The 115,343-nt window shown below is 65.9% G+C and carries 101 protein-coding genes, 2 tRNA genes and 1 pseudogene (2 of these 104 only partly in view); 56 read left to right on the forward strand and 48 right to left on the reverse strand.

The window, feature by feature from the left end; all coding sequences use genetic code 11:
- The 5 genes from ldcA to nadC all read left to right on the forward strand — a co-directional run.
- A protein-coding gene (gene ldcA, locus ACL58G_RS20575; protein WP_440962985.1) for a muramoyltetrapeptide carboxypeptidase crosses the window boundary here: on the forward strand, positions 1-465 show its 3' portion. Its footprint begins 453 nt before the window's first position; the window shows 465 of its 918 coding nt (coding positions 454-918); its start codon lies beyond the left edge, outside the window; its stop codon occupies positions 463-465.
- A 325-nt stretch (positions 466-790) separates the two neighbouring features.
- Positions 791-1,195, forward strand: coding sequence for a hypothetical protein (locus tag ACL58G_RS20580; RefSeq protein WP_440962986.1), 405 nt, complete (start codon positions 791-793; stop codon positions 1,193-1,195).
- A gap of 699 nt (positions 1,196-1,894) precedes the next feature.
- The gene (locus ACL58G_RS20585) at positions 1,895-3,496 is read left to right on the forward strand and encodes an ABC-F family ATPase (RefSeq protein ID WP_440962987.1); all 1,602 of its coding nucleotides are present in this window, start codon (positions 1,895-1,897) and stop codon (positions 3,494-3,496) included.
- A 121-nt stretch (positions 3,497-3,617) separates the two neighbouring features.
- Positions 3,618-4,760: a quinolinate synthase NadA gene (gene nadA, locus ACL58G_RS20590; protein WP_413388626.1), complete on the forward strand. Its 1,143-nt coding sequence runs from the start codon at positions 3,618-3,620 to the stop codon at positions 4,758-4,760.
- Entirely contained in the window at positions 4,757-5,632 is an 876-nt protein-coding gene (gene nadC, locus ACL58G_RS20595; RefSeq protein WP_413388625.1) for a carboxylating nicotinate-nucleotide diphosphorylase, read from the forward strand. Before nadA ends, nadC begins: the two co-directional genes overlap by 4 nt.
- A 120-nt stretch (positions 5,633-5,752) precedes the next feature.
- Here nadC and ACL58G_RS20600 read toward each other — a convergent pair whose 3' ends face one another.
- From ACL58G_RS20600 to ACL58G_RS20620, 5 genes are all read right to left on the reverse strand, one after another.
- Positions 5,753-6,784 carry an alpha/beta fold hydrolase gene (locus ACL58G_RS20600; RefSeq protein WP_440962988.1) on the reverse strand — a complete coding sequence of 344 codons (1,032 nt, stop codon included), beginning with the start codon at positions 6,782-6,784 and terminating at the stop codon, positions 5,753-5,755.
- On the reverse strand, positions 6,781-7,683 hold the full coding sequence (locus tag ACL58G_RS20605; RefSeq protein ID WP_440962989.1) for an NAD-dependent protein deacetylase: 903 nt from the start codon (positions 7,681-7,683) through the stop codon (positions 6,781-6,783). The genes ACL58G_RS20600 and ACL58G_RS20605 overlap by 4 nt, the downstream gene beginning before the upstream one ends.
- Positions 7,684-7,751: 68 nt before the next feature.
- Complete coding sequence (locus ACL58G_RS20610) at positions 7,752-8,660, reverse strand: DMT family transporter (RefSeq protein WP_440962990.1); 909 nt, start codon at positions 8,658-8,660, stop codon at positions 7,752-7,754.
- Positions 8,661-8,669: 9 nt separating this feature from the next.
- On the reverse strand, positions 8,670-10,343 hold the full coding sequence (nadB, locus tag ACL58G_RS20615; protein ID WP_413341499.1) for an L-aspartate oxidase: 1,674 nt from the start codon (positions 10,341-10,343) through the stop codon (positions 8,670-8,672).
- 30 nt (positions 10,344-10,373) lie between these two features.
- Positions 10,374-11,561 (reverse strand): glycosyltransferase, encoded by a 1,188-nt coding sequence (locus tag ACL58G_RS20620; RefSeq protein WP_440962991.1) that lies wholly within the window; start codon positions 11,559-11,561, stop codon positions 10,374-10,376.
- Between the two features lie 161 nt (positions 11,562-11,722).
- Here ACL58G_RS20620 and ACL58G_RS20625 point away from each other — a divergent pair, with 161 nt between their 5' ends.
- Genes ACL58G_RS20625 through ACL58G_RS20640 form a run of 4 tightly spaced genes read left to right on the forward strand, consistent with a single transcriptional unit; the run spans position 11,723 to position 14,552 of the window.
- Positions 11,723-12,220: a pyridoxamine 5'-phosphate oxidase family protein gene (locus tag ACL58G_RS20625; protein ID WP_413388618.1), complete on the forward strand. Its 498-nt coding sequence runs from the start codon at positions 11,723-11,725 to the stop codon at positions 12,218-12,220.
- Between the two features lie 60 nt (positions 12,221-12,280).
- Entirely contained in the window at positions 12,281-12,898 is a 618-nt protein-coding gene (pnuC, locus tag ACL58G_RS20630; protein WP_440962992.1) for a nicotinamide riboside transporter PnuC, read from the forward strand.
- Positions 12,895-14,184: a Xaa-Pro dipeptidase gene (locus ACL58G_RS20635; protein WP_413388616.1), complete on the forward strand. Its 1,290-nt coding sequence runs from the start codon at positions 12,895-12,897 to the stop codon at positions 14,182-14,184. The genes pnuC and ACL58G_RS20635 overlap by 4 nt, the downstream gene beginning before the upstream one ends.
- A gap of 32 nt (positions 14,185-14,216) precedes the next feature.
- Positions 14,217-14,552, forward strand: a complete 336-nt coding sequence (locus tag ACL58G_RS20640) for a four-helix bundle copper-binding protein (RefSeq protein WP_413388615.1) — start codon at positions 14,217-14,219, stop codon at positions 14,550-14,552.
- Positions 14,553-14,556: 4 nt separating this feature from the next.
- On the opposite strand, the gene ACL58G_RS20645 is transcribed toward ACL58G_RS20640, so the two are convergent.
- The 3 genes from ACL58G_RS20645 to ACL58G_RS20655 form a co-directional block, all read right to left on the reverse strand.
- Positions 14,557-14,904: a hypothetical protein gene (locus ACL58G_RS20645; RefSeq protein WP_413388614.1), complete on the reverse strand. Its 348-nt coding sequence runs from the start codon at positions 14,902-14,904 to the stop codon at positions 14,557-14,559.
- An 87-nt stretch (positions 14,905-14,991) separates the two neighbouring features.
- A complete protein-coding gene (locus tag ACL58G_RS20650; RefSeq protein ID WP_036229288.1) occupies positions 14,992-15,270 on the reverse strand; it encodes a hypothetical protein in 279 nt (92 codons plus the stop codon).
- A 70-nt stretch (positions 15,271-15,340) separates the two neighbouring features.
- The gene (locus ACL58G_RS20655; protein WP_440962993.1) at positions 15,341-16,141 is read right to left on the reverse strand and encodes an SDR family NAD(P)-dependent oxidoreductase; all 801 of its coding nucleotides are present in this window, start codon (positions 16,139-16,141) and stop codon (positions 15,341-15,343) included.
- Positions 16,142-16,260: 119 nt separating this feature from the next.
- Between ACL58G_RS20655 and ACL58G_RS20660 the strand changes: the two genes are divergently transcribed.
- The 3 genes from ACL58G_RS20660 to ACL58G_RS20670 all read left to right on the forward strand — a co-directional run bounded on the left by ACL58G_RS20660 (position 16,261) and on the right by ACL58G_RS20670 (position 18,415).
- Positions 16,261-16,821 carry a TetR/AcrR family transcriptional regulator gene (locus ACL58G_RS20660; protein WP_440962994.1) on the forward strand — a complete coding sequence of 187 codons (561 nt, stop codon included), beginning with the start codon at positions 16,261-16,263 and terminating at the stop codon, positions 16,819-16,821.
- A 73-nt stretch (positions 16,822-16,894) separates the two neighbouring features.
- Positions 16,895-18,058, forward strand: a complete 1,164-nt coding sequence (locus tag ACL58G_RS20665) for a tyrosine-type recombinase/integrase (RefSeq protein ID WP_440962995.1) — start codon at positions 16,895-16,897, stop codon at positions 18,056-18,058.
- A gap of 39 nt (positions 18,059-18,097) precedes the next feature.
- Positions 18,098-18,415 carry a hypothetical protein gene (locus ACL58G_RS20670; RefSeq protein ID WP_440962996.1) on the forward strand — a complete coding sequence of 106 codons (318 nt, stop codon included), beginning with the start codon at positions 18,098-18,100 and terminating at the stop codon, positions 18,413-18,415.
- On the opposite strand, the gene ACL58G_RS20675 is transcribed toward ACL58G_RS20670, so the two are convergent.
- Positions 18,416-19,927, reverse strand: coding sequence for a hypothetical protein (locus ACL58G_RS20675; RefSeq protein WP_440962997.1), 1,512 nt, complete (start codon positions 19,925-19,927; stop codon positions 18,416-18,418).
- Between the two features lie 250 nt (positions 19,928-20,177).
- Between ACL58G_RS20675 and ACL58G_RS20680 the strand changes: the two genes are divergently transcribed.
- The 3 genes from ACL58G_RS20680 to ACL58G_RS20690 all read left to right on the forward strand — a co-directional run bounded on the left by ACL58G_RS20680 (position 20,178) and on the right by ACL58G_RS20690 (position 24,473).
- Positions 20,178-20,351, forward strand: coding sequence for a hypothetical protein (locus tag ACL58G_RS20680; protein WP_413388608.1), 174 nt, complete (start codon positions 20,178-20,180; stop codon positions 20,349-20,351).
- Positions 20,352-20,460: 109 nt separating this feature from the next.
- On the forward strand, positions 20,461-21,546 hold the full coding sequence (locus ACL58G_RS20685; RefSeq protein ID WP_440962998.1) for an arabinan endo-1,5-alpha-L-arabinosidase: 1,086 nt from the start codon (positions 20,461-20,463) through the stop codon (positions 21,544-21,546).
- A gap of 302 nt (positions 21,547-21,848) precedes the next feature.
- Positions 21,849-24,473 (forward strand): TonB-dependent receptor, encoded by a 2,625-nt coding sequence (locus ACL58G_RS20690; protein WP_440962999.1) that lies wholly within the window; start codon positions 21,849-21,851, stop codon positions 24,471-24,473.
- A 16-nt stretch (positions 24,474-24,489) separates the two neighbouring features.
- Here the strand turns inward: ACL58G_RS20690 and ACL58G_RS20695 are convergent, their stop codons facing one another.
- Complete coding sequence (locus ACL58G_RS20695; protein ID WP_440963000.1) at positions 24,490-25,512, reverse strand: LacI family DNA-binding transcriptional regulator; 1,023 nt, start codon at positions 25,510-25,512, stop codon at positions 24,490-24,492.
- Positions 25,513-25,773: 261 nt separating this feature from the next.
- Between ACL58G_RS20695 and ACL58G_RS20700 the strand changes: the two genes are divergently transcribed.
- The 4 genes from ACL58G_RS20700 (at position 25,774) to istB (ending at position 32,467) form a co-directional block, all read left to right on the forward strand.
- Positions 25,774-27,165: a family 43 glycosylhydrolase gene (locus ACL58G_RS20700; protein WP_440963001.1), complete on the forward strand. Its 1,392-nt coding sequence runs from the start codon at positions 25,774-25,776 to the stop codon at positions 27,163-27,165.
- A 110-nt stretch (positions 27,166-27,275) separates the two neighbouring features.
- Positions 27,276-29,690 (forward strand): beta-galactosidase GalA, encoded by a 2,415-nt coding sequence (gene galA, locus ACL58G_RS20705; RefSeq protein WP_440968076.1) that lies wholly within the window; start codon positions 27,276-27,278, stop codon positions 29,688-29,690.
- Between the two features lie 915 nt (positions 29,691-30,605).
- The gene (istA, locus tag ACL58G_RS20710; RefSeq protein ID WP_440962794.1) at positions 30,606-31,685 is read left to right on the forward strand and encodes an IS21 family transposase; all 1,080 of its coding nucleotides are present in this window, start codon (positions 30,606-30,608) and stop codon (positions 31,683-31,685) included.
- Complete coding sequence (gene istB, locus ACL58G_RS20715; protein ID WP_413382469.1) at positions 31,682-32,467, forward strand: IS21-like element helper ATPase IstB; 786 nt, start codon at positions 31,682-31,684, stop codon at positions 32,465-32,467. Before istA ends, istB begins: the two co-directional genes overlap by 4 nt.
- A gap of 991 nt (positions 32,468-33,458) precedes the next feature.
- Here istB and ACL58G_RS20720 read toward each other — a convergent pair.
- Complete coding sequence (locus ACL58G_RS20720) at positions 33,459-33,896, reverse strand: VOC family protein (protein ID WP_413388602.1); 438 nt, start codon at positions 33,894-33,896, stop codon at positions 33,459-33,461.
- Positions 33,893-34,795: a LysR family transcriptional regulator gene (locus ACL58G_RS20725; protein WP_440963002.1), complete on the reverse strand. Its 903-nt coding sequence runs from the start codon at positions 34,793-34,795 to the stop codon at positions 33,893-33,895. The genes ACL58G_RS20720 and ACL58G_RS20725 overlap by 4 nt, the downstream gene beginning before the upstream one ends.
- Positions 34,796-34,911: 116 nt before the next feature.
- Here ACL58G_RS20725 and ACL58G_RS20730 point away from each other — a divergent pair, with 116 nt between their 5' ends.
- The 4 genes and pseudogenes from ACL58G_RS20730 (at position 34,912) to ACL58G_RS20745 (ending at position 37,877) form a co-directional block, all read left to right on the forward strand.
- Positions 34,912-35,307 (forward strand): RidA family protein, encoded by a 396-nt coding sequence (locus ACL58G_RS20730; RefSeq protein WP_440963003.1) that lies wholly within the window; start codon positions 34,912-34,914, stop codon positions 35,305-35,307.
- Between the two features lie 23 nt (positions 35,308-35,330).
- A pseudogene (locus ACL58G_RS20735) lies at positions 35,331-35,648 on the forward strand (hypothetical protein); the annotation flags it as partial.
- A 317-nt stretch (positions 35,649-35,965) separates the two neighbouring features.
- Positions 35,966-36,919 (forward strand): di-heme oxidoredictase family protein, encoded by a 954-nt coding sequence (locus ACL58G_RS20740; protein WP_440963004.1) that lies wholly within the window; start codon positions 35,966-35,968, stop codon positions 36,917-36,919.
- Between the two features lie 121 nt (positions 36,920-37,040).
- Positions 37,041-37,877 (forward strand): hypothetical protein, encoded by an 837-nt coding sequence (locus tag ACL58G_RS20745; RefSeq protein ID WP_440963005.1) that lies wholly within the window; start codon positions 37,041-37,043, stop codon positions 37,875-37,877.
- A gap of 10 nt (positions 37,878-37,887) precedes the next feature.
- Here the strand turns inward: ACL58G_RS20745 and ACL58G_RS20750 are convergent, their stop codons facing one another.
- From ACL58G_RS20750 to ACL58G_RS20760, 3 genes are all read right to left on the reverse strand, one after another.
- Positions 37,888-40,203 carry an outer membrane beta-barrel protein gene (locus ACL58G_RS20750; protein WP_440963006.1) on the reverse strand — a complete coding sequence of 772 codons (2,316 nt, stop codon included), beginning with the start codon at positions 40,201-40,203 and terminating at the stop codon, positions 37,888-37,890.
- 78 nt (positions 40,204-40,281) lie between these two features.
- Positions 40,282-42,078, reverse strand: a complete 1,797-nt coding sequence (locus ACL58G_RS20755; protein ID WP_440963007.1) for a hypothetical protein — start codon at positions 42,076-42,078, stop codon at positions 40,282-40,284.
- Positions 42,079-42,159: 81 nt separating this feature from the next.
- Positions 42,160-44,040, reverse strand: coding sequence for a hypothetical protein (locus ACL58G_RS20760; RefSeq protein ID WP_440963008.1), 1,881 nt, complete (start codon positions 44,038-44,040; stop codon positions 42,160-42,162).
- A 133-nt stretch (positions 44,041-44,173) separates the two neighbouring features.
- On the opposite strand from ACL58G_RS20760, the gene ACL58G_RS20765 reads away from it, so the two are divergent.
- Complete coding sequence (locus ACL58G_RS20765) at positions 44,174-44,524, forward strand: hypothetical protein (protein ID WP_413346276.1); 351 nt, start codon at positions 44,174-44,176, stop codon at positions 44,522-44,524.
- Positions 44,525-44,526: 2 nt separating this feature from the next.
- On the opposite strand, the gene fdhD is transcribed toward ACL58G_RS20765, so the two are convergent.
- Both fdhD and ACL58G_RS20775 read right to left on the reverse strand, forming a co-directional pair.
- The gene (gene fdhD, locus ACL58G_RS20770; RefSeq protein WP_413388594.1) at positions 44,527-45,366 is read right to left on the reverse strand and encodes a formate dehydrogenase accessory sulfurtransferase FdhD; all 840 of its coding nucleotides are present in this window, start codon (positions 45,364-45,366) and stop codon (positions 44,527-44,529) included.
- 17 nt (positions 45,367-45,383) lie between these two features.
- Entirely contained in the window at positions 45,384-46,487 is a 1,104-nt protein-coding gene (locus ACL58G_RS20775; RefSeq protein WP_413388593.1) for a catalase family protein, read from the reverse strand.
- 176 nt (positions 46,488-46,663) lie between these two features.
- Between ACL58G_RS20775 and ACL58G_RS20780 the strand changes: the two genes are divergently transcribed.
- From ACL58G_RS20780 to ACL58G_RS20830, 11 genes are all read left to right on the forward strand, one after another.
- A complete protein-coding gene (locus tag ACL58G_RS20780; RefSeq protein ID WP_440963009.1) occupies positions 46,664-48,979 on the forward strand; it encodes an FdhF/YdeP family oxidoreductase in 2,316 nt (771 codons plus the stop codon).
- Between the two features lie 110 nt (positions 48,980-49,089).
- Complete coding sequence (locus tag ACL58G_RS20785; protein WP_413343478.1) at positions 49,090-49,716, forward strand: response regulator; 627 nt, start codon at positions 49,090-49,092, stop codon at positions 49,714-49,716.
- A 55-nt stretch (positions 49,717-49,771) separates the two neighbouring features.
- A complete protein-coding gene (locus ACL58G_RS20790) occupies positions 49,772-51,742 on the forward strand; it encodes a peptidase U32 family protein (protein ID WP_440963010.1) in 1,971 nt (656 codons plus the stop codon).
- 8 nt (positions 51,743-51,750) lie between these two features.
- Positions 51,751-52,179: a hypothetical protein gene (locus tag ACL58G_RS20795; protein WP_440963011.1), complete on the forward strand. Its 429-nt coding sequence runs from the start codon at positions 51,751-51,753 to the stop codon at positions 52,177-52,179.
- A 46-nt stretch (positions 52,180-52,225) separates the two neighbouring features.
- Positions 52,226-52,405 (forward strand): hypothetical protein, encoded by a 180-nt coding sequence (locus ACL58G_RS20800; RefSeq protein ID WP_440963012.1) that lies wholly within the window; start codon positions 52,226-52,228, stop codon positions 52,403-52,405.
- Positions 52,406-52,739: 334 nt separating this feature from the next.
- Positions 52,740-54,074: a sigma-54 dependent transcriptional regulator gene (locus ACL58G_RS20805; RefSeq protein ID WP_413388587.1), complete on the forward strand. Its 1,335-nt coding sequence runs from the start codon at positions 52,740-52,742 to the stop codon at positions 54,072-54,074.
- Positions 54,075-54,357: 283 nt separating this feature from the next.
- Positions 54,358-56,754: a hypothetical protein gene (locus tag ACL58G_RS20810; RefSeq protein ID WP_440963013.1), complete on the forward strand. Its 2,397-nt coding sequence runs from the start codon at positions 54,358-54,360 to the stop codon at positions 56,752-56,754.
- Positions 56,755-56,813: 59 nt separating this feature from the next.
- Entirely contained in the window at positions 56,814-57,254 is a 441-nt protein-coding gene (locus ACL58G_RS20815) for a hypothetical protein (protein WP_413388584.1), read from the forward strand.
- Positions 57,251-57,931, forward strand: a complete 681-nt coding sequence (locus ACL58G_RS20820) for a C39 family peptidase (RefSeq protein ID WP_440963014.1) — start codon at positions 57,251-57,253, stop codon at positions 57,929-57,931. Before ACL58G_RS20815 ends, ACL58G_RS20820 begins: the two co-directional genes overlap by 4 nt.
- An 11-nt stretch (positions 57,932-57,942) precedes the next feature.
- On the forward strand, positions 57,943-58,446 hold the full coding sequence (locus ACL58G_RS20825) for a hypothetical protein (RefSeq protein ID WP_413388582.1): 504 nt from the start codon (positions 57,943-57,945) through the stop codon (positions 58,444-58,446).
- 24 nt (positions 58,447-58,470) lie between these two features.
- The gene (locus tag ACL58G_RS20830) at positions 58,471-59,862 is read left to right on the forward strand and encodes an acetate kinase (protein WP_440963015.1); all 1,392 of its coding nucleotides are present in this window, start codon (positions 58,471-58,473) and stop codon (positions 59,860-59,862) included.
- 61 nt (positions 59,863-59,923) lie between these two features.
- Here the strand turns inward: ACL58G_RS20830 and lpxO are convergent, their stop codons facing one another.
- The 4 genes from lpxO to ACL58G_RS20850 form a co-directional block, all read right to left on the reverse strand.
- Complete coding sequence (gene lpxO / locus ACL58G_RS20835) at positions 59,924-60,823, reverse strand: lipid A hydroxylase LpxO (protein ID WP_440963016.1); 900 nt, start codon at positions 60,821-60,823, stop codon at positions 59,924-59,926.
- A gap of 131 nt (positions 60,824-60,954) precedes the next feature.
- A complete protein-coding gene (locus ACL58G_RS20840; RefSeq protein ID WP_036229374.1) occupies positions 60,955-61,185 on the reverse strand; it encodes a DUF6139 family protein in 231 nt (76 codons plus the stop codon).
- Positions 61,186-61,296: 111 nt separating this feature from the next.
- The gene (locus ACL58G_RS20845; RefSeq protein WP_091662476.1) at positions 61,297-61,497 is read right to left on the reverse strand and encodes a hypothetical protein; all 201 of its coding nucleotides are present in this window, start codon (positions 61,495-61,497) and stop codon (positions 61,297-61,299) included.
- 162 nt (positions 61,498-61,659) lie between these two features.
- Positions 61,660-62,583, reverse strand: coding sequence for a methyltransferase domain-containing protein (locus ACL58G_RS20850; RefSeq protein WP_440963017.1), 924 nt, complete (start codon positions 62,581-62,583; stop codon positions 61,660-61,662).
- 193 nt (positions 62,584-62,776) lie between these two features.
- Here ACL58G_RS20850 and ACL58G_RS20855 point away from each other — a divergent pair, with 193 nt between their 5' ends.
- Positions 62,777-64,090 (forward strand): diguanylate cyclase domain-containing protein, encoded by a 1,314-nt coding sequence (locus ACL58G_RS20855; protein ID WP_413388579.1) that lies wholly within the window; start codon positions 62,777-62,779, stop codon positions 64,088-64,090.
- A 1-nt stretch (position 64,091) separates the two neighbouring features.
- On the opposite strand, the gene ACL58G_RS20860 is transcribed toward ACL58G_RS20855, so the two are convergent.
- The 7 genes from ACL58G_RS20860 to mltG form a co-directional block, all read right to left on the reverse strand.
- A complete protein-coding gene (locus ACL58G_RS20860; protein ID WP_440963018.1) occupies positions 64,092-64,742 on the reverse strand; it encodes an ankyrin repeat domain-containing protein in 651 nt (216 codons plus the stop codon).
- A gap of 2 nt (positions 64,743-64,744) precedes the next feature.
- A complete protein-coding gene (locus ACL58G_RS20865; RefSeq protein WP_413388577.1) occupies positions 64,745-65,527 on the reverse strand; it encodes a TatD family hydrolase in 783 nt (260 codons plus the stop codon).
- Between the two features lie 152 nt (positions 65,528-65,679).
- Positions 65,680-66,198, reverse strand: a complete 519-nt coding sequence (locus ACL58G_RS20870; RefSeq protein ID WP_413388576.1) for a GNAT family N-acetyltransferase — start codon at positions 66,196-66,198, stop codon at positions 65,680-65,682.
- A gap of 15 nt (positions 66,199-66,213) precedes the next feature.
- Positions 66,214-66,615: a PilZ domain-containing protein gene (locus ACL58G_RS20875; protein ID WP_413343317.1), complete on the reverse strand. Its 402-nt coding sequence runs from the start codon at positions 66,613-66,615 to the stop codon at positions 66,214-66,216.
- A 13-nt stretch (positions 66,616-66,628) separates the two neighbouring features.
- Positions 66,629-67,651 carry a DNA polymerase III subunit delta' gene (locus tag ACL58G_RS20880; RefSeq protein ID WP_413343315.1) on the reverse strand — a complete coding sequence of 341 codons (1,023 nt, stop codon included), beginning with the start codon at positions 67,649-67,651 and terminating at the stop codon, positions 66,629-66,631.
- Positions 67,652-67,653: 2 nt separating this feature from the next.
- The gene (tmk, locus tag ACL58G_RS20885) at positions 67,654-68,289 is read right to left on the reverse strand and encodes a dTMP kinase (RefSeq protein WP_413343313.1); all 636 of its coding nucleotides are present in this window, start codon (positions 68,287-68,289) and stop codon (positions 67,654-67,656) included.
- A 6-nt stretch (positions 68,290-68,295) separates the two neighbouring features.
- Positions 68,296-69,297: an endolytic transglycosylase MltG gene (mltG, locus tag ACL58G_RS20890; protein WP_413388575.1), complete on the reverse strand. Its 1,002-nt coding sequence runs from the start codon at positions 69,295-69,297 to the stop codon at positions 68,296-68,298.
- A 104-nt stretch (positions 69,298-69,401) separates the two neighbouring features.
- Between mltG and ygfZ the strand changes: the two genes are divergently transcribed.
- Genes ygfZ through ACL58G_RS20905 form a run of 3 tightly spaced genes read left to right on the forward strand, consistent with a single transcriptional unit; the run spans position 69,402 to position 71,493 of the window.
- A complete protein-coding gene (gene ygfZ / locus ACL58G_RS20895) occupies positions 69,402-70,460 on the forward strand; it encodes a CAF17-like 4Fe-4S cluster assembly/insertion protein YgfZ (RefSeq protein WP_440963019.1) in 1,059 nt (352 codons plus the stop codon).
- 5 nt (positions 70,461-70,465) lie between these two features.
- Entirely contained in the window at positions 70,466-70,744 is a 279-nt protein-coding gene (locus ACL58G_RS20900; RefSeq protein WP_440963020.1) for a DUF4936 family protein, read from the forward strand.
- Entirely contained in the window at positions 70,735-71,493 is a 759-nt protein-coding gene (locus ACL58G_RS20905; protein WP_440963021.1) for an NRDE family protein, read from the forward strand. The genes ACL58G_RS20900 and ACL58G_RS20905 overlap by 10 nt, the downstream gene beginning before the upstream one ends.
- Before the next feature lie 137 nt (positions 71,494-71,630).
- On the opposite strand, the gene ACL58G_RS20910 is transcribed toward ACL58G_RS20905, so the two are convergent.
- The 3 genes from ACL58G_RS20910 to ACL58G_RS20920 form a co-directional block, all read right to left on the reverse strand.
- Entirely contained in the window at positions 71,631-72,542 is a 912-nt protein-coding gene (locus ACL58G_RS20910; RefSeq protein WP_413388571.1) for an SDR family oxidoreductase, read from the reverse strand.
- Positions 72,543-72,573: 31 nt separating this feature from the next.
- Entirely contained in the window at positions 72,574-72,876 is a 303-nt protein-coding gene (locus ACL58G_RS20915; RefSeq protein WP_440963022.1) for a Dabb family protein, read from the reverse strand.
- A gap of 195 nt (positions 72,877-73,071) precedes the next feature.
- Positions 73,072-73,272, reverse strand: a complete 201-nt coding sequence (locus ACL58G_RS20920) for a DUF1737 domain-containing protein (RefSeq protein WP_413388569.1) — start codon at positions 73,270-73,272, stop codon at positions 73,072-73,074.
- 123 nt (positions 73,273-73,395) lie between these two features.
- On the opposite strand from ACL58G_RS20920, the gene ACL58G_RS20925 reads away from it, so the two are divergent.
- The 3 genes from ACL58G_RS20925 to ACL58G_RS20935 all read left to right on the forward strand — a co-directional run bounded on the left by ACL58G_RS20925 (position 73,396) and on the right by ACL58G_RS20935 (position 77,444).
- Positions 73,396-74,448, forward strand: a complete 1,053-nt coding sequence (locus ACL58G_RS20925) for a tyrosine-type recombinase/integrase (protein WP_440963023.1) — start codon at positions 73,396-73,398, stop codon at positions 74,446-74,448.
- Positions 74,449-74,544: 96 nt separating this feature from the next.
- Positions 74,545-76,245 carry an MFS transporter gene (locus tag ACL58G_RS20930; RefSeq protein WP_440963024.1) on the forward strand — a complete coding sequence of 567 codons (1,701 nt, stop codon included), beginning with the start codon at positions 74,545-74,547 and terminating at the stop codon, positions 76,243-76,245.
- Positions 76,246-76,394: 149 nt separating this feature from the next.
- Positions 76,395-77,444 carry a glycoside hydrolase family 5 protein gene (locus ACL58G_RS20935; RefSeq protein WP_440963025.1) on the forward strand — a complete coding sequence of 350 codons (1,050 nt, stop codon included), beginning with the start codon at positions 76,395-76,397 and terminating at the stop codon, positions 77,442-77,444.
- A 17-nt stretch (positions 77,445-77,461) separates the two neighbouring features.
- On the opposite strand, the gene ACL58G_RS20940 is transcribed toward ACL58G_RS20935, so the two are convergent.
- From ACL58G_RS20940 to ACL58G_RS20960, 5 genes are all read right to left on the reverse strand, one after another.
- Complete coding sequence (locus ACL58G_RS20940; RefSeq protein WP_440963026.1) at positions 77,462-78,061, reverse strand: XAC2610-related protein; 600 nt, start codon at positions 78,059-78,061, stop codon at positions 77,462-77,464.
- Positions 78,062-78,083: 22 nt separating this feature from the next.
- On the reverse strand, positions 78,084-79,295 hold the full coding sequence (locus tag ACL58G_RS20945; RefSeq protein ID WP_440963027.1) for an MFS transporter: 1,212 nt from the start codon (positions 79,293-79,295) through the stop codon (positions 78,084-78,086).
- A 45-nt stretch (positions 79,296-79,340) separates the two neighbouring features.
- Complete coding sequence (locus ACL58G_RS20950; protein ID WP_440963028.1) at positions 79,341-79,523, reverse strand: hypothetical protein; 183 nt, start codon at positions 79,521-79,523, stop codon at positions 79,341-79,343.
- Between the two features lie 77 nt (positions 79,524-79,600).
- Positions 79,601-81,688 (reverse strand): 3-hydroxyacyl-CoA dehydrogenase NAD-binding domain-containing protein, encoded by a 2,088-nt coding sequence (locus ACL58G_RS20955; RefSeq protein WP_440963029.1) that lies wholly within the window; start codon positions 81,686-81,688, stop codon positions 79,601-79,603.
- Positions 81,689-81,751: 63 nt separating this feature from the next.
- The gene (locus ACL58G_RS20960) at positions 81,752-83,404 is read right to left on the reverse strand and encodes a 3-(methylthio)propionyl-CoA ligase (RefSeq protein ID WP_440963030.1); all 1,653 of its coding nucleotides are present in this window, start codon (positions 83,402-83,404) and stop codon (positions 81,752-81,754) included.
- 208 nt (positions 83,405-83,612) lie between these two features.
- On the opposite strand from ACL58G_RS20960, the gene ACL58G_RS20965 reads away from it, so the two are divergent.
- The 10 genes from ACL58G_RS20965 to ACL58G_RS21010 all read left to right on the forward strand — a co-directional run bounded on the left by ACL58G_RS20965 (position 83,613) and on the right by ACL58G_RS21010 (position 91,567).
- Positions 83,613-85,085 (forward strand): protein adenylyltransferase SelO, encoded by a 1,473-nt coding sequence (locus ACL58G_RS20965; protein ID WP_440968078.1) that lies wholly within the window; start codon positions 83,613-83,615, stop codon positions 85,083-85,085.
- Between the two features lie 22 nt (positions 85,086-85,107).
- Entirely contained in the window at positions 85,108-85,503 is a 396-nt protein-coding gene (gene msrB / locus ACL58G_RS20970) for a peptide-methionine (R)-S-oxide reductase MsrB (protein ID WP_413337825.1), read from the forward strand.
- A gap of 18 nt (positions 85,504-85,521) precedes the next feature.
- Positions 85,522-86,175 carry a septation protein A gene (locus tag ACL58G_RS20975; protein WP_440963031.1) on the forward strand — a complete coding sequence of 218 codons (654 nt, stop codon included), beginning with the start codon at positions 85,522-85,524 and terminating at the stop codon, positions 86,173-86,175.
- Positions 86,172-86,447 (forward strand): BolA family protein, encoded by a 276-nt coding sequence (locus ACL58G_RS20980; protein ID WP_036229424.1) that lies wholly within the window; start codon positions 86,172-86,174, stop codon positions 86,445-86,447. The genes ACL58G_RS20975 and ACL58G_RS20980 overlap by 4 nt, the downstream gene beginning before the upstream one ends.
- Before the next feature lie 114 nt (positions 86,448-86,561).
- Entirely contained in the window at positions 86,562-87,353 is a 792-nt protein-coding gene (locus tag ACL58G_RS20985) for a peptidylprolyl isomerase (protein ID WP_413337827.1), read from the forward strand.
- A 100-nt stretch (positions 87,354-87,453) separates the two neighbouring features.
- Positions 87,454-88,233: a peptidylprolyl isomerase gene (locus tag ACL58G_RS20990; protein ID WP_371766959.1), complete on the forward strand. Its 780-nt coding sequence runs from the start codon at positions 87,454-87,456 to the stop codon at positions 88,231-88,233.
- Positions 88,234-88,317: 84 nt separating this feature from the next.
- Entirely contained in the window at positions 88,318-89,610 is a 1,293-nt protein-coding gene (locus tag ACL58G_RS20995; protein ID WP_440963032.1) for a GDSL-type esterase/lipase family protein, read from the forward strand.
- Between the two features lie 14 nt (positions 89,611-89,624).
- Positions 89,625-90,680, forward strand: a complete 1,056-nt coding sequence (locus tag ACL58G_RS21000; protein ID WP_440963033.1) for a twin-arginine translocation signal domain-containing protein — start codon at positions 89,625-89,627, stop codon at positions 90,678-90,680.
- Positions 90,681-90,744: 64 nt separating this feature from the next.
- Positions 90,745-91,104 (forward strand): DUF1304 domain-containing protein, encoded by a 360-nt coding sequence (locus ACL58G_RS21005; RefSeq protein ID WP_413388554.1) that lies wholly within the window; start codon positions 90,745-90,747, stop codon positions 91,102-91,104.
- Positions 91,105-91,120: 16 nt separating this feature from the next.
- Positions 91,121-91,567 carry a GNAT family N-acetyltransferase gene (locus tag ACL58G_RS21010; RefSeq protein WP_413337832.1) on the forward strand — a complete coding sequence of 149 codons (447 nt, stop codon included), beginning with the start codon at positions 91,121-91,123 and terminating at the stop codon, positions 91,565-91,567.
- Positions 91,568-91,611: 44 nt separating this feature from the next.
- Here the strand turns inward: ACL58G_RS21010 and purL are convergent, their stop codons facing one another.
- Complete coding sequence (gene purL / locus ACL58G_RS21015) at positions 91,612-95,664, reverse strand: phosphoribosylformylglycinamidine synthase (protein ID WP_440963034.1); 4,053 nt, start codon at positions 95,662-95,664, stop codon at positions 91,612-91,614.
- Between the two features lie 170 nt (positions 95,665-95,834).
- Here purL and ACL58G_RS21020 point away from each other — a divergent pair, with 170 nt between their 5' ends.
- Positions 95,835-97,526, forward strand: coding sequence for a response regulator (locus tag ACL58G_RS21020; RefSeq protein ID WP_440963035.1), 1,692 nt, complete (start codon positions 95,835-95,837; stop codon positions 97,524-97,526).
- 18 nt (positions 97,527-97,544) lie between these two features.
- Here ACL58G_RS21020 and ACL58G_RS21025 read toward each other — a convergent pair whose 3' ends face one another.
- Positions 97,545-99,662 (reverse strand): hypothetical protein, encoded by a 2,118-nt coding sequence (locus ACL58G_RS21025; protein ID WP_440963036.1) that lies wholly within the window; start codon positions 99,660-99,662, stop codon positions 97,545-97,547.
- Positions 99,663-99,718: 56 nt separating this feature from the next.
- Complete coding sequence (locus ACL58G_RS21030; RefSeq protein WP_440963037.1) at positions 99,719-103,336, reverse strand: hydantoinase B/oxoprolinase family protein; 3,618 nt, start codon at positions 103,334-103,336, stop codon at positions 99,719-99,721.
- 99 nt (positions 103,337-103,435) lie between these two features.
- Between ACL58G_RS21030 and ACL58G_RS21035 the strand changes: the two genes are divergently transcribed.
- Positions 103,436-104,932, forward strand: coding sequence for an NAD(P)H-hydrate dehydratase (locus ACL58G_RS21035; protein WP_440963038.1), 1,497 nt, complete (start codon positions 103,436-103,438; stop codon positions 104,930-104,932).
- Between the two features lie 4 nt (positions 104,933-104,936).
- Here ACL58G_RS21035 and ACL58G_RS21040 read toward each other — a convergent pair whose 3' ends face one another.
- Entirely contained in the window at positions 104,937-105,656 is a 720-nt protein-coding gene (locus ACL58G_RS21040) for an ABC transporter ATP-binding protein (protein ID WP_413343676.1), read from the reverse strand.
- Between ACL58G_RS21040 and ACL58G_RS21045 the strand changes: the two genes are divergently transcribed.
- Both ACL58G_RS21045 and mnmH read left to right on the forward strand, forming a co-directional pair.
- Entirely contained in the window at positions 105,655-106,287 is a 633-nt protein-coding gene (locus tag ACL58G_RS21045; RefSeq protein WP_413388545.1) for an arylesterase, read from the forward strand. The two genes, ACL58G_RS21040 and ACL58G_RS21045, sit on opposite strands and share 2 nt — an antisense overlap.
- Complete coding sequence (gene mnmH / locus ACL58G_RS21050; RefSeq protein WP_440963039.1) at positions 106,287-107,414, forward strand: tRNA 2-selenouridine(34) synthase MnmH; 1,128 nt, start codon at positions 106,287-106,289, stop codon at positions 107,412-107,414. The genes ACL58G_RS21045 and mnmH overlap by 1 nt, the downstream gene beginning before the upstream one ends.
- A 66-nt stretch (positions 107,415-107,480) precedes the next feature.
- Here the strand turns inward: mnmH and ACL58G_RS21055 are convergent, their stop codons facing one another.
- The 8 genes from ACL58G_RS21055 to clpP all read right to left on the reverse strand — a co-directional run.
- Positions 107,481-107,912: a GNAT family N-acetyltransferase gene (locus ACL58G_RS21055; RefSeq protein ID WP_413343670.1), complete on the reverse strand. Its 432-nt coding sequence runs from the start codon at positions 107,910-107,912 to the stop codon at positions 107,481-107,483.
- A 100-nt stretch (positions 107,913-108,012) separates the two neighbouring features.
- On the reverse strand, positions 108,013-109,926 hold the full coding sequence (locus tag ACL58G_RS21060; protein WP_440963040.1) for a SurA N-terminal domain-containing protein: 1,914 nt from the start codon (positions 109,924-109,926) through the stop codon (positions 108,013-108,015).
- Positions 109,927-110,008: 82 nt separating this feature from the next.
- Positions 110,009-110,085 (reverse strand) — tRNA-Asp (locus tag ACL58G_RS21065).
- A 135-nt stretch (positions 110,086-110,220) separates the two neighbouring features.
- Positions 110,221-110,297, reverse strand: a tRNA-Asp gene (locus ACL58G_RS21070).
- Positions 110,298-110,369: 72 nt separating this feature from the next.
- Positions 110,370-110,693 carry an HU family DNA-binding protein gene (locus tag ACL58G_RS21075; RefSeq protein ID WP_413389115.1) on the reverse strand — a complete coding sequence of 108 codons (324 nt, stop codon included), beginning with the start codon at positions 110,691-110,693 and terminating at the stop codon, positions 110,370-110,372.
- 131 nt (positions 110,694-110,824) lie between these two features.
- Positions 110,825-113,242, reverse strand: coding sequence for an endopeptidase La (lon, locus tag ACL58G_RS21080; RefSeq protein WP_440963041.1), 2,418 nt, complete (start codon positions 113,240-113,242; stop codon positions 110,825-110,827).
- Between the two features lie 278 nt (positions 113,243-113,520).
- Entirely contained in the window at positions 113,521-114,789 is a 1,269-nt protein-coding gene (clpX, locus tag ACL58G_RS21085) for an ATP-dependent Clp protease ATP-binding subunit ClpX (protein ID WP_056129433.1), read from the reverse strand.
- 179 nt (positions 114,790-114,968) lie between these two features.
- Positions 114,969-115,343: the 3' portion of an ATP-dependent Clp endopeptidase proteolytic subunit ClpP gene (gene clpP, locus ACL58G_RS21090; protein ID WP_166861694.1), read on the reverse strand. It continues 243 nt past the right edge of the window; only the last 375 of its 618 coding nucleotides appear in the window; the start codon falls outside the window, past its right edge; its stop codon occupies positions 114,969-114,971.

Genomic DNA, 115,343 nt, shown 5'->3' on the forward strand with positions numbered 1-115,343 from the left:
CCCACGCACACGATCTCCGGCCACGGCGCGGCCAACCCGCGCCTCGACGCGACGGGCATCGTCTGGGGCGGCAACCTGGCGATGGTCATGTCGCTGATGGGCACGCCGTACTTCCCGTGCATCGACGGCGGCATCCTGTTCCTGGAGGACATCGCGGAGCACCCGTTCCGCGTGGAGCGCATGCTGCTGCAGCTGTTGCAGGCCGGCGTGCTGGACAAGCAGCGCGCCATCGTGCTGGGCGATTTCTCCGGCTACCGGCTCGGCGCGAACGACAACGGCTACAACTTCGACGAAATGCTGGCGTATGTCCGCGCGACCTTGCCCGTGCCGGTGCTGACGGGGCTGGAATTCGGCCACATCGCGCGCCACGTGACGATTCCGTTCGGGGCGCAGGGGCATTTGCAGTGCGATGGCGACCGTTGGTCGCTGAAGATGTCCGATTACCCGACGCTCTCGGCCGCCTGACGCAGGTCACCCGACAGAGAGATCCTGCCCAACACAGCTTGGGCATTCGTCGTACCCACTCCTTGCTATATGCCCACTGCAATGGCCTCGAATTTCCAGGGGTCTCGGCAGGCCGCGTCCGCTCGCCCAAGCGGACCAAGGTAGCTTCTCATGGCGCATAAAAGAATTTAACAAAAGTAACATTTGGCTAGAATGTTACGTGTTTTGCCTACTGGAATGATGCAATCGTGAACTTCAATCAGCATTGCGTCACGATTTACATTTATTCCGGGAGGACGTCAAAACTTAACCATCTCATTATTGGATGCTACGGATCAGGTTACGAATGAAGATTCTCAAATATACGCCCATGCTCGCGCTACTGACTGCATGCGCATTGGACCCCGTCGCCACGGCGGATTATTCAGGACTCGGCGATAGCGAGGTAGCAAAAACGCTTCGATATTCCGCCTTTACCAGCAGTGTCGGTATCGATTATGCGGTCGGTCAGCTCGTCAACAAGCCGGACATCCTTGCAATGCCCGACCCACGCGGGAAACTCGAGCAATTGGGCTTCACTTGTGTCCCGACGCCGCCTGCGGACTGCACATATGATGGCTCCGCCAAAACCACGATCATGAGCCCGGATGCTTCGCGCACCGAAAGGTACAAACTTACCATCCATATTGCTGCAAAGATTCGTCGAAACGCGATAGAAATCGCGAGCACGACAAAACGCGAAAATTACTAGGAAGAAAAGATGCAGATTATTCAGGCCGCAAATCCAAATTTGGCGGGCACAACAGTAATGCTGTCCTTTCCACACTCGCGGCGTGCATGCAGCTTGAACCATTCAAGTTCGACGGATTCTCTCCCGGCTTAAATGACGTTATTTTAAACTGGGAAACCATCAAGGTAATCCAGGCTCAAAACGGCTTCGGCCAGGCGTCCGGCGGTGGCGGTGACTCGACGGGCGGGAGCGGGGGCGGGTCGAATGGTGGCGGCGATATCAAGCTGCCCGATGTTCCCCAAGTGGCGGAAAAAAGAGGGGCGGCTACTGGCAGAATCCAGGGTCGATCAGCCCGACCTCCGATACAGACTATCTCGCGGCAACGAAAGCAAACGATACCAATGTCGGGACGTTGGCGGCACACGACGTGTATAGCGCCACGGGCACGGAAAATCACGTTCCAGTGACCACTGTCGGGGTCTCGGACCATATCGCGTTATTGTAGTAGCCACAGTTCGGCCCCAGGCTGTCAGCGCTAGGCTGGCAGCCACACTTCGATTCCCCACACTGTTCACCTCGGCATGTCGCCGCGCGCGTTTCCTCGACTTGGCTCGACGCCTATTGTTTTTCATCGGTTCATACAGCGGGTTATGGCGGTGTTGTATAATGGTTGTTTCGGCATTAAGCCGTTGATTCTCCTAAAGAAATAGACAGGTACTAATGTTAAGTACAGCCAACATCACGATGCAGTTCGGCGCCAAGCCGCTGTTCGAAAATATTTCCGTCAAGTTCGGCGACGGCAACCGTTATGGCCTCATCGGCGCCAACGGCTGCGGCAAGTCGACCTTCATGAAGATCCTCGGTGGCGACCTCGAGCCGTCCGCCGGCAACGTCAGCCTCGACCCGCACGAGCGCCTCGGCAAGCTCCGCCAGGACCAGTTCGCCTACGAAGACGTGCGCGTCCTCGACGTCGTCATGATGGGCCACACGGAACTGTGGGAAGCCATCCGCGAACGCGACGCCATCTACGCGAATCCGGAAGCGACCGACGAGGACTACATGAAAGCGGCCGAGCTCGAAGGCAAGGTCGCCGAATACGACGGCTACTCGGCCGAAGCGCGCGCCGGCGAACTGCTGCTGGGCCTGGGCATCGCCACCGACCTGCACCAGGGCCCGATGAGCGCCGTGGCGCCGGGCTGGAAGCTGCGCGTGCTGCTGGCGCAGGCCCTGTTCTCGGATCCGGACATCCTGCTGCTCGACGAACCGACCAACAACCTGGACATCCACACCATCAGCTGGCTGGCCGACATGTTGAACCAGCGGAACTCGACGATGATCATCATCTCGCACGACCGCCACTTCCTGAACTCGGTCTGCACGCACGTCGCCGACATGGACTACGGCACGCTGAAGGTCTATCCGGGTAATTACGACGACTACATGGAAGCGTCGACGCAGGCCCGCAACCAGCAGCTGGCCAACAATGCGAAGGCGAAAGAGAAGGTCGCCGAGCTGCAGGACTTCGTGCGCCGCTTCTCCGCGAACAAGTCCAAGGCCCGCCAGGCCACGTCGCGCGCCAAGATGATCGACAAGATCAAGATCGAGGAATTCAAGCCGTCCTCGCGCGCCTATCCGTTCGTCCGCTTCGAAGGCGAGAAGAAACTACACCGCCTGGCCGTCGAGACGGAAGGCCTGTCGAAATCGTACGACCGCCAGCTGTTCAAGAATTTCTCGATCATGGTCGAGGCCGGCGAACGCATCGCGATCATCGGTGCCAACGGCGCCGGCAAGACCACGTTGCTGCGTTGCATCGGCAGCGGCCCGATCACGGGTCTCGACGCCGACACCGGCCGCGTGAAGTGGGCCGAGAATGCGAATCCGGGCTACATGCCGCAGGATCCGACGGAAGAATTCGCCACCGACCTGAACCTGACCGACTGGATGGGCAAGTGGACGAAGGAAGGCGACGACGACCAGGCCGTGCGCTCGATCCTGGGCCGCCTGCTGTTCGGCGGCGACGAGGTCAAGAAGTCCGTGCGCGTGCTGTCCGGTGGCGAGAAGGGCCGCATGATGTACGGCAAGCTGATGCTGGGCCGTCACAATGTCCTGCTGCTCGACGAGCCGACGAACCACATGGACATGGAATCGATCGAGTCGCTGAACATCGCGCTGGATAAATACGCAGGCACCCTCATCTTCGTGTCGCACGACCGCGAGTTCGTGTCGTCGCTGGCGACCCGTATCCTGGAGATCAAGGAAGACCGCATCATCGACTTCCAGGGCAATTACGAGGATTACCTGAAGAGCCAGGGTCTGGATTGATTTTTGTGACGCGAACATGATTCGCGCATGAACGGTGGGCACGGGGTGCCCACCCTACGTGGCGCGTGCCGTAGGGTGGGCACCCCGTGCCCGCCTTCGTTTCGGAGAGTACAATTTGTATATGAATACCATTGCCCCCGTTAAAATCTTTGAATACGACCGGCCGGTCGGCGGCGCGTGTTCCACCGCCGAGGCCTGGGCCCGTACCCCGTCGCCGCTCGAAGTCGAACAAAAGACCGCGCTGAAGGACCGCATCCGCCGCCTGCTGAAAGAGCGCGAAGCCGTCCTCGTAGCGCACTACTACGTCGATGCCGACCTGCAAGACCTCGCCGAGGAAACGGGCGGGTGCGTGTCGGACTCGCTGGAAATGGCGCGCTTCGGCCGCGATCATCCCGCCAGGACGCTCGTCGTGGCGGGCGTGCGCTTCATGGGCGAGACGGCGAAGATCCTGAGCCCGGAAAAGACGATCCTGATGCCGGACCTGGACGCGACCTGCTCGCTGGACCTGGGCTGCCCGGCCGACGAGTTCGCCGCGTTCTGCGACCAGCATCCGGACCGCACGGTCGTCGTCTACGCGAACACGTCCGCCGCCGTGAAGGCGCGCGCGGACTGGATGGTGACCTCGTCGATCGGCCTGGACATCGTCAAGCACCTGCACGACCAGGGCAAGAAGATCCTGTGGGCGCCGGACCGCCACCTGGGCTCGTATATCCAGAAGCAGACGGGTGCCGACATGCTGCTGTGGCAGGGTTCCTGCCTCGTGCACGACGAGTTCAAGGGCATCGAACTGGACCTGCTGCGCGCGGAGTACCCGCACGCGAAAGTCCTCGTGCACCCGGAATCGCCGGCCAACGTCGTCGCCCAGGCGGACGTCGTCGGCTCGACCACCCAGCTGATCAACGCGGCGCAGACGATGGATGCGACGCACTTCATCGTCGCCACCGACAACGGCATCCTGCACAAGATGCGCATGGCCGCGCCGGGCAAGACCCTGATCGAAGCCCCGACGGCGGGCAACAGCGCCACCTGCAAGAGCTGCGCGCACTGCCCGTGGATGGCGATGAACGGCCTGCAGAACCTGGCCGACGTGCTGCAAGCCTCTGACAGTAAAAACGAGATCTTCGTCGATCCGGAAATCGGCAAGCAGGCCAAGCGCGCCATCGACCGCATGCTCGACTTCGCCGCCGCCAAGAAGGCGAAGGCGCTGCCGACCGGCGCGCTGGAGCAGGAAGCCAACCTCTTCAAAGGAATCGGTCCCGCATGAGCAATCTCCGCAACCCTTACGCCGACGAAGGCCAGTTCGACGACAAGCTGCAGGCCGCATTCGAACAGAACCTGCTGGCCGCGCTGCTGGAAGACGTCGGCAGCGGCGACCTGACCGGCAAGCTCGTGCCGGAAGCGCCCCGCGCGAAGGCGCGCGTGATCGTGCGCGAGCAGGCCGTCCTGTGCGGCGCGCCGTGGTTCGAAGGCGTCATGCTCGCCGTCGACCAGGACATCGAGATCGACTGGAAATATGCCGAGGGCGACGTGATGGCGGCCGACAGCGTCGTCTGCACGATCGAGGGCTCGCCGCGCTCGCTGCTGACGGCGGAGCGCTCGGCGCTGAACTTCCTGCAACTGCTGTCCGGCGTCGCGTCGGCCACGCGCACCTATGTCGACGTCATCGCCGGCACCAGGGCGCAGATCCTCGACACGCGCAAGACGCTGCCGGGGCTGCGCCAGGCGCAGAAGTACGCCGTGCGCGTGGGCGGCGGCGCGAACCAGCGCATGGCGCTATACGATGGCATCCTGATCAAGGAAAACCACATCGCGGCCGCGGGCGGCATCACGCCGGCGCTGCAGGCGGCGACCGCGCTGAACGCGGGTGTGTCGATCCAGATCGAGGTGGAGTCGATCGCCGAACTGGAAGAAGCGCTTGCGGCTGGCGCAACGTCGGTCCTCCTCGACAATTTTGACCTGGACATGATGCGCGAAGCGGTGCGCATCAACGAGGGACGGGCGTTGCTGGAAGCGTCCGGCGGCATCAATATGCAGACCGTACGTGCGATCGCCGAGACCGGGGTCGACCGGATTTCGATCGGCGGCCTGACCAAGGACGTCAAGGCGACGGACTACTCGCTGCGCATTATTGGCTGAGAGCCCCAAGACCCGTCGTTCCCGCGGAGGCGGGAACCCAATTTTTTGTGCCTGATCACGCAAGCTTGGGCTCCCGCCTGCGCGGGAGCGACGGTGTTTTTTTACGTTCCGCTCTTCGCTTTACGTCCCGCTTTCGCTGGCCCTCGCCAACGCCTCCGCCTGCGGATTCCTCCGATACACGGACTCTCCAACGCGCCCCGCGATCTCGTCGACCGCGGCCAGCACCTTCTCCGGATGCGCATAATGCGTCATGTGCCCGACGCCGGGCTGCAACTGCAGCTCGCTATCCGGCAGGCGCTCGTCCAGCCGCTCCGAGTTGTGGCCGAAGTCGACGATCTTGTCCTTGGTGCCGGCCATCACCACCACGGGCACCTTCAGCTCCGGATAACGCCTGGCCAGCGCCACGGCCGACGGCACCATCAGCGCCGTCTCCGCCGCGCTGGCGCGCAGCTGGCTCGGACGCAGCAGCATCCACACGGGAAGCTCGCGGAAACGGGCGTCGACCGGCTGCGGCGAGAACACGCGCTTCGTCAGCGGACGCCACAGCATGCGCGTGACGAGCGGCGAGATCGTGTACCGCATCAAATCGCCCACGACCGGGATCGCGGGGCCGGACAGCAGCGGCACGTCCGCGCGCAGGCTCGGGTAGTAGTAGCCCGACAGCAGCACGAGGCCGCGCACGAAGTCCGGCACTTCCAGCGCCATCGACAGCGCGACGAGCGTGCCCCACGAGTGGCCCAGCACGATGGCCGAATCGACGCCGATCTCCTGCAGCGCGTGATGGAGCAGCCGCGCCTGGGCTTGCGGCGTCCACACCTTGCTGCGCGGCCGCTCGCTGTAGCCGAAGCCGGGGCGGTCGAACGCGATCACGCGGTAGTGCTCGGCCGCCTTGTCCATCAGGCCGCTCGTCTGGAAATCGCTGGCCAGCACGCCGTTCCCGTGCAGCAGGACCAGCGCGGGGCCGCTGCCCCGTTCCACGTAATGCAGGCGCACGCCGTCGACCTTGACGAAGCGGCCCTGCGGCGGATTCTCCGCCTCCGCCTGTTTCGTTTTCGAACGCACATAGAAATAAGAGGCCGCGAGGCCGAGACCGGCCAGCAATGCGCCGGCCTGCCAGGGTTTGACACCAGTGCTGCTTAACGTTTTCGTCACAGTATTCCCCCGTCGAGTGGTATGGATGGCGTGTCTCGCTCCGTTTGCTCCGACCCTTTGATGAGCATGTCCAGCGCGAGCGGGAGCACCCGCTCGGCCGATTCTTCGATCTTGATGTCGAGGAGGTCGTCGGCGCGCGTGCGGCCGAGGTTGATGGCGGCGATCGGCTTGCCGGCGGCCTGCGCCATGCGGCAGAACCGGAAGCCGGAATAGACCATCAGCGATGAGCCGACGACCAGCAGCGCGTCCGCCCGTTCCATCTGTTCCAGAGCGATGGCCGTGCGTGCCGGCGGGACGTTATCGCCGAAGAACACCACGTTGGGCATCAAGGTCCCGCCGCAGCACGTGCAGTACGGCAGCCGGAAGCTGGCGAGTTCCGTCGGTTCGACGGACGCATCGCCATCCGGCAGCGGCGTCGCGTTCGCACCCGCCATGTGCGGATTGAAATCCTCCAGTTGGCCCTGCACGAAGGCGCGCGGGAAGATCGCCGTGCATTCGAGGCACACGACCGTATGGATATTGCCGTGCAATTCCAGCACGCCGTGCGATCCGGCCTGGCCGTGCAGGCCATCGACGTTCTGCGTCAGCACGGAACCGATCCTGCCGATCCGCTCCAGCCCCGCGATCGCGGCATGGCCGCGATTCGGCCGGGCCTGCGCGAGCACGGGCCAGCCGATCATGCTGCGCGCCCAATAGCGCCGCTGCACGGCCTCGGATTTGCGGAAATCCGGGCCGTGGATCGGGGGTTTGCCGCGGCGGGTGCCGTCGCGGTCGCGGTAATCGGGAATGCCGGATGCGGTCGACAACCCCGCGCCCGTCAGTACGAGCGCGCGCGGGTGGCGGTCGAGGAATGCGGCGATCCGCGCCGCGTGGTCGTGGGCGGTGAATGCTTCAGCCATCTTGATGTGCTCCTTCCGCCGGGATCGTAACATCTCCGATGCCCGCACAGAAACACGTTACGGCTGCTTCAACGTTTGGCGGACACGACGATCCCGCCGACGATCAGCAGGAACGCGAGCACGTGGTAGGCATGGGGCAGCTCGCCCAGGAAGGCGGACGACAGCAGCGCCGTGAACAGCGGCGTCAGGTTGACGAAGAAGGCCCCGATGCCCGGCCCGGCACGGCGGATGCCCGCGCCCCACATGGCGAACGCGAGCACGGCCGGGCACACGGCCACGAACAGCAGGGCCGCCACGACGGGCCAGCTCCACGCGATGGCCGCTGCGCCCAGCGACCACTCGACGCCGGCAAAACCGGCCGACCACAACAGCCCGAACGCCACCTGCGCGCCGAGGAACGCGGCCCAGTCGGCGCGCAAGGCGGGCTCGTCCTGCGGCTGCAGCAGCATCCAGCTGTAGAACGACCACGCGATGGTCGCGAGGATCATGTACAGGTCGCCCGCGACGAGGCGCAGCGCAAGCAGCTGGCCGACGTCGCCGCGGCACAGCACGACGAGCACGCCGACGATCGACAGCAACGCGCCGATCACCTGGCGCGTCCGTACGGCCACGCCATAGAACAGCCGTCCGACGAGCATCATCCACACGGGCATGCCCGAGGCGACGAGGGTGACGTTGATGGGCGTGGAGCTTTGCAGCGCGAGATACTGCAGGGAGTTGTACATGCCGATGCCCAGCAGCCCCAGCAGCGCATAGCGGTGCCAACGCGTGCGAATCGCGTCCAGCACGCCGGCCTGGCGCAACGTCGCCCACCCGAGCGGCAACAGGACGGCCAGCGCGATGACCCAACGCAGCAGGTTCAGCGTCATCGGCGGCACGGCCGCGCGCACGAGCCGTCCCACGATGGCGTTACCCGCCCACAGCAGGGGCGGGACGGTCAGCAGCAGGACGGTCGACGGCGTAAGCTTCTGATTCATCTACCCGAATTAGCGGCGGCGCGGCGTCAGCACGCTGGGCAATGCCTTCGGCAGCGTGTCCGGATAGTCGCGCGAGAAATGCAGGCCGCGGCTTTCGTGGCGCGACAGCGCGCTCCGCACGATCAGGTGCGCCACCTCGACGAGGTTGCGCAGCTCCAGCAGGTCGTTGGTGACGCGGAAGTTGCGGTAGTACTCGTCGATCTCTTCCTTCAGCAGCTTGATGCGGTGCTGTGCCCGTTCCAGGCGTTTGGTCGTGCGCACGATGCCGACGTAGTTCCACATGAAGCGGCGCAGCTCGTCCCAGTTGTGGGCGATGACCACTTCCTCGTCCGCATTGGTGACGCGGCTTTCGTCCCACGCGGGCAGCGCGGGCACGTCGACGGACGGCGCCGCGGCGATCTGGTGGGCGCACGCGCGGCCGACGACGAGGCATTCCAGCAGCGAGTTGCTGGCCAGGCGGTTGGCGCCGTGCAGGCCCGTGTAGGCAGTCTCGCCGACGGCGTACAGGCCCGGGATGTCGGTGCGGCCGGACAAATCGGTCACGACCCCGCCGCACGTGAAGTGGACGGCCGGCACGACGGGAATCGGTTCCTTCGTGATGTCGATGCCCAGCTCCAGGCAGCGCGCGTAAATCGTCGGGAAGTGTTCCTTGATGAATTCCGGGCTCTTGTGCGTGATGTCCAGGTGGACGTAGTCGATGCCGCGCTTCTTCATCTCGAAGTCGATGGCGCGGGCGACGACGTCGCGCGGCGCCAGTTCCCCGCGGTCGTCGTGCGCGGGCATGAAGCGCGTGCCGGCCGCGGGTCCCGCCTCGGGCGGCAGTTTCAGCAATCCGCCTTCGCCGCGCACGGCTTCCGTGATCAGGAACGATTTCGCGAACGGGTGGTACAGGCAGGTCGGGTGGAACTGGATGAACTCCATGTTCGACACGCGGCAACCGGCGCGCCAGGCCATCGCGATGCCGTCGCCCGTCGCGGTGTCGGGGTTCGTCGTGTACAGGTAGACCTTGCCGGCGCCTCCGGTGGCGAGCACGGTGTGCTCCGCCTCGAACGTCTGCACCCTGCCGCTCTGTTCGTCCTGCACGTACAGGCCATGGCAGCGCGGCTGGCCGACGAGGGCCGGCCCGGCATGCACGCCGTCCGGCTGCAGTTTATCGGACGTGATCACGTCGATCGCGCAGTGATGCTCGAACAGGGTGATATTCGGGTGCGCGCGCACTTTCTGTTCCAGCGTCACCTGCACGGCGTGGCCCGTGGCGTCCGCGGCGTGGATGATGCGGCGCTGGCTGTGCCCGCCCTCGCGGGTCAGGTGGAAGCCGAGTTCCGCGGTCTCGTCGCGGGTAAACGGCACGCCTTGCTCGATCAGCCATTCGATCGCCTCGCGCCCGTGCTCGACGATGTAGCGGGTGGCCGCTTCGTCGCACAGGCCGGCGCCGGCGACGAGGGTGTCGGCGATATGCTGGTCGTGGCTGTCGCCCGAGTCCAGCACGGCGGCGATGCCGCCCTGCGCCCAGTTGCTGGCACCGTCGAGGAGCTCGCGCTTGGAGATGATGGCGACCTTGCGGGTTTGCGCCAGATGAAGGGCAACCGACAGGCCGGCGAGGCCGCTGCCGACGATGGCTACGTCAAATTTCATCGCACTCTCTTGGTTTTGCTTTTGTAAAGAGGCATCACTATAGACGATTTGGCGCGGGCATGTGGAAGATGGCGCTGTTCAGCATCCGCCGCGGACGCTCCCCGGCGCCTCGCCGCCCGTGAGGGCATCGTAGACGGCGAGGACATCGCGGGCCATCGCCGGCATGCTGTGGCGCGCGATCACCTGGCTGCGCGCGCGGGCGCCGTGGCGGGCCGCCATGTCCGGGATCCTGCAGTAGTCGGCGATCGCCGCCGCCAGCAATTCCGTCGACTTCGGCGGCACGAGGATGCCCGTAAAGCCCGGGTGGACGAGCTCCGTATTGCCGCCGACGGCCGCCGCGACGACCGGCAACCCCGTCGCCATCGCCTGCAGGATCGCGCCCGACCGGTCCTCCGCGCGCGCCGGCAGCACGAACAGGTCCATCGCCCGCAGCAGCTGCGCCACGTCGGCGCGGGCGCCCGGCAGCCAGGCACGCGCCGCCACGCCGGCCCGGTGCAGCAGCGCCTGGCATTCGGCGCGCTCGGGCCCGTCGCCGACGAGCAGCAGCTTCAACCGCTGGTGCGCCGGATGCGGCGACGCGATCAGGCGCAGGAACGCCTCGACGAGGGTCGTGTGGTTGCCGTCGGCATCCATGCGGCCGACGCTCCCGACGACGAATGCCCCGTCGTGCATGAACCCGGGCGGGCCGACGGCGGCGGACGGCCCCAGCCGCGGATGGAATTGCACGCTGTCGACGCCGCTCGCGATCTGCGACACGCGCGCCGGTTCCGCGCCCACGGATTCGACGAGCCATTCCTCGAGGTCGCTGCTGGCCGCGATGTAATGGTCGACGAGCGGACACAGCAGCCGGCGCAGCAGGCGGGTACCGACGCCCCGTCCGCCATCCGCCGCGCCGCGTCCGTGTTCCGCATGCACGCGCAGCTTGACCCCGGCCAGCGCCGCGACCACCTGGGCGGGCAGCCCGGCGCCGTCACGGGTGTGGATGAGGTCGGGCCGCAGCGCGCGCAAGACGCCGTACATGCGCACGTAGTGCAGGGGATCGGACCCGGACCGCTTGTGCAGGTTGACGACCTCGACGCCGTGCTCGCGAACGTCGGCGTGATGGCCGAAGCGGTCGTGCATGCAGACGATGGCGTGGCGATAGCGCTCGGGCGGCAGGAGGCGGATCAGGTTCAGCAGGCTGGTCCCGGTGAGGGCGGCATCGAGCGCGTCGACCACGTGGACGACGAGACGCGGCCGCTCGTCCGGCTCGAAGAGGGAACCCATGCATCACCCGAAAATGAGACGAGATGGCAGATTATATTGCGCTGCAACGTGGCATTTTTTCTGCTTGCGGGCACTGTTGACCGGCCTCAAAGGTTCGCCGCCGCACCGAACCACAGGTGGGCGCGCGCTACGATGGGGCTCCATCCGTACAAGGAATCGCCATGAGCACACACGACAGCAAAGACATCGCCGACCTGAAATCGAGGATCAAGGAAGTCCGCTTTCCCATGTTCACGTGGCAGGACGAACACGGCCACCTGCTGAGCCAGCCGATGACACAGGAAGAGGTCGACGACGCGGGCGGCGTCTGGTTCTTCACGTCCACGCAGACCGCGCTGTGGGATTGCATCGCGCACCGGCCGCAAGTGAACCTGTCGTTCGCGAAGCCGGAAGACAGCCTGTTCGTGTCGGTCAGCGGCCTGGCCGAGCGCGTCGTCGACCGCGAACGCATCCGCGCGATGTGGAACGCGGGCGTGCAGGCGTGGTTCCCGGCCGGTCCGGACGACGAGCACGCCGTGCTGATCCGCGTCGAGCCGCACTCCGTCGAATACTGGGATTCGAACGACAGCAAGATGGTGCGCCTGTTTGCCATCGCAAAAGCCGCCGTGACGGGAACGCGACCGGACATGGATGCCGAACACCGCACACTGAAGCTATAACATTCCTCTCTTGCAATAATCGGAGTGGCTGGCGTACAGTACACGCTTCTTTGAAGGAGCGTGCATGGACAGGGACGGGCAGGGCCGGACGCGATGATCGCGCCGCTCGAACTGGCGGCGAACGGATTTGTCGCGGTGTCCATCCTGCTGGCCGGACGCAACAACGTCCACACGTGGTGGACGGGCATCGTCGGCTGCACGCTGTTCGGCGCGCTGTTCGCCCAGAACCGCCTGTATGCCGACGTCGCCCTGCAGGCGTTCTTCGTCGCCACCAGCGTCGTCGGCTGGTGGAAATGGGTGCGCGGCGACCATGGCGACCCGCTGCCGATCACGCACGCCGGCGCTGCCAGCCTCTTGTGGACCGTGCCGGTGGGCATCGCCGCCACGGCCGCCTACGGGGCGTTGCTGCACTTCACGACCAGCGCATACGCGCCTTTCCTCGATTCCGCCGTCCTCGTCTTTTCCGTCATCGGCCAGGTGCTCATGATGCAGCGCCGCGTCGAGAACTGGGCGTTCTGGCTGCTGGTGAACTCCATCGCCGCACCGCTCTACCTGAGCCGCGACCTCGTCCTGACGGCCGTGCTGTACGGCGGCTTCTGGATCAATGCCATCGTTTCCTGGCGCAGCTGGTACCGACTGGCCGCGCAACCTCTTTTATCCGAGAGCCCAACCCCATGAACAAGACACCGCTCGCGGCCGCACTGGCCATCCTTACGTTCACGTTGTCGGCCACCGCCGCCGACCAGGTCGTCGCCATCCGCGCCGGCCAACTGGTCGACGTCGTCGGCGGCAAGGTACTGCGGGACCAGACCATCCTCGTCAGCGGCGAACGCATCACGGCCGTCGGTCCCAGCGCGAACACGACCGTGCCGGCGGGCGCCCAGGTGATCGATTTGTCGCGCGAGACCGTGCTCCCGGGCCTGATCGATGCCCACGTGCACCTGACCGGCGACCCGAACCTGCACGGCTACCGGTCACTGGGCGTGTCCGACATCCGCGCCGCCATGTACGGCGCGTACGCGGCGCGGCGCACGCTGGAAGCCGGCTTCACGACGGTGCGCAACGTGGGCGCGAGCGGCTTCGGCGACGTGGCGCTGCGCGACGCCATCAACGACGGCGAGCTGCCCGGTCCGCGCATGCGCGTGGCCGGCTACGCCATCGGCATCCAGGGCGGCCACTGCGACAACAACCTGTTGCCGCACGATTTCCATTTCACGGAGAACGGCGTGGCCGACGGTCCGTGGGCGGCACGCGCCAAGGTGCGCGAGATGGCGAAGTTCGGCGCCGACACCATCAAGATCTGCGCGTCCGGCGGCGTGCTGTCGAAAGGCGACGAGGCGGGCGCCCAGCAACTGACGCTGGAAGAGATGAAGGCGATCGTCGAGGAAGCCCATAAACTGGGCCGCCGCGTGGCCGCGCATGCGCATGGCGCGAGCAGCATCCGCGACGCGATCCTGGCCGGCGTCGACTCGGTCGAGCATGCGAGCCTGATCGACGACGAGGGCATCCGCCTCGCGCGTGAAAAGGGGACGTATCTCGTGATGGACATCTATAACGACGACTTCATCCTGCAGGAAGGCGCCAGGGCCGGGATGCTGCCGGAGTCGCTGGAGAAGGAGCGCATGGTCGGGCAACTGCAGCGCGATAACTTCCGCAAGGCGTTCAAGGCCGGCGACAAGATGGCGTTCGGCACCGACGCCGGCGTCTATCCGCACGGCGACAATGCCCGCCAGTTCTTTTACATGGTCAAGTACGGCATGACGCCCATGCAGGCGCTCCAGGCCGCGACAATCAATGGCGCCGACCTGCTGGGCTGGAAGGATCGCGTGGGGTCGATCACGCCGGGCAAGTATGCGGACATCGTGGCGGTCAGCGGGGATCCGCTGGCGGATCCGGCCGCGCTGACGCGCGTGGACTTCGTCATGAAGGGCGGCGCCGTCATCCGGAGCGCTGCGCGAAAATAGACGTCACCTATCCACGACCGACGGGAGAAGTGATGTCTAACGACAATTTTAAAGCTTGTATCGACGCCTGCTATGTGTGTGCCGCCGCCTGCGACAACTGTTCGACGGCATGTCTGAAGGAAGACGACGTCAAGATGATGGCGCGCTGCATCGCACTGGACATGGACTGCGCCCAGATCTGCCGCACGGCCGCCGCCTTCATGGCGCGGGGCGGCGATTTTGCCCGCGACCTGTGCCGCCTGTGCGCCGACGTGTGCACGGCCTGCGGCGACGAGTGCGGCAAACATCCGATGGACCATTGCCAGGCGTGTGCGCAGGCGTGCCGCGCCTGCGCGGAGGCGTGCCGGCGCATGGCCGGCGCCGCCTGAGCGGTCAGTCGCGGCGGGGCGGCGCCAGGTCGTCTTCGCTCTGGTTGCCGCCCGTTTCCGGCGCGCCGAGACCCGTCGAACCGGGGCTGGCCTGGCGGCTGCGCGTGTCCTGGTAGCCGCGGTTGATGGCTGTCGCGGCCGTGCCTTCGCCTTCCGCCGGCTCGTCCGGCTGGCCCTGGCGGTTGCCGGCCTCGCCGGACTGGCTGGTGCCGCGCGCCAGCGGCGCTTCCTCTTCCGGACGCGGCTGGGTGCCGCTGCCGCCCGTCTCGGCCATCGTCTCGTGGGTCAGCGTGCTGCCTTCTTCGCCGCTGGTCGGGTTGCCGACACCGATCGTCGTCGATTTCGCGTTCATGTCGCCTCCTGAAGTGTCAATTGATGAGCGATTGTCGCCGCGCGCGCGCCGCCCGTCTGTCGGCAGGCAAGGCGTGCGCGTGTAGGATCAGACCGGAATCTCGGACGTGCCGCCGCCCACGCTGCCGAACTCCTGCAATTGTTCGATCGTCAGCCGGCGCTCGTTGAGCGCGGCCAGGATCGCCTTCAGCTGGTCGGGATCGGGCTGGATGTAGACGATGCGCTGCTCGACCTCATCTTCCCAGCAGCGCGTGTAGGGTACGTCGGTCTCGGCCATGATCTTCGCGTCGAAGCTGCCGTCGCGCAATTCGCCGAACAGGGTGACGCGGGTCGTGTCGGGCGTCGTGTTCTTTACCGTGATGCTCATGCATGCTCCTTTCGGTGTGCTGGTCGTCACGGTCATTGTCCCGTAGGCGCGGGCGGGCTGCAAACGCGGTTCAAGCGTGCGCGGCGGTCAGGTAGCGCGAGGCCGGCTTGCCGCTCATCGCGCCCTGCATCAGTCTGGCGGCGGCTTCCTCGAAATTCTTCCACAGTTGCGCATCCTCGACGGACGGGAAGGTCACCTGTTCGCCCAGGTCGAGGCCGGCCAGGGCCGCGTCCACGCAATCCTCGGCCGTCATCACGATGCGCGGGTCCATCGCATTCAGGCGGTCTTCTTCCCAGATCTCGGTGGCAGTCACGGACGGCGCCACCAGTTGCACGCGGACGTTCGTGCCTTGCACCTCGTACTGAAGGGCGCGCGTCAGGTTCGCGACATGGCCCTTGCCGGCGCTGTAGAAGGTGCTCGTCGGCAGGAAGCCGAACCCGAGGATCGAGGCGATGTTCACGAGCGTACCGCGGTTGCGCGCCAGGAATTGCGGCAGGGCGGCAAGACTCAGTCGGTTGACCGCGTCCACGTTGATCGCCTGCTGCCAGGCGACATCGGCCGGATTCAAGGTCGCCGCCGCACCGGACACCGACACGCCCGCGTTGTTCACGAGCATGGTGATGCTGGCATCGTCACGGATCAGGTCGGCCAGGCGCTCCACGTCGTCGCTGCGGCTCAGGTCGGCAACGAAGGGACGAACCTGCACGCCATATTCGGTGGTCAGCGTCTCGGCCAGTTCAGCGAGCTTGTCGCCGCGGCGGGCGACGATGACGAGGTCGTAGCCACGCCGCGCCAGGCGGTCCGCGTAAATCCTGCCCAGGCCTGCGGATGCGCCGGTGACGATGGCCGTGCCTTGCTGTGCTTTGCTCATGATGTGCTCCTCGATGGTGGGGTTGAAAGCAAACATGATGGACGTCATGTTTGTATGGACGAAGCATGATGGATATAATGTTTGAAGTCAACCTCACAATTTATATGGAGGCGATAGACATGCGCTATCCACCGGAAGAAACCGCCGCCAAGCACCGCCGCATCCTCGAGGAGGCGGGCCGGCTGTTCCGCGAACGCGGCTTCGCGGGCGTCAGCGTCGGCGAGATCATGAAGGCGACCGGCCTCACGCACGGACCGTTCTACAACCACTTCGCGTCCAAGGAAGCGCTGATGGCCGAGGCGCTGGCCGACCTGTCGTCGCGGACGCAGGCCGATTTCGACCGCATCCTGGCGGAGCAGGGCATCGCGGCCTACCTCGACCTGTACCTGAGCCGGCGCCACGTCGACGGCGCCGGCGCGGGCTGCCTGATGACGGCGCTCGCGGCCGACAGCGCGAAGGAGCCGGCCACCCGCGGCCCGTTCACCGCCCACGTGAAGGGCGCCATCGACCGCCTGATGCGCGCGCTGCCCGGCAAGCGCCGCGCCGAGGCGGACGCGCGGGCCGACGCCATGCTGGCGCTGGCCGCGATGGTGGGCGCGGTGACGCTCGCGCGGGCGGTCGACGATCCGGCGCTGGGCGACGAGATCCTGGCCGCGACGCGGCAGCGACTTCTGGACTAAATCAACGCCGGCGCTGGGCCGCCGGCGGCCGAGCTGCTATACTGTATAAAAACACAGTCATCCCAGCGCCGCCATGCCGAACTTCACGCCCATCGACCTTGGTCCAACGATACCGGAAGCGATCACGACCGGCGCGAGCGGTCGCCTGCACGTCAAGATGTACCGCCAGGCCGAGGACGCGATCACGGAAGCGACCACGGACATCGAACTGGCGCGCGAATTCATCGCCCACGGCGAACTGAGCGCGAAATCCATCCAGAACACCCAGAAGGAATTGTTCCGCTTCCTGACCTGGTGCCGCGAGGAAGCAAAAAAGACGCTGGCCCAGCTGAACGTCGCCGACCTGAACGCGTACAAGGAATTCCTCAAGAACCCGCCGCCCGAGTGGGTCTGCACGACGAAATGGCCACGCACCGATGCGCGCTACCGGCCGTTCACGGGACCGCTGTCCGACGCGAGCCGGAGACAGGCGATGATCGCCGTGAAGGGCCTGCTGGGTTTTGCCGAGCAGACAGGCTACCTGCGCCGCAACCCGGGCGCGCTCGTGCGCAACGTCCGGGCGCCGTCCGCCAGCCGCATTACGCGCTACCTGACGCAGGGCGCGATCGCGCTGGCGCTGGAGACCGTCGCACGCCGTGCTGCCGACACGCCGGCCGCGCTCAAGCGCCGCGCCCGCGACCGCTTCCTGCTCGTCGCCTTCGCGCATACGGGTGCGCGCCTGAACGAGATCGTGGGTGCGTCGATGGGCTCGATCTACACGGAAGGGAATGGCCGCTGGTGGATCGACGTCCTCGGCAAGGGCAACAAGCCGCGTCGCCTGCCGGTGCCGCCGGACATGCTGGACGCGTTTCGAGCCTACCGCCAGGCGTTCGGCCTGTTGCCGCAGACGGGCCGGACCGACCGCACGCCGCTCGTCCTGTCCAGCCGCAGCCGCGAGCTCGCGCGCATCACGGACGAAGCGGCCTCGGAAGCCATCAAGGCGATCTTCGCCGACGCGGCAGGCGTCGCGGACGGGCGCGGCGACGCCGACACGGCCGCCACGCTGCGCCAGGCATCCGCGCACTGGCTGCGCCACAGCATGCTGACGAACCATGCGAACAACGGCGTGCAGCTGAAGACGCTGCAGGACACGGCGGGCCATGCGAACATCGCGACGACGGCCGCTTATCTGCACAAGACCGACAACGAGCGCTACGACGAGATCATCGCTTCCGTGAACGGCCGCGGCATTCTGTAAGCGCCTTACGCTGCGCGTTTTCGTGACTATACTGGATGCATGGTGCTTCCAGCTCACGCTACCAGCGGTATCGACGGCGAGGTGATCCTGCGCCCGGTGAGCCCGGTCGAATGGCCGGGCATGGTCAACCAGCGCCCGTACCAGGCGCTGATCGCCGTCGCGGATGGGGCAGGGCGCCGCGTGGCGGAGGTCCGCAGCGATTCCGACGGCCGGTTCCACATCGTCCTCGAACCCGGCACGTACGTCGTGCAACCCGAATCCGAGGCCATCTATCCGCAGGCGCCGGCGCAAACGGTCACGGTGGGAAAGGACCAGTTCACGCCGGTACGCATCATTTACGACAGCGGCATCCGCTGATCACGACGCGAAGCCGATGCCGACGATCCGGCTGCCCCAGTCGTGGTTGGTCAGGACATCCTCGTTGACCAGCCACGCGCGCCGCGTGTTGCGCGGATCCACCGTCACTGCGGAATAATCGCCCCAGCGGCCGCCCGTGAAGAACGTCGGACTCGTGAACGCCGCGATGCCCGGGCTCAGCGAATACGTGGTGCCGTTGTTGTGGTCGAAGCCCGAGAACCGCACCTGGGCGTTGGTACCGCGTGGCGGGTCGGTCATCGTCCAGGTCACGTAGATGTCGTTCGCGCTGTTGGCGGCGATCGACGCGTTGAAGTCGAACGACGTCGACGTCCCGAAGAAGAACGCGCTCTGCACGAGCGCACTGGTGGCCGTATTGATCTGGTAGAACTTGGGCGCCGCATAGCCCACCAGGTTGACGGTATGAACCTGCCACAGGAAGTCGCCGGTCTGCGTGCTGGCATTGACGAAGCGGCCGTCGAGCGTATCCAGCGTGGACGTCGTGCCCGGCTGCGGCGCGTCGGGCGGCGCGGTGTAGACGGGCACCGCCACGCTCACCGGCCCCGTCAGCTGGATCGCGTTCGGCCGGCTCGAATTGGTGAGCGTGTAGAGGCTCAGACTGCTGCCGCCCGATGCGGCGACCAGGTACGTGCGGGCATTCTGGTCGAGCACGATCGGCGGCGCGAGCGTGGCGCGCAGGCCCGTGAAGACGGGAACCGAGAAGCCGAGCCCGTTGTACAGGCGCGCTTTCGCCACCGCGAACATGTCCGCACCCCGGAATCCGCCGGACGACGTGAAGACGTTGGCCGTGATGATGACCGCGTCCTGGTCGTAGCCGAGCTGCGGGTAATCCCAGAAATCGCCCGCATTGAAGGTCACGTTCAGCGCGTAGATGAAATACGCGCCGAGCGGATTCGACGTGGTGGAGATCGCGACGAAGAAGAGCTGGCGCGTGCTCGACTCCTGGAACGCGTCCGCCGTGACGACCCAGCGGTTCCACACGCTGTCGTACACGGCGCGCGGGTCGAACAGCACGCGGGTGCTATAGCCGAAGAAGGCGGCCAGCGAAATGCTGGTGCGCTGGCTGGGATTGGTCCGCAGGAAGATATCGATGTGGGAGTTGGTCACCTCGACGAAATGATCGAGACCCACCGCGCCATGCGTGTCCGGCGGCATCAGGCCGTCGACGTCGGTCGCACCCGCGAAATTCGGACCGACGAGGACGATGGGCGCGCGGGGGAGGGCTTCGGCTTCGGCTTCGGCTTCCGCTTCGGCTTCCATGCCCGCCTCGACCGGCTTGTCGGCCATCCGGTCCTGTGCCCGCAGTTTCGACTTGAGTTCTTCATACTCGGCCGCAGGCATCGTCGGCAGGAAGGGCTTCGATTTTCCCTGCGCGACCGCGCGCGCATTCGGCGCCACATTGCTTTCCATGTCTTGCAGCATGGTCTCCACAGTCCTCAGTTGCGGCGCCGCGGCCTCCAGTTGAGTCCCGATTTCGATAGCAGAATGTTTCACGACATTACTCCTTTCCATTGAAATAGCTTGCAGCGTTGGAACCGGCAAAGGGCAGGCGCCATTCCCGCGCCGTCCACTATCGTGACAAACGGGCTCGGCGTTGTTGATAGGGGTCAGGGCGAGAGAGCGCGTCTTTGGGGAAGGAGTTTCCTACTGGAGCGGGAGAATACTGAGGTTTGAAAAGGATGACTTTCCTATTCGGCCCGCTTCGCGCACGCCTGCCATGACTGGACTGTCCACGACGAATTGCTTGAAGACGACGACCTGCCAATTGCCGTCGCTTGGCGGAGCCCAGTCCAACGCCATCGACCGCGCCACGTTGCGCTTCGACGTGGCGGACTTGCCGGACGACGCCCGGCAGCCAACGGAAGCGCGGGCCGGCATCGCAACGCTGCGGATTTTCTTAAACGCGGTTTTGCGTTAAACTCAGAAAGTGATTTAACGTTAAACATGCCGCCGGCAACCGAGCGCCGGTTTCGTGCTCTTCCTTCCTACAGCTTAAAGAAAGATCCTCGCAGATGACGAAAAATTCCGTGAACAAACTCCGATTGTCGACCAGCTTGCTTTCCCTACTGCTGCTCGCCGCTTGCGGTGGCGGGGCAAGCGGCGCCGCTTCTTTGCCGACGCCCGATGCCGTCCCTGTCGTGGCGGGAAAACCATTGCCGGACTACATTGAAAGCGGCGGGCTCAAAGGTGCTCTTGGCGTGCATGATCCAGTCATGATCAAGGGCGGCGACACCTACTACGTGTTTGGCACCTTCACCGGCATCAAAACCTCGAAGGACATGGTCACCTGGAAGAGTGCCGGCGCCGTCTTCCCGGATGGCTTCAAGCTCGATTGGTGGAGCCGTGATATCCCGCAAGGCGCCCAGATCTGGGCACCCGATATCTCCTGGCACGACGGAAAGTACTGGATGTACTACGCCGTATCGGCCTGGATGAACTTCGATTCCAGCATTGGCCTCGCCACCAACACTACGCTCGATCCGACTGATCCGGCCTATAAATGGGAAGACCAGGGCCAGGTCATTTCGTACAAGAACGGCGGCGAAGGGGTCAACGTCATCGACCCGAACGTGTTCATCGACAAGGACGGCAAGATCTACCTGCTCTACGGATCCTTCAAGGCTGGATTGCGGATGGTCGAACTCGATCGAAAAACTGGGAAACTGCTGTCGGAAACGCCCACGCCAACGGTCCTCACGAAGTCGCTCGGCGAAGGTGTCTTCCTGATCAAGGACCCGCAGTATTACTATATCTTTGCCTCGCGCGGCATCTGCTGCAGCGGCGCCAACAGCACCTACCAGATCGTGATGGGCCGCTCCAGGACGATCACCGGGCCCTACCTGACCAAGGATGGCGGCAGTTGGGTCGACGACAAGTATTCGCTGCTGCTGGCAGGCGACGAGAACGAACCCGGTCGCGGCCATAACGGCATCTACTCGGAAGGCGACACCACCTACTTGGTCTATCACGCCTACACCAAGGCTTTCGATTACAACTCGGTGCTCAACATCAAGCCGCTTTACATGGACGCGGATGGCTGGCCGACCGTAACCCCCACCAAATCCAAATTCCAAATGGAACCGTTCGAGCAGAAAGTCTTCGCAGGCAAGTAAGCGGATCGCAAGCGGATTGCTCGACTAGCTACGCAACATGGCGGGGGCGCCGCACTGCCATGCCTTCGTTCATGGAGACGGGCCGTCGTGGACCCAGGAGCACACAGGACGGTGCCAAAAAAACCACGGCACACGGACGTCGGCGCGATTTTTCTTGCGCTTTGGTTTTACGTTAAACTAAAATTCGTTCCGACCGGACATGCATCGTCCATTTTTTTTGCGCGGTGTGGTTTAACGATAAACCACATGACGTGATTGTCCAGGTTCCATCGATAACAGTAAAAATCTTGAGGAGACATAGGATGAAACAGAACACAACGGCGCCATGTGCGCTCAAGCTCACGGTGGCCGCGCTGGCGTCAGCGGGCGTCCTGGGCAGCGCCCCGGCGTGGTCACAGGAAACCGACCCGGCCGATGCGCCGCAGGCGGACCAGAAAACCGTCGTGGTGGTCACCGGCGTGCGCCGGGCCGCGCAAACGGCGCAGAAAATCAAGCAGGATGCCGACAACGTCGTCGATTCGATCGTCGCGGACGATATCGGTAAATTCCCGGATACGAACGTGGCCGAGACGCTGGCGCGCGTTACCGGCATCCAGGTACGGCGCGACGCCGGCGAAGCGAATTCGGTGCTGATCCGCGGCCTGCCGGGGATTTCGACGCTGCTCAACGGCCGTGAAATGTTCACGACGACCGGCCGCTATATCCAGTTGGCGGACATTCCATCGACGATGTTGCAGCGCGTGGATGTGTACAAATCGCAGAGCGCCGAATTGCTCGAAGGCGGTATCGCCGGCGTGATCGACGTGCGCACCAATCGCCCGTTCGACTTCAAGGGCGCCACGGTCAGCGTGAACGCCGGCGCGCGCCACCTGGACAAGGCGCACCGTACCAACCCGGAAGCGAACGCCCTGTTCTCGAACCGCTGGAAGACGGGTGCCGGCGAGTTCGGCGCGCTGATCGGCGCGTCGTACGTGAAGAGCGATTACTGGGAAGAGCGCAGCTTCCAGTCGTTCCCGATCTCGAAGGATTGGCTCGGGGCCGGCGCGACCGGTCCAGACGTGCTGGGCCTGCAGGCGATTTACGGCAAACGCAAACGCACGGCCGCCAATTTCGCCGCGCAGTACAAACCCAGCGCCGACCTGGAAGTCTACGCCGAAGGCCTGGCTTCCCATTTCCAGGGCAACGACCAGACCGACCTGCTGGTGGGCTTTCCGTTCTGGGCCAGCAGCAGCAGCGCCACCATGATACCCGGCACCAAGGAAGTCGATACGGTGACTTCGCAGAACGCCAACACGATCCTGTCGACGCAGGCGCGCAACGCGGACAACAAGACATCCCAGATCGCCCTTGGTGCGAAGTGGCGGGTCACGCCCGGCTTGCGCCTGACCTCAGAACTGGCGCATACCGACTCGAAATACGTCTGGCGCAATCCGATCCTGGACGTGATCACCACCGTGCCGAACGCGTACGGCAAGACCAATGTCGACGGCGGCGCGTATGTGAAATACAGCGGCTTCGATATCGGCAATGCGGCCAATATCAACCTGTTGCAGCTGTTCGACCGTTACGGCAACGACAAGGGGAGTTCGACCGACTTCCGCTCGGACGCCACCTTTACCCCGGCGTCCGACGGCTTGTTCAAGGAATTCCTGGCCGGCGTGCGCGCCAACCGCCGCACCGCGGAGTCGATCAAGTCGTTCGAGGGCAGCGCCTCTGCGCCGAATAACGTCAAGGCATCGACGTTGCCTGGCATGACCTGCAACACGCCGACGCTGTCGCGCGATTACGGCACGCAGAACTGGTACACGCCATGCGCGAGCTACTTGCTGGACGATACCGCGACGGTGCGGCAGGCGGTGACGGGCAACCCGGCCGCCAAGGGACTCGATCCGGGTTCGTTCTTCAAGGACGTCGAAAAGAATGTGTCGATGTACGTGTCGAGCAAGATCGGCTTCGATGTCGGCTCCATTCCCGTTGACGGCCTGCTGGGGGTGCGCGTGACGCGGACCGACTCCGACCTGATCGGCAAGAGCCAGGTCAACGGCCAGTACGTGGAGACGCCGGTCAGCGCGAGCGGCACCGACGTGCTGCCGAGCGCGAACTTCAAGGCCAGGCTGCCGCATGACGTGATTGCGCGCTTTGCCTACGCGAAGACCCTGACGCGTCCGAGTTTTGCACAGCTCAATCCCGGTACGGCCTACGTCGCGGCGAACGGCACGACAGTACAGGCGACGGCCAGCGGCGGCAATCCGAACCTGAAGCCGTTCACCGGCCAGAACCTGGATGCGGCGCTGGAATGGTATTTCGCACCGACCGGCATGCTGAGCGCGACGGTGTTCCGGCATAACTTCGACGGCTACATCATCAACAAATCGGTGCCCGAAATGTTCCAGGGCCTCAAGTACGACACCAGCCGTCCGTTCAATACCGACAAGGGCCATTTGCAAGGCCTGGAAATGTCGTACCGCCAGTTCTACGACAAGCTGCCGGGCTGGCTGGGCGGCTTCGGCATGGAGGCGAATGCCAGTTATATGGAAGGCGGCCTGACGTCGTCCATCGTGCCGGGATTGCAGGGCAAGCCGTTCAGCGGCATGTCGAAGAATTCGTACAACCTGGTCGCGCTGTATGAAAGGGCCGGCGTATCGGCGCGCCTCGCCTATAACTGGCGTTCGAAATTCGTGGAGGTCTATGGCGATCACCCGAGCAATTCGGGCAGCGCACCGGCGCGCGATTTGATCGCCGCCCCGATGTCCACGCTGGATGGTTCACTGAGCTACAAGTTCACGCCGAACCTGTCGGTAACCCTGACTGCCACCAACCTGCTGAACTTCCAGTATGTCGATTACTGGACCGACCAGCGCCTGTATCCACGCGATACCCGCCGTTATGACCGTACGTTTGGGCTGGCGCTGAACTGGAAGAACTGATCGGACGGTCGATGTTTCAGGCGCGCAGTCGCGGCGCCGCCGTCGATTCCCTGACGATCAGTTCCAGGCCGGGAATGCATTCCATCGGCGGCGCGTCGTATTTGCGCTCCTGGATTTCCATCAGCAATTCCACGCCGCGCGCGGCCATCGCGGCAGTGGGGATGGCGACTGTCGTCAGCGCCGGGCGCGACTGGCTCGACACCATGATGTTGGTGATGCTGACCACCGACATTGCGGCGGGGACCGGACGGCCCAGTTGAGCGGCGGCGTCGAGGACGCCCAGTGCGGCGAGGTCGTTCGAGACGAAGACCGCCGTCAGGTCCGGCATGGCGGACAGCAGGTCGAGCGCCGCCGCTTTTCCGCCTTCGAACGTGTCCGCGCAAAACCGCACCGCCGCAGCTGGGCAAGCCAGGCGGGCCTTGCGCATGACGTCGCGAAAGCCCAGGTAGCGCAGGTTGTGGATGCCGTCTTTCGGGCTGGCGATGATCGCGCCGATCTTGCTGTGGCCGAGTTCGACCAGATGGCCGGCCGCCATCCGTCCCGCCTCGCGGCCGTCGAAGGCAAGGCAGGGCAGTCCCGGATGCGTGTCCGGGTCTTCCCACAGGTTGACGACGACGGGTGTGCCCTGCGCGACGATCTGCTTGAGATGCTCGACGTTCAGGCCCGGATTGTTGGCGACGATGACGCCGTCGGACAGCGAGCCGGCCACTTCGTCGAGGAAGCGGGTTTCCTTTTCTGCTTCGTAGTCGGTGTTGCAAACGATGAGATAGCGCTGGTGCTTGCGGGCGGCCTGGTCCACGTACAGCATGAGCTCAGAATAGAAGGGATTCGTGATGCAGGTAAGTACCAGGGCGAAGGTGGGGGCCTTGCGCTCGACGAGCGCACGCGCCGCGAGGTTGGGACGATAGCCCAGATGCGCGACCGCATCGAGCACGCGCTGCCGGGTCGCGTCGCTCGTCCTGCCGCGTCCGCGTAGAACGTTGGTGACGGTGGTCGGCGTGACGCCGGCATGGGCCGCTACTTCCTTGATGGTTGCCATGAGTGGATTCGAAAGCCTTGCATGAATGGATGTCGGGATTTTCCTTGAAATTAGTTTTACGTTCAACTAGTATTATTGAACATTGGTTTAACGTTAAAGCACGTCGCGAAAATATATACCGTGTCACTTGATTCACAAGGGCGCGGGCCGTTCAACCACGACTCGTCTCCTTGGCCGTCGTGGCCTTTGTGGCAGCCTCGGCTGCCACTTTTTTGTTGGAAGGCGTGCGTGGTTGACGTACTTACTCACAGGAGGATGTTCATGAAAAGATTTGCAGTGGGACTGGTATTACTGACTGCATTGGCGACCCAGGCGCGCGCGCAGGTGGCCGTGAGCGACGCCGTGCAGTTCAAGATCAAGAACGTCAACAGCGGATTGATGCTCGCGATTCCCGGCGCCAGCCAGGCCGCGGGAACCAACGTGATTCAATGGAGCGATACCGGCGGCAGCGAGCAGTTGTGGCATTTCATTCCGATGGGCGGCGGCCAGTACAACATCGAAAACCTCGCGACCCACCAGTTGCTGGGTGTGTCGAGCGGATCGAAATCGGCCGGCGCGCAAATCGTCCAATGGGCCGATAACGGCACGGCGGATCACTTGTGGACGGTCACCCAGGCGTCCGATGGCAATTATCTGATCAAGAACGTCAATAGCGGCTTGTACCTCGACGTCTACCAGGCGAACACGTCGACGAGCGCCATCATCGACCAATGGAGCGCGTCCGGTTGCCTGTGCCAGGAATGGCAGCTGGTGAGCACCGGCACCGATCCGTATCCGGCGCCGGGCGCCGTGAGCGGCAACGGGACGGGCGTGCACGATCCGTTCATGCTGCGCGACGGCGGCGGGACCTACTGGCTGTACGGCACCAACAATACGCTGGCGTCCTCGAGCGACCGGATCAATTTCACGAATGCCGGCAGTGCGCTGGCGCCGATACCTGCGTGGACCGGCACCTATACCAAGGGTGGCACGCTGTGGGCGCCGAATGTGGCGCGGATGAACAATACCTACTACCAATACTATTCCGCATCCAGCTACGGGTCGCAGACCTCGGCCATCGGCGTCGCCAGTGCGTCCACGCCGAACAGCACGACGTGGACGGACCTGGGGACCGTGGTCACGTCGAGCGCATCGACGCCCTACAACGCCATCGACCCTTGCATCATCCAGGACCAGGCGGGCGGCTGGTGGATGTCCTACGGATCGTGGTGGAACGGCATTTACCTGATCAAGCTGGACCCGGCCACCGGCAAGCAATCGACGGCCAATACGACGAATTACCACCTGGCCCAGCGTCCGAAGGGACTGGAGGGTTCGTATCTCTACTATTACAACGGGTATTACTACCTCTTCGCGTCCATCAATAACTGCTGCAGCGGTGCGAACAGCACTTATCGCATCATCGTTGGCCGTTCGAGCTCGGTGACCGGCCCCTACCTGGACCGCGGCGGTGTCAATTTGCTGAACGGCGGGGGCACGATCGTCCTGAGCGCGCACGGCAACATCAAGGGACCCGGCGGCCAGAGCCTGATGACCGACAGCGACGGCCCCCTGATGGTGTACCACTACTACGATGCCAATAACAATGGCAATCCGACGCTGGGCGTCAACCGCATCGGTTTTACGGCGGATGGCTGGCCTTACGTGTATTGATGCCCTGATTCGATACACAGATTTTTTACTCGCATAGGAACGACGCAATGAAGCTGCACAAGTCTGCTTTTCCTGGTTGGCGGATTTTGGTTCGCCATGTTTTGTTCACAGTGCTCGGCGCGCTGCTCGTCATGCCGGCGCACGCCGACGCCGAACGCGAACGGCTGTCGCTCGATCGCGGTTGGCTGTTTCATCTTGGGGATGTACCTTTCCACGTGCCCGCGACGCAGGATGAAACCTATTACGCCACCAAGGCCGGCCTGGCGTCGGGTGCGGCAGCCGTGAAATTCGACGACAGCGCCTGGCGCAAGCTCGACCTGCCGCACGACTGGCAGGTCGAACAGCCATTCGACCCGAAAGCGAATATGGCCCAGGGATTTCGCCCGCGCGGCATCGCCTGGTACCGGCGCTATATCGCCCTGCCCGAAAGCGATCGTGGCCGGCACGTCGAACTCGAATTCGGCGCGATCGCGACGCATGCCACGGTATGGGTGAACGGCAACCTCGTCAACCATAACTGGTCGGGCTATAACGAGGTGCGCATCGACATTACGCCGTACCTGCATTATGGCGACCAGCACGCCAATGTCGTCGCGGTCCGCGTCGATGCGAACGCGATGGAAGGCTGGTGGTACGAGGGGGCCGGCATGTACCGGCACACCTGGCTGGTCAAGACCGATGCCGTGCACGTGGTGCCCGATGGCGTGCGCGTGACGCCGCGCGAGGCCGCCGCCGGCACGTGGGAAATCCCGGCCGCGGTCACGCTCGATAACGACGGCAAGCGGGACGCGCGGGTCGAAGTGGAAATGGTGGTCACTGGGCCGGACGGCAAGCAGGTGGCGCGCCGCAGCACGTCGATCGCAGTGCCGGTGCTGACCCAGGTGACGGCGTCGCTGCCGATGACGATACGCCGGCCGGCGCTGTGGTCGCTCGACAAGACCACGCTGTATCACGTGACGACGACCGTGCGGCGCGACGGCAAGGTGGTGGACCGGCTGACGCTGGATACCGGCTTTCGCACGCTGCGCTTCGACGCAGCAAAAGGCTTCTTCCTCAACGGCGAGCACGTCAAACTGCAAGGCGTTTGCCTTCATCAGGACCATGCCGGCGTGGGCGTCGCCGTGCCGACCGCGATCTGGGCATTCCGTCTGCGCCGCTTGAAAGAACTCGGGGTGAACGCGATCCGCTTCTCGCACAATGCGATCGCCTCCGAAGTGCTGGACATGGCCGACCGCATGGGATTCCTGGTCATGGCCGAGAACCGCAATTTCAATCCGTCGCCGGATTACATGAAGCAGTTCGAGTGGATGCTCAAGCGCGACCGCCATCATCCGTCGATCATCCTGTGGTCGGTGTTCAACGAGGAGCCGGTGCAGGCCACCGAGGCCGGCTACGAAATGGCACGGCGCATGGTAGCCGTCGCCAAGGCACTCGACGGGACGCGGCCGACCACCGCGGCCATGAGCAACGGTCTGCTGACGCCACTGAACGTGTCGCATGCGGTCGACGTGGTCGGCGCCAACTACCAGATCCCCGAGTACGACAAATTCCATGCAGCCCATCCCGACAAGCCGTTCACGAGTTCCGAAGATACGTCGGCGTTCATGACGCGCGGTGAATTCGCGACCGACAAGGCGCGTCATATCGAGACCAGCTACGACACCCAGGCACCGGCCTGGGGCAATACGCACCGCGACGCCTGGCAAGCAATCGACACGCGCGATTTCGTCGCCGGTGGCTTTGTCTGGACCGGCTTCGATTATCACGGCGAATCGTGGCCGTACGCGTCCTGGCCATCGGTCAGCTCGTTCTTCGGCATCATGGACCTGAACGGTTTTCCAAAGGTCGCCTACTACATGCACCAGGTGCAGTGGATCAAGGACCGGCCGCTGGTCTACATCGCGCCGCACTGGAACTGGGCCGGCAAGGAGGGCCGGGAGATCCTGGTCAGGGTGATGTCCAATGCCGAACGCGTCAAGCTGCTTCTGAACGGTCGGGAAATCGGCGAGCAGAAGGTCGACCATTACCGGATGAACGACTTCAAGGTCGCTTATGCGCCGGGCGCGCTGGAGGCGATTGCCTATACGGGCGGCAAGGAAGTGGCACGCGCGCGCGTCGAGACCACCGGCCCGGCCGTCGCGCTGGAATTGGTGCCGGATCGGACCGCCCTCGATGGCGATGGACGGGATGCGATGCCGATCACGGTCCGTGCACTCGATGCGGAGGGCAGGGCGGTGCCGCTCGCGCAGGACGAGGTGCGGTTTGCCATCGCCGGCGCGGGCCGGTCGATTGGACATGGCAATGGCGACCCGAATTCGCACGAGGACGAGAAAGGCAGCACGCGTAAGCTGTTCAACGGCCTGGCGCAGTTGCTCGTGCAGAGCAACTGGAACAGCAGTGGTTCGATCGAAGTCGATGCCAGCGCGCCCGGACTGCGGGCCGCGCACCTGACGATCCCGGTGAAGGCCGTCGCGCCGGTAGCGTACGTGCCTGCGGCGATCCCGCCGGTGGACGACAAGCCGTAGCGCCGCCGCGGCCCGCCTGCGCTCAGTAGGCCGACACCCGCCGTGCCGTGTTGCCAATGCCGTACTGGCCGTACTACACAGTAGTGCCCCAACTGGTCGAGCTTGGCGTTTGCGGAATCGTTGCGGCCCGTCGACCGGCTTTGCGGATGTGGTTATAGAAGTAACATCAGGTGGGCTCTGATCCGACGCCGCTCTGAAAGATTCCGGGCGCCTTCGCATGCAAGAGTCCAAAGCGCGAAGTCTTTTCGCTGCTGCGGCGTCCGGATGCACGAGCGTTTAGGGGAGGGCGCACCACGATAATCGCCGGTCCTCCTACCGCGTTAAGGCACAACGGATGTTTACTTTGCATCCTTTCTTGCGGGTATCCGGCAAGGCAAGGGGGCGACGATCCAGCCATGTCGCTTGAGTCAACAGCGCGGTTCAATGGTTCGGCGAAGGGTGTCGACGTAACGCTCGAAGTCCTTGCTTGTTGTAGACGACGATCAGTTCGAGGAAGGTGAGTTGATTACTCATGTGGCTAGGAGAGTCAGGGCGCACCGAAGAGGCCGTAACTGGCGCCGCTTGGTATACCGAGACGGACGGACCGTATCACAATAGCTACCGCCTGGTGTCAACCAAACGACCCTCAGCATTTGGCGCTTATCGAGCTACGATGTGGCCCGAATTCAGAAGGCGCCAAACGCACTCGCGTCATGCCCACAACATACCACGCGTCACAAACTCGACAATACTGTTTGTAATGTCGAGTTTGCTTTCCGACCTCCACATATTGTCTCGCTAGGGAAACACCGCATACAGCTTTAGTCGGCACACTTGACGCCTACCTGAGTTGTCAGCAGCGGTTGTAAACTGATACAGGCAGCGATTGAAAACTGATACACCGATTTGAGAAGATGGCCGCTTTGCGGAGCGGCCTTGAAACCCAAAGAGGTGTACGTGGAAGTCAAGCTACTGAAGAAGCATGGGTTGAGCCTTCGGCAGATTGCCGCTGAAGTCGGCTGCGCAGTGAACACGGTGCGCCGGCATCTGGCTCTGGAGGCCGTGCCGAAGTACGAGCGCAAGGTCAAGCGCCAGACGAAGCTGGCGCAATTCGAGCGGTATCTGAGGGATCGGCAGCAGGCCGCCCAGCCCGATACGATTCCAGCCACGGTGCTGTACCGTGAGATCGCAGCGCGCGGCTACGAAGGCGGCATGAGCCAGCTGCGCGCCTTCATGCGCACGCTGCGCCCGACGCCGCCGGTAGATCCGGTGGTGCGTTTCGAGACGGCGATGGGCGAGCAGCTGCAGGTGGACTGGGTCGAGTTCCGCAAGGGCAGCGCGCCGCTGTATGCATTTTGCGCCACGCTCGGCTTTAGCCGGGCCAGCTATGTGGAGTTCGTCAGCAACATGAAGGTGGAAACCCTGATCGCTTGCCACGAGCGCGCTTTCGCTGCCTTCGGTGGCGTGACGCGGCGGGTCCTGTACGACAACATGAAGACGGTGGTACTGGAGCGCGACGCTTACGGCGAAGGCGAGCACCGCTTCCATGCCGGCTTCCTGGACTATGCCAGGCATAGCGGCTTTGTGATCAAGCTGTGCCAGCCGTACCGTGCCAAGACCAAGGGCAAGGTCGAACGCTTCAACGGTTATCTGCGCCGTTCGTTCTACGTGCCGCTGGTGAGCCGGCTGGCGCAGAGCGGCCAGAAGCTTGATGTCGTAACGGCCAACGTGGAAGTGGCTCACTGGTTGCAAGAAGTGGCCAATGCACGCATCCACGGCACCACCGGGGAGCCGCCAGCCGCGGCGTTGAAGCGGGAGTCGGAGCACCTGCAGCCACTGCCAGCACCGTGGCGGGCAGACATTGCGGCAGCCCGGCCGCAACCGGCAGTAACGGCGCCTGCGGCACCACGGCCGGCGGCAGTGGTGGAGCGGATCGCGCAACCTTCTCCGGTACAGCATCCGCTGCAGGTCTACGACGCGCTGCTGATGCGGGTATCGGAAGGAGTGGTGGCATGAATCTGCAGCATGAGCGGATCGCGGCGCTGTGCGAGAGCCTGAACCTGCCGTTCGTGGCGCAGGGCTACAGCGCCGCAACCCAGAAGGCAGCCAAGCAGGGAACGGCCTACAGCGACTTCCTGGAAGGCTTGCTGAGGGAGGAAGTAGCTGGACGCAATGTGCGCAAGCAAAGCACGCTGACCCGGCTGGCCGGATTCCCGGCAGTGAAGACGCTGGATGAGTTCAACTACGACTTTGCCAAGGGCGTCAAACGCAGCCAGGTCGAGGAGTTGGCCGGCCTGGGCTTCGTCGAACGGCATGAAAACGTGGTACTGGTCGGCCCCAGCGGCGTGGGCAAGACGCACTTGGCAATGGCCCTCGGTTACAAGGCCACGCAGGCCGGCATCAAGACGCGCTTCACGACGGCAGCCGACCTGTTGCTGGCGTTGACGACGGCGCACACGCAGAACAATCTGAAGGCGGTGATGCACCGCGCGATCAAGGCATATCGGCTCCTGATCATCGACGAGATCGGCTACTTGCCGATGAACCGGGAACAGGCCAATTTGTTCTTCCAGGTGATCGCGGCCATGTACGAGCGCAGCAGCCTGGTCGTGACCAGCAACCTGCCGTTCGGGCAATGGGACACGACCTTCGCGCAGGACACGACGCTGACTGCGGCCCTGCTCGACCGGTTGCTGCACCATGCGCATATCGTGCCGATTGCAGGGGAAAGCTATCGCTTGAAACACCAGCGACAGGCCGGAATGATGAGGGGGAACGACGTTGCAGAACTGGGCTGAACACGGACGGTGTTCGGCGACGGCGGTGTATCAGTTTTAAATCGCTGGCATGACGAAATCTGTATCAGTTTTCAATCGCCGTTGACATGAGTGAAGGTCCGGCATGATTGCAACCAGCTCCCAGATCAAACACACGTGGCCCTAGCGGTCATTTTGTACATGCGCTCATTCAGTATTCGGTGGTACCGGCTAAGTCCTTTGTTCAGCGTTCTTCACGTGGCTCGAAGAGCGGCGGTGTCCATCCTCTTGGGTGCGCGAACAAAGAATGGCCTCAGCAACTACTGCCGTTTCATGTACAGAAAGCATTAGACAATTGGAGCAGCGGCAGCCGCGTTGTCGGCACGTAATCCAAAAACCGCGTCCCGCCAGGTTTCGCAGGAGCCGGACTGGGTGGTTAGAAAGTGGTCGCTAGAGTTGGACGCGCCGCCCTGATAGCGAGAGAATCATGTCAGCATGCTGCCGGCGGAATGATGTGAGTTTGCCGCCGCTCTGGATATCGAGCTCCTAGGAGAGCGCGACAGAATCCTGTGAAGATGTAGAAAATCGGACGCTGCGAGCCAAAATGAAGGCCTGAACCACGACAGAACCGTCTGATTCTTCCGGAGGCGTCCCTAAAACCGCGACAGAATGGTGTGAGTAAATCGCATTCGCTCCAGAAGGGAAAGAACTCACACGGTTCTGTCGCTATAGGGGGTGCATTCTGCTGATCGACTGTCGACGAAAGCCGAAGCAACGATCGAGTAAGTCGCCGGGGACTATGGAAGCGAAAGGCAGCGGTGAGACTGGTTCTTGGCGGCGCGATGCCCAGATGCGGGACGCGAAGTTGTACCTTTTCTGCCGATTCGCAAAAAACCCATCCTCCTGTCCCTGTGAACCCCAACTTCGTGTCGGCGTACTCCAGGGGAGACATCCCTCGGCCGTCTCGATAAACGTCATTTGACATAATATAGATTATGCGAAATTACGCGGATACCGTTACGCATCACATAAATCACGCCCCGACCGCTTCAGCGAGCCCGACAATGATCCCCTCCGGCCCACGGATATACGCCAGCCGGTAGGACTCGCCGTACCGCATCTCGCCGATGACCTCGTGACCAAGCTCCCGCATGCGCACGACCATCTGATCGATGTCGTCGACGGCAAACATCACCCGGCGCAAGCCCAGCGCATTCATCGGCGTCGCCACCGGCCCGAACCTAACGGCGTCCGGCGTGTGGAACTTGTCCAGCTCGATGCCCTGGCCATCCGGCGTGCGCAGCATCGCGAGCGTCGCCCTGACGTTCTCCAGGCCGATCAGGCGCCCGACGTCCGGCCCCGCGACCGTCGTTTCGCCCTCCAGCGTGAGCCCCAGGTCGATGAAAAACGCTTTCACGGCGTCGAGATCGTCCACGACGATGAGGACGTTATCCATGCGCTTGATCGTCATTGTTTTTCCTCCATCAATTCAACCACCCAGTCGATGAACACCCGCAGCTTCCTGCCGATGCGCCGATTGGCAGGATACGCGACGTACAGTGGCAGCGGCGCGATCTCCCAGCCGTCGAACAACCGCACGAGCTCGCCCCGCGCGACCGCGTCCCGCGCCATGTAATCGGGCAGCCACAGCACGCCCAGGCCGGCCAGCCCGGCCGCGAGATACGCGTTGCCGTCGTCGATCGCCAGCATGTACCGCGCGTCCAGCAGCACGGTCTCGCCAGCCCGCCGCAATGCGTACTCGAATCCCTGCCCGGAACGCGCGCCGCGGAACTGCACGATGCGGTGGGACGGCTCGCGCAGTTGCGCCGGATGCGCCGGCACGCCCGCGTGTTCCAGATACGCGGGCGCCGCATAGACCCGCAGCTGCAGGTCGGCCAGGTGACGCGCGGCCAGCGACTGGTCGGTCAGGACGCCGCCCCGCACGACGCAATCGACATTGTCTCCGATCAGGTCCACCATCCGGTCGCTGACGCCCAGGTCGAGCTGGATGTCCGGGTAGCGCGCGTAGAACCCGGGCAGCGCCGGCACGAGCAGCATCGTCGCGAACGGGCTCGGCACATCGACGCGCAAGCGCCCTGCCGGCGCCGTCGCCTTGTTCGGCAACCCGGCCTCGAGGTCTTCCAGCTCGGCCAGCATGTGCACGACGCGTTCGTAATACACCGCGCCGTCTTCCGTGACGTTGACCTTGCGCGTGGTCCGGTGCAGCAGTTTTACGCGCAGCCGCGTCTCCAGTTGCTGGATGAGCTGGGTAACCGTCGCCCGGCTCATGTCCAGTGTCTGCGCCGCCTTGGTGAAGCTGCCGGCTTCCACGACGCGCACGAATGCCCGCATGCCATCGAATCGGTCCACGCTCCCTCCAAAGGTTGATTGTTTTGATTATACAAACAGTGATGGCGTGACTTGCCGATTTATCGGGAATGGTCAAGGCTCTACAGTGAGATCCTTCACCAACAAAGGAGATCACCATGACCATCCGCGACGTCGTTTTCCCGCCGGGCCGCCAGGCGCTGTACGAAAAGAACCGCTATTCGCCGGCCGTGCGCGCCAACGGCTTCCTGTTCGTCTCGGGCCAGGTCGGCAGCCGCGACGACGGCTCGCCCGAACCCGACCTGGACGACCAGGTCCGGCGCGCCTTCGAGAACCTCAACGCCGTCCTGGGCGCGGCCGGCTGCCGCTTCGAGGACGTGGTCGACGTGACCGTGTTCATCGTCGATCCCCAATCGACATTCGAGCGTGTCTGGGCCGTGGCGCAGGAATACTGGGGCCAGGCGCCCTATCCGAACGTCACCGCCGTCGGCGTGACCTGGCTGTACGGATTCGAGTTCGAAATCAAGGTCATCGCGCGTTTGCCGCACGCTTGAAACGTTCAATATCCCGAGCTATCTTGGCAACGTTTCCAGGCGAAAACGTTTCAATAGCGGCCGTTGCGACGGCCGTTATTTTCATTTCTGTCGCTGTTGACCAGCGCCCTGCTCTCCGCCTGCGGTGCCGGCGATCCGGGCGCGCCGGGCGGCCAGTCGATGACGCGCACGGCGACCCAGATCGTCACCGAAACCGCACTGACGCCCAACTGACCTGGGAGAACGCGTACGGCAAGGAATACGCGCTGCGCGTCTCCGACGACGGCAAGACGTGGGCGCAGCTGCGCTACGTCGCCGAGGGCAAGGGCGGCACGGAAGAATTCCTCAACCTGAACACGAGCGCGCGCTACGTGCGCCTGCAGGGTGTCGCGCGCGCCACGCAATACGGCTATTCGCTGTTCGAAGCCGAGCTCCGCACGCCCGCCAACGACAACACGCTGCCCGTCAACGCGACGTCACCCCTGAACCATCCCGCATCGGGCAGCGGATGGACGCCCTTGCCCGCCTCGGCCGAACCGCTGGAGACGCTGCAATTCACCCTCCCCCGACGGTACGCTCGTCACGCGCTTCGGCGCGCGCGCGATGGCCGCCACGGACGCGAGCGCGGCGAGGACTGGAACGAGATCTCGGCGCGGACGGTTTTCCGAACGGGAAGGACGTGCCGGCCCGGCCGCTCGTCGCCGGCGACGTCATCGAGGTCGCGCCGTCGATGTTCTCGACGACGGACGCGATGGCCGCGAAAGGCGACAACGGCGGCATCCGCTACGACGGCCCGGAATGGGTGTACGTGGTCGGCACCGGCCTGCTGGAAGCCGTGCCGGAAGCGGACATCCTCGCGCGCGTGCGCACGACGCCCGACGTGGATGGCGTGCGCGGCGTGGCCAACTTCGCCTACGATCCGGAAACCGGCGCCGTGCGCCTGGGCCGCTTCGGCTGGAAGGCGGCGAAAGCGACCCTGCGCCACCAGGCGGCCGAAGCGCTCCTTCTCGACATGGGCGTGACGTCGCCGGTCTATCCGAACCGCGCCTGCATGAACGGACCGGCAGCATGCGCCGCCGCCGGCACGCAAACCGGCATCGCGGAAGCGGACCTGCGGAAGATCGCCCACTACCTGGCGCTCGTCGCCGTGCCCGCGCAGCGCAGCCTGTCCAGCGGCTTCCCGAAAGGCGTCGCGCCGCTCGACGAGCACAGGGTCGATCCCGTACAGCTCGGCGCCGGCGCGAAGCTGTTCCAGGGCATGCGCTACACGGCCTGCCACACGGCGGAGATGAAGACGGGCAGCGGCCACCTGTTCGCCGAACTGCGCAACCAGACCATCCACCCGTACTCCGACCTGCTGCTGCACGACATGGGCGCCGGCCTGGCGGACAGGTTCGCGGAGGGCCAGGCGACGGGCGCGATGTGGCGCACGGCGCCGCTGTGGGGCATCGGCTACACGGACAAGGTGATGGGCAACGCGGCGCGTGTGGGCTACCTGCACGACGGGCGCGCACGCACCCTGCTTGAAGCGATCCTGTGGCACGGCGGCGAGGCCACGCAGACACGCGTGCGCTTCGAAAACCTCGGCAAGGCCGACCGCGTGGCGCTGCTGGCGTTCCTGAAGTCGCTCTGACACGGCACGCGGAGCGGGCCGCCCTGCTCCGCGTTTGCGTGACGCATCACGGCATCTTTGTTTAGCGTCAATGCGCCGTCTTGTTCCCGGTCAGTGCACAATACGTGGAACGGAGGCCATCATGCCGCACATCTACAAACCCGAAGAGCGCTGGGACAACGCCGACATCGGCTATCCGTCCGCGCTCGCCATCGGCGATTCCTGGTTCTGGTACGTCAACAACAATATCCTTGGCACGATGATCAACCATCCGGCCCTGTCCGACGACCACCGCAACCTCCAGCTCGTGGGCTACAACGGTGCGCGGCTCAAGGATTATGTCGGCGACGGCAAGTATGCCGACACGGTCGAGCATTTCCTCCGTCCCGGCTTCGTGGAAGGGTTTTCGGAGTTCTACATCAGCGGAGCGGGCAACGATGCCGTCGACGTCGACCTCGCGCTGTTCGACCATCGCCCGCCCGGCACGGACGCCCATGGCTGGATCGACGGCCGCGGCATGGACGACATGCTGTTCCGGCTGCGCCAGGCGCTCACAAGGCTGATCGCGTCGATCCGCGTCGCGAAGCACGCCAGCGCCACGCTGGCGCCCATCTTCGTGCACGGCTACGATTACCCGGTGCCGGACGGCCGGGGCTTCGAGTTCGGCCTGATCCACGCCGGGCCATGGCTCGCGCCGGCGCTGGACCGGCACGGCGTCCCGCCGGACCTGGCGCTGCGCAGCGAGATCGCCCAGATCATGATCGACCGCCTGAACGACGACCTGCTCGCGCCGCTGGCGGCCGTGACGCCGGGCGTCGTGCACATCGACAGCCGCGGCATCCTGCCGCGCGACCACACGTACCGCGATTACTGGTCGAACGAGATGCACCCGACCAACCTGGGATTCCGGCGCATCTTCGAACATGCGTGGCTGCCGCATCTGTTCGAACACGGCATCGCGCAGCGGCCGTTTCCGTAAGCGCAGGCGTTCAGAAGCCCCGGCCGCCTCCGCCGCCGGGTCCGAACCCGCCCCCGCCATTGCCGAAGCCGCCGCCAGGGCCGCCATCGCCGCGGCCGCCGCGGAACATGCCGCGGTTGCCGTTGCGCAGACGCTCGTCGCCCGTCACGCCGCCCCACTGGTAGCGCAGGCCGATCTGGACGATGCGGGGCTGGCTCACGTTCAGCGTATGCAGCCGGAGCACCTCGTTCTCGATGTCGCTCTCCATGTTCCCGGTATGGAAAACGTTGTTCACGTTGAGGTTCAGCGACAGGCGCGGCGTGATGCGGTGCATCCACGTGAAATTCGTCATCGTGACGGCGCTGTTGATGCCCTGGCCGTTCAGGGTGGCGCCGTTGCGGTTGACGCTCAGCTGCAGCGATTCCATGCCCACCTGGTACGCGAGCCGCAGCTTGATGTTCTCCCGGTGGTTCGTCTGCTCCACGGCCGTCGTGTCGGTCGTGAAGTTGGAGATGCGCTGGCGCTTCTCGTTGGCCAGCGTCGCCCCGAGGTTGGCGGACAGGCCCGGCACGAACAGCTGGCGCATGTTGAAATTCAGGTCGAGGCCGACTGAATCGTTGGTGCCGAAATTGATGGGCGAGGTCACGATCACGTTCGGATCAAGCGTGAGCGCGAAGCTGCGGTTGCCGATCATGGGCGACTCGCGCCGCTTGAACAGGACGAAGCTGCTGTCCACGCCGAACAGGCGGTCGCGGTACGCCACCTCGAAGTTATCGTTGTTCACCGGCTGCAGCTGCGGGTTGCCGAGCCGCGCGCTGAAGTCGCTGAGGTAGACGAGGTTCGGGTTCAGGTCGCGCTCGTTCGGCCGCGCGATGCGGCGCGAGGCGCGGAACTGCAGCATGCCGTCGGTGCCGATGTCGCGCGTCACGTAAAAGCTCGGCAGCCAGTTCATGTAGTAATACTTGTCTTCCTCGTCCAGCAGGGGCTGGTGGACGTCGAGTTCCGTGTACTCGCCGCGCAGGCCGCCCTGGATGCTGAGGTTCTTGCCCAGCTTCGTGGACAGGATGCCGTAGATGGCCGCGTTGCGGTCGTTCGATTCGAAATCGCTGATGCGGCTCGCCACCGGCACGTACTCGCCCGTGGCGGGATCCTGCCCGAGGTAGTTCGTCGGATTGTTCGTCTTGCTGTCCGCGACCTTCGCGCCGGCCTTCAGGTGCCACGTGTCCCAGACGTTGCGCTCGTAGTCGACGGAGATGTCGAGGATGCGGTTGCGGCGGTCGGTCGAGCGCAGGCTGTTCGCGATGAACGGGGTCGGGCGCAGGCGGTAGTCGTAGAAGACGTCCGAATCGGAATGATTGTTCTGGCCCGTGTAGCGCAGGTCGAACTTCAGGTCTTCGCCCGGCGCGCCGCTCTTGTGGTCGTACGATGCGCCGATCCCAAAGTTCTCGGCCGGCGAGCGGCTCTGCGACCGGCTCGTGAAATCGGCCAGCGGCGAGTCGTCCGCAGCGAACCGCCGGGTCGAGGTCGTGCTGTCGCTCTCGTTGCGGATCTTCGAATAACTGACGGTGGCGCCGGCCTGGTCGCGCTCCCCGACGTTGTACGTGAACGTCGACGCGAGGTTCAGCGATTTCGACCGGCCCTGCCGGTTGCCCACCGAATCCTGGGAGTCCTTGACGGCGCCGGTGGCCGGGTCGAGATCCTCGCGCTGGGACGCGTTATGGCTGTTGCGCACGTACTCTCTCACACCGATGTTGCCGGAGATCGAGTACGGGCCTTCCGCGTGCTCGCCGTTGAGGAACGCGTTGCCGCGGCCCTCGGTGCCCTTGTTGACGCTCATGTTCGCGCGCGAGCCGGCCTTGCGGTTGCGCTTGAGGACGAGGTTGATGATCGGCCCGCTGCCGCCCTCGTTGCCGAATTCGGCGCCGGGCACGTTGACAACCTCGATGGATTCGATGGCCTCGGCCGGGAACGCATTCAGCGCGTCGCCCCGGTTCTGGCCCTGGAACTGGGCGTCGCGCTTGCCGTTGACCATGATCTGCACGTTCTGGTTGCCGCGCAGCGCCACGTTGCCGTCCTGGTCGACCGTGACCGACGGCACATTGTTCAGGATGTCGGCGGCGGACGCGTTGCTCACGCTGATGTCGTTCTTCAGGTCGTAAACATCGCGGTCGACCTTGTTGGTCGGGCGCGTCGCGACCACCTCCACGGTCGCGACCCCGTCGTCGGACTTCGTGTCCGGTGCGGCCTTGGCGGCGGGCGGCGCCGTTTGTGCGAACGACGCCGGTACGGCGAAACAGGTAACGAGTAAGGCGGGAAGGATTTTCAGCGCGTGCTTGGTCGGAATCATCGAACAGGATCAGTGAGTGGAAACGCCGGAGCATGAATCCGTATTCCTCCGGCCACCCATAAAAGTTCCAGCTTTTTTTTAGCGGCTCGTCGGCGGGTTCAGCAACGCCTTGGAGGGATCCGGGTTCTGCATCTGCTGCTCGAAAAAGCCCCGGGCGTCCTCCAGCCCCGCATTGTATTCGACGTCGCGCATCACGCTGACCTGGTCGATCGTCCATTCGCTGAAGCCGCCGGCACCCGCCACCAGGCGCATTTCCGCCGTGATGTCGGCCAGGCTCAGCCCCCCGTTCAGGCGGCGCTGGAACGCCGCCGCCCACGCGGCCGTGGCCGAGTCGCGGACGTCGTTCTCCAGCGTGCGCAGGATGTGCTCGGCCCTGGGCACGTCGACCCGGTAGCAGGACGCGAGCACCGCCGCGCGCGCCAGCGTGCGCGAATCCCGGCCCGTGCGCCAGGCCGTCAATACGCCGTCGAGTGCTTCAGGACTGGGCTTGCCATCGGCCAGCAGCGACAGGTCGAGCGCCGCCAGCGCGATGGCGCCGGCGCCCGGATCGCGCTCGCGCGCCCGCGCGAGACCGGCGCGGGCGGCGTCGAGGTGCGGCGCGCGTGCGCCGGCGTCGAGATGCGCGGCCAGCTTCAGGTGCGCCCGCGCCAGCAGCAACAGCACGTCGGGGCCGGCATCGGCACGGCGCGCGGTCTTCTCCAGCCACGGCAGCGCGGCGGCCGGATCGCCCCAGTCGACGCGGGCCCGGTTCAGGGCGAGCTGCCCCGCCTCGACGTTCGGGACCGCGCCGGCGTCGGCCGTCAGCGTGCGCAGCAGCGCCTCCCCCTGCGCGGGTGCCGGACAGGCTTTCAGGGCCGCGTCGGCGAGCATGAAGCCGCCGGACGTCGCGGACATCGTCGTGATGGCGATCTCCGGACGCAGACCGGGCGGCTGCTCCACGCGCATGACCTCGGCCCGCTGCAGCCGGTAACGCCATAGCGCGGTCGACGCATCGCCCACGTCCAGGCCGAACGCGTCGCGCAGCGCGGCGGCCGGGTCGGTACCCTGGTGGACGGCATTCAGGAACGTCCCCAGCTTCCTGCGCCGCTCGCCGGCCCCGAGGATGTAGTGCGCGAGGAGCCAGGAACGCGCCTCGAATTCGACGCCCGCGGCCCGGCGCCGCGTGTCGGACAGGTTCGCGAACGGGCGCGGCCCCAGTACGTCGGCATAGTCGAGGTTGTAGCGGTGGCCCTGGTCGAGGAAATAGAAATACCGGCCCACGCCCGGCGGCGTGCGGCCGATCACCATCTGCGTCGCGCCGAAGCGCACGCCCGCGAAATAATTCGCGAAGCCTTCGATCCAGGCGGACGGGCCGCGCACGTCCGTGTGACGGTACAGGAAGTGGCGTGCATACGCTTCCGATGCGTACGAAAGTCCTTCGTCGAGGGGCGTCTTGACGAGCTTGTCGTCGTCGATGGCGGCCAGCGGCGCCGTCCGCACGAGGAAGCCCTGGGTGCCGTCCGTGCAATCGCGGAACAGCGCGATGCCGTTGGCCGGGCGGTCCGCCGCCACGCGGTCGAGGTCGCGCACGTCGTTCAGGTACACAAGGTTCAGCTTGGTCTCAGGGCCGGCCGACTTCGGACGGTAGTCGTCCGTGTACACGCGCAGCAGGCTGTCGAGGCGCTCCAGGTGTTCCACGAGCCGGGCCACGTCGTCGCGCGGCGCGTCGGACAGGACGACCACGTGGGCGCTCTCGGCCCGCACCCACGACGACGTGCTCCGCTGGCCCGTGACGACGATGCTTTGCGGACCGGCGTCCTGTGCAAAACAGGCGCCGCCCACGAGCGCACAGACGGCGGCGACGGCCGCCGCCGACCTTTTGAATGGTGAACCCACGATTCCCGACTCCTTGACAGTATTTACGAACGTACAACCCTGTCATTCTACCGGGATCGTTGCCGATTGCACATCATATATTCAGTGCCTGGCGTCCGATGGCGGCCGTACCGCCACGGATTGCCGCCCCGCTCGCGCCCGCGCCGGCGCGGGCGTCCGCCCGGACGGCGGCTTCGGCACGACGGCCGTGATCCGCACGTCCTTCAGCCGCCAGCCGGCCTCCGCGACCATGAGCTCCGACTGTCCTTCGATGCGTACGGGCCGCCCATTGATCAGCGTGTGCGCCGAGCGCCAGGCGACGACGGCCTGCGGCGTCCTGGGAACGTCCGGCGCGATGCCGTGGACGGTCGCCCCATCGATGACGAGCTCGCCGAAGTGTGCCGCGCCGTCCGGCCGGACCGTGCCGCCGGCCCCATCCGGACGCTGGCCCGCCGCGCACGCGCACGCACCGGCCAGGGTGCCGTCCAGGCCGGCGAACAGTCTCGGCATATGCTCGCGCAGGGCCAGGTAGCGCCGTGCCTGCGCCGCGCCATGGTCCCACAGCGCGCCGCGCAGGGCCGGGTCGCGGTCCAGCTTGGAGTTCGCGCCCAGCGGCATGCCGGCCGCCGCCTCGACGGCCGTGCAATCCATGACGATGCGGTCGACCCGCACGAGCTTGTCGCGCCGCTGCGCCGCCGCGCTGGCGGGGGACGCATCGTCGCCGCGGCCGCTTTCCATGCGGCGGTTGATCGCGTCGACGAAACCCAGTTCCTGGTTCATGGCCAGATTGCCGCCCAGCGCATTGCGCACGTCCCAAATCTCGCCGCCGTTGAGGGCGATATGCGGCCCGTCCGCGGCGAGCCTGGCCTGGCTGGGGTTGATCTGCACGACCCAAATGGCGTCCGGCTTTCTCTCGTCGTCCGCCACACCGGACAGGAAGTTGCGGATCGGCGGATTCTGCGAGAACAGCCCGTCCCACAAGGTCAGCGGACGCGGGGCGAGCGTCGTTTCGTCGAGTCCGGCCATCTCGTGCGCGCGGAACAGCCACGGGACGGCGGCGGACGCCAGCACGGCGTCGAGCGAGATGCCGCCGTCGCCCGGCGCCCGCTCGGAACTGAACGCGACGAATTCCCCTTCGTGCAATTCCACGGCGCCCAGCAGCAGGCGCGGGATCGGACGCAGGGTGAGGCGCACGGCATCGGCAAGCTGCCCCAGCGCCTCGGCGTCGAAGCGCACCGCGGGCGGACGCCACCGCTCCAGCGCGGCGTGCAGCAGGCTGCCGGGCTGGACGCCGATCTGCGCCATGCGCGCGCGCAGGCGGTCGGCGGCGCCGAGCTTGTTCGCGATGCGGCCCTCGACCGCGCCCCGGTCGGCCCGGTAGCGTTCCTGGCAGGGTGCCGTGGGCGGGAACATGGCCGCCTCCAGGTCGCTGCGCAGCCAGCGCTCCACCTCGGCCGGAATACTGGCGAACTCGCCCAGCAGCGCGACGAGCGGCCAGTCCACGCCCGGGCGCAGCAGCGCCGGCAGCGAAAAGAAGTCGGGGCGCATCCAGGGATTGTCGGGCCCGAGCATGCGGGCCAGCGCCGGCCACACGGTCGCGTTCCATGACTCCATCCCCGCGAGCGGCCACACGTACGGGCTGGATTTGATGTCCCAGCCGCCCAGCGCGGCCAGGTCGGCAAGGCCGCGGCAGACGTGGTTGACCGTCGACTCGACGAGGCCGAGCGCGGAATTGCCCTGCCAGAACGCGTCCAGCCGCCGCCCCGCCTCCGGCGCGCCGCCCGTGATGAAGCCGTACCAGCCGAGCAGCGCGCTGATGGCGCCGCCGGACGTGCCGCTGATCGCGACGAGCGCCGTGCGGTCGGCGCCATCCTCGTCGCCACGGTTGTCGAACTGTTCCAGCAGGATCGGAAGGACGCCGCCCGTGTACGCGGCGTGGCTGCCGCCGCCCTGGCAGGCGATTGCGATGTGATTGGTTGCCATAGGGCCTCCCGGCACAAGGGGTTAGGTGAGTGACCCTCCCGCACCGTTAGGCAGGCCGCGGCGCGCACGGTTCCCTATTGCTTTATTGAAATGCGTCACGAATAATAGAGCGACAATCATTCTCGACCGCACCATGAAGCAACCGGAAGACCTGAGCACGATCGAATTGCCGCTCGACGCGGCGCTGGCGAAGAAGCGCGGCCGTCCGCCGAAGGAGGACAAGCTCAGCGACGCCGAGCGGGCCCGCCGCTACCGCGCCCGCCAGAAGATGCGGCCGAAGGGCGCGTGGAACTACGAGCAGGTCACGACCCAGACGCGGACGGAGATCGAACGCCTGCTGGGCAGCGCGTCGACCCGGCCGGCCGGGGAAGCGGAATTGGTGGCGCAATGGGCGTACGGCATGTTCCTGCTGTGGGACCGCGTCACGGCCCAGCGCCAGCAGGCGGCCGACCGGGATGCGTTGCTGGCGCTCGTCTCCGGCTGATTCTACGCGCCAGGCAGGCCGAGCCGGTCGGCATGCGTGTAGCAGACGAAGTCGTTCCCGCGCGCGAACGCGAGCAGGGTCAGGCCGGCTTTATCCGCCAGCTCGACGGCGGCCAAAGTCGGCGCCGACATGCCGACCAGCGCCGACACGCCCGCCACCGCGGCCTTCTGCGCCATCTCGAAGCTGACCCGGCTGGTGATCAACAGGAAGCCGGCGCCGGGCGCCGCGCGCTCCCGCGCCATCGCGCCGATCACCTTGTCCAGCGCATTGTGGCGGCCGACGTCCTCGCGCACGATGTGCAGGGTGCCGTCCATGCCGCACCAGGCCGCCGCGTGGGCGGCGCCCGTCAGCTTTGTCAGCTTCTGTTCCGCGCCGATCGCGCCCAGCGCGCGCCGTACGCCGTCGACGTGAAAGCCGCGCGCCGGCGCCAGGGACGGCAACGCGCGGCACACCTGGTCCAGGCTGTCCACGCCGCACAGGCCGCAGCCCGTGCGCCCCGTCAGGCTGCGGCGGCGCTCCTTCAGCGCCATGAACGCGCTGCCGGCGATCTCGATCTGGACGGCGACGCCGCCCGCGGCGGGCTCGACGTCGATCCCGTAGCACTGGCCCGGCCCCACGATGATTTCTTCGCTCAGCGAAAAGCCGAGCGCAAAGTCTTCCAGGTCGGCCGGCGTGGCCATCATGACGGCGTGCGAGATGCCGTTGTAGACGAGCGCGACGGGGACCTCGTCGACCACCCGGTCATCCACCTCGGCAAGTACGCCAGCACGCATGCGCAGCACACGCCGCGGATGCGCCGTGAGCGGCAAGGCGTCGGTCTCGGGATCGTGAAGGGGATTCATCGCCGCCGATGATACCATCAGCGCCGCGCCGCGGCTTTCACCCCCTCGACGTCGCGCGGCTCCGCGATCGCGCTGCCGTTGCGCTCCGCGCGGAAGCGCTTCGACATCGCATACACGGCCTTGCGCACCCGCATGATCGAGCCGAGCGGACGATGCGCGGCCAGCGCATGCCACGGATTGAACTGCATGCCGTCGTCGACGAGGCGTGCCAGGTCGTCGCCATACGCCTTCTGCGGCGCCACGCGCAGGCGCGCCACGGTCACGTACGGGCTCAGGTCTTCCGGCCATTCGACGGACGCGTCCTCGATGGGCATGCGGTCGATGTCCGTGCACAGCTGCACCCGCAGTTCCCACTCGCCGCCTTCGCTCGCGAAGTGTTCGACGACCGCGTCGCGCAGGCCGTCCGGCCGGCCCTTCAGGTCGACGTGGCTGCCCGCGAGCGCCGCCAGCGCGGGCGCCACGGGCGCCACCTGCACCTTCGCCATGTAGCGGCCGTACAGGATCGGCACCTGGCTGTAATACGTCTCGCCGAGCGGATGCGTCTCGGGATGGCCGCCCAACGCCTTCAGCGTCACGCTGTCGCCGCCGACGGCTTCCAGCGCCTGTTCGGCACCGCGCGCCACCGCGGAAAACAGGCGCTTGAGGTTCGGCGCCTTGTCCGTCGTCGCGGCCAGCAGTTGCGCGCCGCCGAGGAATGTCCGCGCGTTCGGCGCACTGAACACGGGACCGTTGACGAGCACGAAGTCCTGCGTGACGTCGTGCTCGCTGCCGCCCACGCGCGGGCCTTCGACGCCGACGACCTTGATCCCCATGCCGCGCGGCGTGGAGACGTCGTCCGCCAGCAGGTCGCCCGGCGTCGTCGACAGCCGCATCACGACGGGATACGTGCCCGGCCGGGCGAACAGGCCTTGCGCGTACGCGTCCGGCAGCCCGGCCTCGACGGTCAGCTCGCCCACCAGCAGGCCGTGCGTCTTGGCGTGCACGCTGCGCAGCGCGCGGCCGGAATCCTCGTACGTCTTGGTGGAAATGCTGCGCATCGTCGTCTGCAGGTCGAAGCTGGTCTGCGCTTCGTCGTCTTCCAGGCTTTCGAAACGCGGTTCGAACGGGATCGGGGCGGTCATGATGGAATCCGGTGGTTTGAATGATGATATGCGGATCATCGGCGCGCGCGAGCTCGGCGGTCTGTGCAACGCCGTACGGAGTGCACGGATTTGCCGATCTTGCGTGTGCGCTGTCGAACAGACATGGTTGCGCCATCGGATCAAGCTCCACGGTATCGCGCACTGGGAGTCTGATCATGAGCAAGCACGGCGGCAAACCAAACGAACCGAACGAACCGCAAATCCCGGCCGGCGGCTGGGGCTCGGTGAAGGAAGTCACGACGATCCTGTTGAAGGAACGCGTCCCCCTCGAGGGCACGCAGTTGCTGATGCAGCAGAACAAGCCGGACGGCTTCATGTGCGTGAGTTGTTCGTGGGCGAAGCCGGCCCATCCGCATCCGGCCGAGTTCTGCGAAAGCGGCGCCAAGGCGACGGCGTGGGAAATCACGAGCAAGCGCCTCGACCCGGCATTCTTCAAGCGCCATACGCTGCGCGAACTGGAAGGCTGGAACGACCACGAACTCGAGGAAGCGGGCCGCCTGACGGTGCCCATGCGCTACGACGGCGCGCTGGACCGCTACGTGGAAATCACCTGGGACCGCGCATTTGCCGAAATCGGTGCCGAGCTGCGCAAGATGGATCCCGCCCAGGTCGCGTTCTACAGCTCGGGCCGCGCCTCGCTCGAAACGTCGTACATGTACCAGCTGCTGGCGCGCATGTACGGCAACAACAACCTGCCGGACAGTTCCAACATGTGCCACGAAAGCACGTCCGTCGCGCTGCCGAAGACGATCGGCGTGCCGATCGGGACCGTGGTGCTGGACGACTTCGAACAGACCGACTGCATCTTCTTCTTCGGCCAGAACGTGGGCGTGAACAGCCCGCGCATGCTGCACCAGCTGCAGGAGGCGAGAAAGCGCGGCGTTCCCATCGTCACGTTCAACCCGCTGCGCGAACGCGGCCTGGTCAGCTTCGTGAATCCGCAATCCCCGGTCGAGATGCTGAGCGGCCACGAGACCGTGATCAGCACCCAGTACCACCAGGTGAAGGCCGGCGGCGACGTGGCGGCGTTGACGGGCCTGTGCAAGGCCGTGCTGGAGGCGGACGAGCGCGCCCGCACGACCGGCGGACCGCGCGCCCTCGACACCGCGTTCATCGAAGAACATTGCCACGGCTTCGACGAGTTCGCGGCCGCCATGCGCGCACGCACGTGGGACGAGATCGAGAAGGAATCCGGTCTCACGCAAGGCCAGATCGAGCAGGCGGCCGGCACCTACCTCCGTGCGAAACAGGTGATCGGCATCTATGGCATGGGCCTCACGCAGCACCGCAACGGGGTGCTGAACGTGCAGATGCTCGTCAACTTCCTCTTGTTGCGGGGGAATATGGGCAAGCCGGGCGCCGGCATCTGCCCGGTGCGGGGCCACTCGAACGTGCAGGGGCAGCGCACGGTCGGCATCACGGAAAAGCCCGAGCTGGCGCCGCTGGACAAGCTGAAGGAGCTGTATGGCTTCGAACCGCCGCGCGCCAAGGGCATGAACACGGTGGAGATGTGCGAGGCGATCAAGGCCGGCAAGCTGCAGGCGTTGATCAGCCTCGGCGGCAACCTCGTGCGGGCCGTGCCGGACCACGGCCAGATGGATGCCGCCTGGCGCGCCGTCCCGCTCACGGTGCAGATCTCGACCAAGCTGAACCGCAGCCACCTCGTGCACGGCAAAACGGCGTACCTGCTGCCCTGCCTGGGCCGCATCGAGATCGACCGCCAGGCCAGCGGCGAGCAGTCCGTGTCGATGGAGGATTCCACCGGCTGCATGCACGGCTCGCGCGGCCGCGCCGAACCGGCTGCGGACACGCTGCTGTCGGAACCGGCCATCGTGGCCCGCCTGGCGAAGGCGACGCTGGACCCGAATCCGAAGGTCGACTGGGATGGATGGGTGGCGGACTATGCGAAGGTGCGCGACGCCATCGCCGCGACGTACCCGAAGATCTTCCACGACTTCAACGAGCGCATGTGGCAGCCGGGCGGCTTCCGCAAACCGCTGGCGGCAGCGGACCGTAAATGGAACACGCCCACCGGCAAGGCGAATTTCACCGTGCCGGACACCTTGTCCGCGGACCCCGACATGCCCGTGCCCGAGGACGCCCTGCGCCTGTTCACGGTGCGCAGCGACGGCCAGTTCAACACGACGATCTACAGCCTTGAAGACCGTTTCCGGGGCGTGCAGGACAGGAACGTCCTGTTCATGGCCGGCACGGACATGGCCCGCCTCGGCCTGGCCGATGGTGACATTGTCACAGCCAGCACGGCCATCGACGACGGCGTCGAGCGCAAGGTCGAAGGCTTGCGCGTCGTGGAATACAGCGTGCCTGCCGGCTGCGTTGCCGGCTATTTCCCGGAGTGTAATCCGCTGATTCCCCTCTGGCACTATGCGAAAGAGAGCAAGGTACCGGCCGCGAAATCCATCGCCATCCGGGTCGAGCGCACGGGTGGGACGGGGCGGCCGCTGCATTGACTGTTGCCATTTTGGTATTTCTGCGTAAATATTGCTGTCATAGATTGTGATTTTTTGATAGATTCCTAAGTGCATCAACGGAATCTTTCAAACAACATGATCTGGCAGCCATGACATCGCCCTATCGCCCGCCCTCGCCGGAACCCGGTTTCGACGCCGCCGCCTACTGCAACACCAGGCAGGCGGCCGCGATGCTGGGCGTGTCGCACCGTACGGTGCAGCTGTGGGTGGAAAGCGGCACCCTGGAAGCGTGGAAGACGGCCGGCGGCCACCGGCGCATCGCGCTGGCGTCGATCGAACGCCACGTCGAGCGCCGGCGCCAGGCGATGCTGGACCGTACGGCGCCCGCGCGCTACAAGGTGCTGCTCGTGGACGATGACGCCTCGACCATGGCGCGGTACGAGGGGGCGATGTCCGGCTGGGACCTGCCGCTGGACGTCGTCCGGGTCGGGAACGGTTTCGAAGCGCTGATCCGCATCGGCGAGACCCGGCCGCACCTGCTCGTCGGCGACCTCAGCATGCCGGGCGTGGACGGCCTGCGCATGATCCGCACGCTGCGTGCGAGCGAGGCCTACCGCGACATGGCCATCGTCGTCACGAGCGGGCTGGATCCGGCCACGATCCGGGCCATGGGCCTGCCGGACGACATCCCCGTGCTGCCCAAGCCGGTGGCGCCCGAGGCGCTGCGCACGGCCATCGAAGACGTCCTGCATGTCGAGGTACACGCCGAACGGTGACATAAGCCCTTGATCTGGCTATAATTTCCGCCTTCGTCAGCCAGGATCACCCGCCATGTCACTGCTCGCCCACCAGCTCGAACTGCTGTCCCCCGCCAAAACCGCCGAGATCGGCCGCGAAGCCATCCTGCACGGCGCGGACGCGGTCTATATCGGCGGGCCCGCATTCGGCGCGCGCCACAACGCCAGCAACACGCTGGAAGACATCACGGGCCTCGTCGAATTCGCGCACCGCTACCGCGCGCGCATCTTCGTCACCATGAACACGATCCTGCACGACGCCGAACTGGAAACGGCCGAAAAGCAGATCCGCCAGCTGTACGATGCCGGCGTGGACGCGCTGATCGTGCAGGACATGGCGATGTTCGAACTGGACCTGCCGCCGATCCAGCTGCACGCGAGCACCCAGTGCGACATCCGCACCGTGGAAAAGGCGAAGTTCCTGTCGCAGGTCGGCTTCTCGCAGCTGGTGCTGGCGCGCGAGCTGACCATCGAACAGATCAAGGCCATCCGCGCCGAGGTCGACACGCCGCTGGAGTACTTCATCCACGGCGCGCTGTGCGTCGCGTTCTCCGGCCAGTGCTACATCTCGCACGCGGACACGGGCCGCAGCGCCAACCGCGGCGACTGCTCGCAGGCGTGCCGCCTGCCGTACACGCTGTCGGACGGCCAGGGCCGCGTCGTCGCCTACGAAAAACATCTGCTGTCGATGAAGGACAACGACCAGAGCCGCAACCTGGAAGCGCTCGTCGACGCCGGCATCCGCTCCTTCAAGATCGAAGGCCGCTACAAGGACATGGGCTATGTGAAGAACATCACCGCCCACTACCGCCTGCTGCTGGACGAGATCCTGGAGCGCCGTCCGGAACTGGCGCGCGCGTCGAGCGGCCGGACGCAGGTGATGTTCACGCCGGACGTCGACAAGAACTTCCACCGCGGCCACACGGATTATTTCGCCCAGGGCCGCCAGCAGACCATCGGCGCCTTCGATTCGCCGAAGTACGTGGGCGTGGAACTGGGCACGGTCGCGCGCATCGGCGGCGACAATTTCGATCTCGTCACGAATTCGCCGATGGCCAACGGCGACGGCCTGAACTACATGCACAAGCGCGAGACGGTCGGCATCCAGGCGAACACCGTGCAAAAGCTGTCCGAGGACGAGGACGGCCAGCGCTGGCGCGTGTTCCCGAACGAGGGCCTGGCCACGTTGCCGGGCCTGAAGGTCGGCACCGTCATCCACCGCAACCGCGACCACCAGTGGGAAGCGGCCCTCAACAAGAAATCGTCAGACCGCAAGGTGCGGGCGGACCTGCGCCTGGAAGACACGGTCGAGGGCCTGCGCTTGACCGTCACCGACGAGGACGGCATCACGACGACGACCGAGGCCCGCCTCGCGCTGCAGCCGGCCCAGCAGGCCGACCAGGCGCTGGCGGGCCTGCGCACGAGCCTCGCCAAGCTGGGCAACACGATGTTCGAGGCGGGCACCGTCGATGTCGCGCTGACGCAGCCGTGGTTCGTGCCGGCCAGCGCCATCAACGGCCTGCGCCGCGACGCCATCGCCGCCCAGGAAGCGGCGCGCCTCGCGGCATGGCAGCGTCCGGAGCGCGCGCAGCCGGTCGAACCGCCGGCCGCGTATCCCGAGACCCAGCTGAGCTACCTGGCCAACGTCTACAACGAGAAGGCGCGCGCGTTCTACCACAAGCACGGCGTGCAGCTGATCGCGGCCGCGTACGAGTCGCACGAGGAACCGGGCGAAGTGTCGCTGATGATCACCAAGCACTGCCTGCGCTTCTCGTTCAACCTGTGCCCCAAGCAGGCCAAGGGTGTGCAGGGCGTGCAGGGCCAGGTGCGCGCCGAGCCGATGACGCTCGTGTCCGGCGCCGAAACCTACACGCTGAAATTCGATTGCAAGCCGTGCGAGATGCACGTGATGGGCGCGATGAAGCCGGGGATCCTGAATTCGCCGCCGCCGTCCGCCATTCCGTACAGCCCGCTCGTCTTCCACCGCCAGCGTCCGCGCGCATGAGGCCCTTGATGATCCTGCGCACTTCTCTACTGCTGGCCCTGCTGGGCACGACGGGCGTGGCCCTCGCCGACGATGCCGCCATCCTGGCGTGCCGCAAGCTGGCCGACGGCGCCGCGCGCCTGGGCTGCTATGACGCGATTCCCGCCGACGCGCGTCCGGCCGCCGCGGCCGCGCAAGCCTTCGGCCTCGAACAAAAGACGCCCGAGGAACCGGCCCGCTCGATCGAGAGCACGATCGTCGGCACGGTCTCCGGCTGGGGCCCGGCCACGCTGTTCACCCTTGCCAACGGCCAGGTGTGGAAAGTGGTCGACGGCAGCTCGGCAGACCTCGCGCCGGTGAGCAATCCGCCGGTCAAGATCGTGCGCAATATGTTCGGCACCCTGTTCCTCGAGATCGAAGGCACCAACGCCTCGCCCAAGGTCCGGCGCGTCCGCTGAATCTTTTCGGCATTCGTCCAGCGCGCTCGTGTCTTCACATGAGCTTATGGCGCGGACCGGCCTGGACTCAATCCCGGCATGGGCCTCGCCCTGCATGGGCACGCTGCTGCTCGGCGCGTCGTACCGCCTCGATGCGCACCGCACCGTGAACGTGTCCGTGGGCGCGGGTCTCACGCGTGACACGCCGGACTTGGCCCTCACGGTCCGCATGCCGTTCGGTTTTTGAACCGTCCCTTTCACGACCTCCCCCCAACGATGGGGGGTTCCCCTTCCACATTCGGGAAAAAGCCACACGGCGGCCGTTATTTCCTTGACCATGACGAGGATCGGTTACACGATTGTGACTAATTGTAACCACCGGTCGATAATGTAGCGTCCGCCACGAATATTTCACGGGCGGCATAATATTAAACAAAGATCAACTGATAGTAAGAAATTGCTAACAGGCTACAGAACAGCAGCCCAGGTTACACCCAGTTACACTTGTCAAGAAATTATGCCGGCTCTCCCATTCGTCTGCCGCCGTTGCGAGGACCGGCCGATTACCCGATGGAGGATGGATGACCCGAAAGCGCCTGCTGTGCATTGCCCCGGATGACAAGGGTGCGCGCGCCCTGCTCAATGAAGCAATGCACGACTGGGAGATCCGCAGTGTCAGCAACCTCGGCGAAGCCGGGCGCGAACTGCGTAACGACCGTTACCTGGTCGGCCTGCTCGTGCACGACCGCGAACAGCACCGGCCGGCCGAAGTGGACACCTTCCTGCGCCGCCACAGCCATATGCAGTGGGTCGGCGTGTTCAACCCGCGCGATCTCGAATCCGCGCCCTGCCGCGACCTCGTCGTGGAGCACCTGTGCGATTACCACACGGCCCCCGTCGATCCGGTGCGGCTGGCCCATACGCTCGGCCATGCGCACGGCTGGGCGATGCTGCGCCCGCGGCCCAGCGCCAACGACACGCACGACGATCCCGCGTCGCCGCTGATCGGCGGCTGCGACGCGATCGCACGGCTGCGCGCGCAGGTGTCGCGTGTCGCCAAGGTCGCAGCGCCCGTGCTGATCTGGGGAGAAAGCGGCAGCGGCAAGGAGTTGACGGCCCAGGCGATCCACGCGCAGTCGGACCGGGCCGCGGGACCGTTCGTCCCCATCAACTGCGGCGCCATCGCGCCGAGCCTGATCCACTCCGAGCTGTTCGGCTACGAGCGCGGGGCGTTCACGGGCGCGACGCGGAGCAAGGCCGGCCTGATCGAGTCGGCGGACGGCGGCACGCTGTTCCTCGACGAGATCGGCGACCTGCCGAAGGACCTGCAGGCCAACCTGCTGCGCTTCCTGCAGGAGAAGACGATCTGCCGCCTGGGCAGTACCCGCAACATCCGCGTGGACGTGCGGGTGATCGCCGCGTCGCACGTGCAGCTGCAGCAGGCCGTCGCGAACGGCGCGTTCCGCGAGGACCTGTACTACCGTCTCGCCGTGCTGCCGGTGACCGTACCGCCGCTGCGCGAACGGCGCGACGACCTGGTCACGCTGGCCGAGCACTTCTTCCACATGTACGCGAGCGAAAAATCGCCGCGCCTGAAGGGCTTTTCCAACCGGGCGATCGAGGCGATCCTCGACCACGACTGGCCGGGCAATGTGCGCGAACTGATCAACCGGGTGCGGCGGGCACTGGTCATGTCGGACGGCCGCCTGATCATGCCGGAAGACCTGGGACTGACGCGCGCGATCATGGCGCCGACGCCCGCCGCGCTGGACGACACGCGCATGCGTTCCGAGCGGCGCGCCCTGCGCGAATGCCTGGACCGCAGCGGCCACAACGTGAGCCGCGCGGCACGCGACCTGGGTGTGTCGCGCACGACGATGTACCGTTTGCTGAGCAAGCACGGCATGCGCGAGTGACGCGTGTCCGGTATGTGGCACAAGTGGACAAGGTGTCCACTTTTTTTTGTGTGTTGCAGCGCGTATGTGGACAGAGTTGTACCGGAAGTGAAACAGTTTTTCGATATTTTCGGTAATTCGTGCGGGAATTTCTCTGACAGCCGTGTAGGAAAATCCGTACAAAGTCAACAAAAACAATGGGTTAGAAAGCTCTGCAGTGGGGCTGGCACTGAAACTGCAAAGGGATGGAGGTCGGCGCTACAGCCGACCCATCACCAACCATCAAACCCAGAGGGGAACTCGAATGAACAAGACTTTGCTCGTGACTGCCATTTCGCTGGCATTCTCGCTGACCGCTCAAGCCCAGGATGGCGTCAATGCGAACGGCGGCGGCGCCACCGTCACGCAGACCACGACCCGCACGTCGGACAGCAGCGACAACAGCACCCGTAACTCGAACAACACCTCGGACAGCAGCAACAACAGCACCAACTCCTCGGACAGCAGCAACAACAGCACGAACACGAGCACGGCAACCACGAACTCGGACCAGAACAACAACAAGAGCACCAACACGACCACGACGACCACGTCGACGGACAACAGCAACCGCAGCACCAACACGGCCGACAACAGCAACCGCAGCGACAACAGCAACCGCAGCACGACGACCACGACCACCGACAACAGCAACCGCAGCACCAACACGGCGGACAACAGCAACCGTAGCGACAACAGCAACCGCAGCACCAACACGGCCGACAACAGCAACCGCAGCAGGACGGACAACAGCAACCGCAGCACGAACACCGACAACAGCGACCGCAGCGTCACCACCACGACGACCAACAGGTCGACGGACAACAGCGACAACAGCACCCGTAACTCGAACAACACGTCGGACAGCAGCAACAACAGCACCAACAACACCTCGACCAACCGCACGGTCTCGAACTCGACGACGACCACGACCAACCGCGACAACGACAACAGCACGGGCAAGAACAACAGCTCGGGCGACTCGACCGCGTCCGCGACCGGCTCCGTCGCCGTGAACAACGGCGGCACCGCGACGTCGAACTTCTCGAACAGCTTCAACACCTCGTCGTCCAACAACACGGCCAACCTGACGGGCCGCGTGTCGGGCAACACCATCTCGAACATCGGCAACGTCGCCACCAACACCGGTAACGCCAACGGCGCCGCCGGCACCGCGGGCAACGGCGCAGCCGGCACCGGCGGCGGCATCACGGCAACCGCCGGCGCGGGCGGCAGCGCGGGCAGCGCGAACGGCGCAGCCGGTTCGGCCGGCGGCCTGGCCACCAACGGCGGCGCCAGCGCAGGCGGCGCCACCATCGGCGGCGCGACCGCGGGTGCGGGCGGCGCGGGCGGCATGGCGACTGGCGCGACCAGCGGCAATGGCGGCCGCGGCGCGGCGGGCGGTGCCGGCGGCAGCTCCGGCATGGTCTCCGCCACCGGCGGCGCAGGTGCGGCCAGCGGCGCAGCCACGGGCACCGGCGGTGCGGGTGCGGCAGGCGGCATGGCCGGCAACGCGATGGGCGGCAATGGCGGCGCGTCCGGCGACCTGTCGGGCGGTAACGGCGGCGCCAGCGGTGCCACGACGGCTGGCCTGGGCGGCGCCGGCGGCAGGACCGGTGCGGCCACGGGCGGTGCCGGCGGTGCCGGTGCCGCGGGCGGCGCGGGCGGCGCAGGTGCGGCAGGCGGCATGGGCGGCACCGGCGGTGCAGGCGGCGCAGCGGGTTCGGCAGGCAATGCCGGCTCGACCGCATCGAACGCAGCCACGGGCGGCTTGACCCGCGCCGGCGGCAGCTGGGCAACGTCGGGCGCCGGCGGCGCCTCGTCGGCCGACGGCGGCACGGGCGGCGCCAGCGGCACCGCCACCTCGGGTTCGCCCGTCTCGACCGGCGGCGCCACCACCAGCGGTGCGTCGACCTCGACGGCAGGCACCACGACCGGCGGCGCCGGCGGTGCAGGCGCGGCGGGTGCGGCCGGCGGTGCCGGCGGTGCGGGTGCGGCAGGTGCGGCAGGCGGTGCGGGCGCCGCAGGTGCCGCCGGCTCGAACATGGCCGGTAACGGCGCGGCAGGCGGCGCAGCGACCGGCGCTGCCGGCGGTGCGGGCGCAGCCCTGACCTCGACGGCCGGCAACGCTGCCGGCAACACGGGCGGCGCCGGCGGCGCGGGCGGTGCCGGTGCGGCCGGAACGGCGACCTCGGGCGCAGGCGGCGCAGGTGCCGCCGGCACGGCAACCTCGGGCGCGGGCGGTGCCGGCGCAGCGGGCGGTGCGGGTGCCGCCAGCGGCATGGCGTCGAACACGGCAGGCGCAGGTGCGGCCGGCGGTTCGGCCACGACCGGCAGCGCCACGACCGGTTCGGCAACCGTGGGTGATTCGACCGCCGGCAACGGCGGCGCGGGCGGCGCGGGCGGCTCGACCACCGGCGGCGCAGGCGGCGCCCTGGCCAACATCACGGCCGGCGTGGGCACGGGTGGCCTGGGCGGTGCGGGCACCGGCGGCAACGGCGGCTCGAACACCGTCAATGCCGGCTCCTTCGACATGTCCAACAACATGAGCGGTGTCGGCCAGTCGGCTGCGGGCGTGATGGTGATCAGCCAGAACAACGGCTTCTCCTCGCTGGTCCAGCAGAGTGTCAACGTCCAGAGCAACCTGGCTGTCGGCAAGTAATGCCAAGGACCGCCGTGCCCGCGGGCACGGCGGTTTTTCGATGCAACCGGGGGTAGAGAATGCAGTCATCACTCAAAAGTAGCGTCAGCAACCGCGTGTGCAGCTTCGCTGTGCTCGCGGTCTGCGCATCCGCGGCCTGGGCAGGACCGGAACTCGCGGTTCCCGCCCGGGACGGCGCGCCGGCCGCCCAGCCGGCCACGGGTGCCGACAAGGGAGACGGCAAGTCGGTCCAGGCGCAGGACTCGCTCGGATTCGGCCCCGCCGCCGACCTGGGCAAGCTGGAGCATTCGCGCGGTGGGACGGACACGTTCAACACCAGCAACAACGCGAATCTCGGCGGGGTCGTGAGCGGCAACAGCGCGGTGAACGTCGTCACGGGGTCGAACACGATCGATGCCGGCGCGTTCGCCAACATGTCGGGCATACCGGTGGTTATCCAGAACAGCGGCGCGAACGTCCTGATCCAGAATGCCACCATCGTCAACCTGCAGTTCAAATGAAGTACGGCGCCCTGCCCCTGCTGCTGTGCGCACTGGCGGGCGCTACCCGCGTGGATGCGGCCGACCTGCCGATCGCGGGCGGCGCCCGGTTCGACGTGCCGGTCAAGAGCATGCGCGAACTGCGCTTCGCCTCGACGACCCGCCAGCAATACGACTTCAGCTGCGGCTCGGCCGCCCTGGCCACGCTGCTGACCTATCACTACGGCTATCCGATCAGCGAAACGACCGCCTTCAAGGCGATGTGGGAGATCGGCGACCAGGCCAAGATCCGGCGCGAAGGCTTTTCGCTGCTGGACATGCAGCGCTATCTCGCAAAGATCGGCTACAAGGCGGACGGCTTCCAGGTGCCGTTGCAGAAACTGTTCGACAGCAAACTGCCCGCCATCGTGCTGATCTCCGAGAAGGGCTACAACCACTTCGTCGTGATCAAGGGCGCGGACGACGGGCGCGTCCTGCTGGGCGATCCGTCCAGCGGCACGCGCTCCGTGACGCGCGAGCACTTCGAATCCATCTGGCCGACCCGGCTGCTGTTCGTGATCCACGACGCGCCCGGCAAGCCTTCGTTCAACGCCGACCTCGACTGGCGCGCCGCGCCGCGCGCTCCGCTGGCCGAGGGTGTGACCCGGACCGCGATCGACATGACGACGCTGCCGAAATTCGGTCCCGGCGATTTTTGACAGGAGACCCCATGCGCATCCCCGTCCAGATCGGCCTCGTGCTGGCCAGCGCCGCGATCGCTGCGCAGGGCCATGCCGGCGGCCCGGACAACCCGTTCACCAGCGACAACGCCGTGGCGGCGGACTCGCTGGACGACTACCGCGGCGGCTTCATCACCGACAACGGCCTGGCGGTGTCGCTCGGCATCGAGCGCATCGTCACGATCAACGGCAACGTGGCCGAACGCAGCCAGCTGGAGCTCGGCGACCTCGGCAAGCTGACGAGCGGCCACAGTACGCTCACCGCCGACATGGCGAACCAGGTGCGGCTGATCCAGAACGGCGGCGGCACGTTCAACGTCCAGATGGGCGACACCACGCTGGGCGGCACCGTCATCCAGAACAGCCTGAACAACCAGTTGATCAACAACCAGACCATCATCAATGCAAGCGTGAACGCACGCGGACTGCTGCAGTCCATGAACTTCCAGTCCAGCCTCGCGAACGCGCTCAATACCGCCGCCACCGGCAGGTGACGGATTTTTACCTGGAGAAAACCTATGCATAAAATTCCAGCGCTGTACGGCGTGATTGGTGTCAGCGTGGCCCTGGCGGCCATCCCGGCCGGTGCCCAGTCCGGTCCTGACCTCCTCGAGCAGCTCAAGATCATGCGACAACAGCTGGAAGAGCAGCGCGCGCGCGTCGACGAACTGGAACGCCAGTTGCGCGCGAGCGGCGTGGCGCCGCCCGCGAACACGGCGGCGGCGGCGGCGCCGTCGCAGCTCGAGCGGATGCGCGGCACCGGCAACCTGCCGGCGCCCCAGCCCGACGCGCCCGCGCAGGTGCAGGCCGGCCCGCTCGACGCCCCGCCCAAGCTCGCCGTCCCGTTCGCGGATCCCGTCTATCCGGGCCGCCTGGCGCCGCTGCGCGGGACGGGCGGTGGCGGGCAGGCCCAGGCGGGCAACGATGCCGTCGGCCGGCCGCCCGCGCCGAAAACGCCGGAAGTGGCGCCGATCTTCGAGACCCCGGGCGTGCTCACGCCGCGGGGTAAAGTCGTGTTCGAGCCGTCCGTGCAGTACGGTTATTCGTCCAGCAACCGCGTCGCCCTCGTCGGCTACACGGTGATCCCGGCCTTGCTGATCGGCCTGCTGGACGTGCGCGAAGTGAAACGCAACACGACGACGGGCACCGCCACGTTCCGCTACGGCTTCGACAACCGCCTGGAATTCGAAGCGAAGATCCCGTACGTCTACCGCAGCGATTCGACCGTCAGCCGCGAGCTGTTCACGGGCACCGCGGCCGAGCGCGCGTTCGAGACGAGCGGCAAGGGCATCGGCGACATCGAGCTGGGCTGGCGCTACCAGCTGAACGACGGCGGCGTCGACACCCCGTACTACATCGCAGGCCTGCGCTTCAAGTCGCGCACGGGCCGCGATCCGTTCGAGGTCGTGACGGATTGCCAGACCCGCTGCGTGGGCCAGAACGTCACCGGGACCGGCCTGCCGCTCGACCTGCCGACCGGCTCCGGCTTCTATTCGGTGCAGCCAAGCGTGACGTGGCTGCTGCCGTCCGATCCGGCCATCTTCTTCGGCGGCTTCAGCTACACGAAGAACTTCAAGCGCGGCAACGTCTACCGCACCGTGCTGAACGGCGGCAAGGAACTGCTGGGCACGGTGGAACCGGGCGACGTGTTCGGGTTCAACTTCGGCATGGGTCTCGCGCTGAACGAGCGGGCGTCGTTCAGCATCGGCTACGACCACAACTCCGTGGGCCGCATGCACCAGAACGGCATGGTCATCCCGGGTTCCGTGCGCGTGCAGCTCGGTACGCTGCTGCTCGGCTACTCGTACCGCCTGAAGAACAACCGCACCCTGAGCGTATCGGTGGGCGCGGGCCTCACGCGCGATACGCCGGACGTCACGCTGATGGTCAGGATGCCCTTCACGTTTTGAGGATCCCCTTTGGCCGCAAGGCGCGGCCCAACAAAAAGGGCCGCGCTTGCGGCCCTTTTTTTCAGACGTAATAGACGAGTGCCGCGAGGCCCACGATCAGCACGACCTTCGTCGCTTTATAGGCCGTCTTGTTCCAGGCCTTGTAGCGGCGGCGGTACTGGCCCATCACGTACGAAACGCGGAACAGCTTGCTGACGAGGCCCGTCTGGTCGCCACTCTCGTTGGGCGAGGCGGCCGCCGTCATCATCGTGCGGCCCAGCCAGCGGTTCACGGCCTGCATCCAGCGGAACCGCATCGGACGCTCGACGTCGCAGAACAGGATCAGGCGGTCGCTGTCGCTGGCGTTCTCGGCCCAGTGGATGAAGGTTTCGTCGAAGATGACGCCCTGGCCGTCGCGCCAGCTGTAGCGCTGGCCGTCGACTTCGATGAAGCAGCGGTCGTCGTTCGGCGTGGCCAGGCCCAGGTGGTAGCGCATCGAGCCCGCGAACGGGTCGCGGTGCGGGTTCAGCTTCGCGCCCGGCGGCAGCTCGGCGAACATCGCGGCCTTCACGGACGGGATGCCCTGCAGCAGCGCGTACGTCTGCGGGCACAGGCGTTCGGCCGACGGGTGGCTCGCGTCGTACCACTTCAGGTAGAAGCGCTTCCAGCCCGTCTTGAAGAAGGAATTGAAACCGGCATCGTTGTTCTCCTCGGACGCCTTGATCTTCTTCATCTCGATGAGGCGCAGGCCTTCCTCGCGGATCGTCGGCCAGTTCTCCTGCAGGACGGACAATTCGGGGAATTCACGGACCGGGATGTACGGCGTGCTGGGCACCTTCGAGAACAGGTGCATGAAGATATTGATCGGCGCCATGAACGACGAATGGTCGAACAGCTGCCGGCCGAACGGCAGGCGGACCTTGCCACGGAAATGGATGTGCAGGACCGACAGCACGAGAAAACCGACTACGAACCACTTCATGACGCCTCCGACTGAACGAGGCGCAAGGATACCATATGCGATACGCGGCCGTACGCCCTCCGCCCCGGCTGGTCGGGACGGACGACGTAAGGCCGCGAATGTGGTGCTACCACTACATCGTCAAGGCATCGTCAATGCATCGTCGACGACGTGACGGCGTAGCCTTTTTCCGCCAGCTGGGCGTTCAGGTTCTGGATATCGTAATCGGGCAGGTCTCCGGCATCGTCGTCGACTTCGAAGGCCCGCGCTTCGACCTCCCAGTCGGTATTCGTGGCTTCCTCGGGGATATTGCGGGTCTCCGGGACGGCCAGGTAAGAAAACTTGCCGTCGTGTTCGGCTCTGCGGTAGATGTCCAGGCGCATAGTCACTCCTTTAAAAGCATGGCTGTCGAATGAAAGCCATCAGTATGGGCACGATAGGCGAACGGTTCGTGTCCGTCTGTTAATCCGCGCACACTGGCTGGACGACAAGTTTCAGCGTCCCACGCCCCCGCCCAGCACGCGCGCCGGCAGCATGACGATCGCCCGCAGCAACTCGAAGACGGCCTCGACGCCGATCCCGAGCAGCCGGAACGGCAGCAGCACGAGCCAGACGAGCGGATACATCACGAGCGCCAGCAGCGCGATCGGCCAGCACAGGAACAATAACACCAACCACACGAGGAAACCCAGCATCGTCAGCTCCATCTTTCAGGGCAAGGGCCGGTACGGCCCGACGATGTGACTGTAGTTGTAGGGACGCCAATCCGCAATATTTCTGCGACGGACGGTCAGCAAGGGGAGACAAACGGGGCAAAAGCGGGGACGAGCGGACGTCGTCCCCGGCGGGGCAAACGATCAGGCCAGGACGGTGTCGCGGACCTGCACCGGCACGCCCGCCCGTTCGACGACCCCGGCGCGCATCGACGCTTCCAGCGACGGAATCGAGCCGCCCGCGCGGTAGGCAAAGCTCACCTGCACGACGTCGCCCGGCTGCACGTCCAGCGGCGTGGCCAGCGGCAGCATCATGTAGTGGTTCAGCCAGTCGATCGTCGTGCCGCGTTCCTCGACGATGGACAGCACGTTCTTGGTGATGAAGCGCAGCGCGTTCAGGCGGCCGCCCTGCTCCATGCGGAACTGGCCTTCCCACGCGATCGCGTCGCCGACGGGCTGGCTGAAGTCCATGATCGCATACACGCCCGGCTGCGCCAGGTCGATGGTGCCCGGGTAGATCACGTTGGTCGGCTGGAATTGCACGATCGGTGCATAGAAACCCTCGAAATCGTATTCGAGCTGCAGCGGCTGCGCGGCCATGATGACGGCTTCCGGCATGAAGATCGGCAGCGGACCGCCGAAGCGCGCCAGGTAGCGCCGCTTGAACGACTCGATGACCTCGACCTGCTTTTCGCGCAGCATGCCGACGTGGATCATTTCGCAGATGACGAGATCGACGGGCTCCGGCGGCAGGTATTCGAACGCGTCCGCATGGATGACCTCGACCTTGTGGCCGTTCGGGTTCATGGCGAGGAAGCGGCGCGCCTCGCGCACCATGTCCGGGTTGAACTCGACGCAATAGACCTGCGACGCGTTCTGGGCCGCGAAGTACGACAGCACGCCCGTGCCTCCGCCCAGCTCCAGCACCTTCATGCCCGGCTTCACGGCGTGGTAGATCGCGGACTTGAAGCTGTGCATGCGGTTATGGTCCATCAGCATGTTGTGATGGTAGTGGACCGGAATAAACTGCCCCAGGTAGCAGCTTTCGATTTCGCGTTCGTTGAGCATGGGTTCCTCTGTGTCGGAGTGTGTCTGCATTATCTCCATGCTTTTATGCAACTGATGCGCCGAGCTGACGGGGATTTGCCGGCCAGTTTGTCGGATCGATGGGACAGCTGGCCGGCGATGCTTAAATACCTTGACCTTTTTCCATGTGGGAATGTTAGTATTTTCCCACCGCTGTTTCCGTTAGTAGCCCGCCATGGTCCATTCGATCCGTTCGCTGTCGGCGAATATCGCCGATTTGTTGCTGGACGTAGTTTTCCTGGTGGACCGGCGTGGCATCATCGTGGACGTCAGCGCCGGGTGCGAACGCATGCTCGGCTACCGTCCCACCGAGTTGATCGGTCAATACATGCTCGATTTCGTCGTCCCCGAGGACCGCGCCATCACGTGCATGGAAAGCGCGCGCGTGCAGGCGGGACAGGAACGCGTCGGCTTCGAGAACCGCTACCTGCACAAGGATGGACGCCGCGTCGACGTGATGTGGTCGGCGCGCTTCATCGCGGACCACGGCCTGCGCCTGGGCGTCGGGCGCGACATCACCGCCCGCAAACGCGCCGAGCGACGCCAGGCGGCGACGTACGCGATTTCCGAAGCGGCCTACCACGCGGGCGACCTGGCCGGACTCTGCGGCGAGATCCACGCCATCCTCGACCACCTGGTGGGTGCGCCCGGGATGGTGGTCGTCAGCGACCCGACCCCGCAGCATGGTTTCAAGGTCGTCTACCAGTGCGACCATGATCCGAAGATGCGCCTGCCGTCGCGCGCGTGCCTGGCACGCTGGCGCGCGGCCGCGACGACGCCGGACAGCATCGCGCCGGACGCCGTCCGCCACGTCGGCGCAGGCGGCCTGAACACGTGGCTCATGATCGAACTGGGCGGCCCGGCCGGCACGATCGGCGCGCTGCTGCTGCGCGACCGCACCGGCACCGGATACTCCCCCGCCGACCGCGGCCTGCTGCGCTTCGTCGCGGCCCAGGTCGGCCTGGCGCTGGAACGCAAGCGCCTGCATGACGACCTGATGCGGTCGGCCTGCCTCGACGAACTGACGGGCTTGCCGAACCGCCGGCTGTTCTTCGACCGCATCCGCACGGCCATCGCGCGGGCGCGGCGCTGCCAATCGCGGCTCGGCCTGCTTTACGTGGACGTGAACGATTTCAAGGAGGTCAACGACCGCTATGGTCATGCGGCCGGCGACGCGCTGCTGCGGGAAGTCGCGGCGCGGCTGGTGGAATGCGCGCGCGAATCGGACACGGTGGCGCGCCTGGGCGGCGACGAATTCGTGCTGCTGCTGGAAGACCTGCAGGCGCCCGAGGACGCGGAACACTGCGCCGACAAGATCCGCGCCGCGCTCGTGCGGCCCGTGCCGACGCAATGCGCGCCGCTGCACATCGGCGTCAGCATCGGCATCGGCCTGTTCCCCGATCACGCGGACCAGGTCGAGACCTTGCTCATGCATGCGGACGCGCACATGTACACGCGCAAGCGCGCCCACAAGTGCGGAGAAAGCTAGCTCAGCGGGCAGGCTTGACCTGCGCGTCGAGCTTCGCCGCGATGGTGGCGTGATCCGCACGGCGCGCGATCTCGGCCGCCGTGAGACCTTCGCCATTCTTCAGTGTCGCATCGGCGCCCTGGCCGCGCAGGAACACGGCCGTGTCCTCGTGGCCTTCGCGCGCCGCCATCATCAGCGGCGTGAACTTGCCGCTCGCCGGCGGCGACTGCGCATCGATGCGGGCGCCGTGCGCGAGCAGCAGGCGCGCGATGTCGTTATCGCCGCTCGCGGCCGCGTAGTGCAGCGGCGTCCAGCCCGGGCGGTTGACCGCGGCGCCTTTTGCGATCAGCGCCTCGGCGGCCGGCTTGTTGTGCTTGTACGCGGCCATCATCAGCGCCGTGTTGCCGTTCAGCGCAGGCGCATCGACGTTCGTACCCGGGTGGCGCAGCAGCGCGTCGAACACCTGCATCGCGCCTTCGCGCACGGCCAGCACGAGAGGCGGTTCGCCGCCGACGGGATTGGCCTGGTTCGGGTCGACCTTGCCCAGCAGCGCACGCACCGTGCGCGCATCGTCCATCTGCACGGCACGGAAGAAGTCGCTCGTCTGGTCGGCCATCGCCATGGCGGGTGCCGCCAGCGCGGCGGCGAGCACGATCGATCGAAGAAGGGTCACGGTCAGGTCCTCGCGGTCTTGAACAGGTTGAAGAAATTTTCGGTGGTGCGGTCGGCGATCTCGCGCAGCGGCACGTCCTTCAACGTGGCGAGATATTCCGCCACGTGCGCCACATAGCCCGGCTCGTTCATCTTGCCGCGGAACGGCACGGGGGCGAGGTAAGGCGAATCCGTCTCGATGAGGATGCGGTCCAGCGGCAGCGCCCGCGCCACCGCCTGCAGGTCCTTCGCACTCTTGAACGTCACGATGCCGGAGAACGAGATATAAAAACCCATCTCGATGGCGGCGAGGGCCACGTCGAGCGACTCCGTGAAGCAGTGCATCACGCCCGCGACGCCGCCCTGGTCCGTGCCCGCACCTTCTTCGCGCATGATGCGGATCGTGTCTTCACTGGCCGAGCGCGTGTGGATGATCAGCGGCTTGCCGGTCTCGCGCGACGCGCGGATGTGCGTGCGGAAACGCTCGCGCTGCCATTCGAGGTCGCCTTCCAGCCGGTAATAATCGAGACCGGTTTCACCGATCGCGATGACCTTCGGGTGATCGGCCAGTTCGACGAGCTGGGCGACGGTGGGCTCGGGCGTGTCCTCGTAATCGGGGTGCACGCCGACGGAAGCATAAATGTGCGGATATTGCTCGGCCAGCGCGAGCACGCTGGGAAACTCCGGCAGGTCGACGGAGACGCACAGCGCGTGCGAGACCTTGTTCTCGGCCATTTTGGCCAGGATGTCCGGCATCCGGGCGGCCAGTTCCGGGAAATTGATGTGGCAGTGGGAATCGATATACATCCCGATATTGTACGCGAGGTGCAAAAGCACCGCCTGCGTTCGCGCCGTCGTTCCCGCGCAGGCGGGAACCCAATTCCGTCGCGTCTACGTGACGCAAAATTTGGGCCCCTGCCGAGGGGGACGCCTAGTCCAGGGGCGACGGTTTTGCGGTCTCAGGCCACCCGCTTACCGAGGATGATCAGGTCCCGCTCGATCCCATCCAGATTCGCCACCCGCGGAAAATGCGCCCACGTATCGAACCCGTACTTGCGGAACAGGGCCAGGCTCGGCACATTGTGGCCAAAGATGAAGCCCAGCAAGGTATGCACGTTCACGTTCGGCGCGAACGCCATCGCCTGTTCCAGGCAGTAACGCCCGACACCCTTGCCGCGCCATGCCTCCGCGATATAGATCGACAGCTCGGCCGTGCCGGAATATGCCGGACGGCCATAGAAATTCGAGTAAGAGCACCAGCCGATCACGGCGGGGTCGTCCGACGTATCGGCCGCGTCGTGGATCACCCACAGCGGACGGCGTTCCGGCGTGTGGTCGTTGAACCAGCCTTCGCGCGACTGCACGGTGACGGGTTCGGTGTCGGCCGTGACGTCGCGCGAGGCGATGGTGGAATTGTAGATGTCGACGATGACGGGAAGATCTTCTCGACGAGCGAGGCGGTGTACGTAGGACGGCATGGTGAAACCAGGAAGTTACAGGGTATGGGTGGCGCGCGCCGAACGCAGCGCGGCGCCGAGGATTTCTTCGATGCGCAGGCGGGCGCGCTGTCCGGTTTCGTCGGCCGGGAAGTGCACGCCGATGCCTTGCGCCTTGTTGTTGTTCGCGCCGGCCGGCGTGATCCACGCGACCTTGCCGGCGATCGGGTATTTGTTCGGGTCGTCCATCAGCGACAGGATCAGGTAGATCTCGTCGCCGATCTTGTATGGCTTGTTGGTCGGCACGAACATGCCGCCATTCTTCAGGAACGGCATATAGGCCGCGTACAGGGCTGCCTTTTCCTTGATGGCGAGCGACAGTACGGACGGCCGCGCCGGCTGGGGCGCGTTCGGATCGGCGGGCAGGCCACTGATCGGACCGTTCGGCGATACGCTCATCATCTTCCTTTCATCACACACCGCAGCGGGCGGTGTAATCGAGCAACATGTCTTCGACAAACAGCTTCGGCGACAAGGGGTGATCGGCCACGGCGCGGCGCTCGTTCGTGGACTTGATTGCCTGCATCAACTGAGCCACGGGCACCCGTCCGGCCAGCGCCGCGAGTTCCCGCTGATATCTCGGATAATACCGGATCACTCCGGACAGCTTGTACGAGAACACGTCATACAGCCACCGCTGCTGCCACGCGACGAGGGATGCGAGCGGCGCCTTGCTCAATTTGTCGGCGCTGCGCAACGCGGCATCGACGCTCGGTTGCGCGAGCACTTGCAGCAGGCCGTCGAGCTCTTCGCGGCTGCCCGTCTCCGCCTGTGCCAGCGCCGCGAGCGGCGCGCCGCCCTGCTCGCGCAGCCAGCCGTCCGCATCGGTGACGCCCTGCGCTGCGAGCCACGCCAGCGCCTGGGCATGATCCGGCATCGGCAAGGCGAATTTGCGGCAGCGCGACAGGATCGTCGGCAGCAGCCGGTCCAGCCCGTTCGATGCCAGCAGGAACACGGTGCCCGGCGGCGGTTCCTCGAGCGTCTTCAGCAGCGCATTCGACGCGGGCATGTTCAGCGCCTCGGCCGGGTACAGCACGACGACGCGCAGGCCCTGGCGGTGCGTCGAGATGTTCATGAAATCGGCCAGCGCACGCACCTGCTCGATCTTGATTTCTTTCGACGCCGTCTTCGACTTGGCCTTTTTCTCTTCGGCCGGCGCCTCGTCGCCCTCCGCGGAGGGCGCTTCGTCTTCCATCGCTTCGGGCCGCACGCGGCGGTAGTCGGGGTGATTGCCCTGGACAAACCAGCCGCACGACGCGCACGCCCCGCATGCGTGCCCGTCCGGCCTCCCGTTTTCGCACAGCAGCGCCTGGGCGAACGCTTCGATGAAATCGGCCTTGCCGATTCCGGCCGGGCCGTAAAACAGGATCGCATGCGGCAGCCGCACGCGCATCGCCTGCAGCCGGGTCCACGCGTCTTCTTGCCAGGGGTACATGCTCACAGCCAGGTCTCCAGCGCGGCCTGCAGCGCGCCGCGCACTTCGGCTATCGTCTTCGTCGAATCGATGACGACGATGCGGCCGCCGGATTCCGCCGCGCGGCGCAGGTATTCGGCGCGCACACGCGCGAAGAAATCGGCCTGCTCCATCTCGAACTTGTCGAGCGTGCGCGAGGCGGACAGGCGGGCCTTGGCGACGTCCAGCGGGACGTCGAACAGCAGGGTCAGGTCGGGCTGCAGGTGCGGATGCACCCACTGCTCCAGCGCCTCCAGCCTGGCGCGATCGAGACCGCGCCCGCCGCCCTGGTAGGCGAAGCTGGCATCCGTGAAGCGGTCGGACAGCACCCAGTCGCCGCGCGCGATCGCCGGTTCGACGACTTGCGCGACGTGCTCGCGCCGGCTGGCGAACATGATGAGCGCTTCCGTCTCGAGGTGCATTTTTTCGTGCAGCACGAGGTCGCGCAGCTTTTCGCCGAGCGGCGTGCCGCCCGGCTCGCGCGTCGAGACGACCCGCTTGCCCGCGCCTTTCAGCAGCGAGGTGACGTAGCCGATGTGCGTCGACTTGCCGGCGCCGTCGATGCCTTCGAAGGTGATGAAACGCCCGCGGGTGGCATCGGTTTGATTCATGGCATTCATTCGTAATTACTGCGACTGGTTGCGCTGGTACTGGTTCACGGCCTTGTTGTGCTCATTCAGGTTGACCGAGAAGTGGCTCGTGCCATCGCCGCGCGACACGAAATACAGGGCTTCGGTCTTCGCGGGCGCCGTCGCGGCGGCCAGCGATTGCACGCCCGGCAGCGCGATCGGCGTCGGCGGCAGGCCGGGGCGCGTATAGGTATTGTACGGAGTGTCCGTCTCGAGGTCCTTTTTGCGGATCTTGCCGTCGTATTTCTCGCCCATGCCGTAGATGACGGTGGGGTCGGTCTGCAGCAGCATACCCGCTTTCAGGCGGTTGACGAAGACGCCCGCGATCATCGCGCGCTCGCTCTTCTGGCCCGTTTCCTTTTCCACCAGCGACGCCATGATCAGCGCCTGGTACGGCTCCGTGTACGGCAGGCCCGGGTCGCGTTTCTCCCACGCGGCCTTCAGGCGCTTCATCATCATCTCGTGCGCCTGCTTGTAGATCGACAGGTCGCTCGCGTTCTTCGCGAACAGATACGTATCGGGGAAGAACAGGCCCTCCGGCGCCTTGTAGTCCGGGGCGATCTTCGCCAGCAATTCCTGGTCGGACAGTTTCGCCGTCTCGTGCTTCAGGTTCGGGGCCGCGTCGATGGCTTGCCGCATCTGGCGGAACGTCCAGCCTTCGATGATCGTCAGCGATTCCTGCGCGAACTCACCGCGCACGAGCTGGGTGAGGAGACGGCGCGGCGACGTATCCGGCTTCAGCTCGTAGCTGCCGGCCTTGATCTTGCCCGCCTTGCCCGTGATCCGCGCCAGCACGCCGAACAGGAACGGGTTGACGGGCACGCCGGCCGTCGCCATCTGCTGCGCGGCGCCAGCCACGTGGCTGCCCTGCGCGATGGCGAACGGGATGACGGCCGCGTTGCCCGGCGTGATTGGCTGCCTGCTCCACCACTGAAAGCCGGCGCCGGCACCGACGGCCACGATGACGCCTGTGACGATGAGTTTTTTTATGAATGCCATGCTGGATCTGGTTTTTCGCCGTCGTCGGCGCAATTTTGAAGGCGAACTTATAATGAGGCCGTAATCATAAAGCCGATACAGCCAAACCGGAAATAAATCGTGTCATGAATCATTGGATCGAACACCTCGCCACCCTGGGCGCCCGCTTTCACCCCGATAGCCCGACGCAGGTCGAGGACTTCGGCCGCGCACTCGCCACCGCCGACCTCGAACAGGGCTTCGTCGCCCCCGTCACCGACCTCGGGCTGATTGGGATTGCCGGCGAAGACGCCGCCAGCTTCCTCCACAACCAGCTGACCAACGACGTCGAGCACCTCGGCCCATCCGAAGCGCGCCTCGCCGGCTATTGCACGCCGAAGGGACGCCTCCAGGCGACGTTCCTGATGTGGCGCGATGCCGAGAACATTTATTTGCAGCTGCCTCGCGCCATCCAGGCGCCGCTGCAGAAGCGCCTGGCGATGTTCGTGCTGCGCGCGAAAGCGAAGCTGCGCGACGCCAGCGACGAACCGCGGCATGCCGCCGTCCTCGGCCTGGGCGGCGCGGCCGCGGCCGACGCGCTCCGTGCCCGTGCCGGCACCCTGCCCGAGGCACCGTACGCGAAAGTGGACGGCGAGGCCGGCACCGTGATCCGCCTGGCGGACGCATTCGGCCAGCCGCGCTACCTGTGGCTGACGACGCCTGACAGCGCGATCGCCGCGCTGGCCGCATGGAAGGACACGCTCGCGCTGGGCGGCAACGCGGCCTGGCAACTGGCGGCCATCCACGCCGGCGTGCCGCAGATCGGCGCCGGCACGCAGGAACAGTTCGTGCCGCAGATGGTCAACTACGAACTGCTCGGCGGCGTCAATTTCAAGAAGGGCTGCTATCCGGGCCAGGAAATCGTCGCCCGCAGCCAGTATCTCGGCAAGCTGAAACGCCGCATGGCGCTGGCCACGCTCGCCAATGCGGCCGCGCGTCCGGGCGACGAAGTGTATTCCGTCGCCGACCCGGACCAGCCATCCGGCATGATCGTCAACGCGGCGCCGAACGGCGCCGGCGGGGCCGATGTCCTCGTCGAGATCAAGCTCGCGGCGCTGGACGGCGAGGTGCGCCACGGCTCCGCCGGCGGCACGAAGCTGGATTTCCTGCCGCTGCCGTACGCGCTCGACGGACTCGACGTTTGACGCACATGATCGACCTGTACGTCTATTACAAGGTGCGCGACGTCGACGCCGCCGCGCTCGCGCCGCGCGTGCGTGCGCTGCAGGCTGGCGTCGGCATGCCGGCGCAGCTGAAACGCCGGCCCGAGGTGCGCGACGGCCTGCAGACCTGGATGGAAGTCTACCCCGGCGTGGACGACGCCTTTCCCGCGCGGCTCGACGCCGCGGCCCGCAGCGCCGGATTCGAAGGCCTCATCGAAGGTCCCCGCCGCGCCGAAGTTTTTACGGATCTTCCAACATGTGCCTGATCGTCTTTGCCTGGCGCGTGATCCCCGGCCTGCCCCTGGTCGCCTGCGCCAACCGCGACGAATACTATGATCGTCCCGCCACTCCGGCCGGTCCGTGGCCGGACGCCCCGAACATCATCGCGGGCCGCGACCTGCGCGGCGGCGGCAGCTGGATGGGCGTGACGAAGGACGGCCCGCGCGGCCCGAAATTCGCCGCCCTCACGAACGTCCGTTCTCCCAGCGACTGGCGCACGGATGCACCCACGCGCGGCGCCCTCGTCGCCGATTTCCTCAAGGGCGACGAGGATGCGCCGGCCTACCTCGCCCGCATCGCGGCGGATGCGGACGCCTACAACGGCTTCAACCTGATCCTGGGCGACCGCGACGGCATGGTCTGGTTCTCGAACCACGCGGGCGACGACCCGCGCAACGGCAGGCCGCTGGAGCCGGGCATCTACGGTGTGTCGAACGGCCTGCTGGATGCGCCGTGGCCCAAGGTCGTGCGCACCAAGGCGACCTTCGCCAGCCTGCTGCTGCAGGGCGCGCCGGAAGAAGCGTATTTCGAGATGCTCGCCGACACGACGCGCGCGCCTGACATGCGCCTCCCGCACACGGGCGTGCCGCTCGACCTGGAACGGCAGCTGTCCGCCGTCTGCATCGAGATTCCCGGTTACGGCACCCGCACGTCGACCGTCGTCAAGATGTACGACGGTGCCGAACCGGAGCTGCACGAACGCATCCTGAAACCTTGCGACCAGGCTGCCACCTGACTGGATTGCTCCTCGGATGGGGGCTGGAATTTCCGCAGCGCACTGCCAACATTGTTGCTCTACAGTAATGAAAAGGAGCAGAGCATGCGCAAGGCAATCAAGGCGGAATTCGCGTACATCGCGGCGAACGTGCCGCCCTACTTTCCCTCGCCCTGAACCGCGGCCTTCAGCATGGCCGTGAACTGCGGCGTCGCCGCGTAGGCATCGGCCGGCGGCTGGCCGTGCACGATGGCGTCCATGCGCTGGGCCACGCCCTGCAGCGCCTGCGGATGCGTGAAGATATAGAAATCGCCCCGGCGGATCCCGTCGAACGTGATGCGGGCCACGTCCGCCGCGGTCATCTTGCCCGACGCGACGGCCTGTTCCAGCAGCGCCTGGCCCGCCTGCTGGCTGGGCGTCGGTGGACCGTCGTGACGGAGTTCGCCGGGACGGTGCCGCACCGAGTGCGCGATCGCCGTCGGCACGAAATACGGGCACAGCACCGACGCATTGATTGCCGCATCGACGAGGCGCAGGTCGTGGTACAACGTCTCCGACAGCGCGACGACGGCGTGCTTCGACACGTTGTACGGGCCCATCACGGGTGGCACCAGCAGGCCCGCCATCGACGCCGTGTTCACGATATGGCCTTCGTAGCCGGGGTCGCGGCGCGCGGCGTCGAGCATCAGCGGCGTGAACACGCGCACGCCGTGGATCACGCCCCACAGGTTCACGCCCAGCACCCATTCCCAGTCGGCTTCCGTGTGTTCCCAGATCAGGCCCGCCGTGCCGACGCCGGCATTGTTGAACAACAGGTGCACGCCGCCGTAGCGGATCATCGCCGCATCCGCCAGCTCTTCGACGTGCGCGGCCTTGCGCACGTCGCACACCATCGCCAGCACGTCGGCGCCGCCGGCCTGCAGCGCGTCGGTCGCCTGTTCCAGTGCATGCGCATCGACGTCGGCCAGGACCAGCTTCATGCCCAGCCGGGCCGCCTCGTTGGCGAACTCGCGTCCGAGTCCGCTGCCGGCGCCCGTGATGACGGCCACCCGTCCCGCAAAGTCCTCCATGGGGCCCTCCCCGTCGTTGTTACTTCACACGTCAGACTTCATAGTCCATGCACTGGCGCCCCTCGCGGATCGCGCCGATGAACGGCACGACCGCCTGGTGCACCGGATGCTTGATGTAGGCGTCGAGCGCGGCCTTGTCCTCGAACTCGGAATACAGCACGACGTCGTACGTGGCTTCCAGGCCGGGCTGGGCGATGACGACTTCGAACTTGATTTGGCCCGGGACGATGGCGGCGCATTCGTCCAGGCGGCGCTTCATTTCGATGGCGTTGGCGGCGCGGTCGGCGCCTTCGGCGTGGTCTTTCAGTTTCCACATGACGATGTGCTTGAGCATGGATTTCCTTTGTAGCGTTCGATTTTGGACTGTCGCGACGTCCCGTTCCAATGGATGCCGCGCCCTTATTATAAGAGCGATAAGGCGCTCCCGCCCTCGCCCGTTGGTGGCGGGGTTGGGTTGGTGGTGGGCCACATGTCGGTTAGTTGCATAATTTTGGAACGACCGCCTTCGTCGCCTGGGTGGCCGCTGCACTTACGCAAGCGATGTCCGCGTGCCGGGCCAGATGACCGCCTGTGCCACGATGACGGATTCGCCGTTGAAGGTGGCGGCGGGCGAGCCGTACAGCAGATAGCCCTGCTCGAGGGCCGCGCTCACGCGGCGGCAAAACGACGCGTCGTCCGGGCCGGTGAGGATGCGATAGGCTGGAAGACCTTCGGGTGGATGGTCGGACATGGTGTTCCCCTGGCGTGTGCGTTGTTGTAAGGATCGTCGAGTATATTGCCGAAACTACAGTCTTGCTGGCCGCTGTGGCCGGCGCCCGCGTCGCAAGTCGGTTAGTTGCAGTATGATGAGGCCATGAGCCATTCACCTTCCCTCGCCGACTGGGACAAGCGTCCCGTCGAGGCCTTCGCCGCCTTCGTCGTCACGCCGGAGTTCGTCCTCACGTCCAGCCGCCAGCGCGACGTGCCGCTGCCTGTGTCGATGGAATCCGCCGCGATCTACCGATTCATGTTCGGCAAGTTCGCCACGTGGATGCTCGAACACGGCCTCAGGATGTCGACCGTGAACGCGGCCGACCTGCGCCGCTTCATCGAGCTGGCCAAGGACGGCCGGCGCGACCTCAACAGCAAGATCGCCTACCGCTACCTGCGCCTGCTGGAGCGCTGCTTCGACTACCTGGAACGCGCGCCGAACCCGGCCCGCCAGGCCATCATCGCGACGGACCGCGCCCACCTCGCCGAGGACGCCCCGATGACGGCGCTGAGCGCGGACGACCTGCAGCGCTTCCTGGCCGCCCTCCCCGCCGGCCGTACGGAAGACACGGCGGGCCACGCCGGCTGGAAGCGCCGGCGCGACCGCGCGATGCAGATCGTGATGGCGCTCGCCGGCCTGCGCGTGGCGGAAGCCATCGGCCTGCTGCTGGATGAAGTGGGCCGCCAGCCCGACATCGACGGCGCCATCACGCTCGACATCACCCCCGAAGCGAAGCACCGCACGAGCTACGAGCACACGACGACCCTGCCGCGGGCCGGCGTCGCCGAACTGACGGCATGGCTGAAGGAACGGGCGGAGCTCGAGATTCCGGGAGACCTGGTCTTCCCCGCGAACCTGAAAGGCGAGCCGCTGCACAAGGCGACCGTCTACCGGCAGACGCGCGCGACGTTCGAGCGGGCCGGCATTGGCGTGTCCCGCGCGGGCGGGCGCACCCTGCGCAACAGCTTCGCCGTCCAGCAGCTCGAACAGGGCGTGTCGCGCAGCGAGCTGACGACGGCGCTGGGCCTCGCGTTGGAGCGGTCGACGGAAGCGTACAAGTACGCGCGGCTGCATGAGGCGCCGGGCGACGCCTCGCCGGGCGACGCTGCGCCGGATGATCCCGACCATGCCGGCCCAACTGTAAGCCCCGCGTAAGTTTCCAGCAAGCGTGCCGTAAGCTTCCCGGCGCACAGTCAGCAGGCTGCCCGCGCCATCGGGCGGCGCACACAATAAACACGACTGGAGACCACAATGGCAATCAACCCCGGCATGGCCGCGGGCGGCAAATCCATGCCGTCCGGCGTTGGGCTCACGAAGGAAGAGCGCAAGGTCATCTTCGCCTCCTCGCTCGGCACCGTCTTCGAATGGTACGACTTTTACCTGTATGGTTCGCTGGCGACCGTGATCGCCAAGCAGTTCTTCATCGGCGATCCGACCACCTCGTTCATCTTCGCGCTGCTCGCCTTCGCGGCCGGCTTCATCGTGCGGCCGTTCGGCGCGCTCGTGTTCGGCCGCCTCGGCGACATGATCGGCCGTAAGTACACGTTCCTCGTCACGATCATGATCATGGGCGGCTCCACGTTCATCGTCGGCCTGCTGCCAGGCTATGCGTCGATCGGCATCGTGGCGCCCATCGTCCTCGTCACGCTGCGGATCCTGCAAGGCCTCGCGCTGGGCGGCGAATACGGCGGCGCCGCCACGTACGTCGCCGAACACGCGCCGGACGGACGCCGGGGCTTCTTCACGTCGTGGATCCAGACGACGGCCACGCTCGGCCTGTTCCTGTCGCTGCTCGTGATCACCGGCGTGCGTGCCGGCATGGACACCGCCGCGTTCGACGCGTGGGGCTGGCGCATCCCGTTCCTCGTCTCCGTGCTGCTGCTCGCCGTCTCGGTGTGGATCCGCATGTCGATGAGCGAGTCGCCCGCGTTCGCGCGCATGAAGGCCGAAGGCCGCACGTCGAAGGCGCCGCTGAGCGAAGCCTTCCTGACCTGGAAGAACGGCAAGATCGCGCTGCTCGCGCTGCTGGGCGTCGTGATGGGCCAGGCCGTCGTCTGGTACACGGGCCAGTTCTACGCGCTGTTCTTCCTCACCAAGACGCTGAAGATCGACGACGCGACGGCCAACATCCTGATCGCGATCGCGCTCGCGCTGGCGACGCCGTTCTTCATCTTTTTCGGCTCGCTGTCCGACCGCATCGGCCGCAAGACGATCATCATGGCCGGCTGCCTGATCGCCGCGCTGACGTACTTCCCGATCTTCAAGGGCCTCACGCACTACGGCAACCCGGCGCTGGAGGCGGCGCTGAACAACTCGCCCGTCGTCGTCGTGGCCGATCCGGCGTCCTGCCACTTCCAGTTCAACGCCACGGGCACGAAGAAATTCCCGTCGTCGTGCGACATCGCCACCGCGCAGCTGACGGCGGCTTCGGTCAGCTACACGCGCCAGGATGCGCCGGCCGGCACCATCGCCAGCGTCAAGGTCGGTGCCAAGGTCTACCCGTCGTTCAACGCGACGATGACTGCGGACGGCCTGAACTTCGACCTGGCCAGCAAGGAACGCGAAGCGGCGCTGAAGAAGGACCTGGGCGCCGCCATCAAGGCCGCCGGCTATCCCGCGAAGGCCGACCCCACGCAGATCAACAAGCCGATGATCGTGCTGCTGCTGTTCGTGCTGGTCCTGTACGTGACGATGGTGTACGGCCCGGTGGCCGCAATGCTCGTCGAGATGTTCCCGACGCGCATCCGCTACACGTCGATGTCGCTACCCTACCATATCGGCAACGGCTGGTTCGGCGGCCTGCTGCCGACCACCGCCTTCGCCCTCGTCGCGGCCAACGGCAACATCTACTACGGCCTGTGGTATCCGATCGTGGTCGCGGTCGCGACCGTCGTCATCGGCACCTTGTTCGTGCGCGAGACGAAAGACAACAACATCTACGCGGCCGATTGACCCAACCGGGGTCAGAGCCCGTTTTTGAGCAATTTCCCAAAACCGGGCTCTGACCCCGGTTTTGGGAAATGTCTCGTTGTCACATGCTTGGCAAGGGGGCGCGATAGCGCTACCATCGACGAACACAACGATAACGATGGAGACTCTTCATGCTCAAGCTGCCGCGCCTTGCCGCCGCCGTCACGCTCACCCTCGTCGCGCACGCCGCGTTCGCCGACGATCCCGCCCCCAACCCGCCGCCGGCCACGTCGCAGTTCAAGGAAATTTCCGCGCACGACCAGGTCCGGCAACTGGGCCGCGGCGTCAACGTCATTGGCTACGATCCGTTCTGGCAGGACGGCGCCAGGGGCAATTACAAGGAGGAGCACTTCGCGCAGATCAAGGCGGCCGGGTTCTCGACCGTGCGCGTCGTGCTGTTCGCGTTCCGCGCCCTCGACGCGAGGAACCGCCTCGATCCGAAATGGCTGAACCGCCTCGACTGGGTCGTCGCGACGGCCACGAAGCACGGCCTCAACGTGATCGTCGACGAACACGATTTCGACGACTGCTCGAAGGATGTCGCCGCCTGCATGCCGAAGCTGAAGGCCGTCTGGAGCCAGCTGGCGGAGCGCTACCGCAACGAGCCGAACACGGTCGTCTTCGAACTGCTCAACGAGCCGCACGGCCAGTTCGACGCGGCCACGTGGAACGCCAGCTTCCCGCAGGTGCTGGCCATCATGCGCAAGACGAACCCCACGCGCAACGTCATCATCGGCGGCGTGCGCTGGAACAGCCGCGACACGCTGAAGGACCTGGCGCTGCCGGCCGCCGACAAACACCTGATCGCCACGTTCCACTACTACGACCCGTTCCCGTTCACGCACCAGGGCGCGTCGTGGGCCGATGAGCCGATCCGCTCGACGACGGGCATCCGCTTCGGCAAGCCGGCCGAGATCGCGCAGATCGACAAGGATTTCGCGGCCGTGAAAGCATGGAGCGACGCGAGCGGCCGCCCCGTCTTCCTCGGCGAATTCGGCGCCTACGACAAGGCCGCGATGGACGACCGCGTGCTGTGGACGACGACCGTCGCGCGCACGGCCGAGAAATATGGCTTCGCGTGGGGCTACTGGCAGTTCTCCAGCGACTTCGTGCTGTACGACTTCAAGAAGAACGAGTTCGTGCAGCCGATCCTGAAGGCGCTGGTGCCGGAGACGCGCTAGCCGCGCTGCGGGCGGCCTCAGAAGCGCTTGGTGCAATACCTGCGCACGCGTTTCCGGCCGCCCGCGTACGTCGTGTCGATGTGCTCGTAACACGAGAACGCGCCGGTTTCCCGGTCGTACAGCGGCCGCACGCTGTATTCGCTCGTCTTGACGAGCCGTCCCTTGCGCCAGCAATAGCGCTCGCCGCCGACGTCTTCCGCCCCGCCTTTCCAGTCGCCCGTCACGCAGTTCGGATCGCGGCCGTCGACGCCGATGTTGCCGATCGCGGACAGCGCCTCGTCGAACACGAAGCGTCCGCGCACGCGATCGTAGAGGTACACGGTGCTGCTGGTATTCCCGATCGGTGCGACGTCGCTCGTCACGACGAGGTCCGGGCAGCCGTCGTTGTTCAGGTCCTGCGCGAACAACCCGCCGTCGTCGCCGTAGTGGTTCGTCACGCCGTCGAGCACCTGCACGGTCCGTGCCGAGCGCACATCGACGACCCGCACACTGCCCGCGGACGGCGCATCCGCATCCTTGGGCACCCAGCGGAACGCGACCTGCGCGCCGCAACCCCGACCCGCCGCCAGCGCTGCGACAGGAACCAGACAGACCAGCAAAAGAACCGCTTTCTTCAACCATGCCTCCATCGTGGATCGTTCACGCGGCCGGCGGCAGCCCGGCCATCGCGCCGCTCCCCCACGCCCGCATCCGGTTCGCCGCCCACGCCGTCAGGATCGCGCCCGTCAGCAGCACGAGCCGCGTGTCCACGAGCGTCAGCACGGCGCCCGCCGCCGCCATCAGGATGTTCGCGAGGCAGAACGTCGTCGACAGCAGCCCCATGACGGCGCCCTGCCCGTGGCCGCCGCCGAAGCGGTCCGCGGCCCACGCCTGCACGACCGCGTTGTAGAACGCATGCGGCAGGCCGAACGCCATGATGCCGATGAGACCCACCCACAGATGGCCCACGCCGAGCGAGCCGATGGCCAGCGCCACGCACGCGGCCAGCCACGCGGCGCGGCGCATCGGCTCCGTGCGGCTGGCGCGGCCGGCGAACAGGGCGGAACACGTCATCAGGCCGCACATGCCGACGTTGACGAGCGCGATCGCGCGCGTGTCGTAATGGCCCACCTCGACGAGCCACAGCGGATAGAACTCGTAGAACGCCGTCACGCCGCACGTGTACGCGAGCTGCACGCCGAACAGCGCGCGCAGGCCGTCGTGGCGCAGCAGGTTGAACGCGTGGCGTTCGCGCGCCACGCTCCACCACGACGGCCCGGCCGCGCGCGGCTTGCGTTCCAGAGCGGCGCCGACGAGCGCCGCGCCCAGCAGCAACGCGCCCGCGGCGATGTAGAACGGCACCGTGAGGCCCCACGCGATCGTGAACCCGGCCAGCAGCGGCCCGACCAGCCAGCCCAGGTGCAGCGCACCGTTCAGCCACGACAGCGCGTGGTTGCGCAGCGGGCCTTGCAGCCGGTCCGCGAGCATCGCGCGCACGATCGCGCTGTGACCCTCCAGCAGGCCCGTGCCGAAGCGGGCGACGAGGAACAGCGGATACGAGCGGCGCGCCAGCGCCCACGCCGTCAGCACGTGGCCGATGGCGGCGCCGACGGCCGTCACCAGCAGCAACGGCCGGCGGCCATAGCGGTCCGACAGCGACCCGAGCACGGCGGTGCCCAGCAGCAGGCCGATCGGGTTGACCATCAGCGCCAGCGCGAACAGGAGCTTGGGCGGCAGGCCGAGGAAGTGCGTCAGGCTGTCCGGCGCGCCGTTCACGAACAACGGCGGCAGGATGGGATAAGGCAGCGACGCGCCGGTCGTGGACAACAGTCCGAGCAGGCAGGCGGTCGCGATCAGGAGGGCGTTCTTCATGGTGGACAGCCTAGCACGGCGCGCACCCCGACCGCATCAGGAACATTACCCTGGCGCGGCCGCGGCGGCGGACAACCGCGCGAGCTCCTCGGCGAGCACTGCCGCCGGCACGCCGCCGCCCTGCATCCACAATGCGAGCGCCGCGAACTGGCCTTCCGCGCGCGGCCCCACCACGCCGCGGGCACGCAACCGGGGCACGATGCGCGCCGCCGCGAGCGGCCCGCACATGCACCGGCATTCGCTGATGCGGCTGACGGGCGTGCGGGCGCCGTGGTACGCGGGCGCCGCGTTGACGTCGTGGCGGGTCAGCCGTTGAAGGTCTTGCCCTCGGCCGCCAGGCGGACGAGCAGCGGCGCCGGCGTCCACGCCTCGCCGTGGTAGCCGCGGGCGTACTTCTCGACGGCCGCCAGCACGGCCGGCAGGCCGACGGTGTCCGCATAGAACATCGGGCCGCCGCGGAACAGCGGGAAGCCGTAGCCGGACAAATACACCATGTCGATGTCCGACGCCCTGAGGGCGATGCCCTCGTCCAGGATCCGCGCGCCCTCGTTGACCAGCGCGTAGACGAGGCGCTCGACGATCTCCCCGTCGGAGATGGCGCGGCGCTCGATGCCCAGGTCCTGCGAATGCCGCACGATCATGTCGTCGACCCACGGCGACGGGCGCGGCGTGCGCTCGCCCGCCTGGTAGTCGTACCAGCCGGCGCCCGTCTTCTGGCCGAAGCGGCCCTGTTCGCACAGCAGGTCGGCCGTCTTCGAATACTTCACGTCCGGCGACTCGACGGCGCGGCGCTTGCGGATGTACCAGCCGACGTCGTTGCCGGCCAGGTCGCCCATGCGGAACGGGCCCATGGCGAAGCCGAAGGTCTCGATGGCCGCGTCGACCTGCTGCGGCAGCGCGCCTTCGTCCAGCAGGAAGCCGGCCTGGCGAATGTACTGTTCCACCATGCGGTTGCCGATGAAGCCGTCGCACACGCCGGCGACGACGCCCGTCTTCCTGATCTTCTTCGCCAGCGCCAGCGCGGTCGCCAGCACGTCCTTGCCGGTCGCCGCGCCGCGCACGATTTCCAGCAGCTTCATCACGTTGGCGGGGCTGAAGAAGTGCAGCCCGATGACGTCCTGCGGGCGTGCCGTGGACGCGGCGATGCGGTTCAGGTCCAGGGTCGACGTGTTCGACGCGAGGATGGCGCCCGGCTTCATCGTGGCGTCGAGCTGGCGGAACACGGACGCCTTCACGTCCATGTCCTCGAACACGGCTTCGATGACGATGTCGGCCTGGGCGATGTCGGCGTAGTCCAGCGTGCCGCGGATGAGCCCCACGCGCTGCGCGGCCTTGTCCGCCGCCAGCTTGCCCTTCCTGACCGTGTTCTCGTAATTCTTGCGGATGGTGGCGAGGCCCTTGTCGAGCGCATCCTGCTTCGTCTCGAGGATCGTCACGGGGATGCCGGCGTTGGCGAAGTTCATCGCGATGCCGCCGCCCATCGTGCCGGCGCCGACGACGGCCGCGCTGCGGATCTCGCGGACTGGCGTGTCGGCCGGGACGTCCGGCACCTTGCTCGCGGCGCGCTCGGCGAAGAACGCATGGCGCAACGCCTTCGATTCCGTCGTCCGCGTGAGGTGGATGAAGCGCTCGCGCTCGAATGCCAGGCCCGCTTCGAACGGCTTTTCGACGGATGCCGCGACGGTCTCCACGCATTCGACCGGCGCCGGGAACGGCCCCGCCTCGGCTTTGACGCGCGCCCGCGCGGCGGCCAGGAAGCCCGCGGCATCGGGGTGGTCGACCTGGCGCTCGCGCACCTTCGGCAGCGGCCGCACGCCGGCGACGCGGCGCGCGAACGCGATCGCGCCGGCAACGAGGTCGGACCCGGCCGGCAGCAGTTCGTCGAACAGCAAGCTGCCGGCCAGCTTTTCGGACAGCACCGGCGTCCCCGTCACGATCATGTTCAGCGCGGCCTCCAGGCCCAGCACGCGCGGCAGGCGCTGCGTGCCGCCGGCGCCCGGCAGCAGCCCCAGCTTCACTTCCGGCAGCGCGATCTGCGCGCCCGGCAGCGCCACGCGGTAATTGGCGCCCAGCGCCAGTTCCAGGCCGCCGCCCATGCACACGGTGTGGAGCGCGGCGACGACAGGCTTCGCCGAATTCTCGACCGTGCGGATCAGGGTGTGCAACGTGGGTTCCGTGAGCGCCTTCGGCGAGTTGAATTCGCGGATGTCGGCACCGCCCGAAAACGCCTTGCCCGCGCCCGTGATGACGATGGCCTTCACGGCCGGATCCTGCGCGGCGCGATTCAGGCCTTCGACGGCGGCGGTACGCGTCGCCAGGCCGAGGCCATTGACGGGCGGGTTGTTCAGCGTGATGACGGCGACGTCATCGATGACCTGGTAGTCGGCGCTCATGGGTCTCCTTGCGTCGGTGTGATTGTCGGTGGCGACAATATAACCGCTAAAAGAACGGTCGTGTTATTTTTGCTCCGTGCCGGGCAGGCGATAGTCCCGGTACTGCTCGCGCAAGCGGTTCTTCTGGATCTTGCCGGTCGCCCCGGTCGGCAGAGAGTCCACGAACAGCACGTCGTCCGGCATCCAGAACTTCACGACCTTCCCGTCGAAGAACCGCAGCAGCTCCTCGCGCGTCATCTCGGCTTCCGGCCGCCGCACGACGACGAGCACGGGCCGCTCGTCCCATTTCGGATGCCGCACGCCGATGCACGCGGCCTGCAGAACGCCCGGGTGCGCCATCGCGATGTTCTCGAGGTCGATCGATCCGATCCACTCGCCGCCGGACTTGATGACGTCCTTGCTGCGGTCCGTGATCTGCATGTAGCCGTCCGCGTCGATGGTCGCCACGTCGCCGGTCGGGAACCAGCCGTCCTGCAGCACTTCGCCGCCCTCGTCGCGGAAGTACCGCGAGATGATCCACGGCCCCTTGACGAGCAGGTGGCCGAACGCAAGTCCGTCCCACGGCAGCTCGTTGCCGTCGTCGTCGACGATCTTCATGTCCACGCCGAAGATGGCGTGGCCCTGCTTGCGCAGCACGGCGCGCTGCCCGGCGACGGGCAGGTCGCGGTGCCGCGCCAGCAGGCCGCAGGTCGTGCCGAGCGGCGACATCTCCGTCATGCCCCAGGCGTGGATGACCTCGATGCCGAAGCGGTCGATCAGCGTGTCCATCAGCGCGGGTGGGCACGCGGCGCCGCCGATGACCGTGCGGCGGAACGTCGAGAACGTGAGCCCGTTCTGCAGCGCGTAATTGACCAGGCCGAGCCAGACCGTCGGTACGCCCGCCGAGAACGTGACGCCCTCGGCCTCGAACAGGTCGTACAGCGCCTTGCCGTCGAGCGCCGCGCCGGGCAGCACCAGCTTGGCGCCGGACAGCAGCACGGAGTAAGGCAGGCCCCATGCGTTCACGTGGAACATGGGCACGACGGGCAGCACGACGTCGCGCCCGGCCACGTTCAGGGCGTTGGGCAGCGCGGACGCGTACGCGTGCAGCACCGTCGACCGGTGCGAATACAGCGCCCCCTTCGGATTGCCCGTCGTGCCGGACGTGTAGCACAGCGACGCGGCCGCGCGCTCGTCGAGTTCGGGCCAGTCATAATCGTCCGAGACCGCGGCGAGCAGGTCTTCGTAGCACATCAGGTTGGTGATGCCCGCATCGGCGGGCATGTGCGCCCGGTCGCTCATCAGCACGAACGCCTTCACGGACGGGCACAGCGGCGCGATCGCCGCCACCAGCGGCAGGAACGTCAGGTCGAAGAACAGCAGCTGGTCGCCGGCGTGGTTGACGATGTACGCGATCTGCTCGGGATGCAGGCGCGGATTGATCGTGTGCAGCACGGCGCCCGAGCCGGACACGCCGTAGTACAGTTCCAGGTGCCGGTAGCCGTTCCACGCCAGCGTGCCGACGCGCTCGCCCATCGCGATGCCCTGCGCCCGCAGGACGTTCGCCACGCGCCGCGCCCGCGCTTCGCACTCGCGCACGCTGTAGCGGTGCATGTCGCCCTCGACCCGGCGCGAGACGATCTCGCTGCCGCCGTAATGCCGTGCGGCGAACCGGATGATGCTGGAAATCAATAGGGGCTGGTCCATCATCCGGCCCATCAACGGAACAGGTGTCATCGGTCTCTCGGGTTGCTTGTGGGAAGCCGAGTTTCGAACGCTCGTACGGAAAACGTCAACGGAATTCGATGTTGCACCGCACCAGCCTAACATTACCAAACGGTTACGGAATGTAACCCGGATAGGCCGCGCACGTCTTGCGCCCATAGAATCCGCGCGTGTGCGGTAAAATCCGCGCACGAAGAACCAATCCACCCGAGGAAGCGTTATCAGCACCCGCACCGCCGACGATCTGCCATTCGACAATTCCTTTGCCGAACTGCCGCCCGCGTTTTATACGCGCCTGATGCCGACGCCCCTGCCCGCGCCCTACTTTGTCGCGGCCAGCGCGCCGGCTGCGCGGCTTGTCGGGCTCGACGCCGCCGACCTCGCGCGCGCGGATACCGTCGCCGTCTTCACGGGCAACTACGTCCCGCCCCGCTCGCAGCCGCTGGCCGCCGTCTATTCCGGCCACCAGTTCGGCCACTGGGCCGGCCAGCTGGGCGACGGCCGCGCGATCCTGCTGGGCGACATCGACGGCCCCGAGGGCCGCATGGAACTCCAGCTGAAGGGCGCCGGCATGACCCCGTACTCGCGCATGGGCGACGGCCGCGCCGTGCTGCGCTCGTCGATCCGCGAATTCCTGTGTTCGGAGGCGATGGCCGCCCTCGGCATCCCGACGACGCGCGCGCTGATGGTGACGGGTTCGAACAAGAGCGTGATCCGCGAAACGATGGAGACGGCCGCCGTCGTCACCCGCATGGCGCCGTCGTTCGTGCGCTTCGGCTCCTTCGAGCACTGGCGCTACCGCGACAAGCCGGAAGAACTGCGCACCCTGGCGGACTACGTCATCAAGACGTTCTACCCGGACCTGGCCGGCGCCCCCAATCCCTATCTCGCCCTGCTCGAGGAAGTCACGCGCCGCACGGCACGCATGATCGCGCACTGGCAATCCGTCGGCTTCATGCACGGTGTGATGAACACGGACAATATGTCGATCCTGGGCCTGACGCTGGACTATGGCCCGTTCGGCTTCATGGAAGCGTTCGACGTCGACCACATCTGCAACCACACGGACCAGGGCGGCCGCTATTCGTACGCGAACCAGGTGCCCGTCGGCCACTGGAACTGCTATGCGCTGGCGAACGCGCTGCTGCCACTGATCGAGGACCAGGAAGCGGCGCAGGCGGCGCTGGACGTGTATGTCGACGCCTACGGCGAAAAGTTCGATGAACTGCTGCACGCCAAGCTCGGGCTCAAATCGGCGCAAGAGAACGACCGCGCGCTGGCCGACGATATGTTCAAGCTCATGCAGGCGAACCGCGTCGACTTCACACTGTTCTTCCGCCGCCTGGGCGACCTGCGGCTGGAAGAACCCGAAACGGATGCGCCGCTGCGCGACCTGTTCCTCGACCGCCCCGCGTTCGACGCGTGGGCCGTCGCCTACCGCGCGCGGCTGCGCCAGGAAACGAGTGTCGATGCGGCGCGCCGGGTTGCGATGCACGCCGTCAACCCCAAATATATACTGCGCAACTACCTGGCCCAGGTGGCCATCGAAAAGGCGCAGAATGGCGACTTTGAAGAAGTGCGCAGGCTGCTCGGCGTGCTCGAGCGTCCGTTCGACGACCAGCCCGAAAACGACGCCTATGCCGCACTGCCGCCGGACTGGGCATCTCACCTCGAAGTGAGCTGCTCTTCCTGAATACGATTGACAACGAGGGATCATGACCGACAAAGTGACAAAGACCGACGCCGAATGGCGCGCCCAGCTGGACCCGATGGAATACCAGGTCACCCGCCACGCGGCGACCGAGCGCGCGTTCACGGGCAAGTTCTGGGACCACCATGAGCACGGCATCTATCACTGCGTGTGCTGCGACACGCCGCTGTTCGAGTCGGACGCGAAGTTCGATTCCGGCTGCGGCTGGCCCAGCTATTTCAAGGCCCTCGATCCGGACAACGTGATCGAGAAGGTCGACCGCAGCCATGGCATGGTGCGCACGGAAATCATCTGCGCCGTCTGCGACGCCCACCTGGGCCACGTGTTCCCGGACGGCCCGCCGCCGACCGGCCTGCGCTATTGCATCAACTCGGCCGCGCTCCGCTTCGAGCCGATCTGAACCAGGGGCGACGTACCGATGAAATTCCTGTTCGACCTGTTCCCGGTCATCCTCTTCTTCTTCGTCTATAAAGTCGCGGACGGCCACCAGGACGCGGCGCACGCGCTCGTCCAGCAATACATGGGCGGCCTGATCGCCGGCGGCAGCGTCACGCCCGACCAGTCGCCGATCATCCTGGCCTCCGCGGTCGGCATCATCGCGACCATCCTGCAGATCCTGTACCTGCTGGCGCGCGGCCGCAAGGTCGACGGCATGCTGTGGCTGTCCCTCGGCGTCATCGTCGTGACGGGCGGCGCGACCATCTATTTCCACGATCCGGACTTCATCAAGTGGAAGCCGACGATCCTGTACTGGGCCTTCGCGCTGGCGCTGTTCGTCGCGCAGGTGGGCTTCCGTAACAACCTGATGCGCAAGGTGATGGAAGCGCAGATCCGCCTGCCGGACGCCGTGTGGACCAAGGTCGGCTATGCATGGATGGGCTTCTTCGCCGCCATCGGCGTGCTGAACCTCGTCATGGCCTTCATCGTCTTCAAGGGCAACACGGGCGCTTGGGTGAATTTCAAGCTGTTCGGCATCACGGGCATCTTCTTCGCGTTCATCGTCATCCAGACGCTGATGCTGTCGAAGTACATCGAAGAACACGAGCAGCCGCAGGGCAAGGGAGACGCATGATGGACGACCGCGTGGAACGCATCCGGCAGTCGCTCGACGCCGCATTGAGCCCGTCCGTACTGGAGGTCGGCGACGATTCGCACCTGCACGCAGGGCATCCCGGCGCGGCCTCCGGCGGGGGGCATTACCGAGTGAAAATCGTTTCGGAACGCTTCGAGGGACTGAGACTGGTCATGCGACATCGACTGGTATATGATGCCGTGCAAGGTATGATGCACACCGACATACATGCCCTGGCGATTACCGCCGTTGCGCCCTCGGAGCAGTCGTGACGGCGTGTTTTTCGGAAGTCTTAAGTGAGATGTAAGTAAGTCGATCCAGAATCCGCTACGCACTACAAAAACTAATCAAATCCTCGTCCAAGCAACCCCCTCACAGGAAACAAAATGACTTTTAAGCCAGCACGGCTGCTGTTAGCCCTGATCGCTATCGCCGCATCGTTTGCGTACTCGCCTTCGTTCGCACAGAACCTCGCCGTGGTGAACGGCAAAGCCATTCCGTCGTCGCGCGCCGACGCGATCGTCAAGCAGGTCGTGGCGCAAGGCCAGGGCACCGACAGCCCGCAACTGCGCGACGCGATCAAGAAGGACCTGATCTCGCGCGAAGTGATGATGCAGGAAGCGATCAAGCAAGGCTACGACAAGAATCCTGAAGTCAAGGCGGCATTGGAGAACGCCCGCCAGACCATCGTGATCAACGCCCTCGCCCGCGACTACATCACGAAGCACCCGGTGTCCGACGCCGAAGTGAAGGCCGAGTACGACCGCTTCGCGAAGCAGACCGGCGACAAGGAATACCACGTGCGTCATATCCTGTTCGCGACCGAAGACGAAGCGAAGGCAGCCATCGCCAAGCTGAAAGGCGGCGCCAAGTTCGAAGACCTGGCCAAGGGATCGAAAGACACCGGCACCGCCAACAACGGCGGCGACCTGGATTGGGCGAGCCCGTCGTCGTTCCCGCCGGAATTCGCAGCGGGTTTCACCAACCTGCAGAAAGGCGCGATCACCGACACCCCGGTCAAGACCCAGGTGGGCTACCACGTGATCAAGCTGGACGACGTCCGTCCGGCCAAGCTGCCGACGCTGGACGAAGTCAAGCCGCAGATTTCCGAAGCGCTGACCCAGCAGAAGCTGGCCGCGTTTCAAGAGGAAATGGTCAAAAAGGCAAAGGTACAGTAACATTGCAGCACCGGCGGCTTCGGCCGCCGGTTTTCGTCGCCACGGCGACATTTCGTGTTGACCACCGGATCCACCACCGGTTTTAGATAGGATCGAATAAATGATTGTGAAGCCAGCCCGCCTGTTGTTAGCCATGACCGCGATGGTAGCCCTGCCGTCGTTCGCGCAGAACGTTGCGACCGTCAATGGCAAGCCCATCCCCGCGGCCAAGGTTGACCAGGTGGTCAAGCAGGTCGTCGCCCAGGGCAAGGCAACCGATTCCCCGCAACTGCGCGAGGCAATCAAGAAGGACCTGATCGGCCGCGAAGTCCTGATCCAGGAAGCCGACAAGCAAGGCGTCGGCACCCGTCCGGACGTCAAGAACGCAATCGACAACGCCCGCCAGAGCATCATCATCAATGCGATGCTGGCCGATTACATCAAGAAAAACCCGGTCAAGGACGCCGACATCAAGGCCGAGTACGACAAGTACAAGGCACAGATGGGCGACAAGGAATACCACGCCCGTCACATCCTGGTCGGCACGGAAGACGAAGCCAAGCAGATCATCGCCAAGCTGAAGGGCGGCGCCAAGTTCGAAGACCTGGCCAAGCAGTCGAAAGACCCGGGCTCGGCAGCGAACGGCGGCGACCTGGACTGGGCGAGCCCGGCCTCGTTCGTGCCTGAGTTCTCGAAGGCCATGACCTCGCTGAGCAAAGGCCAGATCACCGAGACCCCGGTCAAGACGCAATACGGCTACCACGTGATCAAGCTGGAAGACGTCCGCGCCGCCAAGATCCCGCCGCTGGAAGAAGTCAAGCAGCAGGTCGCGGAATCGCTGCAACAGCGCAAGCTGGCCGCATTCCGTGAAGAGCTGATGAAGAAGGCCAAGATCCAGTAATCAGGTCATGCCTGAAAAAAGCGCTCCTCGTGGGCGCTTTTTTTTGACCAATTTGTTCGACCATACAACAAACTAGAGACGCCCATGACATTCCGCCATTCCGCCGCCCTCATCCTGTCCGCCCTGGCCGCAAGCGCCGCGACAGCCGCGACCACCCTGCCCCTGTACGTCGGCCAGCCGCTGGCCGGCGCCAAGGTCATGTTCGGCGACTTCGACGTGCAAAAGCCGCTGGACGGCGACGCCGGCCGCATGGACGACGATCCGAAGCTGAAGAACGCCGTCGTCGAAGCCCGCCGCACCAGCAAGGATGCGGCCGGCGACGCGCTGGGCCTGACGTGGAAGGACGCGTGGTTCTCGACCGTGCGCGTGGAGAGCGCACCGCTCGACCTGCGCCCGTACCTGGCCAAGGGCACGGTCTCGTTCGACCTGAAGGTCAATGAACTGGCCAAGGGCGGCCTGAACTTCCGCATCGACTGCGGCAAGAATTGCGAGCGCAAGGTCACCGACGTGCTCCCCGCACGCGCGGCCGAGGGCAAGGGCTGGCAACACCTGAGCTATGCGCTGTCGTGCTTCTACCGCAAGGGCGACGACTTCAGCGCCGTGACGAAACCGTTCGCGCTGGACGGCACGGGCGCCGGCGACGTGGAGATCGCGAACATCCGCATCGACGAGGCCGGCAAACCGAACCAGACCTGCCCGGATTACCGCACCGCCAACGTGACGCCGTCCCCGCTGAACGAATCGTGGGCGCTCGACTGGTGGATGAAGCGTCACGACGCGAAACTGGCCGAGATCGCGCGCCGCAAGGCCGCCGGCGAGCGCACGGAACTCGTCTTCATCGGCGACTCCATCACGCACCACTGGGAAGAACAGCAGCCGGAACTGTGGAAGGCGTTCTACGGCAAGTACAACGCGCTGGACCTGGGCTATGGCGGCGACCGCACGGAAAACGTCCTGTGGCGCCTGCAGCATGGCGAAATCGACGGCATCGACCCGAAGGTCGCCGTGCTGATGATCGGCACCAATAACACCGGCTTCCGCCAGGAACCGCCGGAACTGCTTTACGCCGGCATCAAGCGCGACATCGCGGAAATCCGCAAGCGCCTGCCGAAGGCGAAGATCCTGCTGCTGGCGATCTTCCCGCGCGGCGAAAAGCCGGACGACACCTTGCGCGTGCTGAACGAGAAGGTCAACGCGATGCTGCCTAAGCTGGCCGACAACAAGCACGTGTTCTTCCTGAACATGAACAAGGCGTTCCTGACGCCGGACGGCACGCTGTCGAAAGACATCATGCCCGACCTGCTGCATCCGAACGCCGAAGGCTACAAGATCTGGCAGCGCGAGATGCAGCCGGAACTGGACAAGCTGATGCGCTGACACGATCCGGCCGCATGAACGATAGTCTTGCAGGGATGCCCGAGGCGGCGGCGCAACGTCCTGTATCCCGGTCGCGCCGGCAATTCCTGCAAGCCACGTGTGGGGCGGCAGCTGTCGGCGTGCTTGGGACGGCACGTGCGCTGTCCGCCTCGCCACGCCAGCGCGTCATCGTCGACAACGATTTTTCGGGCGACCCCGACGGCCTGTTTCAGCTGGCCCATCACCTGGCCTCGCCTTCCGTCGAGATTCCGTTCGTGATCGGGTCGCATATCCACGTCAACGACTTCCTCGACCCGACCGCGGCCCAGCCGGAGAATGCCGCCGCGAGGGTGCGCGAACTCTACGCAACGATGAAACCGGGTCCGCGGCCGCCCGTCGTCGCCGGGCGCAATGCGGCCCTGTCGGCCGACGCCATGCCGGAACTGAACGAGGCGTCACGCCGAATCATCGGCGAGGCGCTGCGCACCGACACCGCGCTGCCCCTCTATTACGCCGCCGGCGCGGGCCTCACCGACCTGGCCGTGGCGTTGATGCATGCGCCGCGCATCGGCCGCAAACTGACGCTCGTGTGGATCGGGGGGATGGAACATCCTGATCTGCTGCCTGGCATGCCGCAGCGCCGCGACGCCGAATACAATCTCACGATCGACCTCGCGGCCGCGCGGTGGATATTCAACCGGTCGGACGTCGAGATCTGGCAAGTGCCGCGTAACGTCTACCGCCAGCTCAACATCGGCTATGCGGAACTCGACGAGGGCCTGCGCCCCGCCGGAAAACTTGGCGCGTTCCTGATCCGGCAACTCGAGCGCGTCTCACGGCGGATGGGCGCCAACTTCGGCGAAACCTATATCCTGGGTGACAGTCCCCTCGTTACCCTTACGGCGCTCCAATCCGCATTCGATCCGGATACGTCGTCGAGCGACTACGTCGTACGGCCAACGCCCCGCCTCGTCGCGGACGGGCGCTACGAGGCCCGCGCCGACGGCCGCCCGATGCGGGTCTACAGGACCATCGATACACGGCTTACGTTCGCCGACATGTTCGCGAAGTTCGCCAGGAGTGGACTGTAACCGGCGGCTGGACCTGCCGAAGATGTTACTCTACAGTACGTACATCTCGACAACCGGACCACCCATGTTACTCATCGCTACCATCCTGACCGCCATCGTCATCGCCATCCACGTCTACATCGTGCTGATCGAGACCGTCCTGTTCCGCACGCGCGGCAGGAAGGTGTTCGGCATCAAGGAAGACAGGGTAGAGGCGCTCGCGCCGCTGATGTCGAACCAGGGGTGCTACAACGGCTTCCTGGTGGCGAGTCTTGCGGTGGGACTGCTGCACCCGAATCCGGCGATCGGGCGCGCATTCGTCGTGTTCGGGCTCGTGTGCGTGGCCGTCGCGGGCGTGTGGGGTGCGGCGACGGTGTCGCGCCGCATCCTGTTCGTGCAGACCGTGCCGGCCGTGCTGGCGCTGGTCGCATGGCTGGCAGCCTGACGCGGAGCGTGCGCCGATGCTGAACTGGACTCAAGAAAACTACCTGGTCTCGACCGACGACAGCCTGCTGCAGCTCGACGTCATTCACCAGAACCTCAGCCGGACCACCTGGGCGGCGGGCATCGACGAAGCGACCGTACGCAACGCCGTCGCGCACAGCCTCAACTTCGGCCTGTACGACGGCGGCCGGCAGATCGGCTACGCCCGCTTCATCACCGATCACACGACGTTTGCCTACATGGCGGACGTGTTCGTCATCGACGACTATCGGGGCAAGGGACTGGGACGGTGGCTCGTCGAGTGCATGCTGGCCTATCCGGGCATCGAGCGCTATCGACGGCTGCTGCTGGCGACGACGAGCGCGCCCTGGCTGTACGAAAAGCTGGGCTTCACGACGCCCGACAACCCGAAGCTCTTCTGGCACATCAACCGGCCCGGCATCTACAAACAGCGGCCGGAATGAAAAAGCGCTGCCGGGGCAGCGCTTTTTTCATGGAACTGGCCGGATCAGCCCACCCACTTCCGCGCATTCTGGAACATGCGCGCCCACGGCGAATCCTCGCCCCAGCCATCCGGATGCCACGACATCGTGACGGTACGTGCCACGCGCTCGGCGTGCGGCATCATCACGGTGAAGCGGCCGTCCGGCGTCGTGACGGCCGTGAGACCTTCCGGCGAGCCGTTCGGGTTGAACGGATACGCCTCGGTGGCGGCGCCGCGGTTGTCGATGTAGCGCAGCGCCTTCACGACCTTCGACAGATCGCCCGTCTGCGAGAAGTCGGCAAAACCTTCGCCGTGCGCGATCGCCAGCGGGGCCTGCGTGCCCGCGAGGTCCTGGAAGAAGATCGACGGCGAATCCATCACCTCGACCATGCCGAAGCGCGCTTCGAACTGTTCCGACTTGTTGCGGGTGAACTTCGGCCACGCGTCGGCACCGGGGATGATCGATTTCAGGTTGCTCATCATCTGGCAGCCGTTGCAGACGCCCAGGCCGAACGTGTCGCCGCGGCCGAAGAATTGCGCGAACGCCGCCTTCAGTTCCGGATTGAACAGGATCGTCTTGGCCCAGCCTTCGCCGGCGCCCAGCACGTCGCCGTACGAGAAGCCGCCGACGGCGATCAAGCCCTTGAAATCATCCAGCTTGGCGCGGCCGGCGATCAGGTCGCTCATGTGCACGTCGACGGCCTTGAAGCCCGCCTGGTGCATCGCCCATGCCGTCTCGATGTGCGAGTTGACGCCCTGCTCGCGCAGGATTGCCACGGTCGGACGCGCACCGGTTGCAATGAACGGCGCGGCGATGTTCACGGTCGTGTCGTGCACGAGCTTCGGGTTGAAGCCCGGATCCTGCTCGTCCAGCAGGCGGTCGTATTCCTGGTCCACGCACGCGGGGTTGTCGCGCAGGCGGGCGATGCGCCAGCTCGTCTCGCTCCACAGGCGGTGCAGTTCGCTGCGGCGCTTGTTGTAGATGACCTTCGTGTCGCGCGTGAATTCCACGACGCCGCGGTCGTTCACTTTACCGATGATGTGGCTGCAGGCGCCCAGGTCGAACGAGCGCAGCACGTTCATGACATCCGACTTCTCGGCAGTACGAACCTGCACGACGGCACCCAGCTCTTCGCTGAACAGCGCGCGCAGCGTGAGGTCGTTGCGGCGCTCGCCCACCTGCGCCGCCCAGTTCTTGGCGTCGCCGTGGTCGGACGCGTGCTCGCCTTCCATCGTCAGAATGTCGAGGTTGACGGACACGCCGGCGCGGCCCGCGAAGGCCATCTCGCACAGCGTGGCGTACAGCCCGCCGTCCGAACGGTCGTGGTAGGCGAGCAGCTTGCCGTCGTTGTTCAGCTGCTGGATCGCGGCGAAGAACGCCTTCAGGTCGGCCGGGTTGTCGACGTCCGGCGCGTCGTTGCCCAGCTGCTGCGTCACCTGCGCCAGCGCCGAGGCGCCCAGGCGGTTCTTGCCGCGGCCCAGGTCGATGAGGATCAGCGACGTGTCGCCCAGGTCCGTGCGCAGTTGCGGCGTCAGGGTCTTGCGGACGTCGGTGACGGGCGCGAAGCTCGATACGATCAGCGACACCGGCGACACGACAGCCTTGTTCTCGCCATCCTCGTTCCACGTGGTGCGCATCGACAGCGAATCCTTGCCGACCGGGATCGAGACGCCCAGCGCCGGGCACAGCTCCATGCCGACGGCTTTCACGGTGTCGAACAGCGCGGCGTCCTGGCCCGGCTGGCCACAGGCGGCCATCCAGTTGGCGGACAGCTTGATCGCGGCGATGTCCGCGATCGGCGCGGCGGCGATGTTCGTGATCGCCTCGCCGACGGCCATACGGCCCGACGCGGCCGCGTCGATGACGGCGACCGGCGTCCGCTCGCCCATCGCCATCGCCTCGCCCTTGTAGCCTTCGAAGCTCAAGGTCGTGACGGCGCAGTCGGCCACGGGCACCTGCCACGGACCGACCATCTGGTCGCGCACGCTCATGCCGCCTACGCTCCTGTCGCCGATCGTGATCAGGAACGATTTGTCGGCCACGGTCGGCAGCAGCAGCACGCGGCGCGCGACTTCTTCCAGGTCCAGGCCCGTCACGTCGACCGGCTTGAACTGGTCCTTCACGTGCTCGACGTTGCGGTGCATCTTCGGCGGCTTGCCGAGCAGGACGTCCATCGGCATGTCGACCGGGGATGCGCATCCATCCTTTCCTGCGATCGGGTCGATCAGGCGCAGCTGGCGCTCTTCGGTGGCAACGCCCACTGCGGAGAACGGGCAGCGTTCGCGTTCGCAGATGGCGGCGAAACGCGGCAGGTCGTCCGGCGAAATCGCGAGGACGTAGCGCTCCTGCGACTCGTTGCTCCAGATTTCCTTCGGCGACATGCCGCTTTCTTCCAGCGGCACCTTGCGCAAGTCGAACGTGGCGCCGCGCCTGGCGTCGTTGGTGATCTCCGGGAACGCGTTCGAAATGCCGCCCGCGCCCACGTCGTGGATCGAGATGATCGGGTTCCCGGCGCCCAGCTGCCAGCAGGAGTTGATGACTTCCTGCGCACGGCGTTCCATCTCCGGGTTGCCGCGCTGGACCGAGTCGAAGTCCAGGTCGGCCGTGTTGGTGCCCGTCGCCATCGACGACGCGGCCGCGCCGGCCATGCCGATGCGCATGCCCGGACCGCCCAGCTGCAGCAGCAGGCTGCCGACCGGGATGTCGTTCTTGTGGGTGTGCTCGGCCGAGATGTTGCCGATGCCGCCCGCGATCATGATCGGCTTGTGGTAGCCGAAAACCGTGTTCCCGTTGATGGCCGTCGGGCCGACGTTCTGTTCGTACGTGCGGAAGTAGCCGCCCAGGTTCGGCCGGCCGAATTCGTTGTTGAAGGCGGCGCCGCCCAGCGGGCCGTCGACCATGATCTGCAGCGGCGACGCGATGCGTTCCGGCTTGCCATAGACTTTATCGCTGCCAGCCTTGTCGGCCGAATTCACGTTGGCGGCGTTTTCCCACGGCTGCACGGCGTCCGGCAGGTAGAGGTTCGACACCGTGAAACCGGTGAGGCCGGCCTTCGGCTTGGCGCCGCGGCCCGTCGCGCCCTCGTCGCGGATCTCGCCGCCGGCGCCCGTCGAGGCGCCCGGGAACGGGGAAATCGCGGTCGGATGGTTGTGGGTCTCGACCTTCATCAGCGTGTGCGTCAGCTGCGTGACCGGCGCGTATTCCTGGCTGCCGGCCTGCGGATAGAAGCGCAGCGCGTCCGCGCCTTCCATGATCGCCGAGTTGTCGCTGTACGCGACGATCGTGCCCTTCGGCTGCAGCTGGTGCGTATTCTTGATCATCTGGAACAGGGATTTGTCCTGTTTCGCGCCGTCGATGGTCCACTCGGCGTTGAAGATCTTGTGGCGGCAGTGCTCCGAGTTCGCCTGCGCGAACATCATCAGCTCGACGTCCGTCGGGTTGCGCTGGACGCGGGCAAACGCCTCGAACAAATAGTCGATCTCGTCCTCGGCCAGGGCGAGACCCATCGTGGCATTCGCTTCGACCAGCGCGTCGCGGCCGCGGCCCAATACGTCGATCTGGTCCAGCGGACGGCTTTCCAGGTCCGTGAACAGGGCCTGGGCCTGGTCTGCGCTGCGCAGCACCGTTTCCGTCATGCGGTCGTGCAGCAGCGCGGCGACGGCCTGGATCTCGTCGTCGGCGAGCTTCTTCGGCGCGCCGAAGCCCGTGCCGAGGATGCCGCTCTTCAGGACGACCTTGAAGGCGACGCCGCGCTCGACGCGGTGGATGTGGGCCATGCCGCAGTTGTGGGCGATGTCGGTCGCTTTCGACGCCCACGGCGAGATGGTGCCCAGGCGCGGGATCACGAAGAATTCCTCGGTGACGCCCTCGTACTGCGTTTCCGGCACGGGCTCCCCGTAGGTGAGCATGGCCGTCAAGCGCTCGGTGTCCTCCGTGGACAGGGGGGCGCTTGCGTCGATGAAGTGGTAGTAGCGTGCCGCCACGTCGGCAATCGTCGGGGCGACGGCTTGCAGTTGCGTGAGGAGGCGTTGGCTACGGAAAGCAGAGAGGGCGTTGGAACCCGGCAGAATCAACATGGCTTGGAAGTCGGTTGATGCAGCGTGGCTGCGGGTGAAAGAAGCCCGGTATTATACAGCGTTGCCCCCTTTCCCGTTTGGCATGAAGCCCGCACGGGAGGCAAAAAGTTGCCGACCTTGCAGCTTAGCGGTATCGTAGTGTCGAAAAACCCTGACGGTTTCCGAGACGCATGCCAGAAAACAGCTCATCCAGCCCAGCCGGCGCTCCGCAGAACGCGCAGCTCAACAATCCGTTGAATGCGCAACTGAGCGTGCTCATCGTCGACCCGAACCCGGCGCTCAGGGCGAACCTGCAGAACATGCTCAACCAGTCGGGCGTGACGCGCATCGAATCCGCCGTCAACGCGAGCACCGCGATCAAGGCGCTCGGCCGCAAGTCCTTCGACATCGTCCTGTGCGAGTACGACCTCAGCGGCGGAACGGCGAATGCCGAAGGCCAGGACGGCCAGCAGCTGCTGGAAGACCTGCGCCACCACCGCCTGATCCCGCCCTGGGCCATCTTCATCATGCTGACGGCCGAAGGCGCGTACGGCAAGGTGGTCAGCGCGGCCGAGCTCACGCCCACGGACTACATCCTGAAACCGTTCACGGCGCAGGCGCTGCACCAGCGCATCCAGAAGGCGGTCACCCGCCGTGCCGCCCTGCTCCCCGTGTACCAGCTGATCGCGCAGGCGCGCCCGCGCGAAGCGATCGACGCCGCCATCGAATCGGCCCGGACGCGCCCGCACTACGCCCTCGACTTCGCGCGGCTGCGCGCGGAACTGCACGTGTCGCTGAAGGAGCACGAGCTCGCCGAAACCGTCTACCGCGACGTGCTGGCCGAAAAGCCGGCGGGCTGGGCACGGCTCGGGCTCGCGCGCGCCATCGCCGCCCAGGGCCGCACGATCGACGCGATCCCGCTGCTGGAACACATCGTGGCCGAGAACCCGCGCCTGATGGCCGCCTACGACCTGCTCGCGCGCTGCCAGCAGGAGCGCGGCGACGCGGCGCTCGCGAAGAAGACGCTGGAAGAGGCCGTGACCATCTCGCCATACGTCGTGCGGCGCCTGCGCCGGCTGGGCGAGGTGGCGCTCGAAGCGGGCGACCCGGACGGCGCCGAAAAATCGTTCCGGCAAGTGGTGGCGCGTTCCCGTTATTCCGAATTCCGCAATCCCGAAGACCACGTGAACCTCGTCCGGGCGCTCGTCGGCAAGGGCGATCCGGCCGGCGCGTCGACCGTGATCCGCGACCTCGAACGCTCCCTCCGGGGCACGCCCGCGGCCGATGCGTGCAAGGCGATCTCGGTGGCGCTGCTGCACGACCTGGCCGGCAATGGCGCGGCCGCCGTCAAGGAACTCAAGCTCGCGGTGGACGCCGTGCGCGCGGGCGGCGCGCTGTCGCCCAATATGCGCGTCGGCCTCGCGCAAACATGCCTCGCGCACCGCATGGACGACGAGGCGTCGGAAGTGATGCTCGGCGCGCTGAACGGCGGCGACGATGCGCTGTCCGCGCAGCAGGCGCTGAACGTGTTCGTGCGCGCGGGCCGGCCCGACCTCGCGGACGGCATGGGCAAGCAGTTGCGCGCCCAGGCGCAGATCCTGCTGGGCGTCGCGGACGAGAAGCGCAACATGGGCGACGTGCGCGGCGCCGTGCAAACCCTGCTGGAAGCGCTGCACATGGCGCCGAACAACCTGCAAGTGATGATCGCGGTCGTCGGCGGCGTCCTCCGCCAGATCATGGAGATGGGCTGGGACCACCCGCTGGCCGCGCTGTCGGAAGAACAGCTGGAGCATATCCGCGCGCTCGATCCCGCGCATCCGCGGCTCGCGGCGCTGGATGCGGAGATGGAAGCGGCGAAGCGGAAGTACGGTATCGCGAACTGAGCTCGACCTGACCGCCGCTCAGCGCTGGCGGACGTACAGCGGCGCCTGCCCCGGCAACGGCTTCGTCGGCGGCGGCAGCGCGCCGTCGACGCGGTTGATCACGACGTCGCGGTAGTACGGCATGCTCAGGCCTGACTGCGCCGGTCCCGCCAGCAGGCCGGCCATGCCTTTGCCGTACAGGGCATCGGTCGCCTCCACCACCGGCTTGCCGTCGACGTAGCCGCGGATGCGCGTCCCGCTGAACTGCAGCTTCAGCGTATGCCAGCGGTCGGCGGCCGCGCCGGCCAGCGGCGCCCGGGCCAGCACCTTCTCGCCACCCTCGGCCGCATCGTTCGCCGCCTTGATCAGCGCCTGCTGCTCGGCATCGCCGACGAGCGCCTTCTTGTCCACCTTGCCGCGCACGACGACGAGACGCACCTCGCCCGCGCCGTCCAGCTCCAGCAGATAGCCTTTCGGGATCGCGCCGTAGCCGCTGCCCACGTCGTTGATGCGGCCCATCACGGCGGCCGATTCGCCGCCGCGCACCCTCACGTCCGCACTGACCTCGTAGTCGGTCCAGCCGTCGTCGCCGAGGATCGTGTACGGCTTCCAGTCCGGCGCCCACGAATACGGTCGCACGGGCACGCTCTGGCGCAGGCAGATGCGCTGGTCGCCGGGACACGGCGCCAGCTCGAACGCGCCTTCGATGTCGGCGAAGTAGCGCGGCAGATAACCCCAAGCGCGCGCATCGCGGTAACGGTCGAAGTCTACGCGGTACGGGAACGGGAAGGCCTGCTGCGGGGGCACCCCGGCGAATCCGCCCTTTTGCTGGCCGCGCGTGGTCGTCAGCGAATAGATCGCGTCCGGATCGACTGTCAGCGCCACCGCGCCGCCCTCCGGATGCAGGTCCGCGACGTGCACGAACTGTGCGCGCGCATCGCTGCGCCACACGGCCACGTCGGCCGTCGACAGGCCCGCGCCGACCGCCACGCGCACCGTCTGCGGGGCTTTCGCCTTGCGCGTCTCGATGATCACGCTGTAGTCCGGGCCGGGCGATTTCAGCGTCACGTAGCTGCCGCCGTCCTGCAGGGCGCCGCTGCCCTGCGGCACGTAGGTCCATCCGGCCGCCGTGAACTGGCCGTAGTGCGCGTAGGCCCACAGTTGCGGATTGATCTCGTAATGGCCGCTCCATGGCCAGTTCGCCCGGATGGCCGCTTCCTTCACGCCCGAATACGGCTCCATCGTGTACAGGCCCGCGATGCCGTACCAGTTGACGATCTTCGTCACGCCGCTGTCGATCCAGTTCCGGTTGAACGCCTGGACGATCCCCAGCGCGCCGTCGAATCCGGCCACGTAGACGTGCTGCTCGGTATTCCAGATCGGCTTGCCCATGCCGGCCGCCGCCTCGCGCACCCACGTGGGCACGATGTATTCGGGCGCGTTGATGTGGGCACCGATGATGTCGATCGCGTCGCGCAGGCCCGGGTCCTTCGGCATGTCCTTCACGAAATCGAATTTATCGTCGGGCCAGTTATCGAAGCTGTGCAGTTTCACCTTGGAGAATCCGCTGGCGTCGAGGCGCGCGCGCAGCGTCTTTGCGAAATCGTAGCTGACGCCCCGTTCGTTACGGCTGCCGATCGCGTCGAGTTCGAGCCCGTACACCTCGCGCAGGCCTTTCAGCCAGCTGACGTAGTAGTCGGCCCCGTCGGGCGAAAAGAAGTCGCGGTTGGCGCCGTCGCCGATCCAGCCGGGCGCGCTCCACGCGGCGGCGTCCAGGGTCAGTGCGGGATTGCGCCGCTTCGCCTCGCGCAGCACCCACCACGTGTAGCCGCGGCCGTAGTCGACCTCCGTGCGCGTATGGCGGTGGCTGGGCATGGAGCCCTGCGTGGAATTGCCGTCGCCGGGTATCTCCACGATCAGCGCGCTGATCGAGGCGCCGAACTTCGGCTTGTACATCAGGTCGAGGATCTGGCTGCGCTGCGGCTCCGGATAATCCTTCAGCAGCACGGACGTCGCCCCGCCCCCGTCGACGACGCCGATGCCGTCGAAGCGGGTTCCGGGCGCGCGGCCGTCCAGCGTGATGGTCTGGACGCCGGCATGGGCGGGCAGCGCTGCGGCCAGCGCCAGGGATAGCAGGAAGGTTCGTCGTGTAGTCATGGCCGCAGTATGGGCCCCGGCTTACGCGAAGAACAATTCCGATTTCATATGGGAACTTACGAAATCGGCATACCTGCCGCCTTGCCATACCCGCCCCCGCCCGGCGTCTCGATGACGAACACGTCCCCAACCTGCATGTCCACCTTGCCGATATGGCCCAGCTCCTCGACGCGTCCGTCGGCCCGCTCGACGCGATTGCGCCCGCGCGCGCCCGGCGCCCCGCCGGCCACGCCGAACGGCGCATGCACGCGGTTGTTGGACAGGATCGCGGCCGTCATCGGTTCGAGGAAGCGGATGCGCCGCACGCCGCCGTTCCCGCCGTGCCAGCGCCCCACCCCGCCGGAACCGGCGCGGATCGCATAGCTCTCCAGCCGCACGGGGAAACGGAATTCCAGGATCTCCGGGTCCGTCAGCCGGGAATTCGTCATATTGGTCTGCACGACGTCCGTGCCGTCGAAGCCCGGGCCCGCGCCCGAACCGCCGGAGATCGTCTCGTAATACTGGTAGTGCGCATTCCCGAACGTGAAGTTGTTCATCGTGCCCTGCGCCGCCGCCATCACGCCGAGCGCGCCGTACAGCGCGTTCGTGATGCACGTCGACGTCTCCACGTTGCCCGACACGACCGACGCCGGATAGTGCGGATCGAGCATGGAGCCCGGCGGGATGATCACCTTCAGCGGCTTCAGGCAGCCGGCGTTGAGCGGGATCTCGTCGTCGACCAGCGTGCGGAACACGTACAGCACCGCCGCCATGCACACGGCGGATGGCGCATTGAAATTGTTCGGCAGCTGGCCCGATGTGCCCGTAAAATCGATCTCCGCGCTGCGCGCCGCGCGGTCGACGCGGATCGTGACTTCGATGCGCGCGCCGTTATCGAGCTCGTCGACGAAGTGCCCGTCCTGCAGCGCCGTGATCACGCGCCGCACGGCTTCCTCGGCATTGTCCTGCACGTGCCCCATGTAGGCGCGCACGACGTCCAGGCCGTAGAAGGCGACCATCTTGCGCAGCTCGTCGACACCCTTCTGGTTCGCCGCGACCTGGGCCCGCAAGTCGGCCAGGTTCTGGTCCGGATTGCGCGCGGGCCAGCGTGCGCCGGCCAGCAAGGCGCGGGTCTCGGCCTCGCGCAGCACGCCGTCCGCGCCGTCGACCAGCTTGAAATTGTCGATCAGGACGCCCTCCTCCTCGATGTGCGTGGAGTCGGGCGGCATCGATCCCGGCGTCGTGCCGCCGATGTCCGCGTGGTGGCCGCGCGAACCCACGTAGAACAGGATGTCGCGGCCCGCCGCGTCGAACACGGGCGAGATCACCGTCACGTCGGGCAGGTGCGTGCCGCCGTTGTACGGGTCGTTCAGCACGTAGACGTCGCCCGCCTTCATCGTCCCCGCGTTCTTGCGCATCACGGCCTTGATGCTCTCGCCCATCGACCCGAGGTGCACGGGCATGTGCGGCGCGTTCGCGACGAGGTTGCCGTCGGCGTCGAAGATGGCGCAGCTGAAGTCCAGGCGCTCCTTGATGTTGACGGAGTACGCCGTGTTCTGCAGGCGCAGGCCCATCTGCTCGGCGATGGACATGAACAGGTTGTTGAAGATCTCCAGCATCACCGGATCGACCGTCGTGCCGATCGCGTGGCGCTGCGGCAGCGCGTGCACGCGGCGCAGCACGAGGTGGTTGTACGCCGTGACCTCGGCGCGCCAGCCCGACTCCACGATCGTCGTCGCATTCGCTTCCGCGATGATGGCCGGGCCGTCGATGACGTCGCCCGGCGCGATGTCCTGGCGGCGGTACACGCCCGTGTCGCGCCACGCGCCGTCCGCAACCATCCTTACCGTCTCGAACACCGGCGCGGCGCCGACGCGCGCAACGGCGTCCACCTGCCGCTCGGGCGGCGCATCGGAGTGACCCAGCGCTTCCACCGACACGGCTTCCACGACGAGCGCCTTGCCCGGCATCAGGAAGGAAAAGCGCCTGCGGTAGGCCTGCTCGAATTGCGCCTGCAACGCGGCGCGGTCGCCATCCGGCACGACGATGGCGGAATCGGTGCCTTCGTAGCGCAGGTGCACGCGGCGCAGCACGTCGATGCGCTCCGGCGCCACGCCCTGCGCCGCGAGGTCGGCCCGCGCCGCGTCCGCCAGCACATCCAGCTCGGCCGCCAGGGCATCGGGTCCGACGTCGTCCAGCCGGCGTTCGACGGCTCGCTCGCGCATCGCGCCCTGGTCGGCGAGGCCCATGCCATAGGCCGAGAGCACGCCCGCCAGCGAATGGATGAACACCGTCTTCATGCCCAGTGCGTCCGCGACGAGGCAGGCGTGCTGGCCGCCCGCGCCGCCGAAGCTCGCGAGTGCGTAGTCCGTGACGTCGTGTCCGCGCTGCACCGAGATCTGCTTGATCGCGTTCGCCATATTGCCCACGGCGATGCGGATGAAGCCCTCGGCGACGGCTTCGGGCTGCGGCCGCGTCCCCGTCGCGCGTTCGACGTCGTCGGCCATCGCTTCGAAGCCCGCGCGCACGGCGGCGGCGTCGAGCGGCTGGTCCGCACCAGGTCCGAACAGGCGCGGGAAGTGCTGCGGCTGGATCTTGCCGAGCATGACGTTGCAGTCCGTGACGGCCAGCGGTCCGCCGCGCCGGTAGCTCGCGGGCCCCGGATTCGCGCCGGCGCTGTCCGGCCCCACGCGGTAGCGGCTGCCGTCGAAATGCAGGATCGAGCCGCCGCCCGCGGCGACGGTGTGGATGCTCATCATGGGCGCGCGCATGCGCACGCCGGCCACCTGCGTCTCGAACACGCGCTCGAACTCGCCCGCATAGTGCGACACATCCGTCGACGTGCCGCCCATGTCGAAGCCGATGATGCGCTCGAAGCCGGCCAGGCGGCTCGCGCGCACCATGCCGACGATCCCGCCGGCCGGACCGGACAGGATGCTGTCCTTGCCGTGGAAGGCGCGCGCGTCCGCCAGGCCGCCGCTGGACTGCATGAACTGCAAATTCACGCCCGGCAGCTCGGACGCCACCTGGTCCACGTAGCGGCGCAGGATCGGCGACAGGTAAGCGTCGACGACCGTGGTGTCGCCCCGCGCCACGAGTTTCATGAGGGGACTCGTCGCATGCGACACGGACACCTGCGTAAAGCCGATGGCGCGGGCGATGCGCGCGACGGCTTCCTCGTGCTGGTGGTAGCGATAGCCGTGCATGAACACGATGGCGAGCGCGCGGATGCCGGTGTCGTACGCGGCCTGCAAGTCGCGCCGCGCGGCCGCTTCGTCGAGCGGCACGACGACGTCGCCGTGGGCGCCGATGCGTTCGTCCACTTCGATCACGCGGCCGTACAGCAGCTCGGGCAGCACGATGTGGCGGTCGAACAGGCGCGGACGGTTCTGGTAGGCGATGCGCAACGCGTCACGGAAACCCCGCGTGATCGCGAGCACGGTGGGTTCGCCCTTGCGCTCCAGCAGCGCATTGGTCGCGACCGTCGTGCCCATCTTGACGGCGTCCACCCGTCCGGCGGGGATCGGCGCGCCGGGCGCCAGGCCGAGCAGGTGACGGATGCCGGCCACGGCCGCGTCCCGGTACTGTTCAGGATTATCCGACAGGAGCTTGTGCGTCACGAGGACGCCGTCGGGCCGGCGCGCCACGATGTCCGTGAACGTACCGCCGCGGTCGATCCAGAACTGCCAATCCATCGTATGCCCCCAGTATGTCATCGAGCGGCTATTGTAGTCGCGCGCGGCGCCGATTTTGGCGACAATGCAGTTTTCGCAACCCTCACGCCTGGAACCGCCATGGACAATCCGCTCTACAGCGTCGCGCAGATCCGCGCCATCGAACAGGCCGCGCAGTCGCAGCTCCCGCCGGGCACGTTGATGCGACGCGCCGGCGAGGCCGCATCCACGTATGCGCTCGAATTGCTCGGCGGCCTGCCGACGGGCCGCATCCTCGTGCTGGCCGGCCCCGGAAACAACGGCGGCGATGCGCTGGAAGTGGCCGCGAACCTGGCCAATTTCGGCGCGAACGTGGACATCGTCCACCTCGCCGGCCCGGCGCCGTCGCCCGAAACCCGGCACGCCCTCGCGCGGGCCCAGGCCAGCCGGGCGCGCTTCGTGGCGGACCTCGCGGACTGCCATGGCTGCTGCCTCGTCGTCGACGGCCTGTTCGGCATCGGCCTCGCGCGTCCGCTCGCGGGCGAGGCGCGCGCGCTCGTCAAACGCACGCACGGCATGACGTGTCCGGTGCTCGCGCTGGACGTGCCGAGCGGCCTCGATGCGGACACGGGGTGCGTCGTGGGCCCGGACGGCATCGCCGTGCGCGCCACGCATACGATCACCTTCCTCGGCGACAAACCGGGCCTGCACACGGGCGACGGCTGCGACCACGCGGGCCGCGTTCACGTCAACCGCCTCGGTGCACATGGCCTGCACACGGAAGCCGCGCACGCGCGCCTGAACGCGCCCGCACTGTTCGCGGGCTGTCTCGCGCCGCGCCGCAACAATTCGCACAAGGGCACCTATGGCGACGTCGCCGTGCTGGGCGGCGCGCGCGGGATGGCGGGTGCCGGCATCCTGGCGGCGCGCGCGGCGCTGTATGCGGGCGCGGGCCGCGTGTTCGTGGCGGCCGTCGATCCGGGACCGAGCCTCGACCCGCTGCAGCCGGAGATCATGTTCCGCGACGCGGGGGGCTTCGCGTTCGACGGCCGCACGGTCGTCGCCGGTCCGGGCATGGGCGATTCCGCCGGCGCCACGCACCTGCTGTCGAAAGTCGTCGACGGCACGGGGCCGCTCGTGGTCGATGCGGACGCGCTGAACCTGTGCGCGGCCAGCCCCGACCTGGCCGCCCGCCTGGCCGCGCACGACGGCGACGTGGTCATCACGCCGCACCCGCTGGAAGCCGCACGCCTGCTGGGCGTGACGGCCGCCATCGTGCAGGCCGACCGGCTGGAACATGCGCGCGAACTGGCGCAGCGTCTGGATGCCGTCGTCGTGCTGAAAGGCGCGGGCAGCGTCATCGCGCGGCCAGACGGTGAAGTGGCGCTGAATGCGACGGGCAATCCGGGCCTTGCCACGGGTGGCACGGGCGACGTGCTGGCGGGCCTCGTCGGCACCCTGCTGGGCCAGGGCTGGCCCGCCTGGGAAGCGGCGCTGGCGGCGACGTGGCTGCACGGCGCGGCGGCCGACCGGCTCGTGGCGAGCGGCGTCGGCCCGATCGGCCTCACGGCGGGCGAGCTGCCGCGTGCGATCCGTGCCGAGCTGAATGCGCTCGTGGCCGACGCCGCGCTCGCGTAGACGCTCAGACGGCCAGGCGGCCCGCGGCGATCGTCAGCGTGCGGCCGCAGCGCGCGGCCATGGCGGGATCGTGGGTGACGAGCACGAGGGTCGAGCCGCGCTCGCGATTCAGTTCGAACATCAGCTGGATGACGGCTTCGCCGGTGGCGGCATCGAGGCTGCCCGTGGGCTCGTCCGCGAACAGCAGCGGCGGTTCGGTGACGAAAGCGCGGGCCAGCGCAACACGCTGCTGCTCGCCGCCCGACAGGTACTTCGGATAGTGGCGCAGGCGGCTCGACAGCCCCACGCGGCCCAGCATCGCCTCGGCTTTTGCGCGGGCATCCGCATCGCCCCGCAATTCCAGCGGCAGCATCACGTTTTCCACCGCGTTCAGGTGCGCGAGCAGCTGGAACGACTGGAACACGAAGCCCAGCTTCGCCTTGCGGAACGCGGCGCGGCCATCCTCGTCGAGGGCGAAGATATCCGTACCGTCGAGCAGGACCTGGCCCGACGATGGCGTATCGAGGCCGGCCAGCAGGCCGAGCAACGTGGACTTGCCGGAGCCGGAAGCGCCGACGAGGGCGAGCGTCTCGGCCGGTTGCACGGTAAAATCCACCTCGTGCAGGATGGTGAGCTCGCCGCTGGCATCCGCCACGCGCTTCGACAGGCCGCGGACCTCGATGGCCGGCCTTGCCGTTCCGCTCACACTTGAACTGCCTTTTGACGCCTCGGGAATATCACGCATGCTTGCTTTACTCAGGAAATGGACGATCGCTGCCGTCGCGGTTCTTGGCATGGCCGCGGCGGGGAGCGCCTATTCTGCCCCAAAAACCGTGCTCGTGGTGGGCGACAGCCTGTCCGCCGAATACGGCCTCGCGCGCGGCACCGGCTGGGTCGCCCTGCTGGAGCAGCGCCTGAAGGCCGAGAAGATCGACGCCCGCATCGTCAACGCCAGCATCAGCGGCGAGACGACGAGCGGCGGCCGCACCCGCCTGCCTGCCCTGCTGCAGCGGCACAGGCCGGACGTCGTCGTGCTGGAACTGGGCGCGAACGACGGCCTGCGCGGCCTGCCGGTGCCGGCCGCCGCGGACAACCTGCGCACGATGATCCAGCTCGCGCAGCGGAACAGGGCTAAAGTCCTGCTCGTCGGCATGCGCATGCCGCCCAACTACGGCCGCGCCTACACGGAACGCTTCGCCGGCATGTACAAGGACCTCGCAGGCACCTACAAAGTGCCGCTGGTGCCGTTCATGCTGGACGGCGTCGCGCAGGACGCGGCCAACTTCCAGGCCGACCGCATGCACCCGCTCGCGACCGCCCACCCGACCATCCTCAACAACATCTGGCCGCAATTCGCGCCTCTCGTCAAACGATAATGAAATACCCTGCAGTCCTCGGCGTCGACGACGTCCTGCCCGTGCTCGACCAGTTCGACACCATCATCGACGCGCGCAGCGAGTCCGAGTTCGCGCTCGACCGCATCCCGGGCGCCATCAACTGTCCCACGCTGGACGACGCGCAGCGCGTCCTCGTCGGCACCACGTACAAGCAGGTCGGCGCCTTCGAGGCGAAGAAGATCGGCGCCCCGCTCGTCGCGCAGAACATCGCGCGCCACATCGAGACGCTGTTCGCCGCCAAGCCGAAGGACTGGAAGCCGCTCGTCTACTGCTGGCGCGGCGGCAACCGCAGCGGCTCGATGGCGCTCATTTTCGCCAAGATCGGCTGGCCCGTCGTGCAGCTCGACGGCGGCTACAAGGCCTATCGCGCCTACGTCGCGGCCGCGCTGGAAAACCCGCCTCCGCTCGATTTCCGCGTCATCTGCGGCACGACGGGCAGCGGCAAGAGCCGCCTGCTCGAAACGCTGGACGCCATCGGCGCGCAGGTGCTCGACCTGGAGCGCCTCGCCGCGCACCGCGGCTCCGTCCTCGGCCACCTGCCGGGCGAGCCGCAGCCGAGCCAGAAGATGTTCGAGACGCGCATCTGGGACAAGTTGCGCCGCTTCGATCCGTCGCGGCCCGTGTTCGTGGAATCGGAGAGCAAGAAGGTGGGCAACCTGCGCGTGCCGGAAGCGGTCATGGAACGCATGCGCGCCTCACCCTGCATTTCGCTCCAGCTGGGCCGTTCCCTCCGCGTGCAGTTGCTGATGGAAGACTACCACCACTTCTGCGCCGACCCCGGCGCGCTGAATGCGCAGCTCGACCATCTGGTGCAGCTGCACGGCTGCGCGCGCATCGAAACGTGGCAGCAGATGGCCAATACGGGACAGATGCCGGAACTTGTGGATCAACTGCTCGTCGAGCACTACGACCCGGCCTACCTGCGCTCGATCGACCGGAACTTCGTGCAGTACCCGAAGGCGGAGACGCTGACCCTGCCGGGCATCTCGAAGGACGACTTCATCGCGGCGGCGCGGCACCTCCATACCCAGGGCGGGCACACCGTGCCCACGCGCTCGACGGACATAGGCGCCCTCGAGATGCCGGACGACCGTCCGGTCGGTTGAACGCGTGGGCGGGGGGGGCGCCCAACCTGCCCGCAACGCGGCATTCGCCGCGACGCCCCACCGCATTCATTCCGCCGCCAGATAACCCTGTGACGCGGCCTTGTCCTGGTCCTGGAACACGGCCATCGCCGTCGCCATGCGCCGGAAGCCGTAGCGCGCATAGAACCCCTCCTTGCCGGGCACCGAATACAGGATGATCTTCGCGTGCCCGCGCGACAGCTCGACCAGGTGCGCGATCAGCGCGTCGCCCAGGCCGCGTCCCTGGTGGCTGGGCAGGATCGCCACGTCGCAGATGTAGGAACAGTCGAGGCCGTCGGCCAGCGCGCGTCCGGCCGCGACCAGCACGCCGTCCTCGTAGCCGAACCGGCGGAACATGCTGTTCGTGAACACGGTTTTCAGGCGCTCCGGCGACTTGTTCCCGAGCGGCGCCTTGCGGTACAGCTCGGAAAGCTCGTTCCAATCGATAGCGTCGAGCGTATCAGTCCAGGTCACGGTCATGGTTGTCCTTGCGTTGTGGATCGAATCGCGATTGTAGCGGTGTCGCAAAGAAAAAGCCCGGTCCGCTCGCGCGGCCGGGCTGTCGAGGACGCGTCCGGATTTACTCGGACTTCGCGCCGAGATCGGCAGGCTTGACGTTGATCTTCGCCTTCGCCTTGTGCTTCAGCGCTTCGACGAAGCCATAGGTCTCGGCATTGCCGACGGCGCGGCCGATCTGTTCCGCTTCCTGCTTGCGGCGCGCCACGTCCGGCTGGGCCGGCTGGCTTACCTTGTTGATGCGGTAGACGCCATAACCCACGCCCGGGATGTCGACGCCGACATAGGCCGGCAGCTTGCTCGCGTCCGCCTTCAGCACGGCGACCGCGGCCGTTTCGTTGATCGTCGGCTGCTTCGTGCGCGCCACGATCTTCGCTTCGCCGAAGCCGGCGGTATCGCCCGATGCCTTGGCGGCGGCCAGTTTCGCTTCGCCGGCCTGGCGTGCCAGCTTGGCCGCTTCTTCCTGCGTCACGCGCTGGCGGATGGCGGCTTCGACGTCGGCCAGCGGACGCTTGGTCGTCGGCTTGAATTCCACGACGCGGCCTGCGACCAGCGTACCCGGCGCCACTTCGACGGCGTCCGTGTTGCGCTTGTTCTTCACCGCGTCGCTGCCGAAGATCGCTTCCAGGAACTTCGGATTGTTGACCGGCGACGGGCCCAGGGCCGGGTTCGGCGCGCGGGTCAGGCCTTCGGCGGTCTGGATCGTCAGGCCCAGCTTGTCGGCGACCGGCTTCAGGCTGTCCGACTGCTCGTACACGGTGTTGCGGAAGGTTTCCGCCAGCTCGGTGTACTTGGCCGACATCTTCGCCTTCTTGAGCTCGGCAGCGATCTCCGGCTTCGCCTCTTCCAGCGACTTCTGGGTTTCCGGCACGATCTTCGTGATCTTGATGATGTGGTAGCCGAATTCCGAACGGACGAGTCCGCTGACTTCGCCTTCCTTCAGGCCGTAGATCGCGTCTTCGACGGGCTTGACGAACACGCCCTTCTGCACGACGCCCAGGTCGCCGCCCAGCTCGGCCGAGCCCGGATCCTGCGATTGCGCCTTGGCGATCTTCGCGAAGTCGTTCGGGTTCTTGCGCACGTCATCCAGGATCGCCTGCGCCTTGGCCTTCGCGGCGGCGTCCTCGGCGGCCGAGGCGCCCTTCTTCACGTTGATCAGGATGTGGCTGGCGGTGCGCTTTTCCGGCGTGGTGAAGCGCGCCTTGTTCTTGTTGTACGCGTCGGCGATTTCGGCGTCGGACACGTTGACCTGCTTCTCGACGGCGGACGCATCGAACACGACGTACTCGGCCTTGACGGATTCCGGCACCTGGAACAGCGCCGCATTCTTGTCGTAATAAGCCTTGACCATGTCATCCGTGACCTTGACCTGCGAAACGTAGTTCGCCGCCGGGAACAACTGCTCCTGCACTTCGCGCTCTTCGTCGTTGATGTCCGACAGGCGGTTGGCGACGGTACGCGGTGCGAACGCGGTCTGCTGCACGGAACCGACGAGCTGCTGCACGGCCAGGTCGTGGCGCATGCGCTGGTCGAACATCTCCGGCGTCATGCCCTGCGCGGCCAGCGCGGCCTTGTAGCGGTCCATGTCGAACGTGCCGTCTTCCTTGCGGAACGCCTGGATCTCGAGGATCGCCTTCTGCAGCGCGGCGTCGCTCACCGTCAGGTGGTTGCGGACGATCTCGGCGTTGATGGCGCGCTCGGCCACGAGCTGGTCGAGCACGGCCTGCTTCGCTTCCGGCGTCTCGAACAGTTTCTGGTCGAACTGCTCGCCCATCATCTGGCGGGCCTGGTCCAGCTGGCGGCGCTGGGCGGCTTCCCACTCCTGCTGGGTGATCTTCTTCCCGTCCACGGTCGCCACACCATCGTTGCTGCCGCGTTCGTTGTAGCTGCTGACGCCGACCAGAACGAACGACGGAACGATCAGCAGCAGCAGGAAGAACTGCATCAGGCGCTGGTGAGTACGGATAAATTCAAACATGGTCAGCCAATCAAGGTTGAAAATGCGTTATCGAAAAACTTAAAAAAAAAGGCGAACCTAGGTTCGCCTCTCTTTCAGTATCTGGCGGAGCGGACGGGACTCGAACCCGCGACCCCCGGCGTGACAGGCCGGTATTCTAACCAACTGAACTACCGCTCCAGATTCTTTTGCATTTCGGTGACGGAGCGGACGGGGCTCGCCGACGTTCCGCCGGCCGCGGAATCGCTTGCAAGCGATTCCCTTCGATCCCTAAACCGTGTTGCCCGCAGGGGCAACACTACGTCTGCTAAACCGTGGCGGAGCGGACGGGGCTCGAACCCGCGACCCCCGGCGTGACAGGCCGGTATTCTAACCAACTGAACTACCGCTCCACGAAATACTGGGTACTACTCGACTGACTGGAATCCAGCAGCGTCCTGCTGCGTGTCAGCGCAGCGGAGGCATTAGTTTACTGCATCTTTCAGTGCTTTACCAGCCTTAAATTTCGGGACCTTGGCCGCCTTGATCTTGATGGCTTCCTTCGTGCGCGGATCGCGGCCCGTGCGTGCGGCGCGCTCGCCGACGGTGAACGTGCCGAAGCCGACCAGCGTCACGCTGTCGTTGTTCTTCAACGTGTTGGTCACAGCGTCGATCATGGCATCGAGGGCGCGTGCCGCGGAAGCTTTGGTCAGGTCCGCAGACTTCGCGATTTCTTCGATCAGTTCAGTTTTGTTCACTTTCTTCCCTCGTTGTGCGTTCTGGACACGGTCTGCACGACCGGGTCGGATTGACCGTCGGCAAAAACCGCAAGGGCGTATTAAACAAGCCGACAATGCGTTGTGTCAAGTAACGCACGAGCAACTGCGCGACATAAAAAAACGGCACCCGAAGGTGCCGCATGTCACGCTGCCCAGCAGGCTCAGTGCTTGACGACGCCGCCCTGGCCGTCGCTCGTGGCGGTCGTCACCGACGACGAGGACGCCGCTACCGCCGGCACGTCGACGATCGGTTCCGGCTGGCGTTCCAGTGCCACTTCCAGCACTTTCTCGATCCAGCGCACCGGCACGATCTCGAGCTTGTTCTTGACGTTGTCAGGAATGTCCGCGAGATCCTTCACGTTCTGCTCGGGGATCAGCACGGTCTTGATGCCGCCGCGCTGGGCCGCCAGCAGCTTTTCCTTCAGGCCGCCGATCGGCAGGACTTCGCCGCGCAACGTGATCTCGCCCGTCATCGCCACATCGGCGCGAACCGGGATGCCCGTGAACACCGACACCAGCGCCGTCGTCAGGCCGATACCGGCGGACGGACCGTCCTTCGGCGTCGCGCCTTCCGGCAAGTGAACGTGGATGTCGGTCTTCTCGAACACCTCGTTCTTGATGCCCAGGCGCGCCGCACGGCTGCGGACCACGGTGCGCGCGGCTTCGATCGATTCCTTCATCACGTCGCCCAGCGTACCGGTACGGATGACGGCACCTTTACCCGGCACCTGCACGGCTTCGATCGTCAGCAGGTCGCCGCCGACTTCCGTCCACGCGAGGCCCGACACCTGGCCGATCTGGTTTTCCTTCTCGGCCACGCCGAAGTCGTAACGGCGGACACCCAGGAATTTATCCAGGTTCTTCGACGACACGATCACGCGCTTGCTGTCCTTCTTGAGCAACAGCATCTTGACGACCTTGCGGCAGATCTTCGAGATTTCGCGCTCGACCGAACGCACACCGGCTTCGCGGGTGTAGTAGCGGATGATGTCGCGGATCGCCGCCTCGTCGACCTTGATCTCTTCATCCTTCAGGCCGTTCGCCTTGATCTGCTTCGGCAGCAGGTAGCGCTGCGCGATACTCGTCTTCTCGTCCTCGGTGTAACCCGACAGGCGGATCACTTCCATACGGTCCAGCAGGGCCGGCGGGATGTTGAACGAGTTCGACGTCGCCACGAACATCACGTCCGACAGGTCGAAGTCCACCTCGACGTAGTGGTCCGAGAACGTGTGGTTCTGCGCCGGATCCAGCACTTCGAGCAGGGCCGACGACGGGTCGCCGCGGAAGTCCGCGCCCATCTTGTCGATTTCGTCCAGCAGGAACAGCGGGTTGCGGACGCCGACCTTCGCCAGCGACTGCAGCACCTTGCCCGGCATCGAGCCGATATAGGTACGGCGGTGGCCGCGGATCTCGGCTTCGTCACGGACGCCGCCCAGTGCCATGCGGACATACTTGCGGTTCGTCGCGCGGGCGATCGATTCGCCCAGCGACGTTTTACCGACGCCCGGAGGGCCGACGAAGCACAGGATCGGCGCCTTCAGCTTGTCGACGCGCTGTTGCACCGCGAGGTATTCGAGGATGCGTTCCTTGATCTTGTCGAGGCCGTAGTGGTCGGCTTCCAGGACTTCCTGGGCCTTTTCCAGGTCGATCGTGACCTTGGATTTCTTTTTCCACGGCAGCGACACGAGCGTGTCGATGTAATTGCGCACGACGGTGGCTTCGGCCGACATCGGCGACATCAGCTTGAGCTTCTTGATCTCGGCCTGGGCTTTGTCCATGGCCTCCTTCGGCATCTTGGCGGCGATGACCTTCTTCTCGAGTTCCTCGATGTCGGCACCCTCTTCGCCTTCGCCCAGTTCCTTCTGGATGGCCTTGACCTGTTCGTTCAGGTAGTACTCGCGCTGCGATTTCTCCATCTGGCGCTTGACGCGGCCGCGGATGCGCTTTTCGACCTGCAGGATGTCGAGCTCGCCCTCAAGCTGGCCGAGCAGGTGCTCCAGGCGCTTGGCGACGTTGAAGATTTCCAGGATGACCTGTTTCTGCTCGAGTTTCAGCGGCAGGTGGGCCGCGACGGTGTCGGCCAGGCGGCCGGCGTCGTCGATACCGGCCAGCGAAGCCAGGATCTCGGGCGGGATCTTCTTGTTCAGTTTGACGTACTGGTCGAACTGCTGGACGATCGCGCGGCGCATTGCCTCGACTTCGGAGTCGTCGCCGATTTCCGAATTGATCGGAGTCAGGTCGGCGATGAAATGGCTCGGCCCGTCGTTGATGTGATTGATGCGTGCACGCTGCGCGCCTTCGACCAACACCTTCACGGTGCCGTCCGGCAGCTTCAGCATTTGCAGAATATTGGCCACGCAGCCGATCTCGTAGATGTCTGCGGCGGAGGGTTCGTCCTTGGCAGCGGCCTTTTGGGCGGCGAGCATGATGCTCTTACCCTGTTCCATGGCAGCCTCGAGCGCCTTGATGGATTTCGGGCGGCCAACGAACAGCGGTATCACCATATGCGGGAACACCACCACGTCGCGCAGGGGCAGCAGGGGCAGCGTCATTTGCTCGGTCAATTTGGAAGTTGTCATGGCATACCTTATAGAAAGCGTGTAGACGATGTGGGAGCACACTGTCGAAACACAATACCGGCCCGGAAATATTTTCTACAAGTAAAAAAACTTTAACTTGATACGAATAATAGCCGTTTCTACAAAAGTCCTGAATTCAAATAAAAAAGCCACTTCACAGCATCGGCCGCGAGTGGCTTTTCGATTGAAGCCGTCTTTTGTTGAGATTGATTGTACCGTCTCAACTCAGCGATTCAATACCTTTGTTGTGTTTGCGCCCGGAAATTTTTCAGCTTGGTTCAATTTTCGCCTGCAGCCTTCGGCGATTCGCTGTAAATCAGCAAAGGTTTCGCGCCATTCGTGATCGTATTTTCATCGATGACGACTTTCACGACATTTTGCTGGCTCGGCAATTCATACATCACGTCGAGCAGAGCGTGTTCCAGGATCGAACGGAGGCCACGTGCGCCGGTCTTGCGCGCCAATGCCTTCTTGGCAATCGCGTGCAGGGCCGCCGGGCGGATTTCCAGTTCGGCGCCTTCCATATCCAGCAGTTTCGAATACTGCTTGATGAGGGCGTTTTTCGGTTCGACCAGAATCTGGATCAAAGCCTCTTCCGTGAGCTCGCTCAGGGTAGCTACGACAGGCAGACGGCCGACAAGTTCCGGAATCAGGCCGAACTTGATCAGGTCTTCCGGTTCCGCTTCCAGCAGGATATCGCTGACGGAACGCTGCGTCTGGCTCTTGACGCTGGCCGCGAAGCCGATGCCGCTCTTTTCCGAACGGTTCTGGATGATCTTGTCCAGGCCGTCGAATGCGCCGCCGCAGATGAACATGATGTTCGTCGTGTCGATCTGTACGAAATCCTGGTTCGGATGCTTGCGGCCGCCCTGCGGGGGCACCGACGCCATCGTGCCTTCGATCAGCTTCAGCAGCGCCTGCTGCACGCCCTCGCCCGACACGTCGCGGGTGATGGACGGGTTGTCGGACTTGCGCGAAATCTTGTCGATCTCGTCGATGTAGACGATGCCGCGCTGGGCTTTCTCGACTTCGTAGTTGCAGCTCTGCAGCAGCTTCTGGATGATGTTCTCGACGTCCTCGCCGACATAGCCGGCTTCCGTCAGCGTGGTCGCGTCGGCGATCACGAACGGGACGTTCAGCATGCGCGCCAGGGTCTGGGCCAGCAGGGTTTTACCGGAACCGGTCGGGCCGACGAGCAGGATGTTGCTCTTGGCCAGTTCGACGTCGTCCTTCTTGCCCAGGTGCTTCAGGCGCTTGTAATGGTTGTAGACCGCCACCGACAGGATGCGCTTCGCCGTTTGCTGGCCGATGACATATTGATCGAGCAGTTCGGCGATCTCGTGCGGAGTCGGCAGGTCGGACTTGGCGCCCGCCACCGATTCGACGTTCGAGGTCTCGTCGCGGATGATGTCATTGCACAGGTCAATACACTCGTCGCAGATGAAGACCGAAGGTCCAGCGATGAGCTTCTTGACCTCGTGCTGGCTCTTGCCGCAGAACGAGCAGTACAGGAGTTTTTCGCCGCTAGAGGATTTTTTGTCTGACATGGGGCAGGTTTCAGTTGAATTGCTATGAATATAACGCTAATACGAGGGCGCAACAAGTGCGCACGACACCATGCTACCCGATTTGAAAACAAAACGCCCGAAGCGCTGTCGCGTCCGGGCGTATTTGAGCAACAGTTGTCGAGTGCACCAAGCGATCTCGAAAACCGCGCGGTGTACCCTCAGCCGCGGTTCGTCAGAACCTTGTCGATGAGACCATATTCCACGGCCTCTTCGCTCGACATGAAGCGGTCGCGATCGGTATCCTTGTGGATCTGTTCGATCGTCTGGCCGGTGTTGTCCGCCATGATGCGGGCCAGGCGTTCGCGCAGGTACAGGATTTCCTTGGCCTGGATCTCGATGTCCGACGCCATGCCCTGCGAGCCACCGGACGGCTGGTGGATCATGACACGCGAGTTCGGCAGCGAGAAGCGCTTGCCCTTGGCGCCGGCGGCCAGCAGGAACGCGCCCATCGAGGCGGCCAGGCCGGTGCACAGCGTCGACACGTCGGGCTTGATGAAGTTCATCGTGTCGAAAATGGCGAGGCCAGCCGACAC

Origin of the sequence: Massilia sp. GER05 (genome assembly GCF_052056005.1) — a bacterium.
Classification (GTDB): Bacteria; Pseudomonadota; Gammaproteobacteria; order Burkholderiales; family Burkholderiaceae_D; genus Telluria; species Telluria orientalis.

Bases quoted from the DNA above. Each gene is read 5' to 3' on its own strand.
- ACL58G_RS20790 (WP_440963010.1), top strand. From the start codon at position 49,772: ATGTCACTGCTCGCCCACCAGCTCGAACTGCTGTCCCCCGCCAAAACC.
- ACL58G_RS20750 (WP_440963006.1), bottom strand. From the start codon at position 40,203: ATGATTCCGACCAAGCACGCGCTGAAAATCCTTCCCGCCTTACTCGTT.
- ACL58G_RS20935 (WP_440963025.1), top strand. From the start codon at position 76,395: ATGCTCAAGCTGCCGCGCCTTGCCGCCGCCGTCACGCTCACCCTCGTC.
- ACL58G_RS21055 (WP_413343670.1), bottom strand. From the start codon at position 107,912: ATGACCGTGACCTGGACTGATACGCTCGACGCTATCGATTGGAACGAG.
- ACL58G_RS20605 (WP_440962989.1), bottom strand. From the start codon at position 7,683: ATGGCTGAAGCATTCACCGCCCACGACCACGCGGCGCGGATCGCCGCA.
- ACL58G_RS20995 (WP_440963032.1), top strand. From the start codon at position 88,318: ATGACATTCCGCCATTCCGCCGCCCTCATCCTGTCCGCCCTGGCCGCA.
- fdhD (WP_413388594.1), bottom strand. From the start codon at position 45,366: ATGAATCCCCTTCACGATCCCGAGACCGACGCCTTGCCGCTCACGGCG.
- ACL58G_RS20645 (WP_413388614.1), bottom strand. From the start codon at position 14,904: ATGAACGCGAAATCGACGACGATCGGTGTCGGCAACCCGACCAGCGGC.
- ACL58G_RS20655 (WP_440962993.1), bottom strand. From the start codon at position 16,141: ATGAGCAAAGCACAGCAAGGCACGGCCATCGTCACCGGCGCATCCGCA.
- msrB (WP_413337825.1), top strand. From the start codon at position 85,108: ATGACCGACAAAGTGACAAAGACCGACGCCGAATGGCGCGCCCAGCTG.
- ACL58G_RS20785 (WP_413343478.1), top strand. From the start codon at position 49,090: ATGACATCGCCCTATCGCCCGCCCTCGCCGGAACCCGGTTTCGACGCC.
- ACL58G_RS20925 (WP_440963023.1), top strand. From the start codon at position 73,396: ATGAGCCATTCACCTTCCCTCGCCGACTGGGACAAGCGTCCCGTCGAG.
- ACL58G_RS20945 (WP_440963027.1), bottom strand. From the start codon at position 79,295: ATGAAGAACGCCCTCCTGATCGCGACCGCCTGCCTGCTCGGACTGTTG.
- lon (WP_440963041.1), bottom strand. From the start codon at position 113,242: ATGACAACTTCCAAATTGACCGAGCAAATGACGCTGCCCCTGCTGCCC.
- ACL58G_RS20620 (WP_440962991.1), bottom strand. From the start codon at position 11,561: ATGGGTTCCCTCTTCGAGCCGGACGAGCGGCCGCGTCTCGTCGTCCAC.
- purL (WP_440963034.1), bottom strand. From the start codon at position 95,664: ATGTTGATTCTGCCGGGTTCCAACGCCCTCTCTGCTTTCCGTAGCCAA.
- clpX (WP_056129433.1), bottom strand. From the start codon at position 114,789: ATGTCAGACAAAAAATCCTCTAGCGGCGAAAAACTCCTGTACTGCTCG.
- ACL58G_RS20585 (WP_440962987.1), top strand. From the start codon at position 1,895: ATGTTAAGTACAGCCAACATCACGATGCAGTTCGGCGCCAAGCCGCTG.
- ACL58G_RS20845 (WP_091662476.1), bottom strand. From the start codon at position 61,497: ATGCTGGGTTTCCTCGTGTGGTTGGTGTTATTGTTCCTGTGCTGGCCG.
- nadA (WP_413388626.1), top strand. From the start codon at position 3,618: ATGAATACCATTGCCCCCGTTAAAATCTTTGAATACGACCGGCCGGTC.
- ACL58G_RS21040 (WP_413343676.1), bottom strand. From the start codon at position 105,656: ATGCGTGATATTCCCGAGGCGTCAAAAGGCAGTTCAAGTGTGAGCGGA.
- ACL58G_RS21005 (WP_413388554.1), top strand. From the start codon at position 90,745: ATGTTACTCATCGCTACCATCCTGACCGCCATCGTCATCGCCATCCAC.
- ACL58G_RS20910 (WP_413388571.1), bottom strand. From the start codon at position 72,542: ATGGAGGACTTTGCGGGACGGGTGGCCGTCATCACGGGCGCCGGCAGC.
- ACL58G_RS21020 (WP_440963035.1), top strand. From the start codon at position 95,835: ATGCCAGAAAACAGCTCATCCAGCCCAGCCGGCGCTCCGCAGAACGCG.
- ACL58G_RS20810 (WP_440963013.1), top strand. From the start codon at position 54,358: ATGAACAAGACTTTGCTCGTGACTGCCATTTCGCTGGCATTCTCGCTG.
- ACL58G_RS20985 (WP_413337827.1), top strand. From the start codon at position 86,562: ATGACTTTTAAGCCAGCACGGCTGCTGTTAGCCCTGATCGCTATCGCC.
- ACL58G_RS20665 (WP_440962995.1), top strand. From the start codon at position 16,895: ATGCCGAACTTCACGCCCATCGACCTTGGTCCAACGATACCGGAAGCG.
- ACL58G_RS20700 (WP_440963001.1), top strand. From the start codon at position 25,774: ATGAAAAGATTTGCAGTGGGACTGGTATTACTGACTGCATTGGCGACC.
- ACL58G_RS20850 (WP_440963017.1), bottom strand. From the start codon at position 62,583: ATGCTCAACGAACGCGAAATCGAAAGCTGCTACCTGGGGCAGTTTATT.
- ACL58G_RS20820 (WP_440963014.1), top strand. From the start codon at position 57,251: ATGAAGTACGGCGCCCTGCCCCTGCTGCTGTGCGCACTGGCGGGCGCT.
- ACL58G_RS21000 (WP_440963033.1), top strand. From the start codon at position 89,625: ATGAACGATAGTCTTGCAGGGATGCCCGAGGCGGCGGCGCAACGTCCT.
- ACL58G_RS20795 (WP_440963011.1), top strand. From the start codon at position 51,751: ATGATCCTGCGCACTTCTCTACTGCTGGCCCTGCTGGGCACGACGGGC.
- ACL58G_RS21035 (WP_440963038.1), top strand. From the start codon at position 103,436: ATGGACAATCCGCTCTACAGCGTCGCGCAGATCCGCGCCATCGAACAG.
- ACL58G_RS20975 (WP_440963031.1), top strand. From the start codon at position 85,522: ATGAAATTCCTGTTCGACCTGTTCCCGGTCATCCTCTTCTTCTTCGTC.
- ACL58G_RS20900 (WP_440963020.1), top strand. From the start codon at position 70,466: ATGATCGACCTGTACGTCTATTACAAGGTGCGCGACGTCGACGCCGCC.
- nadC (WP_413388625.1), top strand. From the start codon at position 4,757: ATGAGCAATCTCCGCAACCCTTACGCCGACGAAGGCCAGTTCGACGAC.
- ACL58G_RS20650 (WP_036229288.1), bottom strand. From the start codon at position 15,270: ATGAGCATCACGGTAAAGAACACGACGCCCGACACGACCCGCGTCACC.
- ACL58G_RS20915 (WP_440963022.1), bottom strand. From the start codon at position 72,876: ATGCTCAAGCACATCGTCATGTGGAAACTGAAAGACCACGCCGAAGGC.
- ACL58G_RS20805 (WP_413388587.1), top strand. From the start codon at position 52,740: ATGACCCGAAAGCGCCTGCTGTGCATTGCCCCGGATGACAAGGGTGCG.
- ACL58G_RS20955 (WP_440963029.1), bottom strand. From the start codon at position 81,688: ATGAGCGCCGACTACCAGGTCATCGATGACGTCGCCGTCATCACGCTG.
- ygfZ (WP_440963019.1), top strand. From the start codon at position 69,402: ATGAATCATTGGATCGAACACCTCGCCACCCTGGGCGCCCGCTTTCAC.
- ACL58G_RS20800 (WP_440963012.1), top strand. From the start codon at position 52,226: ATGGCGCGGACCGGCCTGGACTCAATCCCGGCATGGGCCTCGCCCTGC.
- istB (WP_413382469.1), top strand. From the start codon at position 31,682: ATGAATCTGCAGCATGAGCGGATCGCGGCGCTGTGCGAGAGCCTGAAC.
- ACL58G_RS20825 (WP_413388582.1), top strand. From the start codon at position 57,943: ATGCGCATCCCCGTCCAGATCGGCCTCGTGCTGGCCAGCGCCGCGATC.
- ACL58G_RS20880 (WP_413343315.1), bottom strand. From the start codon at position 67,651: ATGTACCCCTGGCAAGAAGACGCGTGGACCCGGCTGCAGGCGATGCGC.
- ACL58G_RS20690 (WP_440962999.1), top strand. From the start codon at position 21,849: ATGAAACAGAACACAACGGCGCCATGTGCGCTCAAGCTCACGGTGGCC.
- ACL58G_RS20905 (WP_440963021.1), top strand. From the start codon at position 70,735: ATGTGCCTGATCGTCTTTGCCTGGCGCGTGATCCCCGGCCTGCCCCTG.
- ACL58G_RS20780 (WP_440963009.1), top strand. From the start codon at position 46,664: ATGAGCAAGCACGGCGGCAAACCAAACGAACCGAACGAACCGCAAATC.
- ACL58G_RS20815 (WP_413388584.1), top strand. From the start codon at position 56,814: ATGCAGTCATCACTCAAAAGTAGCGTCAGCAACCGCGTGTGCAGCTTC.
- ACL58G_RS20920 (WP_413388569.1), bottom strand. From the start codon at position 73,272: ATGTCCGACCATCCACCCGAAGGTCTTCCAGCCTATCGCATCCTCACC.
- ACL58G_RS21030 (WP_440963037.1), bottom strand. From the start codon at position 103,336: ATGGATTGGCAGTTCTGGATCGACCGCGGCGGTACGTTCACGGACATC.
- ACL58G_RS20610 (WP_440962990.1), bottom strand. From the start codon at position 8,660: ATGAATCAGAAGCTTACGCCGTCGACCGTCCTGCTGCTGACCGTCCCG.
- ACL58G_RS20775 (WP_413388593.1), bottom strand. From the start codon at position 46,487: ATGACCGCCCCGATCCCGTTCGAACCGCGTTTCGAAAGCCTGGAAGAC.
- ACL58G_RS21025 (WP_440963036.1), bottom strand. From the start codon at position 99,662: ATGACTACACGACGAACCTTCCTGCTATCCCTGGCGCTGGCCGCAGCG.
- ACL58G_RS21045 (WP_413388545.1), top strand. From the start codon at position 105,655: ATGCTTGCTTTACTCAGGAAATGGACGATCGCTGCCGTCGCGGTTCTT.
- ACL58G_RS20830 (WP_440963015.1), top strand. From the start codon at position 58,471: ATGCATAAAATTCCAGCGCTGTACGGCGTGATTGGTGTCAGCGTGGCC.
- ACL58G_RS21010 (WP_413337832.1), top strand. From the start codon at position 91,121: ATGCTGAACTGGACTCAAGAAAACTACCTGGTCTCGACCGACGACAGC.
- ACL58G_RS20865 (WP_413388577.1), bottom strand. From the start codon at position 65,527: ATGTATATCGATTCCCACTGCCACATCAATTTCCCGGAACTGGCCGCC.
- tmk (WP_413343313.1), bottom strand. From the start codon at position 68,289: ATGAATGCCATGAATCAAACCGATGCCACCCGCGGGCGTTTCATCACC.
- ACL58G_RS20720 (WP_413388602.1), bottom strand. From the start codon at position 33,896: ATGACGATCAAGCGCATGGATAACGTCCTCATCGTCGTGGACGATCTC.
- ACL58G_RS20640 (WP_413388615.1), top strand. From the start codon at position 14,217: ATGTCTAACGACAATTTTAAAGCTTGTATCGACGCCTGCTATGTGTGT.
- ACL58G_RS20875 (WP_413343317.1), bottom strand. From the start codon at position 66,615: ATGAGCGTATCGCCGAACGGTCCGATCAGTGGCCTGCCCGCCGATCCG.
- ACL58G_RS20730 (WP_440963003.1), top strand. From the start codon at position 34,912: ATGACCATCCGCGACGTCGTTTTCCCGCCGGGCCGCCAGGCGCTGTAC.
- ACL58G_RS20855 (WP_413388579.1), top strand. From the start codon at position 62,777: ATGGTCCATTCGATCCGTTCGCTGTCGGCGAATATCGCCGATTTGTTG.
- ACL58G_RS20950 (WP_440963028.1), bottom strand. From the start codon at position 79,523: ATGTGCGGGCCGCTCGCGGCGGCGCGCATCGTGCCCCGGTTGCGTGCC.
- ACL58G_RS20670 (WP_440962996.1), top strand. From the start codon at position 18,098: ATGGTGCTTCCAGCTCACGCTACCAGCGGTATCGACGGCGAGGTGATC.
- ACL58G_RS20660 (WP_440962994.1), top strand. From the start codon at position 16,261: ATGCGCTATCCACCGGAAGAAACCGCCGCCAAGCACCGCCGCATCCTC.
- ACL58G_RS20625 (WP_413388618.1), top strand. From the start codon at position 11,723: ATGAGCACACACGACAGCAAAGACATCGCCGACCTGAAATCGAGGATC.
- ACL58G_RS20980 (WP_036229424.1), top strand. From the start codon at position 86,172: ATGATGGACGACCGCGTGGAACGCATCCGGCAGTCGCTCGACGCCGCA.
- mltG (WP_413388575.1), bottom strand. From the start codon at position 69,297: ATGGCATTCATAAAAAAACTCATCGTCACAGGCGTCATCGTGGCCGTC.
- ACL58G_RS20745 (WP_440963005.1), top strand. From the start codon at position 37,041: ATGCCGCACATCTACAAACCCGAAGAGCGCTGGGACAACGCCGACATC.
- lpxO (WP_440963016.1), bottom strand. From the start codon at position 60,823: ATGAAGTGGTTCGTAGTCGGTTTTCTCGTGCTGTCGGTCCTGCACATC.
- ACL58G_RS20635 (WP_413388616.1), top strand. From the start codon at position 12,895: ATGAACAAGACACCGCTCGCGGCCGCACTGGCCATCCTTACGTTCACG.
- ACL58G_RS20930 (WP_440963024.1), top strand. From the start codon at position 74,545: ATGGCAATCAACCCCGGCATGGCCGCGGGCGGCAAATCCATGCCGTCC.
- ACL58G_RS20760 (WP_440963008.1), bottom strand. From the start codon at position 44,040: ATGGCAACCAATCACATCGCAATCGCCTGCCAGGGCGGCGGCAGCCAC.
- ACL58G_RS20580 (WP_440962986.1), top strand. From the start codon at position 791: ATGAAGATTCTCAAATATACGCCCATGCTCGCGCTACTGACTGCATGC.
- ACL58G_RS21060 (WP_440963040.1), bottom strand. From the start codon at position 109,926: ATGTTTGAATTTATCCGTACTCACCAGCGCCTGATGCAGTTCTTCCTG.
- ACL58G_RS20990 (WP_371766959.1), top strand. From the start codon at position 87,454: ATGATTGTGAAGCCAGCCCGCCTGTTGTTAGCCATGACCGCGATGGTA.
- ACL58G_RS20695 (WP_440963000.1), bottom strand. From the start codon at position 25,512: ATGGCAACCATCAAGGAAGTAGCGGCCCATGCCGGCGTCACGCCGACC.
- mnmH (WP_440963039.1), top strand. From the start codon at position 106,287: ATGAAATACCCTGCAGTCCTCGGCGTCGACGACGTCCTGCCCGTGCTC.
- ACL58G_RS20870 (WP_413388576.1), bottom strand. From the start codon at position 66,198: ATGCCGTCCTACGTACACCGCCTCGCTCGTCGAGAAGATCTTCCCGTC.
- ACL58G_RS20960 (WP_440963030.1), bottom strand. From the start codon at position 83,404: ATGACACCTGTTCCGTTGATGGGCCGGATGATGGACCAGCCCCTATTG.
- ACL58G_RS20840 (WP_036229374.1), bottom strand. From the start codon at position 61,185: ATGCGCCTGGACATCTACCGCAGAGCCGAACACGACGGCAAGTTTTCT.
- ACL58G_RS20765 (WP_413346276.1), top strand. From the start codon at position 44,174: ATGAAGCAACCGGAAGACCTGAGCACGATCGAATTGCCGCTCGACGCG.